This is a genomic window from Nonlabens sp. Ci31, from assembly GCF_012974865.1.
GTDB lineage: Bacteria > Bacteroidota > Bacteroidia > Flavobacteriales > Flavobacteriaceae > Nonlabens.
This window is the reverse complement of record NZ_CP043633.1, coordinates 2,650,515-2,765,857: the sequence shown is the minus strand read 5'-3', so window position 1 is coordinate 2,765,857 and position 115,343 is coordinate 2,650,515. Positions and strand designations below refer to the sequence as shown.

Sequence of the window (115,343 nt, the reverse complement as noted above, 5' to 3'; positions counted from 1 at the left end):
AGCAAACGGATGGTGGTACGAGAAAAAACTAGGTCTGGCTAAAAAATTAATCTTTTCTAAATGGCAGGAAGCCCTAGGCGGTAACTTAAAAGCTATTGCCAGTGGTAGTGCAGCTTTACAGCCTAGATTAGCAAGGATATTTAACGCTGCAGGAGTTCCTGTAATGGAAGGTTATGGACTTACAGAAACAAGTCCCGTAATTTCTGTTAATGATATGAGAGATGGTGGTTTTAAAATAGGTACTGTTGGTAAAATGCTTGCACATACTGATGTCATTATCGCTGAGGACGGAGAAATCATGATTAATGGTCCGCAACGCATGATGGGTTATTATAGGGATGAAGAAAAAACAAAACAAGCCATTGATGAAAATGGTTATTTCCATACGGGAGATATAGGTGAAATTGATTCTGAAGGCTTTCTTAAAATTACCGATCGTAAAAAGGAAATGTTTAAGACTTCTGGTGGGAAGTATGTAGCACCACAACTCATAGAAAACATGATGAAACAAAGTCGTTTTATCGAACAAATTATGGTGATAGGTGAAGGAGAGAAAATGCCTGCAGCTTTTATACAGCCTAATTTTCAATTTCTTACCGATTGGGCAAAACACAAAGGAATTGCTTTTGAAAATTGGAAAGATTTGTGCAATAATGAAAGAGTTATTGCAAGATATCAACGAGAAATTGAAGAACACAACCAGAAGTTTGGGAAATGGGAACGTATCAAAACCTTTGAGCTCACTCCTGAGGAGTGGACCATCGAGGCAGAGCACCTCACTCCTACTCTTAAATTAAAACGCAGAAATATTAAAGCACGCTACCAAGACCTTTACAGCAAGATTTATGGTGCAAAGATTTAATAAGTCGTTGCATAAATTACCTAAAGCCGTGTTTATAACACGGCTTTTTTTTATTAGCTTACGCATCATAATATAGACCTAATGGTCTTTTAAAAATGGAGAATTGTACGCAATAGTAGATGTAGAAACCACCGGTGGAAAGTATAATGAAGAGGGGATTACTGAAGTCGCCATCTATAAATTTGACGGTCATGAAATAGTAGATCAGTTTGCAAGCTTAGTAAATCCAGAAAAAGAAATTCAACCTTTTGTGGTAAAACTTACTGGTATTAATAACGCCATGTTAAAACGCGCTCCTAAATTCTATGAAGTAGCAAGGAGAATTATAGAAATCACAGAAGGGGTCACTCTAGTTGCGCACAATGCCGATTTTGATCACCGCATGTTGCGATTAGAATTTGACCGGTTAGGCTTTGATTACATGCGCCCTACACTTTGCACGGTAGAATTAGCACAGAGCCTCCTACCAGAACAAAAAAGTTTTAATCTGGGCAAACTCAGTAAAGCATTAGGGATTCCTATTACCGATAGGCACAGAGCAACAGGTGATGCACTTGCTACCGTGAAGTTGTTTAAATTATTACTTCAAAAAGATGTCGATAAAAAGATCATTTCTCAAAGTTTAAAATACTTTAAACCTTTAAAAATAGAACCCAATCTTAAAGTAATACTAGACAGCATCCCCAACACTACAGGAGTATTTTACATCTATAACTCTAGTAGAGAAATTATTTATATAGGGAAAAGTAAAAATGTAAAGAAGAAAGTTACCCAACTCTTTACCGGCTCTAATAAAAAATCTAAAGAAATTCAAAAGCAAGTAACCGATGTCACTTTTGAAAAAACTGGAAATGAATTAATTTCCATTTTAAAGGAATTTATAGAAGTTAGAAAGCACGAGCCTTTTTTAAACGGTAAGATTAAAAGAACTAATTTCTCACATGGATTATATGTTCAAGTAGATGAGCAAGATCATCCAACGCTTCAAGTAAAGTCTGCTGTAAAGAACCCTAATTATATACTCAGCTTTTCCTCTTCAAAATCTGGAACTACCTTTTTAGAAAAACAAGAAGAAGAAAATAAATCTCCTCAAACTATTATTGCCGAAGTAAAAGAGAAATATAGCATCTTAGGGAAAAGTAAGATTATTGTAGATCGAGGTCGTGAGGCAAGCGAGCGCAGCGTCATTCTTATAGAAGAAGGAAAAGTCATAGGCTATGCATTTGTTAGTCTGAGAATACAAATGACAAATACTTCCATGCTCAAAAGCCTATTAACTCCTATTGATGGAAATAAGCAAGTGACTCATATTATAAGCAGTTACTTAAGACATAAAAGAGTACACCAAGTCATTGATTTATAAACAATTTGATTTCCTACCGGAAACAAAGGAGCAAAATCTAGACCACTATTCAAAACTAACCAAGAATTCAAACCATGGAAGAAAAAGGTAAATTATTTCTGATACCAGTAACCTTAGGAGACATAAGTCCTTTAGAGGTGTTGCCGCTGTCTGTAAAAAAAGTAGTTGGAATGGTAGATCATTATATTGTAGAAAATGAAAAAACAGCAAGACGGTTTATAAAAAGTATTTACCCCTCTAAATCGCAACCTTCTTTACAATTTTCAACCATCAATAAATTTACCGAACAAAGTGAATTACCAGCCTTTCTGCAACCCTGCTTAGAAGGTAAAAACATGGGCCTTATGAGTGAAGCAGGTGTTCCTGGAATAGCAGACCCTGGTGCCGATGTTATTGCTATCGCCCATGAAAAAGGAATACGAGTACAGCCACTTGTTGGCCCTAGTTCCATTCTTATGGCCATGATGTCCAGCGGATTGAACGGTCAGAATTTTGCTTTTAATGGATACTTGCCTATAGATAAGCAAGAACGACGTAAGAAAATAAAAGAACTTGAAAGCAGTTCTATAAAAAACCAGCAATCCCAATCTTTTATAGAAACACCTTATAGAAATAACAAAATGTTAGAAGAGCTGCTGCTGTCTTTATCTGGAAATACAAAAATATGCATCGCTTGCGATATCAGTTTACCGACAGAATTTATAAAAACCCTAACTGTAGACCTTTGGAAAAAGCAAATTCCAGAACTTCATAAAAGACCAGCGATTTTTATCATTCAAGGATAACTTATAAATGAACAATTCTATACCCTAAACTCTTTTAAATAGACTATTTATCGGCTTTTTGTTCAGTACGTGGAATCCATTAAAATAGCTTATTTTAGGACTCCAAAACAAAAGTCATGAAAAAACTATTCCTCCTTAGTTTCTTATTTATTCCGATAATAGCCTTCGCCCAGCTAGAAGCCGCTTGGTGGTTTTTTGGAACTACTGCAAGTGTAGATTTTAATTCTGGTGCTCCTTTAGCAGCTCCTGCTGGTAGCTTAGATACGGATGAAGGTTGTAGCTCTATCTCCGATTCTTGTGGAAATCTACAAATGTATTCTGATGGAAGCACGGTTTGGAATAGAAATGGTCTTCCTATGCCTAATGGAACAGGACTCTCTGGAAACTCCTCTAGTGCTCAATCAGCTATTATCATTCCAGATTTAGGCAGCACGAGCAGGTATTTTTTAGTCACCATTGGCTCAGGAGCTGGTCTGCGTTATAGTATTGTTGATATGAACTTAAATGGAGGCCTTGGAGATGTTATGCCGGGCCGACGAGACATACTTATTCAACAAAACACCCAAGAAAAGGTAACTGCAGCCTTAAGCGATAACGGTAATTTTTATTGGATTGTAACTTTTGATAATGGGGTGTACAGTTCCTACCCAGCTGCTGGTGGTATCATACTTCCATCAAGAGGTGTGAACTCAACAGTTGCAGGAACGAATAGCTTAACTGATGCCCGAGGTTATATCCGATTATCACCAAATGCTCGTAAAATCTCCAACACATCCATTGGTAATCCTGGAACTGCATGGCTGGCTGATTTTAATAATTCTACTGGGGTCGTTAGTAACCCTATTGCTTTAACTACTCCAGGTACTCGTAATAGATTTTATGGCACGGAGTTTTCTCCAAATTCTCAATTAGTTTATTTAAATGCTAATTCCAATGATACTGGAAATGGTTGTGGAGCTACTAACACACGAGATATACTTCAATACAACATCAATAGTGGTGGTGGATGGAATTCTACGCCTTTTGCACTTGCTGCGACAGGAGCAAATAGCGGTCGAGGTGCCTTACAATTGGGAATCGACGGTAAAATTTACCATGCCAGAGTATGTCAAAACTGGTTAGGAGTTGTAAGAAACCCAGATGTCGTTGGCGTTGGAGCTGCTTATACTGATGATGGGGTGGCTCTAAATAATAATTCTCGAGAAGGATTACCTCCTTTTATCACTTCCTTTTTTGAACCTTCTTTTAGTTCGTTTCCTGCTGGAAGTGCTAGTGGTGGTTCCATCAATCAAGTGAATTTTTGTGATCAAACTCCTGTACAATTTGAAGCCTCCACGACAGATTTCTGTATTACTTCAACAGTAACTTGGAATTTTGGCGATGGTAGCCCAACTAGTACTGTATTAAATCCCATCCATACCTTTCCTGCTCCTGGAGTTTATACCGTTACCTTAATAGTCCGTAATGGTGGCTTTAGATTTACAGCAACCTCAGATATTACCATTTATTCCAACCCTATTTCCAATACGGTGGCTGACGTTTTTCTATGTGATAGTGATGGAGATGGAATAGAAAGCAGAGATCTTGATGTAGTAGAAACTCCTCAAGTACTCAACATGCAAACCAACCCTAGCTATTTAGTTGCTTATTTCTTAACTCAGAATCAAGCAGACAATAATGTAGGGGCTATTACTTTACCTTATGATTTTCCTTTGGGTACTACAACCGTATACACAAGGATTACGAATAATTTAAATGCTATTTCTAGATTGTGTTTTGATACCGGGTTCTTTGATGTAATAGTTGCCAGTGGTGCTGGTGCCACAAGACCTATGAATTTAAATAATTGTGACGATAACAATGATGGTTTCTCTACTTTTGATTTGACCTCTACAGAAACAGAAGTCCTAAATGGTTTACCTGCCAGTGCATTTACCATTACTTATCACAATACTGCCGCTGAAGCAGGAACTGGAATGAACCCTATCCCAAATCCAGCAACCTACACTAACGTTACGGTAAATACCGAACGAGTTTTTATTAGACTTCAAGATAACAGTCCTAGTGGTTGTACTTCCTCTACTGAAGTAGATGTATTTGTTTGGGATACTCCTATTGCAAATCCAGTAATGAATACCGCAGTCTGTGATGCAGGAAATGATAGCTCTGAAATCATACTTTTAACTGACTTTGATAGCGAGGTAATTGCTGCTCAGACAAATACCGATTATGTGATTACCTATCACTTAAATCAAGCTGACGCTGATACTGGTGCAAACGATCAAGCATCCCCATTTGACCTTACAGCAACAACAACATTCTTTGCTCGTATTGATAACCTAAATAACGAGCCTTGTTTTGATACCACTTCATTTATAGTGACCTTAGATACACAACCAATAGCTCATCCAGTAGCGACCTATAGGTTATGTGATGATCCCTCTAACAATAATTCTGAAGTCTTTGATCTGGTTTCTATAAATCCTGAAATTCTTCTCACTCAAAACCCAGCCGATTTCAATATAGAATACTTCACCTCTCCAGCAGATGCTGATTTAGGATCTGTAGGTGGGGCGACTCCTGTAAGCAACCTTTATAGTAGTGCTGGACAAATCATGTATGCACGTATAGAAAATAATGCCAATACCGACTGTTTTGATACCACATCATTTGATATCATTGTAGATGATCTCCCACTAGCAACAGCTCCAGCAGATTTGATTATTTGTGATGATGCTAGTAATGATGGGACTGAAGATATTGCGCTTTCACAATTTGATACCACTATTTTAAACGGACAAACTACTCCTACTTTTGTAGTGTCTTACCACTTGAATCAAGCAGATGCTGATGCTGACGCTCCGGGACTTACGAGTCCTTTCACTATTACGACAGGTACAACGACCATAGTTGCAAGAATAGACAATAGCGATAATCAAACTTGTTTTGATACCACTGCTATCAATATCATTCTCAACGAGCAAGCATTAGCTAATCCAGTTAGTGAATACCGTATTTGTGATACAGGTAATGACGGTGTAGAAGACTTTGATCTGAGTAGCAGAGATACAGAAGTCCTGCTCACTCAAAACCCAGCAAACTTCAATATCGAATATTTTACTTCTCAAGCTGATGCCGATTTGGGAAGTGCCGGAGGAGCAAGTCCGCTGCCAACTTCTTATAACAGTAGTGGCGAAACTGTATTTGTGCGTATCGAAACTGCAGCCAATGCCACTTGTTATAATACCACAAGTTTTAATCTTGTAGTCGATGATTTACCCCTAGCAACAACTCCAGCAGATTTGATTATTTGTGATGATGCTAGTAATGACGGGACCGAAGATATTGCGCTTTCACAATTTGACGCTGCTGTATTAAATGGACAAACTACTTCTACTTTTGCAGTGTCTTACCACTTGAATCAAGCAGATGCTGATGCTGACGCTCCGGGACTTACGAGTCCTTTCAATATTACGACAGGTACAACGACCATAGTTGCAAGAATAGACAATACAGATAATCAAACCTGTTACAATACCACTCCTATCACGATCATCCTTAATGAGCAAGCAGTGGCCAACAACGTTGCCGAATACCGTATTTGTGATGATGCTAGTAACGACGGGCTAGAAGATTTTGACCTTAGTACTCAAGACAGTCAAGTTTTAGGAACTCAAAACGCCGCTAACTTTACCATAGCATACTTTACTTCACAAGCAGATGCTGATTTGGGAAGTACTGGTGGAGCAACTCCGTTACCTACTATTTACAATAGTGGTTCTGCGACGCTTTTTGTAAGAATACAGACCAATGCCAATAACAGCTGTTACGACACTGCTGTAATTGATCTATTTGTAGACCCATTACCACTTGCAGGAACTCCAGCAGATATTATTGTGTGTGATGATCCGTCTAACGATGGAACAGAAGATGTGGACTTATCTCAGTTTGATAGTGCGATCCTCGATGGACAGACCAACCCTAGTTTTAATGTGACCTATCACGCCTCTCAAGCAGATGCTAATGCTAATGCAAGTCCATTGTCCAGTCCTTATGCAGTGACCAGCACCACACCTAATCTATTTGCTAGAATAGATAATGCTGATAATGATAGCTGTTACACGACAACTACTTTTAGATTTGTGATCAGTCCTACTCCTACGGCAAATCCAGTATTGGATATGATTACTTGTGATGATCCTGGAAATGATGGCTCTGAGGTATTTGATTTAAGCATGGCAAATAGCCAAGTATTAACTGGACAAAACTCCAGTGATTTCAATATCACCTTCCACCCATCACAAAATGATGCCAACATGAATACTGCTGCGTTAGCTACTTCTTATGCAAGTGACAGCATTACTCCAGAAACTATTTTTGTGAGAATAGAAGCAATCTCAAATCCGGTTTGTTTTGATACGACCAGTTTTACCTTAACCGTAAGTGAACAGCCTACGGCAGGAACTGGAACTGACGTGGTAGGTTGTGATGACATCAGTAACGATGGTTTTGAAGAATTTGACTTCAGTACACAAGATGCTGCGATCTATAACGGTCAAAGTACAACGGACTTCAATGTGACGTATCACAGCAATGCAACAGATGCTGACAATGATGTCAATGCTTTGAGTTTTCCTTATACCAATACTTCTAGAACACAAACTATTTATGCAAGAATAGAGAATGCTGCTCATCAAGATTGTTATGACCTATCTACTTTTAGAATAGAAGTATTTGCACGACCTGTTATTGCTGACCAAGGACCTTATACTATTTGTGCAGGTGTTGCCGAAACAATTGACGCTGGCCCAGGATTCTCTAGCTACCTGTGGTCTACTGGGGAAACAACACAAACTATTGATGTTGCTTCTGGTGGCGATTATACGGTAACGGTAACCAACAGCGATGGTTGTGACAGTACGGCAACAGTAACGGTTGTGGAGTCTGATGTAGCGGTAATTGAACGAATCGATGTAGGACAGTTTGAAGTGAATACCAACACACTAACTGCGATTGTCACTGGAAGTGGTGATTACGAATTCTCATTAGATGACTTCGTGTATCAAGACAGCCAGCGATTTAATAATCTGTATCCAGGATTCTATACCATCTATGTAAAAGATAAAAACGGTTGTGGAACCGTATCTATGAGTGCTGTCATCATAGGCGGACCTCCTTATTTTACTCCTAATCAAGATGGGTATCACGATACCTGGCAAGTCATTGCGGTAGAAACCATTCCTGACGCGAGCATCTATATTTTTGACCGTCACGGTAAATTATTAAAACAAGTAAGCGCTACGGGTCGAGGATGGGACGGAACTTATAATGGAGCTCCTATGCCATCCAGTGATTACTGGTACTTAGTAGAATTAGCTGACGGGCGTAGTTTTAAAGGCCACTTTGCTTTAAAACGATAATCCCAACTGGTTCCTAAATAATAAAAGCGAGTTATTGAAAAATAACTCGCTTTTGTATTTTAATAGATCTGCACAGCTGGCGCGAAAACGGCATAAAAACAAATCTTATTTTGATATAATTATTTGAGGGCTTTGTTAAGGATCTCTTCAAAATTAGGTTTAAAATAAGAAGGTCCTTTGAGTACTTTTCCATCTTCACGATATGTGGGTAGTCCGTCTGCTCCTAATTTAGACATGTTGGATCGCTGGATTTCATCAAAGACTTCTTCTATAACATCCTGCATTCCGTGTTCTATAATAGTTCCACAAAGGATATACAGCATATCCCCCAACGCATCTGCCACTTCAACAAGGTCGTTATTTTGAGCAGCTTCTAGATACTCTTCATTTTCTTCTTTCATCAATTCAAAGCGCAATTGGTTGCGGCGCTCTGTTATATGGGCAACAGGATTATTATTCATACCTAGTTTAAAGACAGTGTGAAATTTATGGACACTTTCTATTTGTTTCTTCATATCTATGGTGCTTTTGCTAGTATTGGTTTGTAATTTTGTAAAAATAAGTTTTCTATGAATGTATTTCCACTAGTTGTAAAAGATCCTATGTTTAGCAGCGGTCAAATTTATTTTGGAATAGGTTTTTTTATCGTATTTGTTGTGATTATTTCATTCATGTATCTCCAAGATAAAAAGTTGCATAAGAAAAATTATAAAGGTGTATTCTGGGTGCTTCTTGGGTTCATCTCTTTTATTTTGCTTCTCGTTGCGATTAAGTTTGGACTGCAAAAATAAATAACCACTAAAATTTCTTTCAGTGGTTATTTGGATATTGATTTAGGTTTTCTAATAAAATAGGGGTGCTAGCCTACTATTTGATCGTTTATAAGCGCCTTTTTCTTAAAACCCTAGGCGAACTCCTACTTTATAATTGCGCCCTCTGGTTTGAAAACCTACTGCTTCTTGAAAATCCTCGTCCAGTACATTAGATACCCCTAGAAAAAAGGTTACTTCTTTAGAATTTAATTTATAAGTCGCATCGAGATCCACTAATTGGTAGCTTTCTAACTCTACGTTTTGTGTACTAAAAGTATTGAGGTCAAAAAACGCATCTGCTCGTTGGTGATTGTATTGATATCTCGCTGTTAAAAAAGCACCTTCAAAAGCCTCTATTCTAGCACTAGCGTTTACTTTATGTTTAGGAATACGTCTCAATTGAGGTACATTATCTCTTTCAGTGAAAGAGTAGTTGGCTGTTAAGTTTAATCTTTCAAATAAAATAGTTTGCCCCATAATTTCCACTCCTCTAGCGGTCAATTGTTCCTGCACATTTTGATATTGAAATATAAAATTGACTGGGTCAATAGTAACAAACTGAACCAAATTATTTTCTTCCCGTTGGAAAACACTAAGCCCGATACTTGTTTGGTCTTTACTCCATGAAACTCCAGCTTCTAAAGTTGCATTTTCTTCTGGTGCTAAGTCTTCATTTCCAAAACCGCTCGCATATAATTGAAACAACGATGGCGTGATATAAGCAGTACTATAACTCGCATAGGCCTTAAATATATTTTCTCCTACTTTAAAACGGTACGACGGATTTAAATTATAAACCAACTTCCCATCATAATTACTGTGCATATTATATCGTGCTCCAGCATTTACATTAAAGCCTGTACCACTCAAATAGACCACATTAAAATAAGGGTCATAAATCTGGAAATTTACCTCGTCCGTATCGGCATTTTGCACGAATGCCGTACTACCGAATGGAATACTAAAATCTTCATAGGTCTGGTTATTGAAGTTAAAACCTAGAATGGTTTTTAAACTAGAATCTTCAGATAAGTCAAACGTATATTTATTATAAAGATCTAAAGAATATCCGTCTGCATTGAAGAGAGAGGGAAAATTGCTCCTGTTATCTCTACGAGTATGCGTACTGACATCAGCATAAACCAGTTCTCCTTTCTCAGAGTACTTCCAGTTCATGTTCGTTCCCCATCGTATTTGACGGCTATAAGTCTCATTATCGCCATCTGCAAAGGCTCCATTATCAAACTCTGCCACGTACTCATCAAAAGATAAGTAACTGCTCAATTTGAAGTCCTTATGGTTGTTATAACCTATGCGACTTAAAAGATTAACGCGGTCAAATTGGTCAGCGTCAAATACTTCGTTTTCGTCAGCACTTTCTGCAGCACTGAGTCCGTTGGTACTTTGATGATTCAACCCTACTCCATAAGTAAGACCATTTTTAGCAGTTCCTTGTAGTTGTACACTATTGTTGTACTCGTCTATTCCAGAAGTGTTTTGCTGGCTACTGTTATTGGTCCCTACAAAAGAAGCTATGTTAACGCGTACACCAGATACAGGTGCTTTACGCAATTTAATATTGATAACAGCGGTACTGGCATTAGCACCATAAAGTGTACTCGCAGCTCCTTTCAAAATTTCGATTTCTTCAATCTGATCGAGATCTACTAACCTTAAGTCAAACTCACTAGAAATATTACTGGGGTCGTTTACTTGTGCACCATCTATTAAGATAGAAACCTGCCGGCTGTTCCCTCCTCTTACAAAGAAGCTTTGATTCTGTCCAGCATTGCTTCTAGCACCATTAATCTCTATACCTGCATACTGATTTAGAAGGTCTGCAATACTCGATGCACGCTGGGCTTCAATGTCTGCTCTGGTAATTTTAATGACAGGTTTACCACTGTCTTTGCGTTGTAAATCAAATTTTGACGAAGCCGTAACGATTACTTCTTCCAGTTTTGTTGCAGTAGAATCTACTTGTGCATTTCCCGACACAGCTACTGCAATCATAGCGCTCCAGGCGATGATTTGTTTTTTCATTTTTAGGTTTTTAGGCTCGGAAAGGAAATTTGAGGAGCAGGTATAATAATCCTATTGATACAACGATCAAAAAAGGTCTCGATGCAGGCAGTGCTGAATTAAGTTCAGTACCCACCAGCATTATCATAAAACTCATCGCTATCTCTATCCCGAAGATGAACAATAATTTATTTTAAAATGTGGCAGGTCTCCTGACTTCAAAATAAAATCGCCTTCCCAAGTCCTGGACTCAGTGGCCGTATTGATTTTATCCTATCAAAAATAGGATGCCTCTATGTAAAGAGACATTTTGTTTACAGTTGCGGGAACAGCTCTAGAATTGCACTAGATTCCCTTTTAATTTTTTTGCTTTCGCGAAAGCCTAACTTCCATCCAACTAAAAAAACCATATTTAAAGCTGCGAAAGTACTATTAAAACATCCCTAGAAACTTAAAAACAGAAGAAAATTATCAAAATCAGAAAGAAAGCCATTCAAACCCATCATTATTGCTACTTTTGAAGACTCATGAAAAAGACCTTTCTATACCTTCTTATTTGTTGCTCTGTATTAGCATCTTGTAAAAACGAGAACAAAATCGTTAAAAACACACCGGAAAGATCTGAAGGTGCTACCTACCAAGAGATCGAGATCAATTATGCCCATGGTTTCCAAATTCAAACTACCGAGACCGGTTACTACGTGACCATAAAGAACCCATGGCCAGAAAGTACTGTGAATTACCCTTTTAAACTGATTAAAAATCAAGGAAGGGAATTAGTTCAAGAAGCAGATGCACCAATAACAATTCCAATTCCTATAGAAAATATAGTCCTGACTTCCACTACTCATATCCCGCCACTAGTGTTATTAGGAGAAGAAAAATCCTTGACTGGTTTTCCAGGTACCGATTATATCAGCGCTCCAGAGATAAGAGCTTTAATCGAAACTGGAAAAGTAAAAGAACTGGGAACCAATCAACTCATGAATGTAGAAAGCACTATACTACTGGAGCCAGACTTGGTAATGGGTTTTAGCATCGATGACAGTAATCCTACCTATCAAAAAATAGAAGAAGCTGGTATTCCGGTGCTCTACAATGGGGAATGGGTAGAAGAACATCCATTAGGAAAAGCAGAGTGGATCAAGCTTTTTGGAGTGTTGTACGGTAAAGAAAAGGAAGCCGACAGTATTTTTAATGCTATAGAAAAGGAATATTTAAACACTTTGAAACATATTGAAAATGTGGAGAAGCCACAAGTATTAAGTGGCGCGACTTGGAAGGATCAATGGTATTTGCCTTACGGAAACTCTTGGCAAGGGAAAATTTTAAAAGACGCAGGAGCAGACTATATTTATGCCGCAACAGAAGGAAATGGCTCACTAGCCTATAACATAGAAAAAGTACTGATAGACGGTCGTAAAGCCACTTACTGGATTGCACCTGCACAATACACCAGTTATTCTAAAATGTTAGCAGATAATAAATCCTACGCTCTTTTTGATGCTTTTAAAAACAAACAGGTGTATACTCACGCACTTACTATAGGTGCAAAGGGCGGCGTGACTTATTACGAAGAAGCCAGCATGAGACCAGATCTGGTTTTAAAAGACCTTGTTAAAATACTACACCCAGAGCTACTTCTGGATCACGAGTTGTATTTCTTTAAACCCCTGAGAGATTAATCTATAACAAAAGACACTTAAAATATTTCTGATTTTCTAATATCTAGTACCTTACGTTATGAAAAAAAAAGTTGCGATTATTGGTGGTGGACCAGCAGCTTTTTTACTTGCTGCTTTTTTAGATGCTGAAAAGTTCACGGTTACCATTTATGAGAAAAACAAAACTTCAGGTCGTAAATTTTTAGTTGCTGGTAAAGGAGGTTTTAATCTAACGCATTCTGAAGCTGTGGAGCAATTGATCCATAGGTATACACCAGACGATTTTTTGGCAAGCGCCCTTTGTCATTTTAGCAATACTGATTTTAGAAATTGGCTCGATCAAATAGGTATCCCCACTTATATAGGAAGTAGTAAAAGAGTATACCCAAAAGAAGGTGTCAAACCTATTGAAGTACTTAACGCAATTCTCAAACACCTTACAGAAAAGGATGTCGTTATGAAATATGAGCATACTTTTTCTGATTGGGATCATTATGGAAATGCTATGATCAATAACCATTCTATAGCAGCAGATTATACGGTGTTTTCCTTAGGTGGCTCAAGCTGGAAAGTCACAGGCTCTGATGGAGGCTGGCTGGATACTTTTTCAAAAAAGGGAATACATACCAAGGCTTTTCAAGCGTCCAATTGCGGTTATCACATCAATTGGAAAACTAATTTTATAAAAAAGAATGAAGGAATTCCTCTGAAAAACATTGCTGTTTCTTGCAATAATGTCATTCAAAAAGGAGAAGCGGTTATTACCACATATGGAATAGAAGGAAACGCTATATATGGACTGAGTCCGCAAATAAGAAAACAATTACAAGCAAATTCAAGTGCGACTGTTTATATAGATTTTAAACCGTCATTAACTTTAGAAAAAGTTTATTCTAAAATAAAATTGTCTACGTATCGATCTACTACAGATGTTCTGAAAAAAGAGCTCAGATTGAGTGCTCCTGCCATTGATTTATTAAAAATGTACCTCTCTAAAGAGTCTTATTTAGATACCGCTTTATTAGCTGAAAACATTAAAAAATTCTCTTTAGAAATAAAAAGCACAACAACTTTAGACGAGGCTATTTCAACCGTTGGCGGTATACATCTCAACGCAGTATCAACCAATTTTGAACTTAAAAAACTACCTCATCAATTTTGTATCGGAGAAATGTTGGATTGGGATGCGCCTACTGGTGGTTATTTGTTACAAGCTTGCGCGAGTACAGGTGTATTTTTAGCTGATTACTTGAATAAGGCTGATTGAACTGGCGGTATGGCTTCAAAGTTTTGTTTTAAACTCTTTTTGAAATATGACTTTTAAACTTTTCTAATGATTGATAAATTAATATTTGCCTTCAGGTAAACCTTTTCTTTTAAACTGATAAATTTAAAAAGAGTACCTTTAAGTTACTGTTATTCAAAAGGAAACAAAATGAAAACGATAACTAGAAAATTCAGGTTACCATTAGGACTGTTATTTAGTTCTGTTTTTTTAATTTCTTGTTTAGAAACAAAAGAAAATGAAGTAGCCGAAGTAACAATAGAACAACCAGCAGTTGAAGCAGCATCTCAAAAATATGCTGATATTGTGCAAGAAAGTTTGAATGTCATGCAAGACTTTAACTTTGATGGATTAGGGACTTACTTTGCTAATGATGTCCAATGGTACTGGCCTAATGGAGGTATGGAAACACGTTCCATTATTAAGGGAAAGGAAAATGTGATCAACTTTTGGAAAAATTGGAGGGAAACTTCTGGTGTGGAAAGCATGCAATTCTACAACTCTGATTTTATGCCTCTTAAAACTAACAAATCAACTGATCAATATAATGTCGTTGGTGTTGTCGTACTGTACTATGGTGACGTTACTATTTATGGTAAGGCTGGTTCTACAATTGTAAGACAACACATCGTTTTCTCTTTTAACGATGATGATAAAATACAAAAGGTTTTTTCTTATTACGACAGAACTGGTATCGTGCAACTACTAAATGTAGATCTGAGTTCTAGCAATTAATCCCATAAAAACAAATTAAATATGTACCTTAAAACACCCAGTGTTTTGAACATATGTTTAAATCAATGGGCGTTTTTTTGTTGAAAATTGGTAGTTCCATTTGAAGCTCTATAACAATAGGTCGCCTATAATTTAAAGGCAGTCCCTTTATATAGGTTACATCGCTAAAGAAAACAATAGCCCCTAATAAAAAAGTCTGATGCTCCTTTCTACCTTACCTTCGTTTTTTATTTAAAAATTGAGATTATCATTATCCCTTTGAGAAAACAATTCATCATACTCAGTACCCTGCTCTTAGTCTTCTTTATAGCAGACATTTGTTTAGGTACCGTTTATATAAGACCTCAACAGGTTTTGGATGCCTTATTAGGCCTTGAAAACCCAGAAACAAGTACAACATTACGATACATCATCACTGATTTGAGATTGCCTCGTGCAGTCATGGCAGTGCTTACTGGTGCTGGACTTGCCATTGCAGGATTACTCATGCAAACGCTCTTTAGGAACCCACTGGCGGGTCCTTTTGTTCTCGGTATTTCTAGTGGCGCAGGATTAGGCGTGGCACTGGTTATTATGGGCGCAACAGCTCTAGGAATAGGCGCTATTTCTGGTTTCGGGATCATTACAGCAAGCGTTGTAGGAAGTCTAGCCGTATTATTATTGATTATTCTCATGTCGCTTAGAATCAAAGACACTATGGGTTTATTGATTGTAGGATTGATGGTTGGTAGTTTGAGCAGCGCCGTGGTAGGTATTTTAAGTTACTTCAGCAGTAGTGAAGAATTGCAGCGTTATGTATTTTGGTCTTTAGGAAGTTTAGGAAGTATCAATTGGGATGATTTACTAATTATAGTTTTGTTGTTTGTAATTGCTATGTTCTTATTACTTTGGATCATCAAACCATTGAATGCTTTGTTATTAGGAGAAAGTTATGCGCTTAGTCTAGGAATCAATATTAAGAAAACACGTTGGATCATCATTATAATTACCAGTATTCTCGCAGGTAGTATTACTGCTTTTGCTGGGCCTATTGCTTTTATAGGTCTTGCTGTACCACATTTAGCCCGACTCTTATTACCTACAGTGAATCACAAAATATTAATCCCTACCGTCTTATTATTAGGGGCCACTCTCCTCCTCTTTTGCGATCTGGTATCACAACTGCCATTTTCCAACTATTCCTTACCTATTAACGCAGTGACCTCGTTACTAGGTGCGCCACTAATCATCTGGCTCATCATGAGAAAACGTAATTTACACTTTTAATGATTCAACTAGAAAACATACAGGTAGGATATGGCCATTGTGTTGTGGCTGAGTATGCTGGCGATCTCGCTTTCGCGAAAGCGAAACTCATATCCATTATAGGAGCCAATGGATCAGGGAAATCTACTTTATTAAGAGCCATAGCTAGTGGGCAACACCTCATCAACGGAAAGGTGCTCTTAGAAAATCAAAACTGGAGGGATTATAACGCACTAGAACGTTCCCGATTTATCTCGATAGTACTGACCGAAAGGGCTTTTAGCTTCTTCTTAAGTGTTAGAGAATTATTAGAATTAAGTCGCGCGCCCTACACCAACTATATAGGAAAGCTTAGTGATGCAGACCGTGAAATCATCAATGAAGTCTTAGAGAGTTTTGATCTTAAAGGATTGGAAAACCGAAGAGCAGGGACCTTGAGTGATGGCCAGTTGCAACGAGTTTTAATTGCCAGAGCTATCGTTCAAGACACGGAATACATACTTATGGATGAGCCTACCAGCCACCTCGACATCAATCACAAAGCCGATTTGCTACTGCTATTGAGAGATTACTGTCATGAAAAGGGAAAAACAATTATTTATGCCACGCACGAAATCCAACTTGCCATGTCCTTAAGCGATGAAGTCGTGAGCATACATAAAGGTAACATTACCCATCAATCTACCGTCGATTTTATAGCTTCTAACCAATTACAAAGCATTTTTCCTTCCAAAAATGTCGTTTTTGAGAATGGGAAGATAGAGTTTAGGTTTGAGTAGTAATTTTCTATTCATCCAAAAGTCGTACTGTTAGATTCCAGACAAATTTGGAACTATCATTTTTCTGGAATTACAAATCAATGCCCCTTGGAGCTATAGTTGCTTGTTTAATGTCCTAACAAAAAAAAACTCTTGATTTCTCAAGAGCTTTAGTATATTCTATAAAACGACTAAGTTTTAGGAATCTCTTTTAAAACTTCTAAAAGAAGCTTCCAAAACTTCTGCACTGATGTGATTTCTACATACTCATCTGGACTGTGTGCTCTTCTTATATTGGGCCCAAAGGAAATCATGTCCAGCCCTGGATAACGCTCTCCTAAAAGACCACATTCTAGTCCTGCGTGACAGGCTACTACTCTAGGTTGATGATCGAACAGTTCTGTATATTTTGCTTTGGTAATATCTAACATGGCACTGCTCGCATTAGGTTGCCATCCTGGATAATTACCAGAGAGTTTGGTTTCCATTTTTGCAAGCTTCATTACAGCAACAATACTGGAAGAAAGATCGGTCTTAGAACTTTTTACAGAAGATCTTGTCAAACAAGCAATCTGCAATTCCCCGTTTTCTAAAGTTACTCGAGCTAAGTTGTTAGAAGTTTCTACAAGACCATCTATATCTGGACTCATACGGTACACTCCATTATAAATTCCTAATAAGCAATATACTAAATCACGGCTATCGCTTTCAGTAAGGACTTTACCCTTATCTGCAGCCTCTATGGTGATACTAAGGTTTTCTTCTAGAGATTTATATTCGTCTAGAATAGCCTCTTTACAATTATTAAATGTCTTAATAATGGAATCGTTATCGCTTTCGCGAAAGCTAACAACAGCAGCAGCTTCACGAGGTATGGCATTTCTTAAACTACCGCCATTCAAGGACTGAAAATGAACAGCGCCTTTCTTTTGCATGGAATCTACAAGACGCGTGATCATTTTATTTGCATTACCCAATCCTTTAATAATGTCCATACCACTATGACCACCGTTAAGACCTTTTACCGTAATTTTTTTAGAGACATACTCATTAGAAACAGTATCTAATGCATAACTTTTAGTTGCTGTAACATCTACGCCACCGGCACAACCTATGTCTATCTCGTCATCTTCTTCTGTATCTAAGTTCAATAGAATTTTTGAAGTAAGAATAGTTTTATCTAGTTCCTTTGCTCCGGTCATTCCCGTTTCTTCGTCTATAGTAAACAAGGCTTCTATAGCTGGATGTGCTATATCTTTTGAGGAAAGTACCGCCATGATTGCGGCGACTCCTATACCGTTATCTGCTCCTAAAGTAGTACCTCTAGCTTTGATAATGTCCCCTTTAACAAACATGTCAATTCCTTGGGTTAGAAAATCGAAGTCGGTATCATTATTCTTTTGATGCACCATGTCTAGGTGAGATTGCATGATGATACTCTCGCGGTCCTCCATTCCTGAAGTAGCAGGTTTTCTAATAATCACATTACCTATGGCATCCTCTATCACTTCGAGGTCAAGTGATTTACCAAATGCTACCATAAATGCACGAACACGCTCTTCTTTTTTAGAAGGTCGTGGAACAGCATTTAAATCTGCAAAATGATTCCATAATAATTGCGGTTCTTGTTCTCTTACTTCTTTGGACATAAAAATTTATGATTTTTACAAATATAGCAGTACTTGTAAAGTTCTCACCTTAAGTATTTGCTAAATGATTGATGATGATCATCCAATTTTCTCTATCGAATACAAAATTTGATAGGATGGATAATACTTAAGTTAAGGGATTATTAGATAAGTTCTAAACAATGCTTTTAAATAAAGGCGGTTAAATTGATCAATCCCACGTATTTGGATATTGAAATGAATTGTTCTTTTTTACCATCCTGATTCTTATTTCTTAGTAGCTCTAAGCATTTCTCTTTTTCCCGGTGGTCCTGGCAAACGCTCTACCATAAATCCAGCAATTTGCATATTGCGTCGCACCTGCCCGGCGGCACAATAAGTGGTTAAAACACCACCATTCTTTAATGCCTTATATGCAGCGTTAAAAATAGCCTCTGTCCATAATTCTGGTTGGGTACGCGGACCAAAAGCATCAAAATAGATCAAGTCAAATTGATCCTTATTTTCAATTTTTTCAAAAGTTTTTTGCTGTTTACACAAGGTGAAATGTGATGTAATCTCTTGATTTTCCTCCCAGCCAGATTGATGCAGAGCTTCATACAATGGCTGGTCTTTTAAAAACTGACCGTAATCCATCTCGAGAACTTCTTCCTCATTGATAGGAAAAGCCTCTACTGCGGTATAAACCATAGGTATATGATATTCCTGCTGAGCCGTGAGCATAGCATTAAGACCAGTTCCAAAACCGTACTCAAGAATCTGAAGGGGCTCCAAGTGAAAATAACGCTTTCCCTTTAAAGAGCTCAAGTCAGCTTGGGAATTTGTGACTTTTAAGAAATGTTCTAAACCCATTTCTATAAAAACATGAAGCGCCTCTTGCAAGGCGCCGTGTTTGGAATGGTATTGCTCGTTGAGATCGGGCATGTGAATGGTTTTTGATCCATCGCCTGTAGTTATGATCTCACGCTTCATTTATTCTTCTGTTTTTGCAGCTTCTTCTACATCTGGATTGTCAAACTTCTCCACAAGAGCACCATCTGCAACAAAGCTTAAAGTAACTTCTTCTTCTGTAATTGCTGCAACTTCTTCTTTAGATTTTCCAGCATCTTCAGCATAGTGACGTAATTCTTCTACAGGAGTAATGTTTTTAAATGCTTTTCCATTTAAAATAACTTCTTTTCCTTGACCATTCTTAGGAAGGAAAAAACCATAATCTTTAAATTTAACTGTCGCTGAAGCATCTCCTACTGGCATTTTAATCCAGCATCCTTTATTTACGCATACCTCTGCAATAATTCCTTTTACTTTTACTGCTGTGGTGTCGCCTACTTTCATAGTCTTATACATAGCTCCTAATTCCATAGCATCGATAACGTCATTGTTAGAAAACTCAGCGCCGTAATCCATAAAAGCCATTTCTTGAACTTGCTCGTCATTAATAGCCGGCATTTCTTCTTCTTGTTTCTGTTCTTTGCATCCTATCAATAAAAAAAATGCAAATACTGCTATAATGAACTGTTTCATAAGTTTATAATTTAAACAAATTTAGGAATTCGTTTGCATTTATTCCTAGTCCTAATGAAGTATATTTGCAAAAAAAATAAACCAGCATGACTCCTACTCACGAAATCGTTATAGATAAGGTAAAAGAATCAAAAATCAGCAAGATTGATTTTGATAATTTAACCTTCGGCAAGACTTTTACAGACCACATGCTAGAATGTACTTGGAGCAATGGATCATGGAAGACCGCAGAGATAAAACCTTATGGCCCTATTCAAATTGAACCTAGCTGTAAGGTATTTCATTACGGTCAGGCCATTTTTGAAGGGATGAAAGCTTTTAAAGATTCTACTGGAGAAGTATTTCTTTTCAGACCAGAAGACAATTGGAAACGTTTTAATGAAAGTGCTAAACGTCTTGCTATGCCACAAGTTCCTGAGGAAATCTTTATAGAAGGTCTTAAGAAACTTGTGAATCTTGATAAAGAATGGGTACGATACGGTGAGGGATTATCACTTTACCTAAGACCATTTATGATAGCCAGTGAAAATGGTGTTGCTGCAGCACCTTCAACAGAATATAAATTCATGATCATCATGTCCCCTGCATTTGCTTATTACAAAGGAGATGTACGTGTTGTTATCGCCTCAGAATTTTCTAGAGCAGCCAATGGCGGAGTAGGTTATGCAAAAGCTGCTGGAAATTATGCGGCTAGTTTCTACCCAAACAACCTTGCGATTCAAGAAGGATATCAACAAATTATATGGACTGATGCTGCTTCTCATGAATACTTGGAGGAAGCTGGTACCATGAACATATTCGTACGAATAGGAGACACATTACTCACTGCGCCTCATAATGACCGTATTCTTAACGGGGTTACCCGTAGAAGTGTGATACAAATGGCAAAAGATCACGGTATTACTGTTGAAGAAAGACGTGTTTCTGTTAAGGAATTAAAAGAAGCTTCTAATGATGGAACTCTTAAAGAAATCTTTGGTAGTGGAACTGCCGCGGTGATTGTTCCTATTAAAGGGTATAAGCATGAAGATTTCAAATACGAACTTCCTGTATTAACAAATTCCTATGCTGCTCAATTGATGAAAGCTTTAAAAGATATTCAATACAATCGTGCTGAAGATCGTCATGGCTGGAGAGTTCAAATCTAAATATCAGATGAATTATTTTATTAAAAATGCCTGCTTTATAGCGGGCATTTTTAATGACAGGCTTTCCATACACCACAAATTAGGCATCGACATATTCAGAATGGTAAAAATGAATTAATCTGAATAGTAACGATCGTATTAATTTATTTCTATATTTTTAAAGTGTGAGAAAATTTGTTTCCATCTTCCTACTGCTGCTAGCTCTTCCTGTAGTGTCACAAAATCAAGCTAATTGGTGGTTTTTTGGTTCTAATGCAGGGATTGATTTTAATACGGGCGTTCCTGTAACTAATAACATAGGACAACTAAACACTATAGAAGGCTGCTCTGCTATCTCAGATGCCTGTGGCGGATTACTTTTTTATACGGATGGAATTAGCGTATGGGATCGCAATCACCTGGTCATGCCCAATGGTAATGGCTTATTTGGAAATCCTTCCAGTACACAGTCTGCTATTGTGATTCCTTTACCAAATAACCCCGATCTCTATTATGTTTTTTCTATTTCGATAGGTACTACCACAGGCCTTTATTATTCGGTTGTAGACATGAATTTAAATGCTGGGACTGGCGATGTGATCGTTTCCCAAAAAAACATCAGTTTACTGGCTAACAGTACAGAAAAGTTATTTGGAGCAGTTGCCGCAAACGGTCAAGACGCATGGATCGTTACCTATGCAGAAAGTATTTCAGGTAGTTTAAGTTTTAATCAGTTTTATGCTTTTAAACTAACGCCTAATGGGATGGATTTGTCGGCTACTGTAAATTCTCTCAGTCAGGCTACTCGCACTACAGATAAACGGGGGTACTTAAAAGTATCTCCAGATGGCACAAAAGTAGCTATGATGACACAATTTTATGTGGACACGAGCATCCCAGATGAATCTGGTGTAGGCGCCTGGTTATTTGATTTTGATAACCGTACTGGTGTGGTGAATAACCCTGTAAGGATGAATTTTCCTGCCGGCTATCAAGCTTATGGAACGGAGTTTTCCTTAGACTCGAGACTGGTGTATGTGGATCTCAATACATTAGGAAATGGGCTTATAGCAGCCGAAAGACGGTTGCTACAATACGATACTACAGCCCCTAATTTTGAAAACAATCCAGTTCTTATTTATCAAAGTGATGCAAACAATCCTAATGATGATGTGACTCGTGGTGCGCTACAAATTGCCCCCGATAAAAAGATATACTATGCCCGTGATGAACAAGAATGGCTCGCAGTAATTAACAACCCTAATAGTATAGGTGCATTATGTAACTTTCAATACAACGGTTTGCCATTAACTCCAGGGACAACAAGTAAGGAAGGTTTGCCTCCTTTTTACAACGCCTTTTTTAACCCGTCATTTTCTGTAATAGAAGGTTGCAGCACAGCCTCTACCCAACTCATTGCAGATGAAATAGCCACTTGTCCTAATAATTCTGTTCTTTGGGATTTTGGAGATATAGCAAGTGGTATAGATAACAGTTCTACGCTGATAAATCCTACTCATGTATACACCATTGCTGGCACCTATACCGTAAGTCTGGTGATTACGACTCCTACAGATGTTTTTAATTCCAGTCGCATTATCCAAATAGTCGATACTCCTTTTATAAATACCGTTAGTGACCTATTTTTATGCGATGACAGTTCCAATGATGGTATCGCACCCTTAGACTTTACTGCTACGAGAATGAGTGCCTTAGGTATTCAAAACACCAACAATTTTGAAGTTACTATTCATTCCAGTCTTCAAGATGCAGAGAACGATTTTAATTCCATAGCTGATAACGATCCAGTTGCTAGCGGTACCTATTTTATAAGAATCGATAACCGGATGTCAAACGGTTGCTATATAACTACTTCTTTTGATGTGACTATTAACAGCATTCCTGTAGCATCGATGGTAGACGATTTGATCCTGTGTGACGATTTTAGTAACGATAATATAGAATCATTTGATTTAGACATTGCAGCTGTTCAAGGTTTGGGAACTCAGGACCCGATACTAGTTGAGTATTCCTTTTATGCATCTCAAAATGAAGCAAACTTGAGACAGAACCCAATTAGTTCCCCATACGACAATACTATGGCTAATGAAGAGATTTTCATACGCTATGAGAATGTGACCAACACAAATTGCTATGAAGTGGTTTCTTTTGATCTTCATGTAGTAGCACAGCCTGTGATTCCTATAATAAATGATATGGCTATTTGTGATGATGAATCTAGAGATTTAGTAGCCGTTTTTGATTTGAATTCTTTAATAGCCTCTATTGAAAATACACAATCTGGAAATCTTACAACTACATTTCATAGTTCACTACAAGATGCAGAATTAGATGATAATCCTTTGAATACTAATTATTCAAATACCATGATACAAGAAGTTTTATGGGTACGCTTAGAGAACAACGATATAGCTATTTGTTATGATGTACAGCCTTTGCGTTTAGAAGTATTTCCTAAACCTATAGTCAACACCACAGCTGACTTCTCAAAATGTATTACCGAAGAGGGCATTATTGAGGCAACTCCAGGTTTTGCCACTTATTTGTGGGATACAGGAGCTACCACATCGAGTATCAGCATTACTGATGAGGGAACCTATACTGTAATTGCAACAGATCAAAACGGCTGTGAAGATAGCAGCTCCACAACAGTGACTAATTTCCAAACCACTCAAATTGTCACGGTAGTAATTGAACAATTTACCTTGAGATCCAACCGCATTGAGGTGTCCGTTATCGGAGATGGTCCCTTTGAATACAGCATCGACAACTTTATTTTTCAGGAAAGTAATGTTTTTACCAATTTACTTCCTGGATATTACACCGTTTATGTACGAGATTTTAATGGTTGTGACCTGGTAACAGCTCCAGCAACCATAATCGCCGCGCCTCCTTATTTCACCCCTAATGAAGACGGGTTTCACGACTACTGGCAAGTAACTGCGATTGAAACCGAACCAGACGCACAGATCTACATTTTTAATCGTTTTGGAAAACTTTTAAAACAAATAAGCCCAGTTGGACCTGGGTGGAATGGAATGTATAACGGTAAGCCTATGCCTAGTACCGATTATTGGTACCTTGTGGAATTAATTGATGGCCGCAGTTTTAAGGGGCATTTTTCTCTCAAAAGATAAACAAGTAGTTGGTATTATTTTAACCTCGCTTTCGCGAAAGCGGAATTGTAAAAAACCTATTTTTACATTTCATGGATTTTAATATTGTATCAGAATTTTCTCCTACTGGAGATCAACCACAAGCGATCAAAAAGCTTATTAGTGGCATCGAGGCTAATGACAAATATCAGACGCTTCTGGGTGTTACTGGAAGTGGTAAAACCTTTACGGCTGCAAATGTGATACAAGGTGTGCAAAAACCAACACTGGTTCTCTGTCACAACAAAACTTTAGCAGCTCAATTATACTCTGAATTTAAAGACTTTTTCCCCGATAATGCGGTAGAGTATTTTGTTTCTTATTATGATTATTATCAGCCAGAAGCCTTTATACCATCCTCAGGAACTTATATTGAAAAAGACCTTTCTATTAATGAAGAAATAGAAAAGATGCGATTGAGTACCACTTCTTCCCTACTTTCTGGGAGAAGAGATATTATAGTGGTCGCTTCGGTTTCTTGCCTTTATGGTATTGGAAATCCTGTGGAGTTCCAGAAAAACGTTGTGCGAATCAAAAAAGATGAAGTCATTGCTAGAACAGCATTACTTCATAAATTAGTTCAATCTTTATATTCCAGAACCACTGCAGAGTTCAATAGAGGTAATTTTAGAATAAAAGGAGATACCCTAGATGTCTACCCGAGTTATGCAGATACCGCTTTTCGAATTCATTTTTTTGGCGATGAGATTGAGGAAATTGAACGTTTTGATCCAGTGAATGGAACCGTATTAGAACGATTTGAACAAGTTACTATCTATCCAGCAAATATGTTTGTGACTTCTCCAGACATTTTACAAGGTGCTATCCATGAGATCCAAGAAGACTTGGTAAAACAAACCGATTACTTCAAGGAGATAGGAAAACCACTGGAAGCTAAACGACTGGAAGAAAGAACCGAATTTGACTTAGAGATGATTAGGGAACTGGGATACTGTTCTGGGATTGAAAATTACAGTCGTTATCTAGATGGACGCCAACCAGGAACAAGACCTTTCTGCTTACTGGACTTTTTTCCCGATGATTACCTCATGATTATTGATGAAAGTCATGTGAGCGTACCACAAGTAGGTGCCATGTACGGCGGCGATAGGTCTAGAAAAGAAAATTTAGTCGATTATGGTTTTCGGCTTCCAGCTGCTATGGACAACCGTCCATTGAAGTTTGAGGAGTTTGAAGCTATGCAAAATCAAGTTCTTTACGTAAGTGCTACTCCTGCAGATTATGAGTTGGCTAAAAGCGAGGGAGTCGTTGTAGAACAAATCATAAGACCTACGGGACTATTAGATCCTGTTATTGAAGTACGACCTAGTCAAAATCAAATAGATGATCTAGTGGAAGAAATACGATTGAGAGAAGAACGTGATGAACGGGTATTAATCACTACTCTTACCAAACGTATGGCAGAAGAGCTGACCAAATACCTTTCTCGTATCAATGTGCGATGTCGCTATATTCATAGCGATGTAGATACTTTAGAACGTGTAGAAATCTTGTCAGACTTGCGTCGTGGAGTATTTGATGTGTTGATAGGTGTGAATTTATTAAGAGAAGGGCTGGATTTACCAGAGGTCTCTTTAGTAGCTATTTTAGACGCCGATAAGGAAGGTTTTTTACGTAATCAACGTTCTCTTACTCAAACTATAGGACGTGCAGCACGTAACATTAACGGACTTGCTATTCTATATGCTGATAAAGTTACAGCCAGTATGCAAAAAACCATCGATCAAACTGATTACCGTCGTTCCAAACAAATTGCCTACAACGAAGCTAATGGTTTAAAGCCTACAGCGATAAAGAAAAAGTTAGAAACAGCCTTATATAGAAAAAATGCAGCAACTTACGCTATTGAAGAAGTGCTCACATTAAAGGCTGCTGAGGAAGCAGCAGAATACCTGTCGAAAGCGGAATTAGAAAAAAAGATCCGTAATACTCGTAAAATGATGGAAAAAGCGGCCAAAGAATTGGACTTTATGGAAGCCGCAAGATTACGAGATGAGATTAAAATGATGCAAGAAAAAGTGAAAAACGCTTAATATTCCAACTGTTACAGCTTGACAATTAGTTTATTACTCTCTTTTTCGCCATTAATTTGTCGGATTTTATAACATATCAACGTTTTTTTTAGATGACAAGCGTTAATTACCGATTAAAAATACTAGAATACCTCAAAATGAGATTGTTACATTGTAAATAGGTTGATATAGTTGTACCTTTAGGTAGTATTCGCTAACTAATTCTACTATTATGTTACATTCTTGTTATACTCTTATTGTATGTGTCTTTTTCAGTTCTATTTCTTTTGCTCAAGTCGGTATTGGGACAGCAACACCTACTGCTGATTTAGAAATAGTTTCCAAAACAAGTCTAACCACAGGTGAGTTTAACGGAATTATTATTCCTAAGGTTGCAGCTTTACCTACCGGAGCCTCTTTACCTACCCCAGCGCAAAAAGGTTTGATTCTTTATTTAGAAAGCGGCACGGACACAGAAGGTTTATATTTCTTTGATGGAATTTCTTTTCAAAATGTTACAAATTCTGCCACAACTACACCTGCTTTTTATGAAAATGGAACTGCTACACCTGCCATAAATACGACAGCAGCTATTGAAAGAGAAGGTCAGGTAAGTATAGGTGGAAGTTTAAACACAGGTCAATTAAATATCGAGATTGAATCTACTGATCTTGTGGGAATACGAACTGCATTGCGTATCGATAATGCCAACAGTAGTAATAGTACAACAGCCACTTACGCTATATATTCTGAAAATACCAGCAGCACAACTGGAAATAAATTTGGGATAAGAAATGATGTTTCTAGTAACGGAGTTGGTGATCATATTGGAATTAAAAATAACGTTTATGACAGCGGTTCTGCTACAACTTCATTGACAGGTATCTATAATAATGTAGGAGCAACAAACGGAACGAACAGTATAAATTATGGCTTACGCTCAGAGATAGGCAGCTCCAATTCACGAGGTACTAATTATGCCGTCTATAGTTATGCTCAACACGGTACTACTACAACAGACCCGTCCTACTCTGGTTATTTTAGAGGGGATCGTTTTGCTATAAGAAATGAAGCTGATATTGACGGCTATGAGGTGCCTACTGTTTCTGGAACTCCAGGACAAGTTTTGACCGTTAATTCAGTTGCTACTGTTTTAGGCAAAACTACGGCGGTTACGGAATGGATGAATTTACCTTTAACTCGTTATATAGTAACAATTGATTTATGGGGAAATGAAGATAATCAATATGACATAATTAATACGGGAAGTTTTACTGATAGAGGCGGTATGGAAACTGTCTTTGATATAGGAGCCATATCTACAACTGGTAATTTAGAAGTACGACTGGTAATTGATCAAACATTTAATAGTAACGGTACTACCGATTACCAATTAAGGGGAATAAATAACTCCGGAGGCAGCGTCACAGTGATCGCAAGTGGAGATACTTTTTATACCTCTAATAGTGGCAGTGGTGGCATTATTACTACTACTTCTTGGAGAAGTTTTGCAGCAGGGATTGGAGGCGTGGCTAAATTCATTGTTCAAGCAAATAATAATGGAACAAATAATGCACAGATTAGATCAGCATATTTAATGATTAGAAATGCCGATTAACTTAAAATGACAAATAAAAATCCCAGTTCATAAAATTAAATATTTAACTTTAGTCTAATTTTTATAATACTTTCACCTTCAAGAATTTTACCTTTGTAAAAATTATAAAAGATGAAAAGTTTCTGGATGAGTGCCTTAGCACTGATGCTTGTATCTTGTAACAACAATATAAACGTTGAAAAAGACGGTAAAACCATCATAGGGGAAGACCCTATGGCAAAATTGGAAGACAGACAGCTCTCTCAAGAATTTAAAGACTATTGGTTCAACGGTACTGCCGAAATTTCTAGCTATGAATTAAGTCAAGCTAGATATGGAGAGATGAGAGAAGGAACAGCTGTAATGATATTTGTTACAGAGCCTTTTGATAAAAAGGACCAAATAAAAGCAGATCAAACTAAAAAGACTAACAGACCCGTTTTAAAACTAAACGCCACTCGTGATTTTAATACAGGCATCTATCCTTACAGCATCATGAGCAGTACTTTTTTACCTCTTGATAAAAAAGACAATGCTATTAAAATTGCCACTTCTATTCAGGAATGGTGCGGTCATACCTACATGCAACTCAATCAGGATGGGAACCAATATGATGTAATGCTTCACTCCTATTTTCAAAGTGAAGGGAATACAGCCTTTGAAGTGGACAATGTCATCACTGAAAATCAACTAGCTGCTCAATTGAGGTTAGACCCAAAAGAAATGCCTGTAGGTGAGATTCAGATGATTCCTAGTACAGAATATTTAAGATTAAAGCATGTAGAGACAAAACCTTATGATGCCGTTGCAAAATTAAGTGAGACCACAGATGGGTATTTGTACAGTGTTAAATTTACAGAGCTTGGAAGAACCATTGCTTTTAAAACTGAAAAAGAATTCCCTTACCGAATTCTATCTTGGATGGATCGTTATAAAGATGGGGCGGCTCCAATGGTTTCTACAGGAACACTCCAAAAAACCATAAAAACTCCTTATTGGAAACAGAACGCAAATAAAGATGCTGTCAGGAGAGATAGCCTAGGATTATGAGCAATTTCTTTTTAAAATCGGAAGTAATACTTACCCTCTCCTTACTTGTTTGCACCTTTATCATTCACCGTTTTATTATCTGGAGCGCTTTAAAGCTTTCAAAAAAAGTTTCTAGATCAGAATTGCGAAAGCAATACTTAAACCGTTACACAGGATATGTATTATGGAGTATCTGTGCTATATCAATAATCCTAGTTTGGGGCAATGCTACAGAAGGTTTTTGGGTAGCATTAGGATCTACATTTGCTGTAGTAGGTGTGGCCTTATTTGCTAACTGGAGCATACTAAGTAATATTACCGCTAGCTTTATACTCTACTTTACTTTCCCTTATAAAATAGGTGATCGCATACGTATACACGATAAAGACTTACCGGTAACCGCGGTTATTAGTGATATCAAAGGTTTTTACACCTTACTTGTTACAGACGAAGGAGAAATCATTACCTATCCCAATAACTTGTTGCTACAAAAAGGAGTCTCTATATTACAAGAGAAAAAAGAATCTATATTTGACACTCCTGATGAAGATGTAGATCGAACCATATAACAAAAATAAAAAAAATACTCGATGGACTTAAGTGATCAACTTAAAAACCTATTTCCTGAACACAATTTTAAGGAAGAAGAACAACCAGAAAAGAGTAATATCTGGCTACAAGATCAGCCTTTGGAATGTAAATTTGAAAAGCGCAAAGGGAAAGTAAATACTGTAATCGATGGATACACTGGAGCTACCAAAGACTTTAAAATTCTTGCTAAAGAGTTAAAGACACAGCTAGGTGTAGGTGGTAGTTTTAAAAATGACCAAATCATTATTCAAGGTGATTACCGCGACCGGATTATGGAAATGCTTAAGGAAAAGGGCTTTAAAGTAAAGCGCGTTGGTGGTTGATTCAGCATTTATAAAACAAAAAAAGCCCTATAATTTTATGTAAATTATAGGGCTTTTTGCTTATTTAAAAGAGATTTACTCGTCTCCTACGATATGTTCTATAGCGGCTGCTAGTTTGAAATCTTTTTCAGTTAGACCGTTTACGTCATGAGAAGAAAGAGTAATCTCTAGAGTTGCATAGGTATTATGCCAATCTGGATGATGCTCCATTTTTTCTGCCTCCATAGCGATACGGGTCATTACAGAAAAGCAATCCATAAAGTTGTCAAACTCAAATGTCGTGTGGATCGCATCATCATAATAATCCCATCCATCCACATTTTCTAAATGCTTTTCTATTTGTGCTTCTGTTAATTTTTCCATCGTTATTTTATTTAATGTCAAAGGTATTTTTTATTTTTCTAGTAGCCTCAACTATTTCCTCTTTAATTTTCCCTTTAGCTTGTTCTGCTTCTTCTTCACTTTTTGTGTATATAACATCAAATAGTTTTTCAACTTCTTCTTTGATTTTTACTTGAGCCTATTCTAACTTTCCTTCTTATTCCTTATCGCACCTGAAATCTTTCTTTAATCTGCTGTGTGCAAGATAACCACGCTACCCGAAAAAACTTACTAATAATACCTTAATCCCGCACTAAAGGAATCTTAATAAAAAAGATACCCTTATATTTATGATATGAAAAATATTTCCTTACTCATCGTTTTATTTGTTGCCGCGTTTGGCTTTGCACAAACCGATTCTTTACAACTTAAGGGTACTCAAGATGTCATACATTTAAGGGAGATCCCTAGAAATAATTTGATCGTAGACCTAGGTATAACTCAACCTATTGCAAATTATGGCGATGTTGCTCGATCCGGACTTCAAATAGGTGCAGAATTTTCCTATTACACCAATAAGCATTTGGGACTAGGTATTTCCGTAAGACATCAATACAACGAATTTGGTTATCTTGACTTTCAAAATGACGATCGTACCAATGTGACGTCTCATAATTGGACCAGTACTTCTATCGCTATAGGACCTACCTACTCCTACACAAAAGGAAGGTTTCAATTTGATGTCTTTGCAAAAACAGGGGTTGCTTTTTTAAACAATCCAGAGAATAGGGTTTCTGAAATAGGAATTGGTAACACACAAGTATTCTCAAATGACCCAGCAAATGATTCGGCATCAAGCGCTTATCTAGAAGGTGGACTGCGATTTAATTACTACTTCCGTAGATCGGTTCAACTATTTTTCTCCCCTCAATACAATACTACTTTAGGGAAACCTATTGCTTATTCTTTTAGAGACAACAATTCCACAGCACCTATACAACAAAATATTTTCAAAAAAATTAATGCTTCTAACCTGATTTTCAGCGTAGGGGTGAAAATCGCAATAGGAAAAGAATACAGCAATGGAGAAAATCGTGTGGATGAATAATTTTTGAACTCCAACTCGATGATGAACTTAAGAAATATACCAATTGGAGCATTAGCGATTTTCTGAGTTTACAGAATTGTTGAAAAGAATAACTTGTGAATATGGATTGTTTTTAGTAAAAATATTCATTTTTTACTTTTCAACCGTAAAATCCTTTTTGTTGCTCAATAGGTTTTGCTATTTTTGTTGTACCACCTATTTTTAACTTTGTTCGACTGAGTTCAGTACATTGCATTTAAATGGAGAAATACCTTATCTTACTACAGACTTCAAATTCGATTTCAAGTTCAAGTTCATAAAGAATTTAACAAGTCTTTATTCTTTATGTTTTGTTTAAGGGTTACTTTTATAACCTAAACAAAAAGGCTTGAAATTATATTCATTTTCCTCACAACAAAAGCTTCCTATCTCCTTAGAAGAAGCTTGGAATTTTTTGACAGATGCCAACAATCTAAAACTTCTAACGCCACCAGAATTAAATATGGTGGTTCAATACGGTACAGAAAGAGGTATGTATCCAGGCCAGCTTATAGAATATTCGGTAACACCACTTCCTTTTTATAAAACGAATTGGGTAACTCACATTACTCAAGTGGAAGAGAAGAAATTCTTTGTAGATGAACAAATGTATGGTCCTTATGCTACTTGGCATCATAAACACTTTATCAGTGAGCTAAATGGAGGCACATTAATGGAGGATTTGATTCATTATAGATTACCATTTGGTGCGCTAGGTAAATTAGGTGCTCCATTTGTAAGAAAAAAGTTGGAAGAAATATTCCGCTTTCGCGAAAGCGCACTTATCAAACACTTCGGTGTATTTGAAGAAAAACAAAATGAGTTTCAAAAATTAGAAAAAAAACAAAAAATACTTTTTTAAAATGTCAAAAAATATACTACTTATAGGCGGAAGCCACGGAATAGGAAACGCAATTGTACAACACATGCACAAAGGAAATAATGTGTTTGTAGCTTCCAGAGAAAATGAAAACTTACCTGATGGAGTAACGCATATTCCATTCGACGCATTAACTGAAGAATTAGATACTTCTCTTTTACCAGAATCATTAGACGGTTTTGTTTACTGCCCTGGAAGCATCAATTTAAAGCCATTTAAAATGCTAAAACAATCGCATTTTGAAGAAGATATGGAAATTAATTTCTTTTCATTAATCAAGGCTACTAGAACTGTTTTACCATTACTTACTAAAGAAGGGACCAGTAGCATTGTTTACTTTTCCACCGTAGCAGTAGCAACAGGATTGCCTTTCCATACCAGTATTGCCGCCGCAAAAGGTGCTATAGAAGGTTATGCAAGAGCACTTGCAGCTGAGTATGCTCCAACGGTAAGAGTAAATGTTATCGCGCCATCACTAGTAGATACACCACTTGCTGGCAGATTGCTGAACAACGATTCTAAGAAAGAGAAAATGGGCGAAATGCACCCGTTAAAACGTGTAGGTACCCCAGACGATATTGCTAGTGTTGCCGTATTTTTACTAAATCAAAATGAAGGTTGGATTACCGGTCAGGTAATAGGTGTCAATGGAGGAAAAGGTTCTCTAAGTATAGGATAAAGTATGAGTGAAAAGGTAAACGTATTTTGGTTCCGAAGGGATTTACGATTAGATGATAATGTAGGCTTTTATGAAGCGCTCAAAAGCGACCTCAAAGTAATACCTATTTTTATTTTTGATCGCGATATTCTCGACAAACTTCCACAAGATGATGCTCGTGTCACATTTATTCATGAAGAACTGCAACGCATGCGTTCAGAACTTCAAGATAAACACGAGAGCTCTGTAGCCATGTATTATGGAAGACCTATGGAAGTATGGAAGCAAATCATGAAATCTTATGATATAGATACTGTTTATACCAATCGTGACTATGAACCCTATGCAAAAGAAAGAGATGTACAGATAGATCAGCTTCTCGCAGAACATCAAATTGATTTTAAAACATTTAAAGATCAAGTTGTTTACGAAAAGGATGATGTCGTAAAAAATGATGGTAATCCTTATGTGGTGTACACACCCTATAAGAATAAATGGTTGGAGCATTTTAGAAAAGACTTTGGTTCTGGAGAGGATCAAAAATTTTATTATACCAACGATTATCTAAATAATTGCATCAAAAACAGTCAGTTGCCCAACCTTTCTTTAAGCGACATGGGGTTTACAAAATCAAAAATCGAGATTCCAGAATATACAGTCACTCCTACTTTGATTGAAGATTACGAAAAAACGAGAAACTTTCCGGCTATAGAAAAAGGAACGTCGCGATTAGGTATTTATTTAAGATTTGGTGTCGTAAGTGTGCGTAAAATGATACGTAAAGCTGATCACGCAACTAACAAAACATTTTTAAGCGAACTCATTTGGAGGGAGTTTTTTATGCAGATTTTATATCATTTCCCGCATACCAAAGACGCAGCTTTTAGATCTAAATACGATCGTATAGAGTGGCGTAATGATGAAGATGAATTTGATAAATGGAAAACCGGTACAACCGGTTACGCGCTAGTAGATGCTGGAATGCGGGAACTCAATACTACGGGTCATATGCATAACCGAGTGCGTATGCTCGTAGCCAGTTTTCTCGTTAAGCATTTATTGATCGACTGGCGTTGGGGAGAGGCCTATTTTGCTGAAAAACTCAATGATTATGATATGTCTAGCAATGTAGGAAATTGGCAATGGGCCGCTGGTAGTGGTGTTGATGCAGCTCCTTATTTTAGAATTTTTAATCCGATTACTCAAAAAGACAAGTTTGATAAAGAACGTAAGTACATCAAAGAATTTGTTCCAGAGTTGGAAACTTCGAGCTACCCAGATATGATGGTGGACCATAAAGAGGCACGAGAAAGATGCTTAAAAACCTATAAGGAAGCAGTTTCTTAACATGGAGATGAGCTATTAAGAATGTGGGATGTGAAACATGCAAGGACTCCGGTACTCAAAATCCGATTTATAATCGCTAGATAAATTAGATTCAACTAGCATCGAGATAGTTCCCAGTGCATTCCGCATCATTTTGAACCGCTCAGCAAAGGCAAGCGGAAAATAATAAGCTTGGTGGAGCAATAGTCAATAACTTTTTACAAGTTCTCGATCTGTAGTCGCTCAAAAAAGTTGATTCAACAAGCATGGAGATCAGTTCCAGGAGATTCGGCCTCTAGTGCAGAAAATCAAATCTGAATTTAAGATAAACCAAAGCATTTCCCTTTTTCAAAGGCTTTGCACTGAGCTGGTCGAAGTGGAAAACAGGCTGGCGACGTACTCGACGTAGCCGAAAGAGCAACCAAAAGGGTTTTGCAACATTTATTTTCGACTATCGTTACAAATAGCATCGAGATCAGTTCCAGCAAATTCCGCATCTAGTGCGGGAAATCAAAAAATAATGAAACAAGAAGTAAACATCGTATGGTTGAAGCGAGATCTAAGATTATTAGATCATGAGCCATTGATGCTTGCTTTAAATTCAGAAGTTCCTACCCTGTTACTTTATATTTTTGAACCCATGCTTTTAAATGACGCTCATTACAGTGAGCGCCATTTTGATTTCATCAAACAATCGCTCGTTAATATGAACGAGAAATTGATTGCTGTAGGAACTCAATTATTGATCATAGAAAGTGATGCATTGCATGCTTTTAAGACCTTGAATTCCCGTTTTGATATTAAGAATGTATTTTCTTACCAAGAAACAGGTTTACTCCTTACTTTTAAGAGAGACATTCAACTTAAAGAATACTTTAAAACTCAAAAGATCCACTGGAGCGAGTCTGTTTCAAATGGAGTCGTACGCGGATTAAAAAACAGAACCAACTGGAAAGAGCATTGGAATGCCTTTATCAATAAAGACTTTGATCACCCTAATTTTGACAACAGCACTTTGTTTAGTGTTTCGAGAGTTAAACAAATAGAATCCAGTTTCAAATCAGTCGATTTAGGAACCGAAAAGACCACGCTTTTTCAAAAAGGTGGCACCACAACGGCTCTTAAATACTTTGAAGGCTTTCTGGAGGAACGTATTAACGGATACAATACGCATTATTCCAAACCACTGACCAGTCGAAATTACAGCAGCAGGCTATCACCATATCTCGCTTGGGGGAATCTAAGTATTAGAATGGTGGCACAAAAGGCTGCTAGTTTTAAGAGCCAAATTAAAAACAAGCGCAATCTAAATAGCTTTTTATCACGATTGAGATGGCAGGCACATTTCATTGAGAAATTTGAGATGGAATACCAGATGGAATACCGCAATGTGCATGCAGCTTTTAGAACCTTGGACAAACCTAGTAATCTTGAGATTCAACAAGCTTGGAAAGAAGGAAAAACTGGTTATCCTATGGTGGATGCTGGAATGAGGTGTCTGGTCACCACGGGTTTTGTAAATTTTAGAATTAGAGCCATGTTAGTGAGTTTCTTTACACATCATTTATGGCAACCTTGGCAGGACGCTAGTGAACATATGGCGCAACAATTCTTAGACTTTGAACCAGGAATTCATTACCCACAATTACAAATGCAAGCTGGTGTAACCGGAATTAATACGGTACGTATTTACTCCCCCGTAAGAAATAGTCTCGACCACGATCCAGACGCTGTATTTCTTAAAAAATGGCTGCCAGAGCTGGCGCATTTACCGGTTCCTTATATCCATGAACCATGGAAAATGCCTGCTATGGAAGCTGTATTTCAAAACTTTGAATTGGGTAAAGATTATCCGCTACCTATAGTAGATGCTGCGCTTGCGCGAAAACATGCACAAGACATTTTATATGGAATAAAAAAAGACGCAAAGTCGAAAGCTGAATCTCGTAGGATTGTAAGTAAGCATACCAATCCCGGAAGAGAAATTTGGCCCGGTGGTGGAGAAATAAGGAGTTAGAATTGGGATCGAGTTAGAAAAACAGTAATTTTTGAGACTTATTCGTATATTCAGTTTTTGATAAAAATTTAAAATAAGATATGAAAGAACACGTAAGAATATATATTGGATCTTCTATTATTGTAAATAGAATGGCCTCTTTATTAGAAGAACAAACAAATCCTTCTATTATTAAAAATCCTATTGAGTCAGGAAGCTAGGCTGGTTTTGGCACTTCTGGAGAAAGTGTTGAATTGTTTGTTTTAAATTCAGATATAGAAAAAGCCACAGAGGTGCTTCAAGCTTTTGATGTTTAAAAAGAATATAAGTTCTTACTTACAGTTTTAAAGCTTATCATGATAGGCGCTCTTGAAAGTGAAAATTAAATCTCTTTACTTAAAAAGTTGATAAGCATTCCTTTAGGTTTGATTCAAATAATAAAACTTTAATAGTATTATTTAGCAGTGATACTATTTGCTGCTATATATCTCAATTGGGTATCATTTGCACATATGTACCTCTGTTTTAGAAACTTTTTTTTGCATTAGAATTTGTCTGAAATAAAGTGTAACAGGCAAAGAGATCTGTTTTATTTATGATTTTAATATTAATTTGAAATATAATTAATAACTTTTATTACTTGATTTGAATACACAACATCAAAACATCCCTAACTATACCCCATGCCCAACCTGTAAAGGACAAGGTAAAAAAAGCCAGCGCCTGCGCAAGAAAGCACGATTGAGCTATCAGCGAGCCTTAGAGCAGTTTGAGAAGTCGAATAGTCAAGGAACTGCTCCCTTGAAACCAAAAGGTCATTCAGTTACCTGCTCAGAGTGTAAAGGTTCTGGGTTGGTTGCGGCTTCCTCTCCAACTGTTCCCGATATAGAGAACTATCCGCATGTGGCTATAATAGGTGGAGGAATCGGTGGTGTGGCACTTGCTGTAGCTTGTTTGCACCGTGGAATTCCTTTTACGCTGTACGAGCGTGACAATAGTTTTGATGCTCGTTCTCAGGGTTATGGCTTGACATTGCAACAAGCGAGTAAAGCCATGGAGGGATTTGGTGTATTTTCCTTAGCAGAAGGAATAGTATCTACAAAACATATGGTTCATACTACAGATGGAACTGTTATCGGTGAATGGGGAGTTAGAAAATGGCTGGAATCAGAAGAGAACACCTATTCAAAACGCACCAATATTCATATCGCAAGGCAATCGTTGCGCTTAGCACTACTCGATCAACTGGGTGGACAAAAAATGGTGCAATGGGGACATCAATTGATAGATTTGAAAGCAAGTCAACAGAAACCTGTCGAACTGAGCTTTGAAGTAAATGGAGTAAATAAAACTACGAAAGCAGACCTAGTAGTAGGTGCCGACGGAATTCGTAGTTCGGTTCGTAAATTACTGATTGATGAAGATATTTATCCGCTGCGCTACTTAGATTGTATTGTTATTTTGGGGATTTGTCCTTTGCAGTACCTCGATAATTTAGATCATGAACTATTAGACTCCGCTACCGTATTTCAAACTGCTAACGGTCACGAACGCATTTATATGATGCCATACGATGCAAATTCCATCATGTGGCAACTCAGCTTTCCAATGGAAGAGGATAAAGCTAAAGCCCTAAGTGAAAAAGGAGCTGCAGCTCTTAAGCGGGAAGCTTGCCGCAGAACCCAATGGCACGATCCTATTCCACAGATTATGGAAGCAACTTCAGTAACTCAAGTTTCTGGTTATCCAGTTTATGACCGAGCATTACTCGACCCTTTAGTATTAGAAAAGGGAAAACAAGTAACACTCATAGGAGATGCAGCCCATCCCATGAGTCCTTTTAAAGGTCAAGGTGCTAATCAAGCATTGCTGGATGCACTGGCATTAGCTCGCAGCATAGCATTAGGATGTAGACCCCAAAATAATTGGAAAAAAAAGGGTGTAAGAGAAAGTGTCTTAACCAACTTTGAAACAGAAATGTTACAGCGAACTGCTTCTAAAGTAAAAGATTCTGCAGCAGCGGCAAAATTCTTACATTCTGAAGTGGTGCTGTATAAAGGGGATCAACCTAGAGGACGTATTTTCCATAAAAAAAGTGGAGCTACAAAACCATAAGTAATTGTAGATTTGTTTATTAAATTGATTTTCATGAAAAAGACAACCCTCCTTTTTATAATCGTACTTACTAGTATAAGTTGTAAAGAAAACAAAGAATTACCTTCCGTAGAAACGCAAGAAACAGAAATACCTAAGATCGTTTATTCAAAAAGTGATCACACACTCCAAGCATTTGATTTGACAGAAGTTTTGAAATACAACGGTATAGCATCACTTGACATAGGCGAAGAATTACCTGACTTAAAAACTTTAGAAAAAAAAGGTCAAACCCTACGCAGAGATGTTTATAGGACTGCAGAAGTAAGCTTTGATGTCATTTATCTTAACAAAAACGGAAAGGATATCATTAGGTTTTATCCAGATATTACATATATGTTCATGATGACCATCTTGGAACCAGAAGCGGTTCCAGAAAACATGATAAAACCTACTAATGTATTTGCTGATCTTAAAGAAACCTATCCCAATGCCGCTGCAGTAGGTAGTGTAATGCAAGGAGATGTTTTTGTAAGACAGCCAGATGTAACCTTTCGTTTGGATGCAAAAAACGCTAGTCCTACAATAGTTCAAATTCCTGAGCAAACCGCTATTTTAGAAATCACTGTGCAAAGAAAATAAATATAGAGCACTGATTTAAAGAGTAATAAGATATTTAAGACACAGATACTACCGTATGCTATATGGGCTTTTTAAGGTTTGGCACGCTGGTTGATTAGTTATTAGTGTTGGTATACAGAAGTACTGACATTAATACCTATAATTATGAAAAAGCTATTTACACTAACACTTGTTTTCCTTTTTGGAATTGGTTTTTCAAATGCAGAAAACACAGAAGACAATCGACGCTACCGTAATTATACAAAGAACTTTATTTTTAATCAAGATGGAATTGAGTTTGCTGTATTTCCTGACGGTCAATTTGATTTTAACTATTTACAAGATAGAAATGGGACCGATGTGTATGTAAACACTGGAAACCTACAAGTGTCTTTCAACACCGGTTATGATTACAATCGCTTCGTACAGTACGATTCTTATGGTGCGGTTATACAGATAGAAGAAATACCTGTATTCTACGACTCTTATGGTCGTGTCAACCAGATAGGTGAAGTTTTTATAAACTATCGTGGTGGTTACATCAACCGTATAGGTAACATGAATGTTTTCTATAGCAGACCTGGTGTCATCGATAATTATAACGGATATATTAATGTGTATAATAGAAACTATGTTTTCCAGCCATGGCACAATTTCTATAGTGTTCCACAGGTAAATAGATGTATTGTTTACAATACGCCATACCGATTATCATATTTCCCTCTACGTTATGCATGGTCTTATCACAGAAACTACTGGAATACGCCTTCCTATTATAATGGGTGGTATGCTCGAGCCAATGTAAGACGTGACTTCTACAGACCTTATGATCGAGTAAACTATAGAAGTTTTGAAAGAGGACGACGTGATGCACGTGGTAGATCTGTAGCTGTAAACAATAGGGTATCTAGAAACAGACAAGCAATTGCTACCGGAAGAAGTCAGGTAACTAGAAATAATAATGGAAGAACTACTGCGGCTACTGATAGAAATACGGGACCTAACACAACTGCTGTTAGCACGAGATCTACTTCAAGAAATGGAAGAAGTACGAACGCTGTAAACACTAGAAGTAATAGAACAACAACTGCTACTCCTAGAAATACAAGAGGTACATCAAGATCTACAACGCTAAGTGTTGGGAATACGAGAACAGCTCCTGCTGCTACAAATAGGTCTAATCGATCGAATAGACACACAAGTGCTACTGCTGGTAATCGAGTGAATCGCACAGAAAGAGCTGCTACTACTGATAGTAGAACCAGTAGCAGAGCTGCCGCTACGAGATCTAATCGCCATACTACTCCGAGTAGAAGTGCTGCCACTACAAGATCTTCAAGTAGTAATAATACAAGTGTAAATACGCGAAGTTCTTCATCAAGAAACACTCAAGCTAGAAGTTCTCGAACAAGTTCCAATAGAAACGCAAATCGCTCTACTGACTCCAAAAGGAGTAATAAAAGAGGATAAGTTTTATAAGTTTACAAAAAGCCGATTCATAATGAATCGGCTTTTTTTATGGCTTGTTAAATGGACTAATTATTAACTAAATGGAATGCCTCCAACAACACTATAACAAAGGATGTATGTCATCCTATTTGAGACTAACTACGCAAAAAGTGTTTTTTTATGATCAGATTGATTTCAAAAGACAACTTCATTTTATAAACAGACCAAAGATAAATCAGGGAGATTAAAACGGACTTTATAAAGATATTCACCACTGGATGCCATGAAAAATCCCAAAAGTAAAAAACTCCTATGATGGTGGCTATAAGGAATAAAGTATTCCATGTTTTAGAGGTCCACGGGTGTATTTTTAATTTAATATATACGTAATACGCTTTCGCGAAAGCGTAACACAAATAAGCCACACTAGTAGCTATTGCAGCACCTGTGATACCAAATTCGGGAATAAGCCACCAATTGAGACCTATAGCTACAAGAGTTAACAAGAGGCCCATCCACAAAGTGACTTTATATAGGTCACTGTTGTAAAGAATAGCATTATTGCTACCCAATAAATTTTCTGAAAATTTGGTTAACGCAATTAGGAATACCACAGGAATTGCAATACGTGTTTCTGGGGGCATCATCGCGTAGAATTCCTTGAGATTACAAAAGATAATCACCAATAAAAACCCGGCGACCACACTTAAATTAAGAGAGCTTCGTTTATACAATTGCGCTACGTCTCCCATCTCGTTTCTATTAAAATGACCAGCTGTAAGTGGATGTGTTATTTGAGCCATTCCTCTTGCAGGAACTGCGATCACTGTAGCAATAAAAACAGCAATACCATAGTATCCTATTTGATCAATAGCCACGTACTGATTGAGCATAAATTTATCAAGATCGATTAAAGCCGTAGAAATAGAACCCGCTATAATCATATAAATACTATAGTTGATAATCTTTGAAGAATTCATCAACTTCTGAAATCTAAACACAGGGAGGTAGGTTTGGAAAGCTATAATATTCATGAACAGCGCCCGTAGTGCGTAAATAATAATCAAGCTGTAAATGAACTCTGTTTGATCAATCCATCCCATGGCAAGCATCATTAAAGTAACCATAGCACCAGCTCTATAAAAAACTTCCTTTAGAAAGTTACCGCCTATGGTTTTCATGTGAACTTTTACCCAAGCATAGAAGATCTCAAAATAAGCTTGAAAAATAGCTATCAAAGGAATACACCATAAAAAAGCACCTGTGATTTCATTTTTATCAGAAATATAAGAAGCGATGGTGTCCTGAGCTAGATAAATGATTCCAATTACTGGAATGATGATACATAGAGGCCACAACAACATTTGAGTTAAAAAGCCATCACGCTCCTCCTTAGTGGTATAACTCGAATAATATTTTACGATGGTATTGTGAATACCAAAGGACATCAACGGAAAGAAAAGAAATGAGGTAGAGAGTATATAGTTCCACAAACCGTAATAATCATCGGAGAGGTAAACTTGGGCAAGAATCAATACGTTAAGTGCTCCTAGCACAAAACCCAACCCAGTAATTACCAAGTTCCAAATGGATTGTTTGATGACTACTCCCATACAAATTCTATGGTTTTAGAAAGAATTTGAGTAAGGTGAGCACGTCGATACCGGTCTATTTGATCATTGAAATTACTATCATTTTGACCTTTGGTATAAAGGTCATAGAGATGACTGATATACTTTTTTAAGGCTTCCTTTTGTTGGTAATTAAAGAACTCTCCAGAATGCGTGTCGGTAAGCAATAATTCTATAGCTGCTTCTTTAGGGCCTACCGCTATAATAGGACGACGACTTGCAAAATATTCAAAGATCTTACCTGGTATAATAGCTCTAGTTTCTTCGGTATCTATTTCTATAAGCAATAAAGCTTGTGCATGAAACATCCACTCCACAGATTCATCATGTGTTACATAACCTTTATGGTCCAGATACTTGTCTAATTCATATTCCACTATACTTTTTAAGATTTCCTCACTGACATTACCAGCCAGTTGTAATTTAAAATCGGCTGAAAAATCTTGAGATTCTAGACAAAGTTCTTGTAAAGATTTCCACAGTAATTGTGGATTGCGATCTGATAATAAAGTTCCTATATGTGCGAGAACAAACTTGCCATCTGGCTGTTTTCTTTGCAGATTAGGCGGCATGTCGTATCCATTAGTAATCAACTGTATAGGCGTTGTTGTTTTTGATTTAAATTCTTTTCCAGTATGTGGACTGGTAACTATAAGCAAATCTGCAGTGTGGAGTACTTCTTGCTCTAATGCTAAGTGTCTTTTTTGAGCGCGTTTGCCTAGCTTTAAGTTTTTATGATACCCTATTGTCGTCCAAGGGTCACGAAAGTCGGCCAGCCATTTGATAGATGGGACGAGGCTTTTCAATTCCCTGCCTATTAAATGAACAGAGTGTGGTGGACCTGTTGTGATAACCGTGCATTCCCTATTTTCTGAAAGATATGGCTCTACTGCTTTTAAAACAGGTTGCTTCCATCCTACTCGAGCGTCTGGAATGAAAAAATTACCGCGCAACCAGACCATCGCGCGTTCTAGAAAACTGGCCTTTTTATTTAAAATTCCACGTTGTAGGTTTTTGGTACGCTTTCGCGAAAGCTTACCAGCCATCCTGCTAGGTTCCTTAATTCTTACTTTAATCAGTGTAATATCTTCTGGAATATCTTCCATCAAGCTTTTATCCAACACTGGATAATCAGGATTTTCAGGCACGACTACCGTTACCTTATAACCATTTCTAGGAAGGTATTTTGCAAATTTCAACCAGCGCTGTACACCTGGCCCACCTGCTGGCGGCCAATAATAACTAATGATCAATACTGGCTTTTTCAAAGGCTAAACTTTCTTTTTGTAAACTAAAAATAAACCGCCTAAAACAATTAACAACAATAATATATTGCTGATCAACATAATAGTAGATCCGGTTTTTACAACTTCTGGGACAAACTTAAAAACGATTTCATGTTGTCCTGCGGGAACTTTCAATCCTCTCAATGCATAATTAACACGTGCAATAGGAACTTCACTACCGTCTATAGTAGCCTTCCATCCATACGGATAATACATCTCAGAAAACACAGCCAATCCTTCTTTGCTATTGTTACTGGTATAAGTCAATTCCTCTGTTTTGTAATCCTTAAGCGTTATGGTCGCTGTAGAATCTTTACCTATACTCTTTAAACTTATCAATTCCTTTTGATCTTTGGTCATAACAGCAAGAGAATCTGCATGGAGCTCTTTTAAAGCAAGAATTTCCTTGTTCTGATCTTCTACCGTTTTGACCTCACTTACAAACCAAGCATTACCTAATTCAATTGGGTTTTGTTGAGCAACGGTTCCGTTTTGATTTTGACCCAAGATATATTTGGTATTGAACATCCCTAGTATTTCTAATTGTTCTCCAGTAATTCCTTGCTCTTCTACAAAATAGAAGTTCATTAAATCTTGGAACCTACGTGGCTTTGCTCCGTGATATCCACCCATGGCTTTATGAAAATAGGCTGCTCTACCGCTTTTTAATGGATCTGCTAATTGATCATAGACTCTAAAATGCCCTTTGTCTTGAAGTACCACTTCATCTGCTGGAGTTTTATCAAATACAAAAGCATATGCTCTAGCACTGACATAATCTTCTGAATTGACATAATTCAAATCAAAACTTACCAAGTCGAAAAGAATAACGGCACCGCATACAATTAATACAGCCGTCTCTTTAATTTTATCACTTAATAATAAATACAAGGCGCCACAAATCAATCCTACATATAACAATGCTTTAAACGCATCGGTTTGAATCATTGCAAAACGATCAGCTTGTAGTGCTTTTACATACCTAGCACCTAACTGTGGAAAGTCTAATAGGTATTCATCATAAGGTCCGGTAAGCGTAAAGATATAAGAACCTAAAAAGGCTATAAGAAGCAACAAACCGCCAAAACCTGCTCCAGCATATAATAGAGCTTTGCGTTTTTTCTCTATTGCTGTTTTGTCATTAAAGAAATGCCACAAACCTATTGCTGCGAGCACCGGCACGCACAATTCAATGATTACCTGAATGGAAGTTACCGCTCTAAACTTGTTGTAAAATGGCACATAGTCTATAAAGAATTCTGTAAGCCAACTTAAATTCTTACCATAAGAAAGTAGTAATGTGAGTACAATTGCTGTAAGAGTCCACCATTTTAACCTCCCTTTGATTAAGAATAGAGATAATAAAGCTAAAAACACAACACTTACTCCTAGATAAGCAGGTGCTTCTACAATGGCTTGATCACCCCAATATTTACGTTGACTTAATGAAACCAACTGATTGAGGTAACTCATCTCTTCTTCATTTAATGTAGAAGGGTCTATTCTAGAGAGTTGTTCACGGCTTTGGCTATTTTCATCATAAACTTCTCCACTTCCTCCACCGGCAAAACGCGGTAAAAAAAGATTCATGCTTTCTGATAGTCCATAACTGTAATCAGTGATATAATCGTAGTCTAAGCCGCTTGTTTTTGTCACGCTTTCGCCTTGAGCGTTTACCGTCAAGTTATTTACACCACGCGTACTTTCCTTTGAATATTCACTAGTGGCTAGGAGATTAGCAGCGTTAGTTCCTAAAGCGAGAACCACAGCAGCAATCATAATTCCAATAGATTTAAAATAATGCGGAATCAAATTCTTTTTAATGGCATCTAGGAAATAGGCAATTCCTAAAATCACTACCGCTAGTAATAAATAATAAGTCATCTGAGGATGATTTGCCTGCAATTCTAATGACATGGCTATTGCCGTCACCACAAAACCAAGTAAGTAACGTTTTTGAAAAACGAGAATTAGACCGCTTAGTACCAAGGGAAAATAAGCAATAGCATGTGCTTTTGAATTATGCCCAGCTCCAATAATGATGATGAGATAGGTAGAAAAACCAAATGCTAGTGCACCGAGTAAACCTATCTTCCAGTCTACTTTCATGACCAACATGAGTACGTAAAAACAAGCAAAGTAAAGAAATAGATAATCTGCTGGACGAGGTAAAAATCTCAATGCGCGATCGAGACTGTCTATAAAATCATAATCATATCGCGCTCCCAACTGATAAGTAGGCATACCCCCGAAAACGGCATCTGTCCAATACAGCTCTTCCCCAGTCTCAGCTCTATGGTCAATAAGCTGCCTAGCGTTACCTTTATATTGAACGATATCACTTTGGTACAATTTTTTACCACTTAAAACTGGATGGAAATAAGCAAGTGCTGCGATGATAAAAACGACAAATACTGCTAAATGCGGTACTAATTTCTTGAAATCAAAATTCATGAAAATCTTAAATAAATGAAAGAGGGAAATTAATCAATTTCCTCAAAGTCGATGTACTCACCTACCTTTTTCTTTTCATTTGATTTCAACGGTGCCGAAGATTTGGCACTGGTTGATTGCCCTCTGCCTCCATTTTGGAAAGGACTTTGTCCTTCTTGAAAGCCAGCTCGTTTTTCAAAACTCTTTTGAACACGTTGTAAGGCTTTCATTCCTAACCACTTGATAAAGGTCTTTCCAAATGCTTTCCATAATAATCTTGTACCTACAAGCACAAGTAAAATGATTAATAATGTTTGTAAAAATTCCAATTTATAAAGTTTTGTGTAAAAATAATAAGTGTAACCTACGTTACTCTATAAGAAATATTAAATTTGAACTAGAATAAAGAGATATGAACTACTCCATTCAAGGTATAAGACTGTTTTTGTTGCTGTTTGTTACCATTCAAATTGCGCAGGCACAATATACAGAAACTATCAACACTAATAATCCCGGAAGATCTCAAGGTGCTTTTGCCGTAGGGAAAGGAGTGGCACAAATAGAAGGGTCGCTTTTTTATCGTGCCGAGGAGCATCTTCTGCAAAGATATGAGCGCGATTACTTAGGTACTAGTTTCCAACTGCGTTACGGTGCTATTACTGAAAAATTAGAATTTTCCATTTTTGGCACCTACAACAGTATCAATCAAACGGATTTTAACGGTACCGTATCTACTGATACCTCCTTTTCTAATTTTTCAAGATTTACAGTAGGTGGCAAGTATCTGGTCTTTGATCCTTATCAGTTTTTTGGCGAGAAAAAGGTGAACTTATTAAGTTGGAAAGCAAATAACAGGTTGGACTGGAGAGACCTTATTCCTGCTGTATCTGTTTATGCGGGTGCTAATTTTGATTTTAGCGAGAACAATTTACTAACACCACCAGACGATGCCTCTATATCTCCTCGATTGGAGTTAATAACTCAAAACAACTGGGGACGCTGGGTGTTTGTGACCAACTTTGTCGCAGATCGTATAGCTACTGATTTTCCCTCTTATCAATGGTTATTAACCATGACACATAGTTTGAATAATAAATGGGCGATATTTGCAGAGTATCAAGGACTAAAATCTGATTTTTATAGTGATGATTTAGGTCGCGGTGGTGTGACTTATTTGGTTACAAAAGATTGGCAGGTAGATACGAGTATTACTTTAAATTTTAAAGATACCCCCACCGTCTTTCAAGTAAATGTAGGAATGTCGTACCGATTAGATTTTCATAAAGATACTCCTATACAGCAGACAAGTGACCCAGAAGCTGATGGTAAAAAAGAAAAAAAGAAAAAAAAGAAAAATAAACTCAATCTTGAAGGAGAAGGAGGCGGCATATAACATATGATTGAAGTACGTAAAATTGAGTCCAAAAAGGACATCAAAAAATTTGTCCAGTTTCAAATGGACCTTTACAAAGACAATAAGTTCTTTGTACCACCTATCATTAAAGATGAACTGGCGGTATTTGATCCAAATAAAAATCAGGTCTTCAAAAATGCAGATTGCTGGATGTTTCTTGCTTACAAGGGAAATCAGATAGTAGGACGTGTCGCAGCATTGATCAATCATATTGAAATTAAAGACCAGAAAAAACCTAAAATGCGTTTTGGCTGGCTGGATATGATTGATGATATAGAGGTGACCAGAGCATTACTCGCTGAAGTTCAAAATGTAGGAAAAAAACAACATTTAGAGTTCATGGAAGGACCTGTGGGCTTTTCTAATATGGATAAAGCGGGACTACTCATAAAAGGCTTTGATGAAGTGAGTACGATGATCACTTGGTACAATTACCCGTATTACATGGAACATCTAGAACAGTTAGGTTATGTAAAAGCTGCAGAATGGGTTGAATTCAAATTTCAACCACCAAATCCTATTCCTGATAAAATCAATAGGTTTGCAGATATTATCTCCAAGCGCTATACGTTGAGAACGCTTCAATTTACCTCTACAAAGGAAATCCTGCCTTATGTAGATGCTATGTTTGATTTATTAAACAAAACATACAGCAATCTAGTTACTTATGTACCTATACAACAATATCAAATAGAACTATACAAGGAAAAATATCTTCCATTTATCAATCCTGACTTTATTGAATTGGTGGTAGACCAAGAAAATAAGCTAGTGGGTTTTGCGATTACGATGCCTTCCTTTTCTAAAGCTTTACAAAAAGCGAATGGAAAGTTATTTCCTTTTGGCTTTCTACACCTATTAAAAGCAAAGAAAAAAAACAACGAGGCGGCCTTTTATTTGATAGGTATCGACCCTGAATATCAAGGTAAAGGGGTTACTGCAATGATGTTTAGAAACATCATCGTCAATTTCATGAATTATGGAATTACTAAGTGTGAAACAAATCCTGAACTAGAAGATAACCTAGCGGTACAAGCATCCTGGAAAAACTACGACCCTACCTTGCACAAAAGAAGGAGAACCTATCGTAAGGATATTTAATCAAGCTTTAAAATCGACTAAAAACGGAGATGTAGACAGGAAACAAAGAACGTCTAAATCCTTATCTTTGCAAACTTTAAAACACACCTTATAATGTTTAACAAAAACATCAAATTGGTCATTACTGCTTTAATTGTAGCCTATGCCATATATCAATTTACTAAAAACGAGATTCTTACGGGAATTTTCTTAATTCTCTTTTCTGGAATATTCATTTTTCTTTATTTCAAAAATGAAATGATCTTACTTGCTTTTCTACGATTGAGAAAACAAGATTTTCCTGGGGCCAAAAAGTGGCTGGACAAAATCTCTCATCCAGAAAGCGCTCTAGTTAAGAAACAACAAGGCTATTACAACTACTTACACGGTTTGATGATCTCACAGGAAAACATGACCAAGGCAGAAAAGTACTTTAAGAAAGCGCTCTCTTTGGGACTAAGCATGGATCAAGACATTGCGGTAACAAAGCTCAACCTCGCAGGTATTTCTATGATGAAAAGACGCAAACGTGAAGCTACTATGCTGTTGAGCGAAGCTAAAAAATTAGACAAACACGGCATGCTAAAAGATCAGATCAAAATGATGAAAGATCAAATGAAAAAAATCTAGTTTTTCAGAAACACAAGATTTTATTTCACAATATGAATTTATAACAAAGCCCCTTCTCGCGATGGGGCTTTGTTATACCGTATATAATGCTATTTAAAACTCAAACACCTTTCCATCCAGCGCCAGTTCTGTATTATCAAAAATCTCTTTTGCTTCTGTTCTAAACAATTCATAATCCCCGTAGCGAGAAGAATAATGTCCTAGTATAAGCGTACCTACTTTAGCTTTCAAAGCTACAGTAGCGGCTTGGGCTGCAGTGCTGTGTTTGGTTTTTTCACAAAGGTGCTCGTGTGATTTTAAAAAGGTACTTTCATGATACAATGCGGTCACACCAGTAATTTGCGGTATCATATCTTTTTTATAGACCGTATCACTGCAAAAAGCATAACTCTTAGGGGAACCGCCATCCATTGTCAAATCATCATTAGGAATTACCTCGCCATTATCAAGTGCAAAGTCATGACCTTGTTTGATTTTACGATAATAAGCATGATCGATTCCATATTCTTCACAAGCGACTATATCTAAGCGTTGGTCGCCAGGCTTTTCTTGAAATAGAAAACCGTGTGTAAAAACTCGATGCTCTAATGGAATAGTTGTTACCGTTAAAGAATCGTCCTCTAGTAAGAGTTGTGGGATGTTTTCTACGCTTTCGCGAAAGCGTAAGTCATAAGATGTATATACCTTAGCTAATTTTAATTGCAACAAAATCAATTCTTTGATCCCCTTAGGTCCATAGATGGTCAACTCAGACTCCCGACTTAACAGGCAAAAAGTAGAGATCAAGCCTATCAATCCATAAACATGGTCACCATGAAGGTGTGAGATAAAAATATGCTTGATGCGAGAAAACTTGATGCGGTTTTTACGCAATGCCATTTGGGTTCCTTCTCCACAATCAATGAGAAAGAGATGTCCTTTCATTTCTAATATCTGGGCTGTTGGACGAGCGTTATCTCGCGGTGTGGCACTATGGCAACCAAGTATGGTTAGTTTCAAATGAAATTGTTTTTGGACTATAAAAGTAGTGCTTTAGTCACAGTATTCAGTTACAGTTTTCAGTTGCTCTGTGGAAATTTATAGTTTGCGATAGTTCTAAGCGATACCGCTATGCAGCGGCATGACGTCCAGTTAAAATCCTAAGTCGCGTTCTATTTCTTCCATCCCTATCACATCCTGTGCCTCTTGTATGGTCGGTACAATTAATAATTCATCAGGAATCTCATCCATAGATAATGCCGTGTTGACCATTACAAAAGACTGCTTTGTAGCTCTGTGTTTGTTACTCAACTCTAGAAAGGAAATCAAATCCATTAAAGTAACTTTATCATACTTCAACAAGTCTATGATAAGATTTTTTCCTTTAAACTGATCGTATATACGATCTAAAAATGAGGCAAAATCTTTAATAGCATCTCGCTCGTCTTGTAAAAGTGTGTAGTTATCGTATTCTTTACTAATCATTTCTTCTAATTTTTGCAGCAACCAGGTACAGGACTGCCATTCTAATTGCAACGCCATTTTCTACCTGGTTCAAGATGATCGCCTGATCAGAATCTGCTACGTCGCTTGTAATTTCTACTCCTCTATTAATAGGCCCTGGATGCATAATAACAATATCTTTTTTTAGACTATCGAGTAATTCTCTATTCACACCATATTGCTGTACGTATTCTCTAACGCTTGGGAAATAAGAAATATCCATACGTTCATTCTGCACACGCAGCATATTTGCCACATCGCACCATTCCAGTGCTTTTTTAAGATTCAGCTCTACTTTTACACCTAGGGATTCTATATGCTTAGGTAATAAAGTGGCAGGGCCACAAACCATTACTTCGGCTCCTAATTTTTTTAAACAGTAGATATTAGAAAGCGCCACACGGCTGTGTAAAATATCACCTACGATGACCACTTTTTTACCTTGAAGACTTCCTAGCTTTTCTCTGATAGAATAACTGTCTAATAAGGCTTGTGTGGGATGCTCATGAGCACCATCACCAGCGTTAACTATTCGCGCGTCTACATGTTTAGATAAAAACACTCCGGCTCCAGGATTAGGATGTCGCATCACTACGATATCCACTTTCATGGCAAGAATATTATTTACCGTATCTACCAGCGTCTCCCCTTTCTTTACAGAACTTTGAGCAGCGCTAAAATTAATAACATCTGCACTGAGGCGTTTTTCTGCCAGTTCAAAAGAGAGTTTTGTTCTAGTAGAATTCTCAAAGAAGAGGTTTGCAATCGTGATATCCCTTAAGGAAGGTACTTTTTTAATAGGTCTATTGATGACTTCTTTAAACTGGTCTGCAGTTTTATGAATCAGGTTAATGTCTGCTAGGCTGAGGTATTTGATACCTAATAAATTATCGACACTTAATTCACTCATTAGTCTTCATTTTTTATCAAGTAAACGGCATCTTCTCCTCCGTTTTCTTTCCAGAGTACTTTTACTTTTTGATTATTAATCGCATCTACTTGACGTCCGTTATAATCTGGCTGTATGGGCAAGTGTCTGGAAAATCTTCTGTCAATAAGTGTGAGCAACTCTATAGTATTTGGTCTACCGAAAGATTGCAGTGCCGTGAGTGCTGCTCGTATACTTCTTCCAGTATACAACACATCGTCTACGATAACTACTTTTTTATTTTCTACTAAGAAGTTAATTTCGGTAGAGTTTGCTTTAAGTGGCTCATCACTCCTTCTAAAGTCATCCCTATAAAAGGTAATATCTAGTAATCCCGTTTTTAGATCCTTGATCTTATAGTTGGTCGTTAAGATCTCTGCTAGTCGATTTAATAAAAAACCTCCTCTAGGTTGCAGACCAACTAGTGCCGTGTTTTCAAATGTATCGTGATTTTCAATTAATTGGCAAGCTAGCCTATGAAGTATAATATCCAGAGCTGCGGCGTCGAGAAGTAATTTTTGACTCATGAAACCAATTTAATTTCAAAAATGTAATGGTAACATCACCATTCCTTAAAGCAAAGATAAGTATTTTGGTCTGTGATTAAAGTTTGAATTTTAATTAATGAAATTAAAAAATGATTTTAGAACCTTAATGGTTTTGTTGCTTGCTGTAACCAGGCTTTAATTTTTAAATTTAGGCAGCAATGCTGCTGCCTACTTCATCCTTGTTAAGGATAAAAAGATTGGTTACCGATCATCTCTTTTAGTTAACTATACTCAGCTTCTTGATTTGACTATGGAATAGGTACCTAACACCTGTAGATATAGATCCAGTTAATAATTGATGCTACCTTAAAGTTGAGGCATAAAAAAATCCCTTATCGGCAACCGATAAGGGATTTTGAGTTAAAAGAAAAGCGATCTTACTTTCCTTCCATTCTATCTTTAAGAGCTTGAAGCTTAGAGTTAGCATCACCTATAGTAGGCTTAGCATCTTCTTGAGCTTTAGCAGCTGCTTGTTGTACATTCTTAGCTTCCTCTTCTTTATGAAGAATCATGTGAGAACCTACGACACGCTTAAATTCTTTATTAAATTCAATGATCTGGATTTGCGCCTTCTCACCTTTCTTCAATTTAGAACCATCTTCTTTTTCTAAGTGACGAGTTGGAATGAACACAGAGATATCTTCATTAAAATTCACTACAGCACCTTTGTCTACAGTTTCAGTAATTTCAATATCGTGAGTTGTTCCTACACCAAATTCACCTTCGTATTTATCCCATGGGTTAGGCATTGTCTGCTTGTGTCCAAGTGATAATTTACGTCCTTCTACGTCTAGTTCAAGAACCACTACTTCTAGTGTATCTCCTACTGCACAGAATTCTGATGGATGCTTCACTTTCTTAGTCCATGAAAGGTCAGAGATGTAAATTAATCCATCTACTCCTTCTTCAAGTTCTAAAAATACACCGAAGTTTGTAAAGTTTCTTACCGTTCCAGAGTGACGTGAACTAACAGGGTACTTAGTAGTAATGTCTGTCCATGGATCTGGGTGAAGTTGCTTCATACCTAGAGACATCTTGCGATCTTCTCTATCTATTGTAAGTACCTCAGCATCGATAATATCTCCTACTTTTACAAAGTCACCAGCACTTCTTAAGTGCGTAGACCATGACATTTCAGATACGTGAACAAGTCCTTCAACTCCTTCTTCTACCTCTACAAATGCACCGTAATCTGCGATTACAACTACTTTACCTTTTACCTTGTCTCCTGGCTTGATCTTGTCAGATAGTGCTTCCCATGGGTGCGCCTCTAGCTGCTTAAGACCTAACTGTATACGGGACTTATCTTCATCAAAGTCAAGAATTACAACGTTAAGTGTTTGATCTAGTTCTACAATCTCGTTAGGGTGATTGATACGTGACCAAGAAAGGTCAGTAATGTGCACCAATCCATCAACACCACCTAAATCAACAAATACACCGTATGAAGTAATGTTTTTAACAACACCTTCTAGTACTTGTCCTTTTTCTAGACGAGAGATGATTTCTTTCTTCTGCTCTTCGATATCTGCCTCGATAAGCGCTTTGTGAGATACTACAACGTTTTTAAATTCGTGGTTGATTTTCACCACCTTGAATTCCATTGTTTTATCAACATACTGGTCATAGTCACGTATAGGTTTCACATCAATTTGTGAACCTGGTAAAAATGCTTCGATACCGAATACATCTACGATCATACCACCTTTAGTACGACATTTCACATAACCATTTACGATCTCGCCAGTGTCGTGTGCGTTATTAACGCGTTCCCAAGCCTTGATAAGACGTGCCTTACGGTGAGAAAGGATCAATTGTCCTGTCGCATCTTCACGTATATCTACAAGAACCTCTACCTTATCACCTTCTTTCAGGTTCTGGTTGTAACGGAATTCATTAAGAGAAATAACACCTTCAGACTTTGCATTGATATCAATGATAGCATCGCGATCAGTAATTTTGATCACGGTACCTTCAATAACGTCAGTATCTATAGTGTCAACAAAGTTGTCAGATACTAATTTTTCAAATGCTTTTAACTGAGCTTCATCCACTTTTTCAATACCTTCACTGTAACGTTCCCAGTCAAAAGTGTCTAGAAATGCAGTTGGGTCTTCTTGTTGTGGAGAAGTAGGTCTTACAGTTGCTTCTTCTACTTGTTCTTGAACTTGATTATCAGTTGCACCATCTTGTGCAGCTACGAGTTCTTTTTTGTTTGTTTCTTCAGCCATAATTTGTTTGCTGATTAAAATTTGTATTCTAAAGACTTGTGGAAACTAACAGAACTGCTCTAGAAGATATTGTTATAAAGTTTTGATTCCCAACCGGATTCCTTGTTCTCGATTTGGGTTTGCAAAAATACATTCTTTTTTCATCATTACCAACACCTAACTGCATGAAAAAGCTTGTTTTTATATCGCTTTCGCGAAAGCGGAACCACCAACAACTCCCTCAACCTCTACCGCATTTCACTAAATCAAAAGACCGCTTGACTCATTACTGCTTTTTATATCTCTAACACGAGAGTAGTTTTAAATGAATTTAAAAACCAAAATCATGAAAAACTTTTTACTCTTACTCGTATTTATAGCTAGTGCAAGCTTATCGCAAGCAAAAACAATCACTGGGAAAGTAACAGATTCTAATGGTGGCTTGTTTGGTGCCGTTATTTCTGTAAAAGGAACAAATATAACTACCTCCACAGATTTTGATGGTAATTATATAATAGAAGCACAAGCGACTGACAGGCTTCTTATTCAATACTCTGGATATGATTCTCAAGAAATTTTAATTGAAAATCAAACCCTTATCAATGTGAAGCTCACTACGAGTCTGGATCAAGTAGTCGTTATAGGCTACAGAAGCTCCTCTAAAAGTAGAAGTCGTGTGGCGAGCAGCACGGTAACTACAAAAACTATAAAATCCAGACCTAACGCTAATATCGTACAAACCCTTTCTGGTCAAGTAGCTGGAATACATATACGTCATTCTAAAGGTCAACCCGGAGCAAATACTACCAACAGCTTAAGAGGTATTGGGAGCATTAATGGATCCCAACAACCGCTTATTATTGTAAATGGCTCTCCCATGTCTAGCGATGAAATGAAAAATGTTAATGTTGCTCAAATCTCTAGTGTGAACGTCTTAAAGGATGCCTCTCAAACTTCTATGTACGGAAATAAAGGAGCAAACGGTGTGATTGAGATTGAAACTAATGGTGACGTTAAGATGGAAGGAGCTGCAATAGTCATGCGTCAGATCAACCATCTTTTTGAAAATGAATCCTATAAGAACATAGAAGAAAATGAATTTGAACAAGTAGGTACTTCACCTCTATCTACCTTTTCCATTGATGTGGATAAAGCATCTTATAGCAATGTGCGCCGCATGATTAATAATGGTCAGACTGTTGAACCAGATGCGGTGAAAATTGAAGAAATGATTAATTATTTCAAATATGATTACCAACAGCCTGCTGCTGATCTTCCATTTGCTGTTCATACCAATGTCTCCAATACACCCTGGAACAAAGAAACACAGTTGGTCAAAATAGGATTACAAGGTAAAGACATCGATCGTGAAAAACTTCCTGCATCACATTTGACTTTCTTAATTGATGTTTCTGGATCTATGTCCTCAGAAAATAAACTGCCTTTACTTAAATCGGCTTTTAAGATATTGGTACAGCAATTAAGAGCAGAAGACAAAGTTTCTATAGTGGTGTATGCCGGTGCCGCTGGAATTGTTTTAGAACCAACTTCAGGAGCTGATAAGGAAACAATTATCAGAGCCTTAGACCAGCTCAACTCTGGTGGTTCTACTGCTGGCGGTGAAGGAATTGAACTGGCGTATAAAGTAGCACAAGAACATTTTATTAAAAATGGAAATAATCGTGTGATTCTAGCCACCGATGGGGATTTTAACGTTGGCGCTTCTAGTGATCGCGCTATGGAAAAATTAATCGAAGAGAAAAGAAAGAGCGGTGTGTTCTTATCGGTATTGGGAATGGGTTATGGAAATTACCAAGATTCTAAATTAGAAACACTAGCCGACAAAGGAAACGGAAACCATGCTTATATAGATAATATTCAAGAAGCTCATAAGGTTTTCGGCAAAGAATTCAATGGCAGTATGTATACCATAGCAAAAGATGTAAAACTACAAGTAGAATTCAATCCTAAGAATGTGTTGGCTTATAGACTGATCGGTTATGAGAATAGATTGCTTGCTACCGAGGATTTTGTAGACGACAACAAAGACGCTGGCGAATTAGGAATAGGTCATACCGTTACGGCTCTTTATGAAATTGTGCCAACTGGTAAAAGCAGTGAACACCTCAAAGAACTGACCGATTTAAAATATACCAACACCTCGTTTTCAAAAGACTTTAACGATGAGTTGTTTACGGTAAAGTTGCGTTATAAAAAACCAGATGGCGATAAAAGTATCGCAATGGAATTTGTACAAAGAAATAAAACGACCAAAGCCGATGACAATATGCAATTTGCAGCTGCTGTAGCATTGTTCGGAATGCAGTTGAGACATTCTAAATACACCAACTCCACAGATTTAGATGCGGTTATAAAACTGGCTAAAAAAGGAAAAGGAACAGATGAAGACGGTTATCGTGCAGAATTTATTAGACTGGTAGAGTCTTATAAGGAATATGAAACTCAAAACCTCTCCTATTCTGGATATTAAAAATTTAAAAACCTCGCAGATGAGAACCAATGATCCACTGAAAAGCCAAAAGTATGATTGTTATCTGTGAGGTTTTAATTGATCCAAGTTACTTTAGTATATTTAAGAATAATTATGAAAAATAGTATCTTCCTACCTGTTTATTTAAATTTCACGAGCATATTATAAGTTGGAGTTTACTTTAACTAAAAACGATTTCAACTACCGGTCAAACCGACGTTTTAGAAACCAACATGCCAAGTATTTGTCTTGGCATGTTTGATTGTGGATCGAGGTATTAAAATGGATCGAGAACCAAAAAGTATGATTGTTATCTGTGAGGTTTTAATTGATCCAAGTTACTTTAGTATATTTAAGAATAATCATGAAAAATAGTATCTTCCTACCTGTTTATTTAAATTTCACGAGCATATTATAAGTTGGAGTTTACTTTAACTAAAAACGATTTCAACTACCGGTCAAACCGACGTTTTAGAAACCAACATGCCAAGTATTTGTCTTGGCATGTTTGATTGTGGATCGAGGTATTAAAATGGATCGAGAACCAAAAAGTATGATTGTTATCTGTGAGGTTTTAATTGATCCAAGTTACTTTAGTATATTTAAGAATAATTATGAAAAATAGTATCTTCCTACTTGTCTATTTAAATTTCACGAGCATATTATAAGTTGGAGTTTACTTTAACTAAAAACGATTTCAACTACCGGTCAAACCGACGTTTTAGAAACCAACATGCCAAGTATTTGTCTTGGCATGTTTGATTGTGGTTCGAGGTATTAAAATGGATCGAGAACCATTTCAAGCGATTCCGTTATTCAACGGAATGACAAATGACAAGAGATTACGCTATGCAGCAAAATCCCTTCTATAAAAATGTTTGATTGTGTTTCGAGGTATTAAAATGGATCGAGAACCATTTCAAGCGATTCCGTTATTCAACGGAATGACAAATGACAAGAGATTACGCTATGCAGCAAAATCCCTTCTATAAAAATGTTTGATTGTGGATCGAGGTATTAAAATGGATCGAGAACCAAAAAGTATGATTGTTATCTGTGAGGTTTTAATTGATCCAAGTTACTTTAGTATATTTAAGAATAATTATGAAAAATAGTATCTTCCTACCTGTTTATTTAAATTTCACGAGCATATTATAAGTTGGAGTTTACTTTAACTAAAAACGATTTCAACTACCGGTCAAACCGACGTTTTAGAAACCAACATGCCAAGTATTTGTCTTGGCATGTTTGATTGTGGATCGAGGTATTAAAATAAATCGAGAACCATTCCAAGCGATTCCGTTATTCAACGGAATGACAAATGACAAGAGATTACGCTATGCAGCAAAATCCCTTCTATAAAAATGTTTGATTGTGGATCGAGGTATTGAAATGGATCGAGAACCATTCCAAGCGATTCCGTTATTCAACGGAATGACAAATGACAAGAGATTACGCTATGCAGCAAAATCCCTTCTATAAAAATGTTTGATTGTGTTTCGAGGTATTAAAATGGATCGAGAACCATTCCAAGCGATTCCGTTATTCAACGAAATGACCAATGACAAGAGATTACGCTATGCAGCAAAATCCCTTCTATAAAAATGTTTGATTGTGGATCGAGGTATTAAAATGGATCGAGAACCAAAAAGTATGATTGTTATCTGTGAGGTTTTAATTGATCCAAGTTACTTTAGTATATTTAAGAATAATTATGAAAAATAGTATCTTCCTACCTGTTTATTTAAATTTCAAGAGCATATTATAAGTTGGGGGTTACTTTAACTAAAAACGATTTCAACTACCGGTCAAACCGACGTTTTAGAAACCAACATGCCAAGTATTTGTCTTGGCATGTTTGATTGTGGATCGAGGTATTAAAATGGATCGAGAACCATTCCAAGCGATTCCGTTATTCAACGGAATGACCAATGACAAGAGATTACGCTATGCAGCGGAATGACGATTGGTCAAGCTTTCAATAACTAAATAGATCAGGCTTTTTCTATCGCCACCTCAGCCCAAGAAACTAATAATTCAAATTGCTCTTCTCGAGTCATTTCTGAAGTGTCTAGTAATTTTGCTTCTGGTAATTGTATAAGCGGACTGTCTTCCCTGGAAGAATCCATATGATCTCTTTCTACTACATTTTTAAGCACCTCTTCAAGAGAAACATCATCGCCTCTTTCTACGAGTTCTTCATAACGTCGTTGTGCGCGCACCTCTGGCACTGCGGTCATAAATACTTTGAGTTCGGCATCTGGAAAAACCACACTTCCTATATCGCGACCATCCATTACGATAGCCTTCTGCTCACCCATCGCTTTTTGTTGTTCCACGAGTTTGGCACGTACTTCAGAAATTTCGGCCACCTTACTTACGACGCTACTTACTTCCAGCGTACGTATTTGCTTTTCAATATTTTCTCCATTCAAATGCACATCTGCATTATTAGTGTCTTTATTAAAAACAAAACTGATGCGAATATCCTTAAGTTTTTCAATGAGCTTTTGCTTGTCTAGGTTACCCTGAGCCAGCAATCCTTCGCGCAAAGCGAAATAAGAGACCGCTCTGTACATGGCTCCTGTATCTACATAAACATAGTGCAATTTCAAAGCCAGTTGCTTTGCAGCGGTACTTTTACCGGTACTGGAATGCCCATCAATGGCAATAGTTATTTTTTTACTCATCTATTGTAAATTAATATTAACACCAAAAAGGCTCGTATGTGAAGCCAGTGTATACCTCGCATGCGTATAACTGAATCGAAGGTTGTTCATTTTTAAAGAAAATCCGGCACTGATTCCAGAAAAAGCTCTCGTATTGTCAATACGCAACTCCTCTGCCCTTCTAAAGCTATAACCCAATCGCACTTCAAAAATTTGCTCCGGGAAAATCTCTAATCCCAAAACGGTATGGCGTAAAGCGTTATTGAAAAAACCAGGTTTGTCTTCGGTTATATTACCATCGAGATCAGTTTGTGCATTAGCATCGTTTGAAAAGGCAATATTCCACTGTTGAAGATTCTCCAAGGTAACATGAAGTCGTAACGGAAGATTTTTCATGGTATTAGAAAATCCGACGGCAATCTCTAAAGGCAAATCCTCATAAATCTCGTTATAAGGAGTGAATTGGGTTCCAAAATTACGCACCACAAGCGCTGCTCTTACGGCTTTATCTTCATTGTAGTAAAGAACTCCTATGTCTACCGCACCACCAAAAGACGTGTAAATATCTAATTTAGAAGAGATCAATTTTAAGTTAGCTCCTACATAAAAATCTGTCCATGGAATGTTATAACTGTACCCCATAGAAACAGCAACTTCATTCCCGCCAAATTCTCCAGTAGAATTTCCCTGCTCATCATATCCGTCAAATTTCCCATAGTTCAAATAAGTCACGCCGGCGTGAAAAGTCTGCACGTGTCGGTCCCAAGTGTAAGCATAACTTGCTGTACCGTAACTCACGTCACCCAGATAGTTAACATAGTTGACTTGTAACTGATTATCCATTTTAGCATTGATGGTCGCTGGATTATAGATTCCAGAAGTAGGATCGTAATCCACACCAGTCAATACCCTACCTCCTAAAGCGGCTTGCTTTGTCCCAGATACCAAGTTTAAAAATTGGTAGGTTGATTGTCCTCCTATTTGCGCTTTCGCGAAAGCGGAACATAAAAAAATAAGAAGAAACAGATGACGCATTAAAGGGTTTTAAAAACTGCTAATGAGATAACGAGTGCAAGTTTAATTTATTTTTACCTTGTAGTAGAGATTTTGATAGTTAATCTGCTGGTTCTATTCTAACCAGCCCGTCTTCATCAATAGAAACCAATTTTACCTGTTGGAGTTCGTTGACCAACTCTGGATTCCAATAGGATTTTACTTTTACGTAATTCTCTGTAAATCCATGAATAAAACCTTCTCTGTTATCGGCTTCCCAAAGAACAGTTTTGGTTTTCTCCAGTTGGCTTTCATAAAAAGCACGACGTTTCTTTACGGAAAGACCACGCAACATTTTAGAACGCTTTTTACGCAGCTTAAGAGGAACAGCGTTTTCCATAGTGGCAGCTGGTGTGTTTTCTCTTTCTGAATAGGTAAAAACATGTAAGTAAGAAATATTTAAACCATTCAAGTAATTGTAAGTGTCGAGAAAATGATCATCTGTCTCACCTGGAAAACCTACGATAACGTCCACTCCTATACAACAGTCTGGTAGGACCTCTTTGATTTTGCTTACACGATCTGTGTATAACTCGCGGTTGTAACGGCGCTTCATTTTACCTAGCAATTCATTATTACCGACTTGAAGCGGAATATGAAAATGAGGAACAAAAGCATTGGCTCCAGAGACAAAATCTATGGTCTCGTTTTTTAATAAATTAGGTTCAATGGAAGAAATACGCAAGCGTTCAATTCCTTTTACAGTGTCCAATGCATGAACTAGATCTAGAAAAGTATGCTCATGGCGTTTATTACCAAATTCTCCTTTTCCATAGTCTCCTATATTCACGCCAGTAAGAACAATTTCTTTGATTCCTTGACCGCTTATCTGGCGTGCGTTTTCCATCACGTTTTCTAACGTATCACTACGGGAAATACCACGTGCTAGTGGTATCGTACAATAAGTACATTTATAATCACAGCCGTCTTGAACCTTTAAAAATGCCCTGGTTCTATCTCCTATGGAATAAGAACCTACATAAAAATCGGCTTCATCAATCTCGCAAGAATGTACCTGAGTAGGCTGTTCTTTAGACAGCTGATTCAGGTAATCTGTAATTTTAAATTTTTCTGTCGCGCCTAAAACTAGATCAACTCCATCTACAGCAGCCAGTTCTTCTGGTTGTAGTTGTGCATAACAACCCACCGCAATGACAAAGGCATCGTCATTTACTTTTTGCGCTTTTTTTACGATTGATTTAAAACGCTTATCAGCATTTTCAGTAACGCTACACGTATTGATCACATAAATATCTGCTTTTTGCTCAAAGCCTACCTTATGAAAACCTTCTTGCTCAAAAGAACGAGCAATAGTGCTGGTCTCACTAAAATTGAGTTTACAACCTAAAGTATAAAAAGCGACTGATTTTGCAGCTGTCTCTACAAGCATGTTTTATGAAGTTTTTGCAGTCGCAAAGATAAGTATTAGTTTAGAGTCCTAGTATCCGTTAATGACTAGAGTATCGAGATTAATTGATCTTTTATGATGTGAGAATTTGTTTTGGTAACCGCTTTCGCGAAAGCGAGAATATGAACCTCCTAATGGTAACATCAAAACCTTTTACCCGTTCTTAAATACTAAATTTTTTCTTTATTAAAAGACATTTATTTCCGGCCCTTTATAGTTGGGGAACGGGAACAACAGCTGCATTTTCTAGAACTGGTTTTCTTTAATGACAATGCAAACTTACTAGCATTGATGAGCTTGAGATCAAATCAACGAACAAACTGCCATTTATGTTTTGTGAGCAAAGCCAGCAAATAATCTTAATCCCTGCCTACTCGTATTACAAACAAAGTTCGGGATCAACCTATCAAATGCCTACTAAAGTTTTGAACTCGCAAAAAACAAAAGCTGACTACTGCCTATTTTTTCAAGAATTCTTGTTATAAATCAACATTCTAAACGACCTTTGTACTATGGAAAATATTGTTTCTAAAACAACTTTAGGATTGAACCTACCTACAGATCCACGATGGGTAGATCTTGCTGCTATGAGCATGCAGGATATCCTGACAGATCATGCTTTTTGCGAACAAAAAGCGGCGAGTACCATCATTTCTATTATTCAAATGCATTCTGACAAACCTGAAATTGTGGAAGCCCTTTCTCCTATAGTTACCGAAGAATGGGGGCATTTTAGAATGGTTTTGGCCGAATTAAAGAAAAGAGGTTTGACCCTTGGGATACAGCGTCCAGATCAATACATCAAAGAATTGATGAAAGGAAAACCAAAAGGTACCGGACGGGATCAGTTGTTCTTAGATCAGCTTTTGATTTGTGCGCTTATTGAAGCTCGTAGTTGTGAGCGTTTTAAAATTCTTTCTCAACAACTAGAAGAGCAAGATTTAAAAGATTTCTACCATCAATTCATGGTGGCTGAAGCGGCTCATTACAAACTGTTTCTCAAGCTTGCCAAAAGCTTTTTTGAAGAAGAAAAGGTGATGACCAGATGGCAATATTGGTTAGATCATGAAGCTGGTTTTTTAGCTAATCTCGAGGTTCGTGGCGATCGAATGCATTAAGAGTTAAGAGTTAAGAGTTAAGAGAAATTTCAAAAATTATTGACCATCGTACAAGAAAAAGCGGAATTTATTCCGCTAAATAAAGAGAAAGCTGAAAGCTACAGATTAATTCCTAGGGGCGGAATTTATTACGCCTATGGTGAATGATTGTGATCTGTATTCTAAATCTTTTCCTCAACCCTAAAGGGTGAGACTTCTCGATGAATTTGAATTTGAAAACAAAATAAAATTGCCGGATTCGTTCGGCTTACAAATAAAATAACGCTGAAAGCGGCAAAATAGATGTCGCTTGAGATGTTTGTAGAATGGAATAAAATGAACCAAAAGATCAAAAACTTCTTTTCAGAAAAGCGCTACCGCTGGTGGCTTATGGCCAGCATAATTGTTATTTATTTAATTATTGTTGCCGGAGCTATTGTACGCATGACTGGGAGCGGTATGGGGTGTCCAGACTGGCCGAAATGTTTTGGGTATTGGATTCCGCCTACAGAGCAAGTGGAGATCGAGTTCTCTCCAGAAACTCCTTATAAAGAAGGAATGGTTATTATTATTGATAAGGAACTGCGAGTTGCCAAAGAGGATTTTTTTACAGGCACTACCTACCAACCACAAAACTGGGAACCTTATACCAAGCATGATTATTCTGTTTTCAATGTATATCATACCTGGACAGAATACATCAATAGATTGATTGGAGCTCTTGGCGGTCTAGTTGTTTTTATATTGTTTATTTTCTCCCTGCGCTATATTAAGAAAAGACCGAGACTTACTATTCTTAGTTTTGTCTCCGTACTTTCTATGGGAATTCAAGCCGTTATAGGTAAAATAGTGGTGGATACAAACTTATCTCCTGCGCTCATTACCTTTCACATGATCGCTGCTTTATTGATTGTAGGATTGCTTATTTATTTACTCCACGAGGTAAAACCTACTGATTATAGTTATAAAAGTAACAAAACCATGGTACGCGCTGCCGCTGGCTTAATCATTCTCACGTTGATTCAAGTGATTATGGGAACACAAGTACGCCAATTTATAGATGAGCAAGTAGATCTATTTGGTTATCCATTAACTTCAGAATGGCTGGAAAATGGTCCGTTGATTTTTATGATTCATAGAAGTTACTCTATTTTATTACTGGTGCTTCACGGTTGGTTTATTTACAGAGCAGTTCATATATTCCATCATCCTAAAAAATCCTATTCCGTTCTCGCTTCGTTATTTGTTATTACCATTCTAAGCGGTGTTTTTATGAATTACTTGGACTTTCCTTTCGGTTCTCAAGCGGTGCATTTAGTTATTGCCTCTTTGATTCTTGGGATGCAGTTTTATTTATGGATGCGACTTAGGGTGGCTTTACACTAATTTGTCATGGGGAACTTGATTCTGCATATTTCCTTAAGATCTCGATTTTATTTTCCGGTTCCCAATTCCTGAAGATGATGTAAACATCTGACTCCAAATAGGTGTTCAAATCTTAACCTTGAATTTTGTCGTTTCAGGAATTTTCATAGAACGAGAATTAAAAAAAATATGCCAACTAGGAATCATCTACAATCCATCTGGAAGCCATAAGTTTCTTATAGAAGTATTTCTATGCCGCTTTTGCAAAAAAAGAATCCTTTCGATAGCTACCCAAGGCAAAAAAATCGGACACTTTTAAAATGTTGATAGACAACTTCAATAATATGTTTATATTTAAAAACTCTATAAAGAAATATTTAAACAATTCAATAAACACCAACATGGCAAAAAGTCAAGACTCCAAGAAAAACGTAAAGAAGGAAGCTGCAAAAACTCCTAAAGAAAAAAAGGAAGAAAAGAGATTGAAAAAGTCTAAAAGGGATTAGTTAGTAGCTTGTGCTAGCGTACCTCTAGTTTTCCTATCAAAGCGCATTTGAAATATATCTTTAAAAAAGGCGCTTACTGGAAAACAGAGCAGCATTTATTTGAGATATCTCTATACAGACTACACACATTTTTATTCTTACTTATGAACCAAATCCATCCATTTCTAAGTCCATTTTACAGCACAACCGAGTACGGTAATGTCACATCTATTTTATCTCATTTACAAACTAATTTTATTCAAATTCATGTTCAAATTTGAGTGCGGGTTCCTACTCAAAAATCCTATCTTTACCGTCCTTAAAAATTAGAGTAAATGATCTATAGATTACGAGTTCTTCTCGATGCAAACGACGACTGTTTTAGAGACATTGAGATAGATGAAAAAAGCACATTAGAAGAGTTTCATAATGTCATTGTGCAAGCTTTCCAGCTGCAAGGTGATGAAATGGCTAGTTTCTATGCCAGTGATGAAGAGTGGAATCAAGGCGAGGAATACTGCCTTTTTGATATGAGCGGTGGAATGGCACCTGTAAAAAAGATGGCAGATACGCTTTTAGAGAAAGCCATGAGCAAAAAGAAAACAAGAATGATCTATATTTATGACTTCTTGAGCTTGTGGACCTTTTCTGTGGAATTAGCTGATATAGTTCCTCATAATCCAGGCACCACTTATCCCCAAGTGATATTTTCTGTGGGTGAATTACCAGACAGTGCACCAGATAAAGAATTTGAAGCAGACCCTCGTTTTCACGATGATGACGATGACGAAGAATACAGCGATGATGAAGACGATGAATTTTATGATGAAGAATCCTTTGATGAAAATGACCTATATTAAACTATGATCAATTTATACAATACTAGAATTGAAAATCTTGCTATACATCGTGTAGGTAATAAGAATAAAGGAGAGCTTTTGCTCACTTCTAGCACTTCTACCGCGCTGGACGATGAAATGCATTCCCTTTTAAAGGAGTATTTCTTGAAATCTTTTCGTTCTAAAGAAGAAGCATATTACAGCTTCTTTAATGAAGATGGCCTAGAATTTCATGATATGTACGCTTTCGCGAAAGCGATATTCTCCACACCAGCATCTTTACTAGAAAATAGTAAGAAGATGGCAAAACACTTGTACGAGCAGTCAGACCATCCACACATACGAAGCGGTGAAGTGTATATCTGTTATTTTGATAACGTTATGGTGGACAACAATAAGACAGATGCTATTGGGATTTTTAAAAGTGAACTTAAGCAAGAGTTTTTACAGTTTGAAGAAGGAGCAAATGATCTTAAAATGATCTTGCAACAGGGAGTCAACTTAAATAAACTAGACAAAGGAGCCATTATTTTTAACGTAGAAGAAGAAGCTGGATATAAAATCCTATCGGTAGATTCTAACCGTTATGATGCTAAATACTGGCTGGAGAGTTTCTTAGGAGTAGATGTTTTTGAGGACGAAAATTTCTTTACGAAGAAATATTTAAAGTTTTGTCAAGACTTTGCAAAAGACGTAGTTCTTCCTGCCGAAGATAAGAAAGAAGAAGTGATGTTTATGAATCGTGCGGTGAATCATTTTGCCAAAAACGATACGTTTGAAGAAACCGCTTTCTTAAATGAAACGCTGGACAACCCTGATTTGATTCCAGAATTTAAGAATTATAAAATGGAAAAAGGGGCAAAACACTCTATAGAAGATGTATCTACTTTCCCTATTTCAAATACCGCAGTAAGTGCAGCGCGCAAAGGAATTAAGAGTGTTATCAATCTTGATACGCATGTGCAAATCAAAATGGATTTTACCAATTCTGACAGTGCAGATAAGTTTATAGAAAAAGGCTGGGATGAAGAAAAACAAATGTATTATTACCTGGTTTACTTTAACCGAGAAGAGAAGAAGTAATACGAAGTAAAGAGTATAGAGTATACAGATAGAAAAGTCCGATAGTTATTCTTAAATGAATAGATTTCGGACTTTTTTATTCGGCTCAACTTTATTTTTTTTTATTCTTTGATTAATATTTAGGAATTCCGCAAAGTGTTTTGTTTATTTAGTATCTAATTTTAATTGACGATAGTTCCTTTTAAGTGTTCCTTTTTTAATTTGGAAGTATTCATTTTTATAAAAGCAAGGGTTTTATGGTAAAGAATAATCGAAATTAAAGGAAGTTGTTAGAACAGTTTACTTACAAATGCAACGCTAAGGAATATTTGGCTAATACTATTTGATATAAAAAACTAGTTTTTATCTAATTCGTCAAAAAAATATTAGATCTGGATAATTTTAAATGGAAGATGTTTTTAGATTTTGGAAAGAAATAAGGAGAAGAAATGTTCATAAAGGCATTATTTCTTACGTTATTTTTTCATGGGTATTGCTTCAAGTTATTTCTGTATTAGGATCACTGGTAGAGATGCCTATTTGGTTAGGAAAAGCGGTACTTATTAGTTTACTTCTTTTCTTTCCGTTTTGGGTCGCATTTTCTTGGCTTTACGACATTACTGCTGAGGGCATAAAACTTACCCCTAGTAAAAAAAATGAAAATACTCCAGAACGAAACGAGACAATAAATAAGAAGCTCAACACTTTTATCGTTGTTTTTCTTTTGCTTGCGGTTGTTTTACTTTTTGTGGATAGATTTAGACTTACGACACAGTACGAAACAAATGAAATAACAAATCTCAAAGTCCAAGAAAATAGTATTGCAGTATTGCCCTTTAACGACATGTCTCTCTTAAAAAATCAGGCGTACTTTGCAGACGGTCTCGCAGAAGAACTTATTCACACACTTTCAAAAATTGCTGGAATTAAGGTAACCTCTCGCACATCTGCCTTCTCTTTTAAAGGAAAATCAATAGATATTCCCACAATTGCAGAGAAACTCAACGTAAAATATATATTAGAAGGTAGCGTGCGCACTTATGATAGTATTGTAAGAATTAATGTGCAGCTTATAGATGTGAAAAATGATAAATCTACTTGGTCAGAAACTTGGGACAAGCAACTAGAAAATATACTTGATATTCAGAATGAGATAAGTTTAAGTATTGCAGAGCGTTTAGAAATTAGTATCACTAGCAGCGACATACCGGCAGCAAAAAAGGTAAATCCACAAGCTTATCGTCTTTATCTTGAAGCAAAGTATGAAATGAACAAGACCTTTAGCATAGAAGGTGATAAAAAGGCTAAAGATCTACTCCTAAAATCACTCGAAATAGATCCTACTTTTGCACCTGCTTGGGATTTATTAAGTACTGTATATCATTTTCTTACCGATTACGGTATTTTAACGGTAAAAGAAGGTTATCCACTTGTAAAGGAAAGTGCCCTTAAAGCAGTAGAACAAGACAGCCTCTATGCCACTATTTATGAAATACTGGGTACTGTTGCTATTTCTTATGAATTGGATTATGATAAAGCACAAGAGTATGTTAATAAAGGCCTGAGCCTAGAGCCTAATAATACCGCAGTTCTCAATCGTGCAGCGCAAGTTGCGCTACTTTTTAATGAGACTAAAAAAGCGGTGACCTATAATGAGAAAATTGTCGCATTAGATCCCTTATCAGAATATTCTTATTATGCTCTAGGTACCAACTATTACTATGCTAGAATGTATGCAGAGTCAGAAAAGACCTTACTTAAAGCTTTAAAAATGACTCCAGAGGCAGATATCACTCATTCACTTCTTACCTGTGCTTTAATCAAACAAGGGAAGTTTAAAGAAGCCTTACAGCACGCAGGAAAGGAAAGCAGTGAACCACTGCGCTATCACTCACTGGCACTGGCGCATTATAGTTTAGGGAACACAAAAAAATCTCGAGAATTCCTAGAAAAACTAATTACTACATACAGTAAAGAGTACAGCTATACCATTGCGGTTACCTATGCTCAACGAGGTGACCGCGATGCTACTTTTAAATGGTTAGAAAAAGCCATGGAGTACCAAGATTTTGAAGTTACAGACTTAAATGTAGAACCGTTTTTTGACACTGTAAAAGAAGATCCTAGATGGCTCATCTTCATGGAACGCCTTGGACTTACTGCCGATTAGATTATTATTTTAAACAACCACTGCTTTTAGTCTGTAAACCAGCTATCGTTAGTTTTTGACTGGTGTCGTAACGAGTAAAAAGAATAAAAATAAAAGGGAGGTCTTGAATGGCTTTCCTTTTTTTGTGACACAAAGTTTAAGAGTAGCTCCGTTTTTAGAGAAAAAATATTCCCCTCTTTTGGTGGGCAGCCTCTTTTACATTAGTTTAAAGTTGGTCTGTTTAACCTCCCCGCTAGTCTTCGTTTGCACCGAGTACCTTAACCAGCAAAAAAGAAAGCTACAGATGATGCGTTGAATTTAAAGAACTGCTTTCAAAAATACTTTATACTGCTGTGGTCTAACATAGTTAATTAGAACTTGATGGTTTTTTCTTGAATCTTCTATCTAAAATTCTATATCTTGTTTTGGGTCTCATGATCGGTATCGTAATAATTTCTTTTCACAAATTCCATCGCAGTGTTTAATACACCCCCCATACTTCTAGCAGACTTGAATGCCACATCTCCGGTAAACTCATGGAGTTCTTTTTTAAGTTGTTTGAACTTTACAGGAGTAGAAATAAAATCAGCCTTCATACATTTTATCAATTGTCTATAGCGTTTTTGTGTGTTGATCAATCGTTTTGCAATCAGTGCCCTTTCTTCCTTTTTATATTGGTCTATACTTTCACTCTTTAGATGAGTTGCCACATTCTTGACCATTGCCAGATTTTCTTTAAAAAATTGAGGTCGGTATACTTTTAATTTACCTTCATAACTTTGCTGGTCAAAGTCTATAGCGCGTATCGCATAACTAACTCTATCAAAATCATGAGTGGGAATCACTACATAATTATAGGATCGCATATCGCCCAGTAATCTGATCAAGCAACGTTCATTAAATTTTACAAACTCTTTTGCTATTTGAGTGAGCTCTTGATGATCACAATCTTCCATATAATTATCTATGAATTCATCTCCAGGAATACCTGCTATATGTTCTTCAATTAAAGTATCCTTGTACACTAAAAAGTTAATTCGGTGAGGTGATAGTAAATGCTCTAACTCTAATCCATAAACCCTTGAGGCATCTGCTTTTTTTACATAAAAATAGGTAAATCCATCATTGAGGATATTTCTTATCCGGATGCGAAATGGCTTTGTATTACCGAAGGTACAGTAATCTACAGCGTCTACACTCAGATAATCCAGTGTCTTATCACGTCCATCACTATGAAGAATATCGTAGATTCTTTTTAAATGGCTGTCTAATTGTTCCCGATCAGAATCTGAATAATAACATCGCACCCATAAAGTGTCTTCATCATTTTTATCATAAACGGTGATACAACCCGCAAATCTCAATAAGTCTTCATAGGAAACGGGAATGGAAGTAGCTCTATTGTATCTTTTTACATAATCTGATAAAGAGGTTCCTATAGGGAACGTAGGTTTCTTATTGGAGAGTAATTTATCATTAAGGAGCTTTTTGGACATCGATCTTGTAACATTTGTTGTTTCTTGCAGTCACATAATACAACAAAAAAACTTTATTCATGGAAACCATCCTTGAAATTAATCAACTTCATAAAAACTATGGTACGCTCACTGCAGTGGATCATATTTCATTTAAAATAAAAAAAGGCCATGTCTACGGAATTCTCGGTCCCAACGGTAGCGGTAAATCCACCACTTTGGGAATGGTACTCAATGTCGTGAACCCTACTAGTGGCGGTTATAAATGGTTTGAAGGAACCACTTCTAATCACGACGCCTTAAAAAGAATAGGTGCTATTATAGAGCGGCCTAATTTTTATCCCAGTATGAGTGCGATTCAAAATCTAGAGCTGGTCTGTAAAATTAAAAATATAGACACCTCTAAAATTGAAGAGAAATTAACTCTTGTAGAATTGCTTTCGCGAAAGCATTCTCCTTTTAAAACCTACTCTTTGGGAATGAAACAACGTCTTGCGATTGCGAGTGCCTTGCTCAATGATCCAGAGATATTGATACTTGATGAACCTACCAATGGCTTAGACCCCCAAGGAATACGTCAAATTAGAGATATTATTCAAAAGATTGCTGCAAACGGGACTACCATCCTACTCGCTTCTCACTTACTGGATGAAGTGGAAAAAGTGTGCACTGACGTAGTGGTTTTACGCTTAGGTAAAATGTTGTATTCTGGTCCTGTAGACGAAATGAATAGAAATCATGGATCTATATTTATAGACGCCACTGATAGAGAAGCGCTGCATCATTTCCTCAAAGACAAAGCCTATGCTGGAACAATCACAACAAATGATGATGGTCTGGAAGTAAAACTTTATGAAGAAGTGAACAATGCACAAATCAATAAAGAAGCCTTTGAGAACGGCATTGTTCTGAGTAAACTATTTCATAAAAAACAAAGTCTGGAAGACCAATTCATTGAATTAACCAACCAAAACTAATCGCAGCCATGAAAAGATTATTAGATATAGAATTTCATAAATTCAGATATAGTAAAAGCAGTAAAACTCTTACCATCATCTATTTAGTTATAGTAGTGTTGTTGATGCTTACTGGAATGATCAGGATTAGTTTTAATCAGTTTAGTGGTAGTCTATCTGATTTGGGAATTTTTAATTTCCCATTGATCTGGCATATTACGACATACTTTACCAGTTATTTAAAGATTTTTATAGCAATTGTATTGGTTTCATTAACCGCAAGTGAGTACAGCAATAGAACTATTAAACAAAATCTAATTGATGGATTGAGTAAAAAAGAATTGATTCTTTCTAAGTTTTATTTAGCGCTTACTCTGGCTGTACTAACCACTTTGATCGTTTTTATAGCTTCCTTAATTTTAGGTTTGATTTATTCAGATTTTAACGAGTTTTCTATTATTTTCTCTCAGATGGGCTATTTAGGAGCCTTCTTTTTAGCTCATTTGATATTCTTTTGCTTTTGCCTATTTGCAGGAATTTTGATTAAGAGAAGTGCTTTTGCCTTAGGATTTGTATTTGTATGGTACATCTTTGAAGGAATTCTCAATATAATTGCTAGACTGGTAGACGGATTTTATGATACTTCCATTTACGACTGGTTACTACATATTCTCCCTTTAAATGCTATGTCCAATTTAATTAAACAACCCTTTACAAAAATTGATTTGGTAGAATCGACCTTGAATCAAATTTCAATTGCTGAAATTGACTTGCAATATGATATTGAATGGCTTGACATCCTTTCTGTATGTATCTGGAGTGCCCTATTTATCTACTGGTCTTATGTGTTACTTAAACGAAGAGACTTGTAATTTGAATTTTTATATAATTAATGCCAGATGCCCATTGAGATTTTTTCCAATGGGCATCTTTTTTTCACCAATAGCAAACACAAATGAAGAATTCCTAAAAAAGTATTAAATGTGATATATGTGTATTAAATTCGCACATGCAGAAAAAGAAATTATTATTTGCCTTTTTAATTACGGCAATTACATTGTGTTCTAGTATCGTAAATGCTCAATTGCAGGCATCAAACTGGTATTTTGGATTCAACGCAGGTATCAGCTTTGATCCAATAACAGGAGCAGTAACTCCTTTAACTAACGGTCAGGTCTCTACCAATGAGGGCTGCGCTACCATTTCAGATGAGAATGGGCAGCTGTTGTTTTATACTGATGGGATCATCGTTTATGACAGTACACATCAAATCATGCTCAATGGCCAAGGACTAAGAGGTGATCCATCGAGTAGTCAAAGTGCCATTATTATTCCTAAACCCCAAGATGCTAATATCTATTATATTTTCACCGTCGACCTTCCTCCTGGAAATCAGGGCGGTGGTGATAAAGTTCATTATTATGAAGTAGACATGAGAGGTAATTCTGGACTTGGAGAGGTAACTACTGATATTAATAATCCGCCTTTACTAGTAAACGAGGCTTCTGAAAAATTGACGGCAATTAATCATGCTGTCAATGATGAGATATTTGTAACTACTTACGCCAACTCTACAGGTTTTGGCTTCTTTGATTCTTTCCATACGTTTACGGTTACTGCCACTGGAGTAAACCCTACTCCTATTATATCAACCGTCGCTACGCCTACATTAGCAAGAAGGGGGTATTTAAAATTCTCGCCAGACGGTCGTTTTCTAGTTTCTTGTACCATGGGTGCGCAAAGTTATATCTATGATTTTGACCAAAGTACTGGCCTCGTTTCCAATGAAAGAGCTATAAATTTAACTACTGCAAATCAAGCTGGCTACGGTGCAGAGTTCTCTCCAGACGGTAGCTTATTGTATATCACAGCTTCTAATGACACTTTTGGAAACAATCCGGCAAACCATTCCTCTACTCTTTATCAATTTGAACTCACCCCAGCAAACCTATCCGCTCCATTTTTGAACGGTATTGAAATAGATACACGACCTGGTTATCGAGGTGCGATACAATTGGGAATAGATGGAAAAATATACCGAGCACTTGCCGATACTTTTACCATAGGTAGAAATTTTTTAGGTGTTATTAATAATCCTAACATTGTAGGTGCTGGTTGTAATTATCAACACGATGCTATTCCTTTAGCTGGACGTATGTCAACTCAAGGATTACCTCCTTTTATTCAAAGTTTCTTCGCTTTAATAGAAGTAGAAAATTTGTGTTTAGGTGATGGCACCACATTTGAATTTCAATCTGATACACCACCAGATTCTGTTCTTTGGGAATTTGGAGACGGAACCACTTCTACACTAGAAAATCCAACTCATATTTACACTACTGCTAGAATTTACAATGTTGTTTTATCATTAACAAGTGGTGGAAGCACAAGAGTATATCGTAAAAACGTACAGATTTATGACACTCCTGTTGCAAATACCATAAGCGATATAGTTGCCTGTGATGCTGATCTAAACGGAAGAGAAATAGTTAATTTAGACCTACTTGCTACACCACAAATTTTAGGCACACAAGACCCTAACATTTTCACAGTGAGGTATTTTACCAATCAAGCAGATGCCGATATGAACAGAAATGCCATTACTACTCCGTATCTAGCAACTATTTCTCAACAAACACTTATTGCTAGAATTTATAACAGTAATAGTGCAAGCTGCTATGAAACCTTGCCTTTTGATTTAGAAGTGTTTGATCAGCCATTTTCTAATCTCGTAAGTGATTTAGAGGTTTGTGATGATGATTTTGACGGTGTGGTCACCTTTGATTTGAGCAATCAGACAAATACAATCCTAGGCTCTCAAAACGCCTCTGATTTTAATGTCTCCTATCATTCTTCACAAAATGATGCCGACAACAACTCTGGAGCATTGGCATTGAGTTATGCCAATACAACAGCTTTTAATGAAACTGTGTTTATACGTATAGAAAATACTTTAGAACCAAGTTGTGCTGATACCACTCAATCTTTTGAATTAATTGTTAATCCTAAACCTGTAGCCACCGACTTCTCTGCATTTCAATGTGATGAAGACGGCACTCCAGATGGAAGAACAGTGTTTAGTTTTATGAGTTTTGATGATTCTATAAGTGCAAGTGCTATAGCCGTTAGCGTTTCTTATTTTATCAATCAAAATGATGCAAATGCTAATATAAATGCTCTGGATAATATAAGTTATATCAACCTTACTCCTATGCAAAATATCATCGCTAGAGTTACCAATGATATCACTGGCTGTTATACCACTTCTACCGTTACTTTATCAGTAAGTGCTAGCGATGCTCAAGACACTAGCTTATCTATTTGTGATGATGATGGAATAGAAGATGGTCTTGCAGAATTTGATCTTTCCAATGCCAATAGTGATGTGTTGATCAGTGCACCGGCAAACGTAACTGTAAATTACTACACATCCCTAAACGACGCTTTAACAGAGCAAAATACACTACCTAATCTATTTACGAACACCACACCTGACAACCAAAGCCTATTTGCACGAGCAGAATCTCCAGATGGCAACTGTTTTGGAATCAGCGAAGTGTTATTAACAGTGAATGCAATTCCTGTTATAGAATTAACCGAATTGTATGATTATTGTGGCAACAATCCGCAAGCTTTAACTCTAGATAGCGGTATCCTGACTGGAACTTTAAATGAGTATACCTATTTATGGAGTACTGGGGCAACTACAGCATCTATTTCTGTGACTGCAGGTGGCGATTATCGCGTCACGGTTTCTAATTTAGAAGGCTGTTCTAGAGATAGACTGATTACGGTAATCATAAGTGAGCCTGCAACTATTACCAGTGTAGAAACTATAAATGCAGGTACTAGCAGCGCCGGATCTGCAACTATTAATGTAACTGGATTAGGGGATTATGAATACCGCATCAACTTTGAAGACTCCTATCAAGACAGTCCCGTTTTTAATAATATTGCACCTGGGTTTTATACGGTTTATGTAAGGGATAAAAACGGTTGTGGTACGACTACACAAGACTTCAGTATTATGGGTTATCCTCGTTTTTTTACTCCTAATAATGATGGCTTTAACGATTACTGGCAATTAATAGGGGTCTCTGTGGTTTTTGAACCAAATTCTGAAATTTTTATTTTTGACCGCTATGGAAAATTGTTAAAGCAAGTTTCTCCACAAGGGCCAGGTTGGGATGGAACCTATAACGGTACTCCTTTACCTTCAAGCGATTATTGGTTCAAAGCTACATTAATGGATGGCACAACTTTCTCTTCTCACTTTACTTTGAAAAGATAAAATCATATTGCCTATTTTTACCATAGAGCAATGAAGTACATCTTATATTTATTGATTTTTATTTGTTCCGCTTTCGCGAAAGCGCAACTGGAATCCTCCTACTGGTATTTTGGGATCAACGCCGGTATTGATTTTAACACAGGCAATGCTGTAGCAATTAATGATGGACAATTAATAACTGGAGAAGGTTGTGCCACCATCTCAGATGAATTTGGCAATTTATTATTCTATACAGATGGCTCTTTAGTATACGATGCCGCTCATATCCTTATGCCTAACGGGGCTGGCCTTAAAGGAAACTCTTCAAGTACCAGCAGTGCCATAATCGTCCCATTACCTGGAAGTCCTAATTTATACTATGTTTTTACGGTAGATACTGATGATCTGGTCTATCGCAATACAGAAGGATTGCACTACTCAATCGTTGATATGTCTTTAAACGGAGGTACTGGGGATATTGATGTTTTAAATAAAAACACCAACCTATTACCTATAACTTCAGAAAAACTAACCGCTATTTCAAACGCTACAGGTGACGGATTTTGGATCATTTCGCAATTTCAAGATTTATTTTATTCTTATGAATTAACAGCCAATGGATTGAATACTACTCCAGTTATTTCTCAAGTGGCTCCATTTGTAGAGTTGATTACTGCAACTGTAACAAATGTAGATGTAGCTGCTATGCGTGGTTACATTAAAGTAAACGCTAGAGGTAATAGACTGGTTGCCGCTCATTTTTCAAATAACACCACGGCAGAGTTTACTGGCATTACAGATGTTTTAACAGCACGAAGTACTGCCTATACAAATGGCGGCGAGTTATACCTATACGACTTTGATAATGCTACAGGAATAGTATCAAATGCGCAACCCTTGTTGACAAGACAGGATGGTGGTTCCATTTATGGGGTAGAATTTTCTGGAAATGGACAGTTTTTATATGCAGAAGTGGATTATATGAATGCTTCTACGACTCAAATATTTGAGTTAATAAGAGGTGAGATTATTCAATATGACTTAACAGCCTCTAGCATTGCAAATAGTGCTACAGTTATTCATCAAGATAACATCACGCCTTTTAGAGGTGCACTGCAATTGGGACTGGACAATAAAATATACCATTCCAGACTTCAACAAAATGCCTTGAGTGTTATCAATAACCCCGATGATGCAGGAACCAATGCCAGTTATACGTTTAACTCTTTTCCGTTGACTCAAAATGCAACAGCATGGTATGGATTACCCATTTTTGTACAGTCCTTTTTACTGAACGGTGAAATTGAAGCAATAGATCACTGTTTTGGTGAAGAACAATCTTTTAGTATCAATACCCCAGCAAACTTAGTCTCCGTAAATTGGGACTTTGGAGATCCAGCCTCAGGAGTTGCTAATAGTTCCAGTGAACTAGTTCCTTCTCATTTATTTTCTGCTCCGGGATCTTATACCGTATCAGCTACCGTAGAAACCTTAGTACAAGTTTTTACCGTAACAACAACAATTGAGGTATTTGAGCAAGTTACTATAAATGGTTTTCCAAATGTATTAGAATTATGTGAAGAAGGTTTTGACGAGGCTTTATTTGATTTGACTGAAATTGGTGATCTTATTTCTACAAATAGCAATCAGACCGTAACCTATTATGAAACAGAGACAGATGCTTTAGCAAGTCAAAACTCTATTTTAAATCCTTTCAATTACACCAATTTATTCCCTACTCAAGAAATTTATATGAGGGTATCAAATGAAAACTGTTTCCTTATTTATTCATTTTTGATACAGATAAAAAATTGTCCTGTGGAGATTTTTAATGTAGTTACACCTAACGGTGATGGATTAAACGATACGTTCATCGTTTCTGGACTTTATAATATCTATACTAATCATAAAATGTATATATTTAGCAGATACGGACAAAAAATATGGGAAGGAAATAACAATTCTGGCGGATGGGACGGCACTTCTAATACTGGTTTATATAACTCAGGAGAAAGGCTTCCTACTGGAACTTATTTTTACGTACTGGAATTAAATGAACCTAACATTAAACCCAAAGCAGGCTATGTCTATTTAAGGTAAGCTTGATCATTCAATCACATAAAAAGATGAAAAAACTATTACTTCTAACCTTAACTTTAACTCTTAGTTTATCGCTCACTGCCCAAAATGAATCTTCTTGGTGGATTTTTGGTGATGGGGCTGGTGTAGAATTTACTCCTAACCCTCAAAATAGATCCAATACTCCAGCGGTACTCAATTCTGGATATGATACTGATGAAGGTGTAGCAGTAATATCAGATGACAATGGAAATTTATTATTTTTTACTGACGGTTCTACGGTATGGAATAGTAATGGAAACATTATGCCAAACGGAAATGGGCTTGACGGGAATTTTTCTTCAACCCAATCTGCAATAGTAGTCAAAGCTCCAGAAACCGCCGGTGTGTATTTTATATTTACTGTAGGTGCGGCTGGTGGAGGTCCTCTATCCTATTCAAGAGTTGAAATGGCTTTAAATGGTGGATTAGGTGATGTCGTTGGCGGAATTAAAAATATAGTTTTACTTCAAAGCTGTGCTGAAAAAGTTGCTGCAACTATTAAGACTGGTTCCAATAATGCCTACGTCATGACATTTGCTGAAAGTAATGCAACAGCACAAAATAATGGAACTGGAGACTTCAATGCACTTTTTACTTGGGAAGTAAGAGGTATTCCTGGTCCTAATATATCTTTCGTTTTCCCGACTCCCATTCCACAATCTTCTAATGCAAATCAAAGATGGTTTCCTACACCGGTTGGTGTTACTAGTGGTGACCGTGGCATGTTGCGTATCTCACCAGATGGCACCAAACTGGTCGTATGTAATCAAAACGGTGGTTTTGGCGGTACATCTTCCACCGGAGCATATTTATATGAATTTAATCCTGGTAATGGTCAGGTCAGTGGCTCAGGATTAACACTTCACACAGGTCCTGTTTATGGAGCAGAGTTCTCTGCCTCTTCTCAATACCTGTATCATGATGACAGCTCTTCCTATGGTTTTGGTGGCACTAAATTGATTTTTCAATATGAATTATGTGATGATGCCAATATACTTTCTTCCAAAACTCAAATTGCTAGTGTAGGTGAAGGAAGAAGCACATTGCAACTCGCAAAGGATAGAGAAATTTACGTCGCTAGGTTTGACCAAACCACCATCGGTAAAATTGAAAACTCAGAAACTCCTACTCCTACTTACAATCCAACCGCATTTGATATAAGTCCAGGAATAGGGAAGCAAGGCTTACCCGTATTTGTGCAATCCGACTTTCAAAGTTTCTTTACCGTAAGTGATCAATGTCAAGGTGACGCTACTGATTTTCAACTGGCTTGTCTTCCCCAAGTTGCCGCTTCTATGTGGGATTTTGGAGACGGTAATACATTATCTGTAACTGGACCAGGAGTGGTACAAAATAATTATGCAGGCGCAGGAACTTATACCGTTACCGTTAACGTAACTAACGTATCTGGAGATGTAAGAAACTTCACTCAAGACATCACTATTTTTGAAAATGGAATTGTTGATCCTATCGATACTACTTTATTAGACTACTGTGACGATGATGATTCAGGGTCTGAAATAGTTGATTTAACTCAATTTACAGCAGATGTTCTTGGAACACAAGATGCTGTTACTTTTGACATCAGTTACCACCCCAGCATGATGGATGCAGAAATGGATACGAATCCGTTACCTGATAATTATGATGTGGCTGTAGGTACCATTCAAATATGGGTGCGTATATCTAACAACACTTCTCCTATCGATGACGGTTGTAGCGCTATTGATTCATTTGACCTGACAGTAAGTACAACACCTAGCGTTTCAAACATTCCTGACTTTGAACTTTGCGACGACTCTAGCCAAGACGGTTTAGAAGATTTTGACCTTGCAGGTTACCTATCTGTCATTGAAAATACTGCTGGCAACCCTACCGATGTGGTCTATACACTTCATAATTCTCCATCGGATGCCGATATGAATATGGCTGCTATAGATACAAGTGTTCCTTATGCAAATACCACAAGCCCTCAAATAGTATATGTAAGACTTCAAAACACCAATGATGCAGACTGTTTTGGTACCGCTCCATTTAACTTGGTGGTACTAGACTTACCTTCTATTTCTACTCCTGTAGATATTGAAGTTTGCGATGACGCTCCTCTAGATGGTAGCAACTCCTTTACTCTAGAAGATCAAGATATACAAGTTGACCCTAGCGGTTTAAACACAGTAACTTATTATGACAATTTGAATGATGCTGATTCTGGAAACAACCCTCTGACCTCTCCTTACTCCGTTTCGGGAACAGAAGAACTGTTTGTAAGATCTGAAACGCCAGAGGGGTGTTACAACACGACAAGTTTTTTAATCACCGTTCAAGAAGCTCCTTCTATAGGAAACGCACCTGATCTGACTAATATTTGTGATGATAGTGTGGACCTTAATCAAAATCTATTTGAACTAAGCGTTCAAGATATTATCATACTAAATGGTAATAATCCAGCAGACTTTACGATAACTTACTACACGACAGATGCTGATGCTCAAGCCGGAACAAATGCACTACCCATTACTTATATTGTGCCATTTCAAGCAGGAGTTACAACCGATTTATTATTTGCTAGACTAGAAAATAATACTACTGGATGTTTCAATACGTCTGCATTTACCATCATTTTTGAAAGATGCGAGATCATTTTCCCTGAAGGATTTAGTCCTAACAATGATGGAATAAATGATACCTTCTCCATTCCAGGATTAGCAGAACAGTATAATAACTTTAACCTAAAGGTGTTCAACCGTAATGGATCTGTGGTTTATGAAACTTCTGCTTCTAATTATGAAGAGTTTGCAGGTATTCCTAATTCTGGTGCATTATCTGGTGATGGATTATTACCTACAGGCGTTTATTTCTTTGTGATTCAGTACAATGATGCTGATACACCAGACTCTGCTAGCTGGTTATACCTTAACTATTAGAGCTACCTAGTATCACCATTTCAAAAATCCCAGTTGTCTGAACTGGGATTTTTTTATAGTAATTTCTATTCCGCTTTCGCGAAAGCGAAATAATTATAATAATTATAAACTATAACGATTGAATTATTTATAGGTTTACTATGCGTGCATAACAAAAATTTGTATATTGCAGTATAATTTAGACCATGAGAGATAAAACTATTGATTACATTTTACGGGCCACATGGATGTCTGTATCAAAAATGTATAATGAACAAGCTTCTGTAAAAGGTAGTACAATGTCTACCGGATTTGCACTCATCAGTATTGATCCAGAAACTGGAACACCTAGTACTTCCTTAGGTCCAAAGATGGGAATGGAAGCAACCTCATTGTCTCGCACTCTCAAAATGATGGAAAACAAGGGTCTTATAGAAAGACGCAGAAATCCAGAAGATGGGAGAAGTGTCTTAATTCACCTCACAGATTTTGGTGTAGAGATGCGTAATTTTTCTAAATCAGTTGTTAAAACATTTGACCAAGTCGTTAAAGATGAAATTGATCCTGAAAAATTAGAAACTTTTCTAGAAGTTGCCTTTAAAATCAACGAAATAGTTAATTCTAAAAAAATATTCAAAAAACAAACTCTTGTAGCTCAAAAATAAAATGGGAAAACGTAGAATAAAACATGTAACCGTAATAGGTTCTGGAATTATGGGAAGCGGTATCGCCTGCCATTTTGCAAACATAGGTTGTGAAGTTCTTCTTTTGGACATCGTTCCTAGGGAACTTACTGATAAAGAAATAGCAAAAGGTCTTAGCCTAGAAGACAAAGTCGTTCGTAACCGTATGGTTAATGATCAGCTTACGGCTTCTATCAAAAGTAAGCCAGCACCGCTATATAATCAATCATTTGCCAGTAGGATTTCCACTGGAAACTTGGAAGATGATCTTATTAAAATAAAAGATACCGACTGGATTATTGAAGTTGTTGTAGAAAGGTTGGACATTAAAAAGTCCGTTTTTGAACAAATTGAAAAGTACCGCAAACCAGGAACTTTAATTACTTCAAACACTTCTGGAATTCCTATTTCTTTCATGAATGAAGGACGTAGTGAAGATTTTCAGAAACACTTTGCAGTCACTCACTTTTTCAATCCGCCGAGATATTTAAAATTATTTGAAGTAGTTCCAGGTCCTAACTGTGATCCTGATGTGACCGACTTCTTAATGGAGTATGGTGAGAAATACTTAGGGAAGACCTCTGTTCTCGCAAAGGATACTCCTGCGTTTATTGGAAACCGAATTGGTATTTTCTCTATACAAAGCTTGTTCCATACGGTAAAAGAAATGGGATTGACCGTTTCTGAAGTGGATAAACTAACGGGACCAGTTATAGGTCGTGCAAAGTCAGCTACTTTTAGAACAGTAGATGTGGTAGGATTAGACACTTTGGTACATGTTGCTAATGGTGTTTATGAAAACTGTCCTAATGACGAGCATAAAGACACTTTTAAACTTCCTGATTTCATCAATACCATGATGGAAAACAAATGGTTAGGTTCTAAAACCGGTCAAGGTTTTTATAAAAAGAATGTTTCTAAAGATGGTGAGAAAGAAATTCTAGCTTTGAACCTCGATTCCATGGAATATGAGAATCAACCTAGAGCTAAGTTTGCTACTCTAGAATTGACCAAATCAATCGATAACGTAGCTGACCGTTTTCCAGTACTGATAAAAGGAAAAGATAAAGCTGGTGATTTCTATAGAAAATCATTTGCTTCCTTATTTGCATATGTACAACATAGAATTCCTGAAATATCTGACGAACTATACCGTATCGATGATGCGATGAGCGCAGGTTTTGGATGGGAACATGGGCCGTACCAAGTTTGGGACGCTGTAGGCGTTTCTAAAGGTTTGGAACTCATGAAAGCGATCGGTAAAGAACCAGCGGCTTGGGTAACGGAGATGCTTGAAAATGGTTTTGAATCTTTTTACACCGTTAAAGACGGAGCGACTTACTACTACTCCATTCCAGATAAAGATTATGTAAAGAAACCTGGTCAGGATGGTTTTATCATTCTAAATAATTTACGTGCTAATACTCCAGTATTTAAAAACTCTGGTGTTACTGTGCATGACATAGGGGACGGAATCCTCAACGTAGAATTTACTTCTAAAATGAATTCTATAGGTGGAGATGTTCTTGCAGGAATGAATAAAGCCATAGACATTGCCGAAGATCGTTTTGATGGTCTTGTCATAGCAAATAACGGTGCTAATTTCTCTGTAGGAGCAAATATCGGTATGATATTTATGATGGCGGTTGAGCAAGAATATGACGAGCTGAACATGGCCATCAAACAATTCCAAGACACGATTATGAGATTGCGTTACAGTAGTATTCCTACTATAGTTGCGCCGCATCAAATGACTTTAGGTGGTGGATGTGAAATGACCATGCACTCAGATGTTGCTGTTGCCAGTGCAGAGACTTATATAGGTCTAGTAGAATTTGGTGTAGGTGTGATTCCTGGTGGTGGTGGATCTAAAGAGATGGCTTTACGAGCCAGCGACACTTTTGAGAAAAATGACGTGGAATTAAACAGACTTCAAGAATACTTCCTTACAGTAGGTATGGCAAAGGTCGCTACTAGTGCCTACGAGGCATTTGATTTAGGTATCCTTAGAAAGGGGATAGATCATGTAATTGTAAATGATCATAGACGTATCGCTTTCGCAAAAGCACAGGCAAGATTATTAGCTGATAAAGGCTATACACAACCTGTGTTGCGTAAAGATGTAAAAGTGTTAGGAAAGCAAGCCTTAGGAATGTTTCTTGTAGGAACTGATGCTATGAAAGCTGGGAAATACATTAGCGAGCATGATTTAAAAATAGCTAATAAACTTGCCTATGTAATGGCTGGTGGTGATTTAAGTGCTCCTACTCTAGTCTCAGAACAATACTTACTAGATCTAGAACGTGAAGCATTCTTAAGTCTTACGGGCGAAAGAAAAACACTGGAAAGACTTCAACACATGATACAGAAAGGAAAACCTTTGAGAAACTAAGCTTGTGCTTAGTTAATGACGACAGACGATTGACTACTCATATAAATATAAAATGATTAACCATAATTTTAGAAAATTGAACATCTGGAAAGATGAAATCCAAGTGGCAAAGGAAACTTATGCTATGACGAGATTATTTCCTAAAGAAGAGCGATATGGGTTAAGTAGTCAGATACAACACTGCTCGGTCTCTATACCTTCAAATATTACAGAAGGATCTGCGAGATCGACCGATAAACATTCCAAGCAATACCTAGAAAATGCTTTAGGCTCTTCATTTGAATGGGAAACACAATTGATCATCGCATTTGAAATCGAGTATATATCAATAAAAACTTTCGAGCATCTAGAAAACAAAATTCAGCATATTCAGAATCAGATTATAAAATTCATGAATAGCTTCAAATAATAAAGTCAGTCGTCGGTCGTCTCAAGTTTTTCACTAGAAAAACGAGTCAGCTGTCGGTGTAAATAACCAGAATATGAGCAAAACAGCATATATAGTAGCCGCAAAAAGAACGGCCGTAGGAAAATCAGGTCGAGGTGTTTTTAGATTTAAAAGACCGGACGAACTAGCAGCAGAAACAATTCAAGGAATGTTGAAAGATCTTCCAGAATTTGATAAAGGACGCATTGATGACATGATCATCGGTAATGCGATGCCGGAAGCTGAGCAAGGTCTTAACATGGCACGTCAGATTTCGCTTCTTGCACTAGATAGAGTAGATGTTCCTGGTATCAGTATTAATAGATGGTGTGCCTCTGGACTAGACGCCATCGGTGCAGCTGTTGCGAGAGTACAATCTGGAATGGCTCAATGTATAGTGGCTGGTGGTGTGGAAAGTATGAGTTATGTTCCTATGGGTGGATACAAGCCTGCTCCTGCTTATAGCTTAGCTAAGCAAGGCCACGAAGATTATTATTGGGGAATGGGACTTACGGCAGAAGAAGTTGCTAATGATTATAAAATTTCTAGAGAAGAGCAAGATCAATTTGCTTACGATTCTCACATGAAAGCCTTAAAAGCTCAGGCTGAAGATCGTTTTCAGGATCAAATTGTGCCTATCGATGTAGAAGAAACTTATCTGGACGAGAACGGTAAGAAAAAGACAAGAACTTATACGGTAACTAAGGATGAAGGCCCTAGACAAGGAACAAGTATTGAAGCGCTTGCAAAGCTACGTCCAGTTTTTGCTGCTGGTGGTAGTGTAACCGCTGGTAACTCTTCACAAACTAGTGATGGTGCTGCATTTACCCTTGTAATGAGTGAAGAAATGGTAAAGGAATTAGGCATCAAACCTATTGCAAAATTGGTGAGTTTTGCTGTCGCTGCAGTAGAGCCTAGAGTTATGGGTATAGCCCCTATAATAGCAATCCCAAAAGCTCTTAAACAAGCAGGACTTAAAAAAGAAGATATGGCACTTATTGAATTGAATGAGGCTTTTGCCAGTCAATCAGTTGCTGTAGTTAGAGAGCTTGGACTCAACAAAGATATTGTTAATGTGAATGGTGGAGCTATTGCATTAGGTCACCCTCTAGGGTGCTCAGGTGCTAAATTATCGGTACAAATCTTTGATGAAATGCGCAAAAGAGGTCATCAAGGAAAACATTGTATGGTAACCATGTGTGTTGGAACTGGACAGGGAGCTGCTGGAATATTTGAGTTTTTAAATTAGTAGTTAGTATGTAGTAGTTAGTATGTAGATCTTTTGAGCTAAAGCTCTTCTTAGATACTAATAATACTATTTGCAGAGTAGAGTTTTAAAAAATCCGCTTTAGCGAAAGCGAAATTCTAACAATAAATAAATGTAAAACGAATAGTATGCATCAATTCGAGAAACTAAAAATTTGGCAAAAGGCGATGGACTTGGTAGTTGATGTATATAAATCTACACAGAACTTTCCAAGTGAGGAAAAATTTGGTTTAACCTCTCAAATGAGAAGAAGCGCTGTATGCATACCGTCAAATATTGCAGAAGGTTCTGGAAGAGATAGCGACAAGCAATTTCAATATTTTTTAGGAATTGCCTCTGGCAGTACTTCAGAGTTGATAACGCATACATTCTTGTCAGAAAGGCTTGATCTAATTGACACGGTATCAACAAAAAGAATAGTTGATCAATGTGTCGAAATAAGTAAAATGAATAGAGCACTTTACAAAACCTTGTCAAAGACAAAATCATAGTCATTATCTAGGAATGATAAATCCTAACGTCTAAATACTAACAGCAAGTTTACTTGCGTACTAAATACTAATTACTATTATGAGCACAGAAACACAAGAAAAAGAAAAGAAAATGATCCGCGGCGGACAGTTCGTTGTAACTGAAACTGCTGCAGAAGATGTGTTTACCCCTGAGGATTTCACGGAGGAACAACTAATGATGAAGGAATCCGTTCGCGATTTTGTGGATAAGGAAATTGTACCGCACAAAGAACGCTTTGAAAAGAAGGATTACGCGCTTACAGAAGAAGTAATGCGAAAGGCCGGAGAAATGGGATTCTTGGGAATCGCTGTTCCTGAAGAATACGATGGTTTAGGAATGGGATTTGTTTCTACCATGTTGGTATGTGATTACATATCTGGTGCAACTGGATCTATCGCAACAGCATTTGGAGCACATACAGGAATAGGTACCATGCCTATAACTTTATATGGAACGGAAGCACAAAAGCAAAAATATGTGCCAAAACTCGCTACTGGTGAGTGGTTTGGAGCATATTGTCTTACAGAGCCGGGCGCGGGATCTGATGCCAACTCTGGGAAAACGAAAGCAGAACTTACAGAAGATGGCAAGCACTACAAGATCAACGGTCAAAAAATGTGGATCTCAAACGCTGGTTTTTGTAATGTATTTATCGTATTTGCAAGAATGGGCGATGATAAAAATATCACGGGCTTCATCGTTGAAAATGATGCTAGCAATGGGATTACTATGGGTGAGGAAGAGCACAAATTAGGCATTCACTCTTCCTCGACTCGTCAAGTATTCTTTAACGACTGTATGGTTCCTGTAGAAAATCTGCTCGCTGGTCGTGGTGAAGGTTTCAAAATCGCTATGAATGCATTGAACGTAGGTCGTATCAAACTAGCTGCGGCTTGTTTGGACGCACAACGTCGTGTCATCTCATTAGCAACTCAATATGCTAACAATCGCGAGCAGTTCAACACTCCTATTGCTAAGTTTGGTGCGATACGTAAGAAGTTGGCAGACATTTCTACCAATGCTTATGTAGGTGAAAGCGCTTCGTACCGTGCGGCAAAAGATATTGAAAACAGAATCCACAAACGTCAGGAAGAAGGAGCCACTTTTGCGGAAGCAGAACTGAAAGGTGTGGAAGAATTTGCCATTGAATGTTCCATTCTCAAAGTAGCGGTTTCTGAGGATATGCAGGAGTGTGCTGATGAAGGAATCCAGATTTATGGTGGTATGGGCTTTAGCGCCGACGCTCCCATGGAATCGGCTTGGAGAGATGCTCGTATCTCACGTATTTATGAAGGTACTAACGAGATCAACCGCATGCTAGCGGTAGGAATGCTTGTTAAAAAAGCAATGAAAGGTCATGTGAACCTCTTAGAGCCAGCAACGGCCGTAGGTCAAGAATTGACTTCTATACCATCGTTTGATACTCCTGATTATACGCAGCTATTTGCTGAAGAAAAAGAAATGCTAGGCAAACTCAAGAAAGTATTCTTGATGGTTGCTGGTAGCGCTGTTCAAAAATTAGGAACAGAATTAGAAAAGCACCAACAATTATTGCTGGCCGCCTCTGATATCTTGATCGAAATCTACATGGCAGAAAGTGCTGTTTTGAGAACAGAGAAGAATGCAAACAGATACGGTGAAGAATCTCAAAAAGAGCAAATCGCTATGTCCCAATTGTACTTATACAAAGCTACTAAAATCATCCAAGCGAAAGCGGAAGAAGGAATCGCTGGTTTTGCAGAAGGTGACGAGCAACGCATGATGTTGATGGGTTTAAAGCGCTTTACTAAGTATGCAAACCTACCTAACGTGATCGAATTGAGAAATACCATTGCTGATAAAGTAACGGATGCCAATAAATATCCTTTCTAGGAATTTTAAACCAAAATTAAATAGAAGCCGCTTACTACCATTAGTAAAGCGGCTTTTTTTATTTTGCGCTTGCAATTACTATTATATTTACAAAAAATAAATGGAGACTGAAATTGTTTCAATGTGGCGCTGGAATTGAGAATAACTTTAAAACATTTAATTCTTAATAAATCCTAAACATGGATTGTACAACCTTCATTTAACTTTGCCCATTATGAAAGAACTACTCAATAAATTTAATTTAGAAAAAGGATTTGAACTGATCCTAGAATACGGAATCCCTGTACTGAAAGCGCTTGCGATATATATCATAGGTGGCTGGCTTATCAGTAGGTCAGTGAAGTTAACCAATAAGTTTATGGAGGCTCGTAAGTATGAAATGACGCTTCAAAAGTTTTTTATTAATATCATGACTTGGGTGCTATGGATTCTACTCATCGTTGCCATTGTAGGAACTCTAGGTATTGAAACCAGTGGTTTTGCAGCAATGCTTGCTGCTATGGGTCTTGCCATAGGTCTTGCCTTGCAGGGATCGCTATCCAATTTTGCCGGCGGTGTCCTTCTTTTATTATTCAAACCGTTTAGGGTAGGCGATACCGTGGAAGTTCAAGGTATTACGGGAATAGTTCAAGAAATTGACATTCTGCAAACCAAGGTGCTGATGTTTAATCGAAAAACAGCCATTATTCCTAACGGCCCCTTGCTCAATGGTAATATTATCAACTTTGATACTGAAGGAATTTTAAGGTGTGAAACTATGATAGGAGTTAGTTATGATGCAGACATCCCTAAAACCTTAGAAATACTTACAAAACTATGTACAGACCATCCTTTAGTACTTAAAGATCCAGCTCCTGTAGTTCAGGTTTCCGAAAATGCTGGCAGTTCTATAAATATTATAGTGAGGCCCTACACCCTTCCAGCTGATATGTGGACCGTCCACTTTTACTTGCAACAAAACTTTAAACCTACACTCGATTCTATAGGCGTTGAGATCCCTTATCCTCATCAAGTAGAAATTCGTAAAAAAGAATAACTATAGAACCCTATTGCAAAAATTCAAAACCTGCTCTTTTCTAGTGTAGGTTTTTTTGTTTTGTAATTTTATCATCATTTTAATAAAAGCCAGAAAAGGTTCGGCTATCTTTCTTTGACTTTTATAAAGTTTGAATTTATGATATACAAAGTAAACTTATTAGACGTGTCCTCCATTAATGAAATTGATGGAAAATGGTCGCATGAGGATTATATAGAATTACTAGACCTTTTTGAATTTGGCGATCCTGGAGACGCCACTGATAATGATCTTAAGGAATTGCTCTATATGGCAATTACCGATTTTGAGCCTCAGGAAGCTGCTGCTCTTATACTCCAACACCAACTAGGAAAGGAACTAAATGAAGGGCAAATAGAGCAAATTTCTCACGACATGCTCAAAGAAAATGTTGCTGAACATTACTCTGACATCTCCTTTCATTCCAGATTGTTTGATATTAATGAATTGCTCTACAAAGCATATAATGGAAAATTCCCGCATGCAAAAGCAAGCGTTATAAAAGTAAAACTCGTTCCTCATCATAAAACTGATATCCTTATGGACGAAGCTATTGCTCTTAAATGCCTCGCTCCTATTATTACCGACCACGCGGTACTTAAACGCTTGTATAAAAACCAGCTGGCAGGAGAAGAAGAATTTGATGAAGCTGTAGATATCATCTGGTATTTCAAAGCTTTAGAAAACGATCAGTACGAAATTATTACCTCAGACTACTGGATCAATAATGCCGACTTCACTGCTTCAGAAATGGAAGTGACCATCGAAATAGAAGAATAACTAGTATTCAGAGTTGTTTTATAGGAGCAGCTTTTTTTTATTCTCGCTTTCGCGAAAGCGAGTCATATCCTATCTTTAAATAAAATTTTAACTATGAGAATTATAATAATAGCCTTATTATTAAGCGTTAATGCAATTGCACAAGTACCTACAGATCACCAGATGGATCTTTACAACATCATTGATGAAGTCAGTGCAACTCGTATTGAAAAAGATGTGAGAAAACTGGCTGGCTTTGGAACAAGAAACACCTTTTCAGATACTATCTCTAATACTAAAGGAATAGGTGCTGCTAGAAGATGGATCAAAGCAGAGTTTGATAAAATATCAGCAGACTGTGGTGGCTGTCTAGAAGTGTTTTATCAGAAAGATTATGTGACTAAAAAAATGGGAAGTCGTATTCCTAAGGATGCTTGGGTGGTAAACGTAGTAGCTATTCAACGTGGTTCTAAAAACCCTAATCATATGGTAATGATGAGTGGTGACATTGATTCACGAGCAAGTGATACCATGGATTTCACTACAGATGCTCCTGGAGCAAACGATAATGCCAGTGGTATGGCAGGAACTATTGAAGCAGCAAGGGTATTGAGTAAGCGCAAGTTTAAAAACAGTATTGTTTATGTAGGATTAAGTGGTGAGGAACAAGGACTCTTCGGAGGTAAGGGACTTGCAGAATATGCTCAGAAAAAAGGATGGAATGTCATAGGCTTTTTAAACAACGATATGATAGGAAATATAACGGGTGTCGATGGAGTGACTGATAATCGCGAGTTCAGGATTTTCTCAGAACCTACAGATCCTACAGAAACAGAAAGACAAAGAAATGGAAGACGTTTCTATGGCGGTGAAGTAGACGGAATTTCTAGACAGTTAGCCAGATACATACACAAATCTGTATCACATTATATGCCTGAAATGAAACCGATGATGGTGTATCGATTGGACCGTTTTGGCCGTGGTGGACACCACAGACCTTTTGCTGACCTTGGATTTCCAGGAATACGCATTATGGAAGCACATGAAAATTACACACAACAGCACCAAGACATCAGAACAGAAGACGGCATCAACTATGGAGATGTGGTGGAACATGTCAACTTTCCTTATGCAAAAAAATTAACAGCAGTAAATGCCATCAACCTTGCACAACTGGGTTGGGCTCCTACTCGACCACAAAATGTAAGAATAGGCGGCATTGTAGAAGCTGATGTAAAATTAAAATGGGACCAAGTAAAAGAAGCGGTGGGTTATAAAATCTATTGGCGAGATACTACAAGTCCTACCTGGGACCACTCTCGTTATGTAGGTGATATATCTGAGTTTACTTTAAAAGGTATTGTGATAGACAACTCGTTTTTTGGAGTAGCTGCGGTTGGAAAAGATGGTGTAGAAAGTATGGTGAGTTTTCCTAGTGGTGTTTTTAGATAAAAACTGAGTTTTCAACTTGTTAAAGCTCTTGGTTTTAAACACCAAGAGCTTTTTTTTTGGCTTTTGATTAAAATAGTGCTTTCTTTAGGAGTTGAAACTATTAAAATATACCCTGTAAAGGGTATTTCAATTTCCATTTATAAAAAGCATTTTTGACTCACTTTAGAAAATCAAACTATTATGAAATTTAAATTATCCATTCTCAGTTTATTTTTAATCCTTGTTGTTTCTTGTAAAGAGAAGGTAGACAAGAGTATGACATTAGATAATGAAAAAGATTCTATAGAAAAGAGTCCGAAAGAAGTTGATCATGATAGATTGTCTACATTAAAACATGACCCAATTAGCGGCATTTCTATGGTTGCGTATGACTTAAAATTGAATCAGGAAGATTCTTCCATCCAATACCTTATCGATAAGCAATATGGTGTAAAGCTTCAAATCAATTGGGAACTGAATGCTGCTGGTGATCATTATGTGGCTAAGAGCGGTCTTCTTACTACTTCTGATCTATCTATAAACCTATTAGCTCTTAATTACTGCTCAGAAACACAAGATCTAACTTACTTTTATAGTAAGAAAGAAGGTGGAGCAAATGAGTTGATCCTAGCTAATTTAGATCAACAATGGTTGACTTATAAAGGATCGGAAGATAAAATTTTTCGATTTGACACAACAGATCTTATCAGTTATTCTAGTAAACCTTGCGACAATTCTCACGATCACCAAGAAGGATCCCATAAGGAACATAAAAGTTTTGATGGAATAAAGGCTCATGATATTACTTCAACAGGTGGAGTGATCATTAGCAGTCTACCTTAAGCCATTCTTTTGAAATTTAAATCCTTACCTCTTCTCTATTCAATCGTAATGTTTTTACTATTGACAAGTAACGTATGGAGCCAGTCCTATACCAAGAGTGATGCTGTCAAACAGTTGTTAGCAGATAAAGATTTTAGCAGTGCTTATGATATTTTAATCCATATGGATTCTTTGAATTTTAATGATAAAGAAAAAGCCTTTTTAAAATTTGATTTTGCAAAAGTGTGTTTAGCTTTAGATAAACACGAACTAGCCTATTCCAATGCACTTCAAGCAAAATCTATATTTTCTTCGATCAATGATTTAGAATCCTTATTTGATATTAATAAATTACTCTTAGATGTTTTAGGTGTTTTACAAAAACCTACCACAGCTAAACAAGCAATTGTAGCAGAAAATTGCTCCATAGCAAATTTATTAAATGATGTTGAAAAGCAAATTTACTGTTATGGTAAAAAAGCATTGATAGCGATCGATCAGAAAAATTTTCAGGAAGCCGTACTTTTATTTCAATCTATAGATCAACTGGCTAGAAGAGAAAATAAAAAGGATCTTGTCATAAAAAATTTGTCTAATATAGGAGTAGCTCATTACCTCAACGGTAATTACGATAGCACTTTCCATTATTACAAACAAAAAGAAGAGTTGCTAAAAAAGAATAACGACATTGACGAGCTCGCATATCTTTATAATAATTTCGGTCAATTGTACAACCAGCTGGAAGATTATCCCAATGCCATAAACCATTTCAATAAAGCACTAGAGCTGGAACTTACCAAAGAGTCGAAATCTACTCGCTTGATATTTATTGAAAACATAGCCACTTCTTATGCTAATAATGGAGATTTTGAAGAGGCATCTAAAAGTTATGCAGAGTTGAATACATTAAGGGATGAATTAGAACCCAACCAATTGATGAGTGTTATTCAAGAATTGGAAACCAAGTATCAAACAGCAGAAAAAGAAAAAAATCTTTTAATCTCTGAAACTAAAAGTCAAAAGAGACTTTCCACTATTTACTTTATTACCACAGCAGCAATAGCTTTATTGCTCCTAAGTGGATTATTCTACAACAATCAACGCAAGAGAAAACTACTGGCCCAAAAAGAACACGAATTAGAAAAAAGACGAGCAGATGCGGTTCTAAAAAACCAAGAACTGGCCACTATAGATGCAATGATATCCGGTCAGGAAAAAGAACGAAAAAAACTGGCTGAAGAACTCCATGACCACCTGGGAAGTTCCTTGACCACCGTAAAATTATATTTTGAAAACCTGAAGTCCAACGTAAAGGATAAACAAGGTCTAGAAGTATATTACCGTACTGAAAAAATACTGGATGACACCTATGAAACTATAAGATCCATGTCCCATACAAGGAACAACGGCGTGTTAGCTAGTAAAGGTCTTATTCCCTCTGTAGAATCATTAGCGTATAAAATATCAAGCAGTGGTGAGTTACATGTAAATGTGATACATCACGGACTTGATAAAAAATTAGAAAGCAGTTTAGAACTTGTCATTTTTAGAACCGTACAAGAATTATTGAGTAACGTAGTAAAACATGCTAAAGCCACAGAATGTTTCGTTAATCTCACTTCCTATGAAGATAACCTTAATATTATGGTAGAAGATAATGGTATAGGGTTTAACGCCACTCATCTAATAGAAAATGACGGTATGGGTTTACATAGTATTGAAAAACGCATTGAACATCTAGAGGGGAGTTTTGAAATAGATTCTCATCTGGGAAGAGGCACTACCATAAACATAGATATTCCATATTATGATCAACCTACTAATAGCTGAAGACCACGAGTCTCTGATGGATGGATTGGAATTGTTATTTCAATTTGATGAAGAAATAAAAATTATCGGAAAAGCAAAAGACGGTAAGGAACTACTAGAACTATTGATTCATAAAAAACCTGATGTGTTGCTTACGGATGTTAGTATGCCACGTATGAACGGAGTAGAATTGTGTGATAAAGTCATCAAAAATTACCCTGATGTGAAAGTCATCGCTTTTTCTATGTTTGAAAATGAAGAAGCCATTAAAGACATGATTAAAGCTGGTGCGCAAGGCTATATTTTAAAAAGAAGATCATTAGAAGAAGTTCGGAAAGCTATTATAAGTGTTCACGGTGGAGAGCGCTATTTTGATCCCTCTATTGATCTGGCATCCATAGAAAACTTTGAAAAATCAAAAACTAAAACCATTCTTTCGCCTAGTGAGCGCGAGATACTCAAATTAATCGCTCAAGGAAAAAGCTCCTCTGAAATCGCCGCAGAACGCTTTACTGCGGTAAGCACCATTGCAAAACACCGCAAGAATATGATTCAGAAACTAGGACTTCAAGGAAAAGGAGAGTTAATGCGCTATGCATTATCACAGTATAAGTATTATAAATAAAATACAGTGACCCTCTTGAATTTACTTCTCAAATTGGCATTTGACCTATGATTTAACGAGATATACCCTCCATAGGGTATTTTATTAACCTTATAACTAACTTAAATTTACCACTCCAATATGGATTTAGCCAACCTTAACATATCAACATTTTAGGGGAAGAAAGTTCATTTCACAATGACTTTCTCAAAAAACTGTCAGATACTTCTGGCAGTTTTTATTTTACACCTATTTTCAGTTTAGCTTCTGCTATAGTATACACTCCTTAAACATTTTCTCAAATGCAATAGCGAATCGTTCCTTCTTCCTTGTTACTGTTATACTTTAAAAGAGACCTATGATAGGCAATAATTGTATATTTGATATGCTAAAAGTCATTAGAAATGAAAGCTATCAAATACATTATCATTCTACTACTCATCTTTACCATTGGAGGTGCTGTATATTTTTCACTTAAAGACGGTAAATACGATATTACCCAAACTCGCGTCATAGATGCACCAGCCTCTGTGATATACAAGCAAATAGAGGATTTTAAACAATGGGAGAACTGGAATCCATGGCTAAAAGAGGAAGAAATTACTTCGACTATGGGAACACAAACCCAAGGTGTAGATGGGAATTATTCTTTTACTGATGACAATGGAAATGGGAAAGTGACCATCACAGGTGTGGAACCCAATAAATCCTTGACAATGAATATGTTTTACGATAACGGCATCACCAGTTCTAATAGTGATGTGGTAATAGGTTTAGAACAAGTAGAAAATGGCACTCAAGTGACTTGGAATATGAAAGGCGAGCAAGGCCTTGTAGACAAGGCTATAGCAACGATTTTCGGTATTAAAATGGAAGAAGAAATCAAGCCTAAATATAAAAATGGCCTTGAAAATTTAGATGATGTGGTGACAAAAAGTATGACCGTAAATTCATCATACGTAGACGGTATCATAGAAACTGGGGGCGGTTATTTCTTATATATGTCCTCTAGTTCAAAAAAAGAAAACTTTCAAGAATTAAAGACTCAAATGCTTCAAAACATCATGTCCTATATGCAGCGCAACAAAATAGATATGTACGGCATGCCTCGTATTATCTATGAGAAAATAAACACCTTTAACGATAATATGATTTTTTCTGCAGCAATACCCGTTCAAAATAGAGAAATCACCGCTACCGATAGCAACATATTGTGTAGCTATCAGGAACCTGGGAAAGCGGTAAAGGTGACTTTGAAAGGAGCTTATAGCAACATCGATGAAGCTAGGAAAAAAGGGGAAGAGTTTATTGATCAAAACGGATTGTTAAGATCTGAAGAAGCACCTTATGAAATTTATAAAACAGACCCGATGCTAACTCCTAATCCAGCCGATTATCTGACAGAAATATACTTACCTATTCAATAAATGAAAGCATTATTACTTGTTTTTTTAGGCGGTGGCTTAGGCAGCAGTCTGCGATTTTATTTTTCTCTTATAGAAAATAGTACCAGTCTTAAATGGATCCCTACCATTAGCGTCAACATTTTGGGATGCTTATTATTAGGTGGCTTTCTAGCAGCTTATCAAAAAGAACAACTCGCTCATCATTGGTATATTTTACTAGGAGTCGGTTTTTGTGGCGGTCTAACTACTTTTTCCACCTTTAGTGCAGAGCTTTTCTTATTGCTTAAAAACAACGCTTATTATTCTGCCATTCTATACCTCGTATTGAGTGTCGTATTAGGAATTATTGCAGCTGGACTGAGCTACTTGATGGTAGAAAAATGGATAGCCTAAACCCCTTTATCTAACTAAAATATAAGGTTTTTGTTTTCCATATAAATGTAGTTTTCTTACCTCCATATAGTTCCAAGTACCGCAGGATACTATGTATACTAATTCCGCTTTCGCGAAAGCGGAAAAAATAAAACCTCTCTACAAGGAAAAGCTTTTGAATCAAGTTCCAACTTTGAAAAATCTAGTGCACGATCAACTTCTCCACCTTCTCTCCTACGTCACTTTTAACAGTCACAAAGTAAATACCAGAAACCAGTTGTGCTAATTCCACACGCTGCTCGTTAGAAATTCCTGTAAACTGCGTTTGCGAAATCATTCTACCATGCATTTCTGTGATGCTGACGCTTTTTATAGGATTGTTTGCCGTGATCTTGATGAACTTATGAGCGGGATTAGGATAAAGCCTGATGCTGCTGTCTGTTGCTTCTCCTGTGCTTGCTGTGGTCATGACCCTTATTGTTTCTTTCTTCTGTAATGGTTCTAGACTGCGCTCGAACTGACATCATACTTGCACCGACAACATAGAACAAAAAAGCGCAAATCTTACGATTTGCGCTTTTTAGAATAAAGGGAACCTGGAAGGATTCAGATCCCAATCTGTATCAGGATCAGCGATCTCTACCGGTTTACTTGGTAAAACAAAGAGCCTGCTTACATGTTTCGGCGGTATTGCCCACCTACTTCAAACAACGCCTCTGTGATCTGTCCTAGTGTACAAATCTTTGTCGCTTCCATCAAATGCTCAAAAATATTGCCTTGTTGCACAGCTGCATCTTGGATTCTAGAAAGTTGTTCTTGTTGCGCTTTCGCGTGAGCGGCATGTAAATTATTCTTAGTTGCAATTTGAGCTTGCTTCTCTTCTTCCGTTGCTCTAATCACCTCAGCAGGTAAAACAGTTGGACTTCCTTTGGAACTTAGGAAGGTATTCACCCCTATGATTGGAAATTCGCCTGTGTGTTTTAACATCTCGTAGTGCATGGATTCTTCTTGAATCATACTGCGCTGGTACATGGTTTCCATCGCGCCTAAAACGCCACCCCGCTCTGTAATGCGATCAAATTCTTCTAGGACAGCCGTTTCTACCATATCGGTTAACTCTTCTATAATAAAAGCTCCTTGAATAGGATTCTCATTTTTAGCCAATCCCAATTCTTTATTGATAATGAGCTGAATCGCCATAGCACGTCTTACAGATTCTTCTGTAGGTGTGGTAATGGCTTCGTCATAAGCATTGGTATGCAGTGAATTACAGTTGTCGTTAATTGCATAAAGCGCTTGTAACGTGGTACGTATATCATTAAAATCTATCTCTTGTGCATGTAGGGAGCGACCACTGGTTTGAATGTGGTATTTCAACATTTGTGCACGAGAATTGGCTCCGTATTTATGCTTTAACGCTTTAGACCAAATTTTTCTAGCCACACGACCGATAACAGAATACTCTGGATCGACACCGTTGGAAAAGAAGAAACTTAGGTTAGGACCAAATTTGTTGATATCCATACCGCGGCTCAAGTAGTATTCTACATAAGTGAATCCGTTTGCTAGTGTAAAAGCCAATTGCGTAATCGGGTTTGCTCCTGCCTCTGCAATGTGATATCCAGAGATGGACACACTATAAAAGTTACGTACTTTTTCTTCAATAAAATACTGCTGTACATCACCCATTAATCTAAGGGCAAATTCGGTTGAGAAAATACACGTGTTTTGTGCTTGGTCTTCCTTTAAGATATCAGCTTGTACAGTTCCACGTACCTGTGCGAGTGTTTCGGCTTTGATACGGGCATAGTCTGTTGGTTCAAGGATTTGATCTCCTGTAAGACCTAAAAGCATCAAACCTAAACCATCATTTCCTTCAGGTAATTTGCTGACATCTACCTGACCGTTTTTAGAATACACTTTATCGCCTTCAGCGTTTAAATAAGAAGGACGTTCTACTTTATTATCGTCATAAACTTCTTTAAGCTTTGCCTCTACTTGATCGCCTAATTCATTTTCAGTAATGAATCGTTCACAATTTTGATCAATAGCGGCATTCATAAAGAATCCTAATAGCATAGGGGCAGGACCATTAATGGTCATAGACACCGATGTCATAGCATGCGACAAATCAAATCCAGAATACAATTTTTTAGCATCATCCAAGCAGCAAATACTCACTCCAGCGTTACCGATTTTCCCATAAACATCTGGTCGCAATCCTGGATCGTTACCGTATAAGGTCACACTGTCAAAAGCGGTACTCAAACGTTTTGCAGGCATTCCCAAACTTACGTAATGGAATCGCTTGTTCGTACGTTCTGGTCCACCTTCACCGGCAAACATTCTAGTAGGATCTTCTCCCGTTCTTTTAAATGGATACAATCCTGCAGTATATGGGAACTCACCAGGTACATTTTCCTGCAAACACCATTTTAAGATATCGCCCCAAGCACTGTATTTAGGCAAAGCAACTTTAGGAATCATCTTATGAGAAAGTGATTCGGTATGTGTTTCAATCTTGATGACTTTATCACGTACTTGAAACTCATAAATGGGTTGCTTGTACTTATTTACTTTTTCATCCCAACCCGTTATAACTTCCCAGTTATAAGGATCGAGATCTTTTAATGATTTGTCGAATTGAGCGATTAAGAGATCCATAAAATTTGCATCATCTGCAAGTGTTTGTGAGATGATGTATTCTTCATTTAATCCTTTTTCTGTAATTAAACGTTCTCGACTCTCGCTCGAACTAGCATTCTCGTTTTGGTCTAGTAAGGTATTGATTGTTTGATAAACCCCATATAATTTCTGGGCCACTTTAGATTGTGCGTCTGACGTGTTATCGTAGGCTCGGTTGCTTTCGGCAATTTCACTTAAATAACGAGTACGCGATGGTGGGATCACAAATATCTTCTCACTTTGTGCTTTGTTGAGTTCATTTATAGAACTTAAATCCACACCTGTTTTCTTAGTAACCTCAGCCATTAATACCTCGTACAAAGCATTCATTCCAGGATCATTGAACTGGCTAGCAATCGTTCCGTAAACTGGAAGTGTGCTGGGATCGTCATGCCATAAATTATGATTGCGCTGGTATTGTTTTTTTACATCTCGTAGTGCGTCTAAAGAACCGCGCTTGTCAAATTTATTAATCGCTACCACATCAGCAAAGTCCAGCATGTCAATTTTTTCCAACTGTGTCGCCGCACCAAATTCTGGTGTCATTACATATAAAGAAACATCGCTGTGGTCTAGAATTTCTGTGTCGCTCTGCCCTATTCCGCTGGTTTCTAAAATAATTAAATCATAGTTGGCTGCTTTTAAAACGTCCACCGCTTCTTGCACATGTTTAGAAAGCGCCAGGTTGGACCTTCTCGTTGCTAGTGACCTCATGTAAACGCGATCGTTATTGATGGCATTCATGCGTATTCTGTCTCCTAAAAGTGCGCCACCAGTTTTACGTTTTGATGGATCTACTGATACAACCCCTATATTTTTATCTGGGAAATCGACTAAAAATCTACGGATCAATTCGTCTACTAAGGATGATTTTCCAGAGCCACCAGTCCCTGTTATCCCTAGTACTGGCGCTTGTTTTTCTGTTTTCTCTGCTTGTGCAAAGTGTTTTACAAAATCTTCATGCCTATTTTCGGCTAGAGAGATCAATCTTGCTATGGTAGGAACATGATTTACGAGTAGTTCTCCGTTTAATTTCGCTTTCGCGAAAGCGGGAACAGCAACATCACATTGCTGCACCAAATCATTGATCATTCCCTGCAATCCCATAGCGCGTCCATCATCTGGTGCATAGATACGAGTAATGCCATAATCCATCAGTTCTTTAATTTCTGATGGGAGAATCACGCCACCACCACCACCAAAAATCTTGATGTGCCCAGCGCCTTTTTCTACCAATAAATCACGCATGTATTTAAAATACTCATTGTGACCACCTTGATAAGAAGTTAGAGCTATACCGTTTGCATCTTCTTGAATAGCAGTGTTCACCACTTCTTCTACGCTTCTATCGTGACCCAAATGAATCACTTCACAACCGGTAGATTGTATGATGCGTCGCATGATATTAATCGCAGCATCATGACCGTCAAAAAGGCTGGCAGCCGTTACGATACGTACTTTATTTACGGGAATATAGGGTGTTTGATCTTGCATTATGAACTTCTCATTTTATGGAATGCAAATTTACGAAATCGATAACGGAGTTTGATACAGCATAATTAAACTTTTACATTTATTTATCGTCAAAAGCTTATTCTTGTGAAATGAAAATTTTGATTATGAAGTATTCTACTTATTTATTGATGTTGATATTAGTTTTATTATCAGCTTGTAACTCTACTGATGACAACGTTTTTATTCCTCTAGAAGGAACTTATTTCCCTCCCTTAACAGGAACTACTTGGGAAACTACAAATCCTGCAACACTTGATTGGGATACACAAAAAGTTACTGAGCTTCAAATGTTTCTTGAGCAAAATGAAACTCGCGCTTTTATAATACTGGTCGACGGGAAAATAGTCTTAGAAAATTATTGGAATACTGATTTACAAGGAAATCCATTTACTGCAAATAGCAATTGGTACTGGGCAAGTGCCGGAAAATCGCTTACGGCTACTTTAATAGGTATTGCACAAGAGGAAGGCAGCTTAAATATCAACGATAAAACATCTGATTATTTAGGAACTGGCTGGACGGGTATGACAGCAAACAAAGAAGATTTGATCAGCATTAAAAACCAGCTCTCCTTTACTACGGGAATTGATTATAATGTGCCGAATGCAGATTGCACTGCGCCAGCTTGTCTTAATTATTTAACCGATGCTGGAGGTCAATGGTATTACCACAATGGGACCTATACCTTGTTGCATAGGGTTTTAGAAAATGCTACCGGGGTTACTAATAACCAATTCACAAATACAGCAATTCAAGATAAAATAGGTATGGATGGATCTTGGTTGAGCACCAACGGTTTAAACGAAGTATACTTCAGTACGGCGAGAAGTGCCGCACGTTTTGGCTTATTGACTTTAAACGAAGGAATTTGGGAGGACACAAGAGTTTTAGGAGATACGGCATATTTTAGAGCTATGACAACTACATCTCAATCTATCAACCAGTCTTATGGTTACCTATGGTGGCTCAACGGAAAGGATTCTGTGGTATTTCCTGGATCTACAGCTGTTGTTCCATCGTCAGTAACACCATCTGGCCCGGCTGATATGTTCAGTGCTCTGGGTAAAAACGGTCAATTTATAGACGTTGTTCCTAGTTTAGATATGGTCGTGATACGTATGGGCGATACCTCAGCTCAGGAGCCTGTTCCTATTTTATTTCATGATGAAATATGGGCAAAGATTATGGATTTGATGGAGTGATAATACCTTAAACTCCTGCTCCATTAAAACATATTTATAAATATTTTTAAGCTCTTCCTAGACCTTACTATCATTGATATTTATTCTTCAAACACCGTTTTTTTCGCTTGATTTGGATAGAATAAGATAAACAGTTTTAAGGTATAATCGTTATAAGAGTAGCGGCGAATAAATGCCTTAAAATTTAATTTATGAATACTCTATTACTCAAAAACTTAGCTGAACAAGCTAATCAGCTACCAACCAAAAATCTAAAAGAATTAGATTACTTGACACAAAAAACTCGAATGTATATAAATCAAATTTATGGTTATGAGAGTTTATACCATAAGACACTAGACTCCATAAAATTCTTTCCTTTATATTACTATCCTGGATCCTATGATATCTCATGGAAAAACGGACATGATAAATTAAAGAATTTAATTGTTGTAATGGAGGAAGAGAGTTCGATAATTGAAAAGGCTAAAAAACTCAATAAAATCAAGATTCTTAAAAAGAAAATAAAGCATTGGATAACTAAACAGTTTCAATCAAAATTAAAAATTATTCGGAATACTATATTAGGAAAAATAGTAAATCTAGCCTTAGAGTATTTTATATAGGTTTCAACTTTAGTAATATTACCGCAAAAAATGGTAGTTAATCGTACGTCGAGGAGCTGTAAAAACTTCACAAAATTTTAAGATTTGAAAATTCTATCTTCACAGACGATATGAAGAATCGTTTTTTTACCTCTATAATGGCCCTTTTCCTTGTGTCAACAGCTGTTGCTCAAGAAAATAGGCTTGCTCAAAAACAGCCTAATACGGCCGAAATTTATCATCAAATCCAGAAATTGGGCTTTTTGGGAACAGCACTTTACGTGGCTGCGCATCCTGATGATGAAAATACACGGCTTATTTCTTGGCTTGCTAATGATAAAATGGCGCGTACCGGATACCTATCACTCACTCGTGGTGATGGTGGTCAAAACCTTATAGGGCCACAGTTGCGGGAACAATTGGGAATGATAAGAACTCAAGAGTTATTAGAAGCCAGAAATACCGATGGTGGGCAGCAATTTTTTACACGTGCCAATGATTTTGGCTATTCCAAACATCCTGATGAAACGTTACAAATATGGAACCAGCAGGAAGTGATGGAAGATATGGTACGTATTATCAGAGAGTTTCAACCAGATGTAATTATTAATAGATTTGACCATCGCACTCCTGGATCAACACACGGACATCATACCAGCAGCGCCATGTTGAGTATGAAAGTTTTTGATTTTGCAGCAAATAAAACTATTTATGCCAATCAGTTAAAAGAACTCGACACCTGGCAAACACAACGTATATTCTTTAATACCAGTTGGTGGTTTTATGGAAGTGAAGAGGCTTTTGAAAAGGCCGATAAGACCAATCTTCTAGAACTAGATGCTGGAACTTATTATCCATACAAAGGATTATCTAACAGCGAGATAGCTGCATTAAGTAGAAGCAATCACAAATCTCAAGGCTTTGGAAGTTCTGGTTCTAGAGGTTCACAAACAGAATATCTAGAGTATCTGAAAGGCTCTTTCCCTACGGATAAGTCTGATTTATTTTCTGGGATAAACACCACTTGGACTCGTGTAAAAGGTGGCAGTAGCATACAGACCTTACTCAACTCTATCATAGCCAACTACGATTTCAAGAATCCAACGGCGAGCATTCCTTCACTATTAGAAATGCGAGCTCAAATGGAACAACTAAAAGACCAACACTGGAAAAAAATCAAACTAGATGAACTCGATCAGATAGTTCTTGATATGGCAGGTATTTATCTGGAAGCAAGTGTGAATACATCTACAGCAACTGCTGGAGAGTCTTTAACGGTACGTATAGAATTAACGAACAGGTCCAAGGAAAACTTTAAAGTAAGTCTTCTACCGAACCAACTGATTCAAATAGAAGAAAAGGAACTTCGCCTAAATCAAAACGATACTAAAACGATACAAGCTACCTTAAAAATTCCTCCATATTACGAAGCGAGCACTCCTTATTACTTAAAAGAAAAAGGCACTTTAGGAATGTATCAATTTCAAAATAGAAGTCTTACTGGAAAACCTGAAACAGGTCCTGAATTTATAGTTAGAACCTTTATAGAAATACAGGGAACGCGATTATACAGAGAAATTCCCATCATTCACAAGCGCACTGACCCTGTACGTGGAGAGGTGAATGAACCATTTCATATCGTTCCAGAAGTTGCTGTAAGCATAGAAAATCCAGTATACGTATTCTCTGGAAATACCACACAACCTGTTCAAGTCACCATTAAGGCTAATAAAAAACTACCTGAGGGCAGCTTAGAGTTGTGTTATCCAGATGACTGGAGCATTACTCCTATAGATTTTAATTTTAAAGGTTTAGAAAAAGGAGAGGAAAAAACCTATACCTTTAAATTACAACCACCTAAAACTGCTTCGAGAGGCATCATTTCTGGATTAGTTAAGATAGGTACACAGACTTTTAAACAGGAAGTGATTAAGATCGATTACGACCATATTCCTAATCAACAGTTGGTTAGAGATAACCAGTCTCAAGTAGTAAAACCTGGTCTTATCAATCGTGCTCAAACTGTTGCATATATCAATGGTGCTGGAGATGATGTCGCTCAAGCGATTGAAGCTATAGGTGGTAAAGTATTCAAATTTGAACCAAGCGAAGTGCCAGATGATCTTTCTAAATACGACGCCGTAGTAGTAGGAATTAGAGCATATAATGTAGCAGAAGACGCTATGGCTGCACTACAAAATCGTTTGGATAGTTATGTGAAAAATGGAGGTACTTTGATGATGCAGTACAATACAAGTCGTAGAATTAGTACAGATGCATTGGGACCTTTACCTATTACGCTTTCGCGAAAGCGAGTAACTGATGAAAATGCTACCGTAACCATATTAGAACCTCAGCATAAGATCATGTCCTCTCCTAATGCGATTACCTCAAAAGATTTTGAAGGTTGGGTACAGGAACGCGGACTTTATTTTCCAGAAAAATGGGATGCTGCTTTTACTCCTATTTTAGGAATGAATGATAAGGATGAGCAAATGACTAAAGGAAGTCTGATCGTTGCTGAATATGGCAAGGGACATATTGTTTATACAGGGTTGAGCCTTTTTAGAGAATTACCTGCTGGAGTTTCAGGAGCTTATAAATTACTGGCAAATATAATCAGTATAGGAGTTGAAAATCAACCAATTAAAAACAAAGATGGCCAAGGAAAACTCTAAAAAATGGAAGCTTGTGTATGCACTGGTTATTCTAGCAAATATTGTTTTTGCCGTATTGTTTTATATTATAAGCTCGGTTTATGGAAATAGTTGATTGGTTCATACTCGTCAGTACGCTTGCCTTTATAGTACTTTACGGAGTTTATAAAACTCGAGGAAGACAGACCAGTGAAGAATACATCAAAGGTGGTGACGCTCGTTGGTGGACTGTTGGTCTTTCGGTAATGGCTACCCAAGCAAGTGCCATTACTTTTTTAAGTACTCCCGGACAAGCCTATACCGATGGAATGGAGTTTGTTCAATTCTATTTTGGACTTCCCATCGCAGTCATTATCATCTGTATCACTTTTATCCCTATTTACCATAGACTTAAAGTCTACACTGCTTACGAATTTCTAGAAAAAAGGTTTGACCTTAAAACCAGATCTCTTGCCTCTATCCTATTTTTGATCCAACGTGGTCTCGCCGCTGGAATTACCATCTATGCCCCAGCTATCATTTTAAGTGCCGTACTGGATTGGGAATTAAAATACCTCAATATAATTATAGGTATTCTTGTCATCATTTATACGGTTTCTGGTGGGACTAAAGCCGTTAACGTGACTCAAAAGCAACAAATGATTGTCATCATGGCCGGGATGGTAACTGCCTTTGTCCTTATCGTTACTCAATTGCCAGATAACGTCAATTTTGATAATGCACTCACCATGGCAGGAAGTGCTGACAAAATGCAAATTCTAGACTTTAATTTCTCTTTAGATGATCGCTATAATGTATGGAGCGCACTTTTTGGAGCTACTTTTTTAATGTTGAGCTATTTTGGAACTGATCAGTCTCAGGTACAACGCTATCTGTCTGGGAAATCTGTTAAACAAATGCGTATCGGACTGCTATTTAATGGACTGCTTAAAGTACCCATGCAGTTTTTTATTCTCCTGGTAGGTGTCATGGTTTTTGTTTTTTATCAATTCAACTCCACACCGTTAAACTTCAACCCTGCAGCAGAAAAAGCAGTAAAAGAAAGCGAATTTGCTGGTCAGTACAGCAGACTTGAGTCCAGTCATGAAGAAATATTAAAAGAAAAACAAGAGGTTCAAAAAAAGTATGCCACGGCACTAAACGCCTCTAATTCTGAGGATATAGTCAATTATGAATTGGCTTTGAATTATCTGAGATCTCAAGAAGAAATGAATAGAGCTACGGCACGTACCCTTATTGAAAAGGCAGACAGTGGTATTGAAACTAACGATAAGGATTTTGTATTTATACACTTTATATTGCATCATTTACCTAAAGGGCTTATAGGTTTATTGCTTGCAGTTATATTAAGTGCTGCAATGAGTTCTACAGCGTCAGAATTAAATGCTTTAAGTTCCACGACTGCTGTAGATATCTATAAAAGATACAGCAAGGAAGAAAAAGACGATGATCATTACGTGAATATGAACAAGTGGTTCACGCTTATGTGGGGCCTTATAGCTATCTTCTTTGCCAGTTTTGTTTCTTTATTTGACAACTTGATACAACTGGTCAATTTTATAGGATCAATTTTTTACGGAACTATTTTAGGAATTTTCTTGGTCGCTTTTTACTTGAAAAGAATAAAAGGACAAGCCGTTTTTATAGCAGCTTGTATTTCACAAGTCATTGTTGCTACTTGTGCCATTTTACATGAATTTGTGGAAGGTATTGAAATCCTTCCATTCCTATGGTTGAATCCGTTAGGAGCATTTTTAACCATAGGAATGGCCTTTTTGTTTAGTTTATTAAATAAGGAAGATCGCATTCCTTTTGAATTTCAAAAGAGCTAGAGGATGAACAAATACTATTACCACGATGGCTTCAGAGAGTACGGTTCTTTTTACGGCTCGGAAATTATTAGATAAAAAACACACCCAGATGATAGGTTGCGCCTGTTTGGGCAGTTCGAATTAAAACTGGCTAAAGAAATATGAGAAGTTGCTACCTTATTTAAAAGTAGGCAACAACAATCTTCTCTATCCATACCAAAAGCTTATGCGACTCCTCTTCAAAGCAAACAATAGTCATTTGAACGTGATTTTAGTTTTGAGGAACAATAAACCACATCATATCAAACCAGACTGAAATCAGCTGCTGATTTGCAGCAAGGTATATTAATTGGTGCTTTGGGTTTTTGACATTTTCCTGAAGTGGGAGCTGAATCTGCTATAAATAGAGCTTTGGGTAGGTCCAGGAAAATTATCAATATGTTTTTGGGTTTGATATATTTATTTACTCCTGTTTTAATTGCTAGTTCTATAAAGAATGAAAATTACCGCATCATTGCTATTGAACTTGCTAGTTTGTTCGGGCTAGTCTCGATCTTTAACAATATCATTTGGACATTTAATTGGAATTTTTATTAGAATAGAAAATGGTTTCCATTAAAAAACCGCCTGGAACTATTACAGACGGTTTTAAAATAAGATGTCATTGATTACTTAATTTCTAAAGAAATCTCTGCCTTAAGCACTTTTGATATAGGACAGACTTCTTTTGCTTTTTTTGCGATCTCTGCAAACTTTTCTTTAGATATATCTGGAACATCCCCAGTTAATTCTAAAGTTATGTGTGTGATTTCGCCATCTTCAAATGTGACCTTAGCATCTGTGGATAAATAAGTAGCTGTAAAGCCTTCCTCGTTGAGTAAAAAACTCAATTGCATGGTAAAGCAACCCGCATGTGCAGCTCCTATTAGTTCTTCAGGATTAGTTCCTTTACCTTCTGCAAAGCGCGTACCGAATGAATATGCTGTTTTATCTAGCACTTCACTTTGTGTAGAAATATTTCCTTTTCCTTCTTTACCTGTTCCTTCCCATTGGGCATTTGCATTTCTTGAAAACTTCATTGTTTTATTTTTATGTTGAATCTAAATTTAAAAAATAGCTAATGGTTTTTACTCTGTTTAACAGATATTTGAGTATTTTAATTAGCATGCTAATCTTCTTCCTAAGTATAGGGTCACCACAGTTGGTCGTCTCGACTAGGACTGTTTTCTTGAATTAGCAACCACCTTAACAAGTACAACACAAATTGAAAATCCTCATTGATTTTAGAAGTAAGCGAGAATAAGCAATCGCTTGTAGTCTTTGTGGTGTAACTTTATTGATTATTTCTCACTTCTACTGGAAGACTCATTCCTGCGTACTCACCATCATTGTTGATCGCCTCAGCTTTTAAGCTTCCACCAGAAAAATCAGAATTAAATCTAATAGTAGCTATGGATTTTAATCGACCATTCTCTACGTTATTTTCAACACTAGTTACAATCCCCATTACCTCCATACTTCCTGATTCAACAGTCCATATTATTTCAGTAAAATTAGGTGTTGCTTTACTCGCATAAGTTATAGTTTCACCTGGTAACGCAGAATTTGTTCCATCTAGACAAATACCTACAAAGTATTGATCAAGATCTACAGTATAGCTCAATGAACAATCTGTAACGCTGTTTGGGTTCAATTCAACTACAGAATCATCATTATCGCAAGAAACAGTAGTTAAAAGAGTAACAATAATTAAAATGTTTAATACTTTTTTCATCTTTTATTTATTTTTTTTTAGTGAATAGCTTCGGTTCAAATGTTGTTTTTAATGTTTTACCATCTTGTATCAGATGAGCGTTATTTCTTTCTTTACTGGTTTTGCGTTTACATCATAAATTCCTGATTTTAAATTTTTACAGGAAGTTTATCTTCTTAGAAAGCCTAATTATGGATAAGATTTAGAAGTGTTCCGCTTTCGCGAAAGCGGTAACTTTTTCCATATAATGCTATCGAAATTTGACATTACTTAAAACTTATATTCTAAACTGCTCGTAAATCTAAATTCTGAAGGGGAGTTAATTCTATCCGTCTCATAAGGTTTTAAATGGTAGTAAATGGAAGGTTCTATATTGAAATAAAACTTCTTATACAGCTTTATTCTAGATGCAAGAGAAAAATGTGCCGAAACTCCTATATCGTAAATCGTACTCGACTCGCCTATTTTGAGCTGTCTTGTGTCAGAATCCAAAATAATATTATCTGTTAAAAGTATTCTCGATTGTAAACCACCTATTACACCAAAATCTACTTCTTCTCCATAAAAGGAATACCTCATTTGTAAAGGTATTTCTAGGTAGGTGAAATTTTGAGTGATGTCTATCGTTTCAGAGTTATTTACAAAACTATTTATTTCTGAAACTTCTGTGGTATATCGAACATATTCAAGATTTTCAAAATCAATCGCTGTGGAGTCTGCTCTTCGGGTAGTTTGGTCATATTTAATTAGGTTTGCTCCTATTCTTAAAGTCCATTCTGTATTGAGATTATAGTGTAAGGCAAGCCCATAATTCAAGTGTACCTTTCTATCGACTTGATTGCCATCAAAATTTCTATCAATTAAAGATCCATTTTTAAAATTGTCGTAAAAATTAACTATTCCAGAAACGCTGGCACTCCAAGGGTTCCTCTTAAGTGGTAGACTTGTACTGTCATTTGATAAAGTGAGATTTTCCTCTTTAAGTTGCTTAGGGCTTTTATCTAGGTCGGTAATTTTTGATGATAGCGTATCCTTATCAATCAGCATTTTTTCAACTGCATGTGAATTGATGACAGATTTCTGTTCTTCCTTTTCAAATTCTAATGGAAAATCGTCAGCACTATTATTTTTATTTTTTTGCGGGTTAAAGTTTGAAGCTAGCTCAAAAGGTTCCTTTGCTATGAGATTTGATTCTTTTGCTATGGAGTTCCTATCCTCTTTATCTTGTTTTGAATCCGTACTGTTAAGAACTCCTTTTGCTTGATGCTCATCATTTAATAAAGCATCATTAGTATTGCTATCATTATTAAGTAAAGAAGCGTTTTTTTGCAATTCTATTTGTTCGTCTTGAACCTCACTACTGGAGTTTTTATTTGAAGAAGAAATTTTATTTTCTACTGGAAAACTATCAGGAGTACTTGATAAATAATGAAAAGAACCTCCTATCAAAATTCCGATTGCTAAAACACCTATTCCTGCGTACCAAAGCCAAAATGGCAGCGCTCTTCCCCTCTTCTTCTTTTGCAAATCAGATTCTAATTGTTTCCAGACCTTGTCGCTAGGAGTTGCATGTAACGATTCTAGCTGATTCTTTATCGCCGATCCTATATCTTTCTTAGTTTCCATACGATCTATTTTTTGAAGTAGTATTCCATTTTTGTAAGCTTTCTTTAAGGATAACTTTTGCTCTATACAGGTTTGATTTTGATGTGCCCTCAGTAATGTCCAACATTTGAGCTACTTCTTTATGAGTGTAGTTATCCATTTCATAAAGGTTGAACACCATCTTATATCGCGTGGGTAATTCTTGCACTGCTCTTAAAATTTCTTGTAAAGGAATAGCGCTTATTAAAGATTTTTCAATGACGATGTCTTTTGTAATATCTTCATTAATCAAAACATTAAAATTAGATTCTCTTTTAAATAAAGTGATGGCTTTGTTGATCACTATACGCTTCATCCATCCTTCAAAACTACCTTTACCCTTATATTTTTCAATGGAAGTAAAGATCACCATAAAAGAATCCTGCAAGTTGTCTTCAGCCTCTTCTCTATTTCTACTATACTTTAAACACAAAACAAAAAGCCCGTCTTTATAGGTGTCATAAAGCTCTTTTTGAGCCTTTATGTCTCCTTTTTTACATTGCTTTATGATTTTTTCTAGATTCATAAATTTATTGACAGTAAAATTCTTCTTTGAAAGATGAGAAGGGCATCCCACTGCCTTCCTTAGTTTCATAAGTGATAAGTTCTATCAGACCATCATTATTCAATTCATTAATTAGGAAGGTTAGAAAGTTAGTAAATAGTGAATACTCATAAGAATTTAAAAGGTTGCTAGAAAGTCTCTTGGGTCCTAAACCCAAATTAATACCTTCAGATCTTATAGAGTAAAAAATATGATTGGCAAATTTTGAGTATGTTTCATTGCACAGAGTTGTGATAGGATTGATAAAATTTGTGTCAGTCATGTTAGATACCATATTAGGAACGATGTCACCATTATCGCAAGTTGAATTCCCCATTTCAAATATCAAATTACCCACGGAATCATACATTATAATTAGTTTTTCTTGTAAATCCATTAATATCATCTCTTGTCTCTACATAAGTTACCTGATCATTTTGATTTGTAACGACCTTGAATAAAGGGTTAGAAGGAATAGAAATATAGGTCATACCAGTAGTACTCGTTTCTAAGTTTATATAAGTAGTGTCTTGAATTCGCTTTAAGTTATATTTCAAAAAATCACTACCTCGAGTAGATAAACGTTCTGATAGATATCCTGCACTGTCATAGGAAAAATCTTCTCTCCGGCATTTTGGAATAGCATCTTCAAAATATATAATAGTAAATAAGTGCTGACTTACGTAATTAAATGGAGAAGACTCCTTACTTGCATTAGAATAATAGGTTGACATGACTTCTATTTTATTATCGATCACATCATAAACTGTAGAATCCAATTCGGTAGGAGGATTAGTTGACACGTCTAGGTGGCACCCAATGTATTTATAAAGTGCTGAAACTGTATTTTGATTATCATCCTCCGCCACCAATTCATCTATTGTACAAGATAAGAACATCAGAAATGATGCTAGAATATATAGATTTATAATCTTCATAGTTATAAGTTCTTTTCTATAAGTATGAAAAAATGAAAATGGTTGCGTCTAGAAATAAAAAAACCGTCTAGAATTATTCCAGACGGTCTTTAAATGTTGCGCTATAGTACTGCGTTTGATGGCAATAAATCGGTAATCCAATAAATTGTGTTTACATTTTAACACCCCATTCTTTAAGGCTGTCTGTATTCAATTTTACGTAATCCATATTTTTTGCTTCTTCTGCAAGAGTCAAAGAAGTTTTTGCCGATGCAATCGCAGCAGACTTGTTACCCATTTTTGCCTCTATAAGAGATTTTTTTCTGTGCATCCAATAAGCTTCAGGACGCGCTTCCACGGCTTCAGATATCCACTCGTGTGCTTGTTGCAAGTTTTTATTTGCGTCCAAGTAAAAAGTAGCAGCACTGTAATAATCGTCTGCTGATGGTCCTGCCATTACTTTATCGATACTCGCTTGTGTTTTTGCAGCTGTAGGAACAGAAAAGGGAACAGCTACTAATGTTTCATCCCACATCATTTGTAAATGAGCACCTTCCATAGAAACTTCGTTGATTGCCATGGTCCAGCTTTCTACTTCATTTTTCAATTTTTTAGTTTCTACGGTAGCAGTAGCCACTACTTTATCTTCATCCCAAGTTCTAGGGTTACCCCAGTTGCTCGTATCGTTGTATAACATTACGGTCCATTCTTTCTTTCCTGGTTTTGTGTAAACAGCGTAAGTCCCTGCTTCTACGTCAGTACCAGCAAATTTGACATCATCAGAAAATGTAATCATGGAATTTGAGTTTGCACCAGTTCTCCACAGTTTATCAAATGGCACTAACTCTCCAAAAATATCTCTTCCTCTTTTTGCTGGACGAGAATATTCTAAAGTAACTTCTGTAAGACCTACGGTTTGCATAGCCTTAGCGCTTGGGCTAGGTTGTGGCGCATCTATCTGAGCCTTAACAGTAGTAGCAACAAGCATTAAACTTAAAACAACTATTAATTTTTTCATGGTGTGATTTTTAAATTTTAATAAGTATGTAAATGTCGGTGATTTAGATCTTTAAAAATGTTAGGGTTTTCTTAACTAACTCCTTTAGCACTAGAGAAAAAAATCATTTTAATTGCAACGACTAATAATATAACTCCAAATACCTTTTTAAGCATTTGCTGATTAAGACTAATAGCGATCTTGGAACCAAAATAACCACCTACTACAAATGCTACTGCAATAATGAGAGCATAACGCCAGTCTAGCGTATGACCGTTGGTATGATAAGTATAAGCAGCGAGTAAGGTCACAGGTACAGCCAGCACAGCCAGGCTCATTCCTTGCGCTTGATGCTGGGAGTACCCTAAAAACCAGATAGCTAGAGGTACCATAATGACACCTCCACCTACGCCTACACTACCACTCAAAACACCGGCAAGCATTCCTATTAATAATAGTAGTAATACAGTTGTTAAGCTCATTTTAGTTGATTTCATGATTATAATAATGGAGCCCACAATCTACAAAAAGACTCTTTCATTTTATTCCATTTATCCCTTTTTACCCACTTTTCAATAACAACTTGTTCACAATAGTCTAAATCTTTATAAAATTGATCATTGAGCTCTTCAGAAATATCTTCGTCAAAAATAAGGGCGTTGATCTCAAAATTAATATCAAAACTTCTGTAGTCCATATTAGAAGTTCCTATAGTGGCAAACTCTTCATCTACCACCATTGTTTTTGCATGCAACATCCCCCGATGGTACCAGTGTATTTTTACGCCACTTTCAAGAATCTCTCTAAAATAAGAGCGACTCGCATATCTCGCTGCCCAACTATCCCCTTTCTTAGGTACCATGATGTCTACTTTTACTCCGCCTCTTGCAGCACTTTTAAGTGCCGTAAAAATAGCTTCATTAGGAATAAAATAAGGTGTAGTGATTTTAATACTCTTCTCTGCTGTGGTGATGGCCATAAAAATAGCCTCCATAATATTTGCCCAATCCGTATCTGGACCACTTGCGGCTATTTGTACAGGTTTATTTTTCTTCTCGTCTATTTCAGGAAAATAAGAGTCTGGAATTACAAGATCCGTTTCATTTTTAATATGGTCACAAACAAAGTACCAGTTAAGCAACCACTGTAATTGCATACTTTTTACAGCATGCCCTTCTATACGTAAATGAGTGTCTCTCCAGTATAGTTTAGAAGGATCCTCTTTAGTGTTTATATAATCATCACTTATATTAATACCCCCTAAGTAACCTATATGACCGTCGACTATACAAATCTTACGGTGATTTCTATAATTTGCTTTACGGGTAAAGTTTGAAAACAACACCGGCATAAATGCGTGGAATTCTATTCCTGCATCTTTCATTCTGCCTTTTGCATTTCTAGAAATATTACTTCCAACAGAATCGTATATGAGTTTTACCTCTATGCCTCGTTTACGAGCAGCAATTAATTTATCGATAAACTGACTTCCTATACGATCATCTTGAATAATAAAATAGTCTAGGTGTATATGATCTTTTGCTTCATCTAGATCTTTAAAAATACTTTTAAAGGTTTGCTTTCCGTTGATAAGAACTTTTAGATCATTTTGTAAGGTAAGAGCTGCAGATTGGTTGTAATTTAAAAGTCGGACTAATTTTACTCTTTCTTCTAAAAAATCATTTTCATACTCCGTTAACTTCTCATCTGACAAATATAACCTTGTGTTCCAATCCTTAATTAGTTTGTGTGCAGTCAATTCTTTGCGTTTAAAGATCTTTGACTTTCTATATTCGAGTCCGAAGAAATAATAAATACCTAAACCTATAAAAGGAAGAGCAACTAAAAATAAAAGGGAAGAAAGTGTCTTTCTTGGATTTTGATTGCTTCTTATAAGAAAAAATGCAGCACTCAGCGCCACCAAATAATTGATGATAAGAAGACTCGTAAACCAGTTAGAAAGAATCCAATTAATCATTCTTAATTGTAGTATCCCTTTTCAGGAATAGCGATGGCATATTCCTTTTTTGATTTATTATCTAACCTAGGCTCTCTTAGCCAAGGGTTGTGAATTTTAAGAATTTTATAATTGATGTTATTCGCTTTCGCGAAAGCGGAAAGATCATCCACCTCATAATCTACCAAAACATTTTTAGTAGGAATAACTTCATACCCATGACTGGGATTTACGTTAAAGCCAAAGTTTTTCGGGCTTTTAAGAATCTCTTTGATAGCTAGAATTCTAAAAACATAACGACCAGTTTCTTCTCCTAAAAGAAGATCGTAATAACTTTCAACTCCTTGCGCTTCTAACTGTTTATTGATTCCTCCGTTACCGGCATTATAGGCAGCTCCAGCAAGAGTCCAGGTTCCAAATTTTGATTTGCTTTCTTTTAAATAATCGCATGCCGCTTTGGTCGCCATTTCTATATGGTAGCGCTCGTCAACATTATCATTTACTTCCAATCCTAATTCCCTACCTGTTCCTGTCATAATTTGCCAAAAACCTCTGGCTCCAGCTGGAGAAGTAACATTTTGTAAACCACTTTCTATAACCGCTAGATATTTAAAATCGTCTGGCACACCGTTTTCTGCAAGAATAGGCTCAATTATTGGAAAATATTTCTGAGCTCTTTTAATAAGTAATATCCCATTAGATTGCCAATAGGTATTTACTAGAAACTCACGATCAACTCGTTCTCTTATATCTGGTTGGTTAAGCGGTACTGCTTCACCAGCAAAATCAAGACTTTTAGGTAAGTTGATACTGTAAACATTATAATTTTGTACACGTTTTTCAACTTTTACATCAGTCGATGTATTCAAGGTAGCAATTGCAGAAGCAGCTCCTCCTTGTTGGATAGCACTAATGATTACTATAAAAACGATGGCTATTCCAGCCCCTAAAAGTATTTTTTTCATGAGTTTAACAAATTTGTTCAAAGATATATAAAGATGTAACGATTAACGTCTAACAAACCGTTAAGCTTTCTCCTTTTCATGAAAGAATAAGTGCTGGCAAATGTTCATTGAACCAGCGGTATCTGTTCACAATCATTACATGAGTCCCCTTAGGAATAACAATGCAATCGTTAATGTATTTAATAGGAAAAACAGGATCTGCATCGCCATGAATATGAATAACACCAGGTAAGGATTCTTCTTGATCCCAGTTGATAATGGTGTCC

General features: G+C 36.9%; 89 protein-coding genes and 1 riboswitch (2 of these 90 cut by a window edge). Of the genes, 57 read left to right on the top strand and 32 right to left on the bottom strand.

Annotated features, from left to right (window positions below; genetic code table 11):
- The 4 genes from F0365_RS12155 to F0365_RS12140 all read left to right on the top strand — a co-directional run.
- Nucleotides 1-862, top strand: partial view of an AMP-dependent synthetase/ligase gene (locus tag F0365_RS12155; RefSeq protein WP_169933937.1) — the 3' end only. 917 nt of this gene lie to the left of the window's left edge; 862 of the gene's 1,779 nt are visible here — the last part of the coding sequence; its start codon lies off the left edge, out of view; it ends in the stop codon at nucleotides 860-862.
- Between the two features lie 103 nt (nucleotides 863-965).
- Complete coding sequence (locus tag F0365_RS12150) at nucleotides 966-2,225, top strand: exonuclease domain-containing protein (protein ID WP_169933936.1); 1,260 nt, start codon at nucleotides 966-968, stop codon at nucleotides 2,223-2,225.
- A gap of 74 nt (nucleotides 2,226-2,299) precedes the next feature.
- Complete coding sequence (locus F0365_RS12145; RefSeq protein ID WP_169933935.1) at nucleotides 2,300-3,010, top strand: SAM-dependent methyltransferase; 711 nt, start codon at nucleotides 2,300-2,302, stop codon at nucleotides 3,008-3,010.
- A 116-nt stretch (nucleotides 3,011-3,126) separates the two neighbouring features.
- Entirely contained in the window at nucleotides 3,127-8,430 is a 5,304-nt protein-coding gene (locus F0365_RS12140; protein ID WP_169933934.1) for a T9SS type B sorting domain-containing protein, read from the top strand.
- A gap of 119 nt (nucleotides 8,431-8,549) precedes the next feature.
- Here F0365_RS12140 and F0365_RS12135 read toward each other — a convergent pair whose 3' ends face one another.
- Complete coding sequence (locus tag F0365_RS12135; RefSeq protein ID WP_169933933.1) at nucleotides 8,550-8,945, bottom strand: nucleoside triphosphate pyrophosphohydrolase family protein; 396 nt, start codon at nucleotides 8,943-8,945, stop codon at nucleotides 8,550-8,552.
- Between the two features lie 54 nt (nucleotides 8,946-8,999).
- On the opposite strand from F0365_RS12135, the gene F0365_RS12130 reads away from it, so the two are divergent.
- The gene (locus F0365_RS12130; protein WP_317169820.1) at nucleotides 9,000-9,221 is read left to right on the top strand and encodes a hypothetical protein; all 222 of its coding nucleotides are present in this window, start codon (nucleotides 9,000-9,002) and stop codon (nucleotides 9,219-9,221) included.
- A 105-nt stretch (nucleotides 9,222-9,326) separates the two neighbouring features.
- Here F0365_RS12130 and F0365_RS12125 read toward each other — a convergent pair whose 3' ends face one another.
- Nucleotides 9,327-11,285: a TonB-dependent receptor plug domain-containing protein gene (locus F0365_RS12125; protein WP_169933932.1), complete on the bottom strand. Its 1,959-nt coding sequence runs from the start codon at nucleotides 11,283-11,285 to the stop codon at nucleotides 9,327-9,329.
- Nucleotides 11,286-11,448: 163 nt separating this feature from the next.
- A riboswitch (cobalamin riboswitch) is annotated at nucleotides 11,449-11,665 on the bottom strand.
- Between the two features lie 126 nt (nucleotides 11,666-11,791).
- Between F0365_RS12125 and F0365_RS12120 the strand changes: the two genes are divergently transcribed.
- The 5 genes from F0365_RS12120 (at nucleotide 11,792) to F0365_RS12100 (ending at nucleotide 16,972) form a co-directional block, all read left to right on the top strand.
- Nucleotides 11,792-12,949: an ABC transporter substrate-binding protein gene (locus tag F0365_RS12120; RefSeq protein ID WP_169933931.1), complete on the top strand. Its 1,158-nt coding sequence runs from the start codon at nucleotides 11,792-11,794 to the stop codon at nucleotides 12,947-12,949.
- A gap of 58 nt (nucleotides 12,950-13,007) precedes the next feature.
- Nucleotides 13,008-14,195, top strand: a complete 1,188-nt coding sequence (locus tag F0365_RS12115; RefSeq protein ID WP_169933930.1) for an NAD(P)/FAD-dependent oxidoreductase — start codon at nucleotides 13,008-13,010, stop codon at nucleotides 14,193-14,195.
- 168 nt (nucleotides 14,196-14,363) lie between these two features.
- On the top strand, nucleotides 14,364-14,948 hold the full coding sequence (locus tag F0365_RS12110) for a hypothetical protein (RefSeq protein WP_169933929.1): 585 nt from the start codon (nucleotides 14,364-14,366) through the stop codon (nucleotides 14,946-14,948).
- Nucleotides 14,949-15,206: 258 nt separating this feature from the next.
- Entirely contained in the window at nucleotides 15,207-16,214 is a 1,008-nt protein-coding gene (locus F0365_RS12105; RefSeq protein WP_240961638.1) for an iron ABC transporter permease, read from the top strand.
- A complete protein-coding gene (locus F0365_RS12100) occupies nucleotides 16,214-16,972 on the top strand; it encodes an ABC transporter ATP-binding protein (RefSeq protein ID WP_169933928.1) in 759 nt (252 codons plus the stop codon). Before F0365_RS12105 ends, F0365_RS12100 begins: the two co-directional genes overlap by 1 nt.
- A gap of 170 nt (nucleotides 16,973-17,142) precedes the next feature.
- On the opposite strand, the gene F0365_RS12095 is transcribed toward F0365_RS12100, so the two are convergent.
- From F0365_RS12095 to F0365_RS12085, 3 genes are all read right to left on the bottom strand, one after another.
- A complete protein-coding gene (locus F0365_RS12095) occupies nucleotides 17,143-18,600 on the bottom strand; it encodes an aminoacyl-histidine dipeptidase (RefSeq protein ID WP_169933927.1) in 1,458 nt (485 codons plus the stop codon).
- A 246-nt stretch (nucleotides 18,601-18,846) separates the two neighbouring features.
- Complete coding sequence (gene mnmD, locus F0365_RS12090) at nucleotides 18,847-19,551, bottom strand: tRNA (5-methylaminomethyl-2-thiouridine)(34)-methyltransferase MnmD (protein ID WP_169933926.1); 705 nt, start codon at nucleotides 19,549-19,551, stop codon at nucleotides 18,847-18,849.
- Nucleotides 19,552-20,103, bottom strand: a complete 552-nt coding sequence (locus tag F0365_RS12085) for a DUF4920 domain-containing protein (protein ID WP_169933925.1) — start codon at nucleotides 20,101-20,103, stop codon at nucleotides 19,552-19,554.
- A gap of 86 nt (nucleotides 20,104-20,189) precedes the next feature.
- On the opposite strand from F0365_RS12085, the gene F0365_RS12080 reads away from it, so the two are divergent.
- From F0365_RS12080 to F0365_RS12050, 7 genes are all read left to right on the top strand, one after another.
- Complete coding sequence (locus F0365_RS12080; RefSeq protein WP_169933924.1) at nucleotides 20,190-21,251, top strand: branched-chain amino acid aminotransferase; 1,062 nt, start codon at nucleotides 20,190-20,192, stop codon at nucleotides 21,249-21,251.
- 164 nt (nucleotides 21,252-21,415) lie between these two features.
- Entirely contained in the window at nucleotides 21,416-24,388 is a 2,973-nt protein-coding gene (locus F0365_RS12075) for a T9SS type B sorting domain-containing protein (protein WP_169933923.1), read from the top strand.
- 71 nt (nucleotides 24,389-24,459) lie between these two features.
- Complete coding sequence (gene uvrB, locus F0365_RS12070; protein ID WP_169933922.1) at nucleotides 24,460-26,460, top strand: excinuclease ABC subunit UvrB; 2,001 nt, start codon at nucleotides 24,460-24,462, stop codon at nucleotides 26,458-26,460.
- 211 nt (nucleotides 26,461-26,671) lie between these two features.
- A complete protein-coding gene (locus F0365_RS12065; protein ID WP_169933921.1) occupies nucleotides 26,672-28,057 on the top strand; it encodes a hypothetical protein in 1,386 nt (461 codons plus the stop codon).
- A 111-nt stretch (nucleotides 28,058-28,168) separates the two neighbouring features.
- Nucleotides 28,169-29,086: a septum formation inhibitor Maf gene (locus F0365_RS12060; RefSeq protein ID WP_240961636.1), complete on the top strand. Its 918-nt coding sequence runs from the start codon at nucleotides 28,169-28,171 to the stop codon at nucleotides 29,084-29,086.
- A complete protein-coding gene (locus tag F0365_RS12055; RefSeq protein WP_169933920.1) occupies nucleotides 29,083-29,634 on the top strand; it encodes a mechanosensitive ion channel family protein in 552 nt (183 codons plus the stop codon). Before F0365_RS12060 ends, F0365_RS12055 begins: the two co-directional genes overlap by 4 nt.
- 21 nt (nucleotides 29,635-29,655) lie before the next feature.
- On the top strand, nucleotides 29,656-29,979 hold the full coding sequence (locus F0365_RS12050) for a translation initiation factor (protein ID WP_169933919.1): 324 nt from the start codon (nucleotides 29,656-29,658) through the stop codon (nucleotides 29,977-29,979).
- Between the two features lie 75 nt (nucleotides 29,980-30,054).
- On the opposite strand, the gene F0365_RS12045 is transcribed toward F0365_RS12050, so the two are convergent.
- Complete coding sequence (locus tag F0365_RS12045; protein ID WP_169933918.1) at nucleotides 30,055-30,342, bottom strand: 4a-hydroxytetrahydrobiopterin dehydratase; 288 nt, start codon at nucleotides 30,340-30,342, stop codon at nucleotides 30,055-30,057.
- A gap of 313 nt (nucleotides 30,343-30,655) precedes the next feature.
- Here F0365_RS12045 and F0365_RS12040 point away from each other — a divergent pair, with 313 nt between their 5' ends.
- The 8 genes from F0365_RS12040 to F0365_RS12005 all read left to right on the top strand — a co-directional run bounded on the left by F0365_RS12040 (nucleotide 30,656) and on the right by F0365_RS12005 (nucleotide 40,471).
- Nucleotides 30,656-31,408: an autotransporter outer membrane beta-barrel domain-containing protein gene (locus F0365_RS12040; RefSeq protein WP_169933917.1), complete on the top strand. Its 753-nt coding sequence runs from the start codon at nucleotides 30,656-30,658 to the stop codon at nucleotides 31,406-31,408.
- A gap of 367 nt (nucleotides 31,409-31,775) precedes the next feature.
- Complete coding sequence (locus F0365_RS12035; RefSeq protein ID WP_169933916.1) at nucleotides 31,776-32,288, top strand: SRPBCC family protein; 513 nt, start codon at nucleotides 31,776-31,778, stop codon at nucleotides 32,286-32,288.
- 1 nt (nucleotide 32,289) lies between these two features.
- A complete protein-coding gene (locus F0365_RS12030; protein ID WP_169933915.1) occupies nucleotides 32,290-32,985 on the top strand; it encodes an SDR family NAD(P)-dependent oxidoreductase in 696 nt (231 codons plus the stop codon).
- A 3-nt stretch (nucleotides 32,986-32,988) separates the two neighbouring features.
- Nucleotides 32,989-34,311, top strand: a complete 1,323-nt coding sequence (locus tag F0365_RS12025; RefSeq protein WP_169933914.1) for a cryptochrome/photolyase family protein — start codon at nucleotides 32,989-32,991, stop codon at nucleotides 34,309-34,311.
- Nucleotides 34,312-34,810: 499 nt separating this feature from the next.
- Entirely contained in the window at nucleotides 34,811-36,307 is a 1,497-nt protein-coding gene (locus F0365_RS12020) for a cryptochrome/deoxyribodipyrimidine photo-lyase family protein (RefSeq protein ID WP_169933913.1), read from the top strand.
- Nucleotides 36,308-36,931: 624 nt separating this feature from the next.
- A complete protein-coding gene (locus F0365_RS12015) occupies nucleotides 36,932-38,401 on the top strand; it encodes an FAD-dependent oxidoreductase (protein ID WP_169933912.1) in 1,470 nt (489 codons plus the stop codon).
- A gap of 33 nt (nucleotides 38,402-38,434) precedes the next feature.
- Nucleotides 38,435-39,022 carry a hypothetical protein gene (locus tag F0365_RS12010; RefSeq protein ID WP_169933911.1) on the top strand — a complete coding sequence of 196 codons (588 nt, stop codon included), beginning with the start codon at nucleotides 38,435-38,437 and terminating at the stop codon, nucleotides 39,020-39,022.
- Nucleotides 39,023-39,166: 144 nt separating this feature from the next.
- Nucleotides 39,167-40,471, top strand: coding sequence for a hypothetical protein (locus F0365_RS12005; protein WP_169933910.1), 1,305 nt, complete (start codon nucleotides 39,167-39,169; stop codon nucleotides 40,469-40,471).
- Between the two features lie 134 nt (nucleotides 40,472-40,605).
- On the opposite strand, the gene F0365_RS12000 is transcribed toward F0365_RS12005, so the two are convergent.
- From F0365_RS12000 to F0365_RS11985, 4 genes are read right to left on the bottom strand one after another with little or no spacing between them, the layout of a single operon-like run.
- Entirely contained in the window at nucleotides 40,606-42,063 is a 1,458-nt protein-coding gene (locus F0365_RS12000) for a polysaccharide biosynthesis C-terminal domain-containing protein (protein ID WP_169933909.1), read from the bottom strand.
- On the bottom strand, nucleotides 42,054-43,349 hold the full coding sequence (locus F0365_RS11995) for a glycosyl transferase family 1 (RefSeq protein WP_169933908.1): 1,296 nt from the start codon (nucleotides 43,347-43,349) through the stop codon (nucleotides 42,054-42,056). Before F0365_RS11995 ends, F0365_RS12000 begins: the two co-directional genes overlap by 10 nt.
- A 3-nt stretch (nucleotides 43,350-43,352) precedes the next feature.
- A complete protein-coding gene (locus F0365_RS11990) occupies nucleotides 43,353-45,821 on the bottom strand; it encodes a YfhO family protein (protein WP_169933907.1) in 2,469 nt (822 codons plus the stop codon).
- 29 nt (nucleotides 45,822-45,850) lie between these two features.
- Nucleotides 45,851-46,129 (bottom strand): DUF4834 family protein, encoded by a 279-nt coding sequence (locus F0365_RS11985; RefSeq protein WP_169933906.1) that lies wholly within the window; start codon nucleotides 46,127-46,129, stop codon nucleotides 45,851-45,853.
- Nucleotides 46,130-46,212: 83 nt separating this feature from the next.
- Here F0365_RS11985 and F0365_RS11980 point away from each other — a divergent pair, with 83 nt between their 5' ends.
- The 3 genes from F0365_RS11980 (at nucleotide 46,213) to F0365_RS11970 (ending at nucleotide 48,924) form a co-directional block, all read left to right on the top strand.
- Nucleotides 46,213-47,193, top strand: coding sequence for a transporter (locus F0365_RS11980; protein WP_240961634.1), 981 nt, complete (start codon nucleotides 46,213-46,215; stop codon nucleotides 47,191-47,193).
- 3 nt (nucleotides 47,194-47,196) lie between these two features.
- Nucleotides 47,197-48,315: a GNAT family N-acetyltransferase gene (locus F0365_RS11975; protein ID WP_169933905.1), complete on the top strand. Its 1,119-nt coding sequence runs from the start codon at nucleotides 47,197-47,199 to the stop codon at nucleotides 48,313-48,315.
- A 93-nt stretch (nucleotides 48,316-48,408) separates the two neighbouring features.
- Nucleotides 48,409-48,924, top strand: a complete 516-nt coding sequence (locus F0365_RS11970) for a DUF2892 domain-containing protein (RefSeq protein WP_169933904.1) — start codon at nucleotides 48,409-48,411, stop codon at nucleotides 48,922-48,924.
- A gap of 93 nt (nucleotides 48,925-49,017) precedes the next feature.
- Here the strand turns inward: F0365_RS11970 and F0365_RS11965 are convergent, their stop codons facing one another.
- From F0365_RS11965 to rpsA, 5 genes are all read right to left on the bottom strand, one after another.
- Nucleotides 49,018-49,923, bottom strand: coding sequence for a ribonuclease Z (locus tag F0365_RS11965; RefSeq protein ID WP_169933903.1), 906 nt, complete (start codon nucleotides 49,921-49,923; stop codon nucleotides 49,018-49,020).
- A gap of 132 nt (nucleotides 49,924-50,055) precedes the next feature.
- The gene (locus F0365_RS11960) at nucleotides 50,056-50,388 is read right to left on the bottom strand and encodes a ribonuclease Z (protein WP_169933902.1); all 333 of its coding nucleotides are present in this window, start codon (nucleotides 50,386-50,388) and stop codon (nucleotides 50,056-50,058) included.
- Nucleotides 50,381-51,316, bottom strand: coding sequence for an aspartate carbamoyltransferase catalytic subunit (locus F0365_RS11955; RefSeq protein ID WP_169933901.1), 936 nt, complete (start codon nucleotides 51,314-51,316; stop codon nucleotides 50,381-50,383). Before F0365_RS11955 ends, F0365_RS11960 begins: the two co-directional genes overlap by 8 nt.
- A complete protein-coding gene (gene pyrR / locus F0365_RS11950) occupies nucleotides 51,316-51,861 on the bottom strand; it encodes a bifunctional pyr operon transcriptional regulator/uracil phosphoribosyltransferase PyrR (protein ID WP_169933900.1) in 546 nt (181 codons plus the stop codon). Before pyrR ends, F0365_RS11955 begins: the two co-directional genes overlap by 1 nt.
- A gap of 398 nt (nucleotides 51,862-52,259) precedes the next feature.
- Nucleotides 52,260-54,113 carry a 30S ribosomal protein S1 gene (gene rpsA, locus F0365_RS11945; protein ID WP_169933899.1) on the bottom strand — a complete coding sequence of 618 codons (1,854 nt, stop codon included), beginning with the start codon at nucleotides 54,111-54,113 and terminating at the stop codon, nucleotides 52,260-52,262.
- Nucleotides 54,114-54,438: 325 nt separating this feature from the next.
- Here rpsA and F0365_RS11940 point away from each other — a divergent pair, with 325 nt between their 5' ends.
- The gene (locus F0365_RS11940; protein WP_169933898.1) at nucleotides 54,439-56,583 is read left to right on the top strand and encodes a VWA domain-containing protein; all 2,145 of its coding nucleotides are present in this window, start codon (nucleotides 54,439-54,441) and stop codon (nucleotides 56,581-56,583) included.
- Between the two features lie 1,994 nt (nucleotides 56,584-58,577).
- On the opposite strand, the gene cmk is transcribed toward F0365_RS11940, so the two are convergent.
- The 3 genes from cmk to mtaB form a co-directional block, all read right to left on the bottom strand.
- Nucleotides 58,578-59,273: a (d)CMP kinase gene (cmk, locus tag F0365_RS11935; protein ID WP_169933897.1), complete on the bottom strand. Its 696-nt coding sequence runs from the start codon at nucleotides 59,271-59,273 to the stop codon at nucleotides 58,578-58,580.
- On the bottom strand, nucleotides 59,274-60,287 hold the full coding sequence (gene porQ / locus F0365_RS11930) for a type IX secretion system protein PorQ (protein WP_169933896.1): 1,014 nt from the start codon (nucleotides 60,285-60,287) through the stop codon (nucleotides 59,274-59,276).
- Nucleotides 60,288-60,366: 79 nt separating this feature from the next.
- Nucleotides 60,367-61,695 (bottom strand): tRNA (N(6)-L-threonylcarbamoyladenosine(37)-C(2))-methylthiotransferase MtaB, encoded by a 1,329-nt coding sequence (gene mtaB / locus F0365_RS11925; RefSeq protein WP_169933895.1) that lies wholly within the window; start codon nucleotides 61,693-61,695, stop codon nucleotides 60,367-60,369.
- Nucleotides 61,696-62,225: 530 nt separating this feature from the next.
- Here mtaB and F0365_RS11920 point away from each other — a divergent pair.
- The 5 genes from F0365_RS11920 (at nucleotide 62,226) to F0365_RS11900 (ending at nucleotide 68,731) form a co-directional block, all read left to right on the top strand.
- Complete coding sequence (locus F0365_RS11920; protein WP_169933894.1) at nucleotides 62,226-62,831, top strand: tRNA-(ms[2]io[6]A)-hydroxylase; 606 nt, start codon at nucleotides 62,226-62,228, stop codon at nucleotides 62,829-62,831.
- Between the two features lie 315 nt (nucleotides 62,832-63,146).
- Nucleotides 63,147-64,196, top strand: a complete 1,050-nt coding sequence (locus F0365_RS11915) for a COX15/CtaA family protein (protein ID WP_169933893.1) — start codon at nucleotides 63,147-63,149, stop codon at nucleotides 64,194-64,196.
- 799 nt (nucleotides 64,197-64,995) lie between these two features.
- Nucleotides 64,996-65,520: an IS1096 element passenger TnpR family protein gene (locus F0365_RS11910; protein WP_169933892.1), complete on the top strand. Its 525-nt coding sequence runs from the start codon at nucleotides 64,996-64,998 to the stop codon at nucleotides 65,518-65,520.
- 3 nt (nucleotides 65,521-65,523) lie between these two features.
- Nucleotides 65,524-66,582: a nucleoid-associated protein gene (locus tag F0365_RS11905; protein ID WP_169933891.1), complete on the top strand. Its 1,059-nt coding sequence runs from the start codon at nucleotides 65,524-65,526 to the stop codon at nucleotides 66,580-66,582.
- Between the two features lie 385 nt (nucleotides 66,583-66,967).
- Nucleotides 66,968-68,731, top strand: coding sequence for a hypothetical protein (locus F0365_RS11900; protein ID WP_169933890.1), 1,764 nt, complete (start codon nucleotides 66,968-66,970; stop codon nucleotides 68,729-68,731).
- Between the two features lie 392 nt (nucleotides 68,732-69,123).
- Here the strand turns inward: F0365_RS11900 and F0365_RS11895 are convergent, their stop codons facing one another.
- Entirely contained in the window at nucleotides 69,124-70,206 is a 1,083-nt protein-coding gene (locus F0365_RS11895; protein ID WP_169933889.1) for a hypothetical protein, read from the bottom strand.
- A gap of 59 nt (nucleotides 70,207-70,265) precedes the next feature.
- Between F0365_RS11895 and F0365_RS11890 the strand changes: the two genes are divergently transcribed.
- From F0365_RS11890 to crcB, 19 genes are all read left to right on the top strand, one after another.
- The gene (locus F0365_RS11890) at nucleotides 70,266-71,162 is read left to right on the top strand and encodes an ABC transporter ATP-binding protein (RefSeq protein WP_169933888.1); all 897 of its coding nucleotides are present in this window, start codon (nucleotides 70,266-70,268) and stop codon (nucleotides 71,160-71,162) included.
- A gap of 8 nt (nucleotides 71,163-71,170) precedes the next feature.
- Nucleotides 71,171-72,013 carry an ABC transporter permease gene (locus tag F0365_RS11885; RefSeq protein WP_169933887.1) on the top strand — a complete coding sequence of 281 codons (843 nt, stop codon included), beginning with the start codon at nucleotides 71,171-71,173 and terminating at the stop codon, nucleotides 72,011-72,013.
- 137 nt (nucleotides 72,014-72,150) lie between these two features.
- Nucleotides 72,151-75,432, top strand: coding sequence for a T9SS type B sorting domain-containing protein (locus F0365_RS11880; protein WP_169933886.1), 3,282 nt, complete (start codon nucleotides 72,151-72,153; stop codon nucleotides 75,430-75,432).
- Between the two features lie 30 nt (nucleotides 75,433-75,462).
- The gene (locus tag F0365_RS11875; protein ID WP_169933885.1) at nucleotides 75,463-77,511 is read left to right on the top strand and encodes a gliding motility-associated C-terminal domain-containing protein; all 2,049 of its coding nucleotides are present in this window, start codon (nucleotides 75,463-75,465) and stop codon (nucleotides 77,509-77,511) included.
- A gap of 26 nt (nucleotides 77,512-77,537) precedes the next feature.
- Nucleotides 77,538-80,456, top strand: coding sequence for a gliding motility-associated C-terminal domain-containing protein (locus F0365_RS11870; protein ID WP_169933884.1), 2,919 nt, complete (start codon nucleotides 77,538-77,540; stop codon nucleotides 80,454-80,456).
- 185 nt (nucleotides 80,457-80,641) lie between these two features.
- Nucleotides 80,642-81,100 carry a MarR family winged helix-turn-helix transcriptional regulator gene (locus F0365_RS11865; RefSeq protein ID WP_169933883.1) on the top strand — a complete coding sequence of 153 codons (459 nt, stop codon included), beginning with the start codon at nucleotides 80,642-80,644 and terminating at the stop codon, nucleotides 81,098-81,100.
- A 1-nt stretch (nucleotide 81,101) separates the two neighbouring features.
- Entirely contained in the window at nucleotides 81,102-83,510 is a 2,409-nt protein-coding gene (locus F0365_RS11860; protein ID WP_169933882.1) for a 3-hydroxyacyl-CoA dehydrogenase/enoyl-CoA hydratase family protein, read from the top strand.
- Between the two features lie 52 nt (nucleotides 83,511-83,562).
- The gene (locus tag F0365_RS11855; protein ID WP_169933881.1) at nucleotides 83,563-83,919 is read left to right on the top strand and encodes a four helix bundle protein; all 357 of its coding nucleotides are present in this window, start codon (nucleotides 83,563-83,565) and stop codon (nucleotides 83,917-83,919) included.
- A 73-nt stretch (nucleotides 83,920-83,992) separates the two neighbouring features.
- Nucleotides 83,993-85,186 (top strand): acetyl-CoA C-acyltransferase, encoded by a 1,194-nt coding sequence (locus tag F0365_RS11850; protein ID WP_169933880.1) that lies wholly within the window; start codon nucleotides 83,993-83,995, stop codon nucleotides 85,184-85,186.
- A 146-nt stretch (nucleotides 85,187-85,332) separates the two neighbouring features.
- A complete protein-coding gene (locus tag F0365_RS11845) occupies nucleotides 85,333-85,695 on the top strand; it encodes a four helix bundle protein (RefSeq protein WP_169933879.1) in 363 nt (120 codons plus the stop codon).
- Nucleotides 85,696-85,774: 79 nt separating this feature from the next.
- Entirely contained in the window at nucleotides 85,775-87,589 is a 1,815-nt protein-coding gene (locus tag F0365_RS11840; protein ID WP_169933878.1) for an acyl-CoA dehydrogenase family protein, read from the top strand.
- 214 nt (nucleotides 87,590-87,803) lie between these two features.
- Nucleotides 87,804-88,625 (top strand): mechanosensitive ion channel family protein, encoded by an 822-nt coding sequence (locus tag F0365_RS11835; protein ID WP_169933877.1) that lies wholly within the window; start codon nucleotides 87,804-87,806, stop codon nucleotides 88,623-88,625.
- 138 nt (nucleotides 88,626-88,763) lie between these two features.
- Entirely contained in the window at nucleotides 88,764-89,423 is a 660-nt protein-coding gene (locus F0365_RS11830; RefSeq protein WP_169933876.1) for a hypothetical protein, read from the top strand.
- A 93-nt stretch (nucleotides 89,424-89,516) separates the two neighbouring features.
- Complete coding sequence (locus F0365_RS11825) at nucleotides 89,517-90,854, top strand: M28 family peptidase (RefSeq protein WP_169933875.1); 1,338 nt, start codon at nucleotides 89,517-89,519, stop codon at nucleotides 90,852-90,854.
- Nucleotides 90,855-91,034: 180 nt separating this feature from the next.
- Nucleotides 91,035-91,676: a hypothetical protein gene (locus F0365_RS11820; RefSeq protein ID WP_169933874.1), complete on the top strand. Its 642-nt coding sequence runs from the start codon at nucleotides 91,035-91,037 to the stop codon at nucleotides 91,674-91,676.
- Nucleotides 91,677-91,724: 48 nt separating this feature from the next.
- Nucleotides 91,725-93,485: a sensor histidine kinase gene (locus F0365_RS11815; protein WP_169933873.1), complete on the top strand. Its 1,761-nt coding sequence runs from the start codon at nucleotides 91,725-91,727 to the stop codon at nucleotides 93,483-93,485.
- Nucleotides 93,463-94,089, top strand: coding sequence for a response regulator transcription factor (locus F0365_RS11810; protein ID WP_169933872.1), 627 nt, complete (start codon nucleotides 93,463-93,465; stop codon nucleotides 94,087-94,089). The genes F0365_RS11815 and F0365_RS11810 overlap by 23 nt, the downstream gene beginning before the upstream one ends.
- 383 nt (nucleotides 94,090-94,472) lie before the next feature.
- On the top strand, nucleotides 94,473-95,495 hold the full coding sequence (locus F0365_RS11805; RefSeq protein WP_169933871.1) for an SRPBCC family protein: 1,023 nt from the start codon (nucleotides 94,473-94,475) through the stop codon (nucleotides 95,493-95,495).
- Nucleotides 95,496-95,867: a fluoride efflux transporter CrcB gene (gene crcB / locus F0365_RS11800; RefSeq protein ID WP_169933870.1), complete on the top strand. Its 372-nt coding sequence runs from the start codon at nucleotides 95,496-95,498 to the stop codon at nucleotides 95,865-95,867. It begins immediately after the preceding gene.
- Between the two features lie 181 nt (nucleotides 95,868-96,048).
- On the opposite strand, the gene F0365_RS11795 is transcribed toward crcB, so the two are convergent.
- Together F0365_RS11795 and F0365_RS11790 are read right to left on the bottom strand one after the other, a co-directional pair.
- Nucleotides 96,049-96,315 (bottom strand): T9SS type A sorting domain-containing protein, encoded by a 267-nt coding sequence (locus F0365_RS11795; RefSeq protein ID WP_169933869.1) that lies wholly within the window; start codon nucleotides 96,313-96,315, stop codon nucleotides 96,049-96,051.
- Between the two features lie 203 nt (nucleotides 96,316-96,518).
- Nucleotides 96,519-100,025, bottom strand: coding sequence for a methylmalonyl-CoA mutase family protein (locus F0365_RS11790; RefSeq protein WP_169933868.1), 3,507 nt, complete (start codon nucleotides 100,023-100,025; stop codon nucleotides 96,519-96,521).
- A 125-nt stretch (nucleotides 100,026-100,150) separates the two neighbouring features.
- Here F0365_RS11790 and F0365_RS11785 point away from each other — a divergent pair, with 125 nt between their 5' ends.
- The 4 genes from F0365_RS11785 to F0365_RS11770 all read left to right on the top strand — a co-directional run bounded on the left by F0365_RS11785 (nucleotide 100,151) and on the right by F0365_RS11770 (nucleotide 106,321).
- Nucleotides 100,151-101,248: a serine hydrolase domain-containing protein gene (locus F0365_RS11785; protein WP_169933867.1), complete on the top strand. Its 1,098-nt coding sequence runs from the start codon at nucleotides 100,151-100,153 to the stop codon at nucleotides 101,246-101,248.
- 191 nt (nucleotides 101,249-101,439) lie between these two features.
- Nucleotides 101,440-101,853 (top strand): hypothetical protein, encoded by a 414-nt coding sequence (locus F0365_RS11780; protein WP_169933866.1) that lies wholly within the window; start codon nucleotides 101,440-101,442, stop codon nucleotides 101,851-101,853.
- 110 nt (nucleotides 101,854-101,963) lie between these two features.
- Nucleotides 101,964-104,510, top strand: coding sequence for a PIG-L family deacetylase (locus F0365_RS11775; protein ID WP_169933865.1), 2,547 nt, complete (start codon nucleotides 101,964-101,966; stop codon nucleotides 104,508-104,510).
- 80 nt (nucleotides 104,511-104,590) lie between these two features.
- Nucleotides 104,591-106,321: a sodium:solute symporter gene (locus F0365_RS11770; protein WP_169933864.1), complete on the top strand. Its 1,731-nt coding sequence runs from the start codon at nucleotides 104,591-104,593 to the stop codon at nucleotides 106,319-106,321.
- 647 nt (nucleotides 106,322-106,968) lie between these two features.
- On the opposite strand, the gene F0365_RS11765 is transcribed toward F0365_RS11770, so the two are convergent.
- The 11 genes from F0365_RS11765 to F0365_RS11715 form a co-directional block, all read right to left on the bottom strand.
- Nucleotides 106,969-107,379, bottom strand: coding sequence for an OsmC family protein (locus F0365_RS11765; protein ID WP_169933863.1), 411 nt, complete (start codon nucleotides 107,377-107,379; stop codon nucleotides 106,969-106,971).
- Between the two features lie 254 nt (nucleotides 107,380-107,633).
- Nucleotides 107,634-108,074 carry a hypothetical protein gene (locus tag F0365_RS11760; RefSeq protein ID WP_169933862.1) on the bottom strand — a complete coding sequence of 147 codons (441 nt, stop codon included), beginning with the start codon at nucleotides 108,072-108,074 and terminating at the stop codon, nucleotides 107,634-107,636.
- Nucleotides 108,075-108,323: 249 nt separating this feature from the next.
- On the bottom strand, nucleotides 108,324-109,679 hold the full coding sequence (locus F0365_RS11755; RefSeq protein ID WP_169933861.1) for a hypothetical protein: 1,356 nt from the start codon (nucleotides 109,677-109,679) through the stop codon (nucleotides 108,324-108,326).
- Entirely contained in the window at nucleotides 109,669-110,223 is a 555-nt protein-coding gene (locus F0365_RS11750) for an RNA polymerase sigma factor (protein WP_169933860.1), read from the bottom strand. The genes F0365_RS11755 and F0365_RS11750 overlap by 11 nt, the downstream gene beginning before the upstream one ends.
- Nucleotides 110,224-110,227: 4 nt before the next feature.
- Complete coding sequence (locus F0365_RS11745; RefSeq protein WP_169933859.1) at nucleotides 110,228-110,611, bottom strand: hypothetical protein; 384 nt, start codon at nucleotides 110,609-110,611, stop codon at nucleotides 110,228-110,230.
- Nucleotides 110,604-111,179: a hypothetical protein gene (locus F0365_RS11740; protein WP_169933858.1), complete on the bottom strand. Its 576-nt coding sequence runs from the start codon at nucleotides 111,177-111,179 to the stop codon at nucleotides 110,604-110,606. Before F0365_RS11740 ends, F0365_RS11745 begins: the two co-directional genes overlap by 8 nt.
- A 151-nt stretch (nucleotides 111,180-111,330) precedes the next feature.
- Nucleotides 111,331-112,176 carry a DUF2911 domain-containing protein gene (locus tag F0365_RS11735; RefSeq protein WP_169933857.1) on the bottom strand — a complete coding sequence of 282 codons (846 nt, stop codon included), beginning with the start codon at nucleotides 112,174-112,176 and terminating at the stop codon, nucleotides 111,331-111,333.
- Between the two features lie 71 nt (nucleotides 112,177-112,247).
- Nucleotides 112,248-112,637: a sulfite exporter TauE/SafE family protein gene (locus F0365_RS11730; protein ID WP_169934852.1), complete on the bottom strand. Its 390-nt coding sequence runs from the start codon at nucleotides 112,635-112,637 to the stop codon at nucleotides 112,248-112,250.
- A gap of 17 nt (nucleotides 112,638-112,654) precedes the next feature.
- Nucleotides 112,655-114,133 (bottom strand): cardiolipin synthase, encoded by a 1,479-nt coding sequence (cls, locus tag F0365_RS11725; RefSeq protein ID WP_169933856.1) that lies wholly within the window; start codon nucleotides 114,131-114,133, stop codon nucleotides 112,655-112,657.
- 2 nt (nucleotides 114,134-114,135) lie between these two features.
- Nucleotides 114,136-115,077: a lytic transglycosylase domain-containing protein gene (locus tag F0365_RS11720; RefSeq protein ID WP_169933855.1), complete on the bottom strand. Its 942-nt coding sequence runs from the start codon at nucleotides 115,075-115,077 to the stop codon at nucleotides 114,136-114,138.
- Between the two features lie 76 nt (nucleotides 115,078-115,153).
- Nucleotides 115,154-115,343 carry the end of an alpha/beta fold hydrolase gene (locus F0365_RS11715; protein WP_169933854.1) on the bottom strand. Its footprint extends 458 nt past the window's final position, so only the last 190 of its 648 coding nucleotides appear in the window; its start codon lies beyond the right edge, outside the window — the gene reads right to left on this strand; the stop codon is at nucleotides 115,154-115,156.

Coding starts and splice junctions, on each gene's coding strand:
- F0365_RS11760 (WP_169933862.1), bottom strand. CDS start 108,074: ATGAAAAAAGTATTAAACATTTTAATTATTGTTACTCTTTTAACTACT.
- F0365_RS11775 (WP_169933865.1), top strand. CDS start 101,964: ATGAAGAATCGTTTTTTTACCTCTATAATGGCCCTTTTCCTTGTGTCA.
- F0365_RS11805 (WP_169933871.1), top strand. CDS start 94,473: ATGAAAGCTATCAAATACATTATCATTCTACTACTCATCTTTACCATT.
- F0365_RS12010 (WP_169933911.1), top strand. CDS start 38,435: ATGAAAAAGACAACCCTCCTTTTTATAATCGTACTTACTAGTATAAGT.
- F0365_RS11795 (WP_169933869.1), bottom strand. CDS start 96,315: ATGACCACAGCAAGCACAGGAGAAGCAACAGACAGCAGCATCAGGCTT.
- F0365_RS11720 (WP_169933855.1), bottom strand. CDS start 115,077: ATGAAAAAAATACTTTTAGGGGCTGGAATAGCCATCGTTTTTATAGTA.
- F0365_RS11875 (WP_169933885.1), top strand. CDS start 75,463: ATGAAGTACATCTTATATTTATTGATTTTTATTTGTTCCGCTTTCGCG.
- F0365_RS11860 (WP_169933882.1), top strand. CDS start 81,102: ATGGGAAAACGTAGAATAAAACATGTAACCGTAATAGGTTCTGGAATT.
- F0365_RS11920 (WP_169933894.1), top strand. CDS start 62,226: ATGGAAAATATTGTTTCTAAAACAACTTTAGGATTGAACCTACCTACA.
- F0365_RS12040 (WP_169933917.1), top strand. CDS start 30,656: ATGAAAAATATTTCCTTACTCATCGTTTTATTTGTTGCCGCGTTTGGC.
- F0365_RS11910 (WP_169933892.1), top strand. CDS start 64,996: ATGATCTATAGATTACGAGTTCTTCTCGATGCAAACGACGACTGTTTT.
- F0365_RS11900 (WP_169933890.1), top strand. CDS start 66,968: ATGGAAGATGTTTTTAGATTTTGGAAAGAAATAAGGAGAAGAAATGTT.
- F0365_RS11820 (WP_169933874.1), top strand. CDS start 91,035: ATGAAATTTAAATTATCCATTCTCAGTTTATTTTTAATCCTTGTTGTT.
- F0365_RS12130 (WP_317169820.1), top strand. CDS start 9,000: ATGAATGTATTTCCACTAGTTGTAAAAGATCCTATGTTTAGCAGCGGT.
- uvrB (WP_169933922.1), top strand. CDS start 24,460: ATGGATTTTAATATTGTATCAGAATTTTCTCCTACTGGAGATCAACCA.
- F0365_RS11840 (WP_169933878.1), top strand. CDS start 85,775: ATGAGCACAGAAACACAAGAAAAAGAAAAGAAAATGATCCGCGGCGGA.
- F0365_RS11835 (WP_169933877.1), top strand. CDS start 87,804: ATGAAAGAACTACTCAATAAATTTAATTTAGAAAAAGGATTTGAACTG.
- F0365_RS11770 (WP_169933864.1), top strand. CDS start 104,591: ATGGAAATAGTTGATTGGTTCATACTCGTCAGTACGCTTGCCTTTATA.
- F0365_RS11750 (WP_169933860.1), bottom strand. CDS start 110,223: ATGAATCTAGAAAAAATCATAAAGCAATGTAAAAAAGGAGACATAAAG.
- F0365_RS12000 (WP_169933909.1), bottom strand. CDS start 42,063: ATGGGAGTAGTCATCAAACAATCCATTTGGAACTTGGTAATTACTGGG.
- rpsA (WP_169933899.1), bottom strand. CDS start 54,113: ATGGCTGAAGAAACAAACAAAAAAGAACTCGTAGCTGCACAAGATGGT.
- F0365_RS11990 (WP_169933907.1), bottom strand. CDS start 45,821: ATGAATTTTGATTTCAAGAAATTAGTACCGCATTTAGCAGTATTTGTC.
- F0365_RS11890 (WP_169933888.1), top strand. CDS start 70,266: ATGGAAACCATCCTTGAAATTAATCAACTTCATAAAAACTATGGTACG.
- F0365_RS12060 (WP_240961636.1), top strand. CDS start 28,169: ATGAAAAGTTTCTGGATGAGTGCCTTAGCACTGATGCTTGTATCTTGT.
- F0365_RS11915 (WP_169933893.1), top strand. CDS start 63,147: ATGAACCAAAAGATCAAAAACTTCTTTTCAGAAAAGCGCTACCGCTGG.
- F0365_RS12080 (WP_169933924.1), top strand. CDS start 20,190: ATGACTCCTACTCACGAAATCGTTATAGATAAGGTAAAAGAATCAAAA.
- F0365_RS11905 (WP_169933891.1), top strand. CDS start 65,524: ATGATCAATTTATACAATACTAGAATTGAAAATCTTGCTATACATCGT.
- F0365_RS12085 (WP_169933925.1), bottom strand. CDS start 20,103: ATGAAACAGTTCATTATAGCAGTATTTGCATTTTTTTTATTGATAGGA.
- F0365_RS12025 (WP_169933914.1), top strand. CDS start 32,989: ATGAGTGAAAAGGTAAACGTATTTTGGTTCCGAAGGGATTTACGATTA.
- F0365_RS11980 (WP_240961634.1), top strand. CDS start 46,213: ATGAACTACTCCATTCAAGGTATAAGACTGTTTTTGTTGCTGTTTGTT.
- F0365_RS12045 (WP_169933918.1), bottom strand. CDS start 30,342: ATGGAAAAATTAACAGAAGCACAAATAGAAAAGCATTTAGAAAATGTG.
- F0365_RS11880 (WP_169933886.1), top strand. CDS start 72,151: ATGCAGAAAAAGAAATTATTATTTGCCTTTTTAATTACGGCAATTACA.
- F0365_RS11825 (WP_169933875.1), top strand. CDS start 89,517: ATGAGAATTATAATAATAGCCTTATTATTAAGCGTTAATGCAATTGCA.
- F0365_RS12110 (WP_169933929.1), top strand. CDS start 14,364: ATGAAAACGATAACTAGAAAATTCAGGTTACCATTAGGACTGTTATTT.
- F0365_RS12030 (WP_169933915.1), top strand. CDS start 32,290: ATGTCAAAAAATATACTACTTATAGGCGGAAGCCACGGAATAGGAAAC.
- F0365_RS11740 (WP_169933858.1), bottom strand. CDS start 111,179: ATGAAGATTATAAATCTATATATTCTAGCATCATTTCTGATGTTCTTA.
- F0365_RS11815 (WP_169933873.1), top strand. CDS start 91,725: ATGTTTTTACTATTGACAAGTAACGTATGGAGCCAGTCCTATACCAAG.
- mtaB (WP_169933895.1), bottom strand. CDS start 61,695: ATGCTTGTAGAGACAGCTGCAAAATCAGTCGCTTTTTATACTTTAGGT.
- F0365_RS11975 (WP_169933905.1), top strand. CDS start 47,197: ATGATTGAAGTACGTAAAATTGAGTCCAAAAAGGACATCAAAAAATTT.
- F0365_RS11970 (WP_169933904.1), top strand. CDS start 48,409: ATGTTTAACAAAAACATCAAATTGGTCATTACTGCTTTAATTGTAGCC.
- F0365_RS12140 (WP_169933934.1), top strand. CDS start 3,127: ATGAAAAAACTATTCCTCCTTAGTTTCTTATTTATTCCGATAATAGCC.
- F0365_RS12005 (WP_169933910.1), top strand. CDS start 39,167: ATGAAAAAGCTATTTACACTAACACTTGTTTTCCTTTTTGGAATTGGT.
- F0365_RS11865 (WP_169933883.1), top strand. CDS start 80,642: ATGAGAGATAAAACTATTGATTACATTTTACGGGCCACATGGATGTCT.
- F0365_RS11870 (WP_169933884.1), top strand. CDS start 77,538: ATGAAAAAACTATTACTTCTAACCTTAACTTTAACTCTTAGTTTATCG.
- F0365_RS11765 (WP_169933863.1), bottom strand. CDS start 107,379: ATGAAGTTTTCAAGAAATGCAAATGCCCAATGGGAAGGAACAGGTAAA.
- F0365_RS11735 (WP_169933857.1), bottom strand. CDS start 112,176: ATGAAAAAATTAATAGTTGTTTTAAGTTTAATGCTTGTTGCTACTACT.
- crcB (WP_169933870.1), top strand. CDS start 95,496: ATGAAAGCATTATTACTTGTTTTTTTAGGCGGTGGCTTAGGCAGCAGT.
- F0365_RS11845 (WP_169933879.1), top strand. CDS start 85,333: ATGCATCAATTCGAGAAACTAAAAATTTGGCAAAAGGCGATGGACTTG.
- F0365_RS11790 (WP_169933868.1), bottom strand. CDS start 100,025: ATGCAAGATCAAACACCCTATATTCCCGTAAATAAAGTACGTATCGTA.
- mnmD (WP_169933926.1), bottom strand. CDS start 19,551: ATGAAGCGTGAGATCATAACTACAGGCGATGGATCAAAAACCATTCAC.
- F0365_RS12065 (WP_169933921.1), top strand. CDS start 26,672: ATGTTACATTCTTGTTATACTCTTATTGTATGTGTCTTTTTCAGTTCT.
- F0365_RS12120 (WP_169933931.1), top strand. CDS start 11,792: ATGAAAAAGACCTTTCTATACCTTCTTATTTGTTGCTCTGTATTAGCA.
- F0365_RS11830 (WP_169933876.1), top strand. CDS start 88,764: ATGATATACAAAGTAAACTTATTAGACGTGTCCTCCATTAATGAAATT.
- F0365_RS11780 (WP_169933866.1), top strand. CDS start 101,440: ATGAATACTCTATTACTCAAAAACTTAGCTGAACAAGCTAATCAGCTA.
- F0365_RS11960 (WP_169933902.1), bottom strand. CDS start 50,388: ATGATTAGTAAAGAATACGATAACTACACACTTTTACAAGACGAGCGA.
- cmk (WP_169933897.1), bottom strand. CDS start 59,273: ATGAGTAAAAAAATAACTATTGCCATTGATGGGCATTCCAGTACCGGT.
- F0365_RS11730 (WP_169934852.1), bottom strand. CDS start 112,637: ATGAGCTTAACAACTGTATTACTACTATTATTAATAGGAATGCTTGCC.
- F0365_RS11895 (WP_169933889.1), bottom strand. CDS start 70,206: ATGTCCAAAAAGCTCCTTAATGATAAATTACTCTCCAATAAGAAACCT.
- F0365_RS11940 (WP_169933898.1), top strand. CDS start 54,439: ATGAAAAACTTTTTACTCTTACTCGTATTTATAGCTAGTGCAAGCTTA.
- F0365_RS12125 (WP_169933932.1), bottom strand. CDS start 11,285: ATGAAAAAACAAATCATCGCCTGGAGCGCTATGATTGCAGTAGCTGTG.
- F0365_RS11785 (WP_169933867.1), top strand. CDS start 100,151: ATGAAGTATTCTACTTATTTATTGATGTTGATATTAGTTTTATTATCA.
- F0365_RS11810 (WP_169933872.1), top strand. CDS start 93,463: ATGATCAACCTACTAATAGCTGAAGACCACGAGTCTCTGATGGATGGA.
- F0365_RS12135 (WP_169933933.1), bottom strand. CDS start 8,945: ATGAAGAAACAAATAGAAAGTGTCCATAAATTTCACACTGTCTTTAAA.
- pyrR (WP_169933900.1), bottom strand. CDS start 51,861: ATGAGTCAAAAATTACTTCTCGACGCCGCAGCTCTGGATATTATACTT.
- F0365_RS11885 (WP_169933887.1), top strand. CDS start 71,171: ATGAAAAGATTATTAGATATAGAATTTCATAAATTCAGATATAGTAAA.
- F0365_RS12055 (WP_169933920.1), top strand. CDS start 29,083: ATGAGCAATTTCTTTTTAAAATCGGAAGTAATACTTACCCTCTCCTTA.
- F0365_RS12050 (WP_169933919.1), top strand. CDS start 29,656: ATGGACTTAAGTGATCAACTTAAAAACCTATTTCCTGAACACAATTTT.
- F0365_RS11850 (WP_169933880.1), top strand. CDS start 83,993: ATGAGCAAAACAGCATATATAGTAGCCGCAAAAAGAACGGCCGTAGGA.
- porQ (WP_169933896.1), bottom strand. CDS start 60,287: ATGCGTCATCTGTTTCTTCTTATTTTTTTATGTTCCGCTTTCGCGAAA.
- F0365_RS11855 (WP_169933881.1), top strand. CDS start 83,563: ATGATTAACCATAATTTTAGAAAATTGAACATCTGGAAAGATGAAATC.
- F0365_RS12095 (WP_169933927.1), bottom strand. CDS start 18,600: ATGTCCAAAGAAGTAAGAGAACAAGAACCGCAATTATTATGGAATCAT.
- F0365_RS11955 (WP_169933901.1), bottom strand. CDS start 51,316: ATGAGTGAATTAAGTGTCGATAATTTATTAGGTATCAAATACCTCAGC.
- F0365_RS12100 (WP_169933928.1), top strand. CDS start 16,214: ATGATTCAACTAGAAAACATACAGGTAGGATATGGCCATTGTGTTGTG.
- cls (WP_169933856.1), bottom strand. CDS start 114,133: ATGATTAATTGGATTCTTTCTAACTGGTTTACGAGTCTTCTTATCATC.
- F0365_RS12020 (WP_169933913.1), top strand. CDS start 34,811: ATGAAACAAGAAGTAAACATCGTATGGTTGAAGCGAGATCTAAGATTA.
- F0365_RS12115 (WP_169933930.1), top strand. CDS start 13,008: ATGAAAAAAAAAGTTGCGATTATTGGTGGTGGACCAGCAGCTTTTTTA.
- F0365_RS11755 (WP_169933861.1), bottom strand. CDS start 109,679: ATGGAAACTAAGAAAGATATAGGATCGGCGATAAAGAATCAGCTAGAA.
- F0365_RS12145 (WP_169933935.1), top strand. CDS start 2,300: ATGGAAGAAAAAGGTAAATTATTTCTGATACCAGTAACCTTAGGAGAC.
- F0365_RS11745 (WP_169933859.1), bottom strand. CDS start 110,611: ATGTATGATTCCGTGGGTAATTTGATATTTGAAATGGGGAATTCAACT.